The sequence below is a fragment of the Cryobacterium sp. TMT1-2-2 genome (assembly GCF_004403505.1).
GTDB classification, from domain to species: Bacteria; Actinomycetota; Actinomycetes; order Actinomycetales; family Microbacteriaceae; genus Cryobacterium; species Cryobacterium flavum.
In genome coordinates this window covers 1-115343 of the sequence record NZ_SOGS01000013.1, presented here as the reverse complement: position 1 = coordinate 115343, position 115343 = coordinate 1, and the positions used below count along the sequence as shown (strand labels likewise).

108 protein-coding genes, 1 pseudogene and 1 riboswitch (1 of these 110 running past the window's edge) are annotated in these 115343 nt (G+C 66.3%); of the genes and pseudogenes, 33 read left to right on the top strand and 76 right to left on the bottom strand.

The window, feature by feature from the left end; genetic code table 11:
- The 4 genes in view from E3T35_RS08700 to E3T35_RS08685 are tightly spaced (at most 5 nt apart) and all read right to left on the bottom strand, a layout consistent with a single transcriptional unit that may run on beyond the window.
- On the bottom strand, positions 1-11 hold the 5' end (the start) of the coding sequence (locus E3T35_RS08700; RefSeq protein WP_241988780.1) for an AAA family ATPase. Its footprint begins 559 nt before the window's first position; only the first 11 of its 570 coding nucleotides appear in the window; the start codon lies at positions 9-11; the stop codon falls past the left edge of the window.
- Complete coding sequence (locus E3T35_RS08695; protein ID WP_174777090.1) at positions 4-789, bottom strand: energy-coupling factor transporter transmembrane component T; 786 nt, start codon at positions 787-789, stop codon at positions 4-6. The genes E3T35_RS08700 and E3T35_RS08695 overlap by 8 nt, the downstream gene beginning before the upstream one ends.
- A 5-nt stretch (positions 790-794) precedes the next feature.
- The gene (locus tag E3T35_RS08690) at positions 795-2318 is read right to left on the bottom strand and encodes an ABC transporter ATP-binding protein (protein ID WP_134378525.1); all 1524 of its coding nucleotides are present in this window, start codon (positions 2316-2318) and stop codon (positions 795-797) included.
- Positions 2319-2322: 4 nt separating this feature from the next.
- Complete coding sequence (locus tag E3T35_RS08685; RefSeq protein WP_134344266.1) at positions 2323-2976, bottom strand: ECF transporter S component; 654 nt, start codon at positions 2974-2976, stop codon at positions 2323-2325.
- A gap of 32 nt (positions 2977-3008) precedes the next feature.
- Positions 3009-3118, bottom strand: a riboswitch (TPP riboswitch).
- Positions 3119-3161: 43 nt separating this feature from the next.
- Between E3T35_RS08685 and E3T35_RS08680 the strand changes: the two genes are divergently transcribed.
- Positions 3162-3428: a hypothetical protein gene (locus tag E3T35_RS08680; RefSeq protein WP_134378523.1), complete on the top strand. Its 267-nt coding sequence runs from the start codon at positions 3162-3164 to the stop codon at positions 3426-3428.
- Between the two features lie 78 nt (positions 3429-3506).
- Here the strand turns inward: E3T35_RS08680 and E3T35_RS08675 are convergent, their stop codons facing one another.
- Genes E3T35_RS08675 through E3T35_RS08650 form a run of 6 tightly spaced genes read right to left on the bottom strand, consistent with a single transcriptional unit; the run spans position 3507 to position 9163 of the window.
- Complete coding sequence (locus E3T35_RS08675; RefSeq protein ID WP_105036459.1) at positions 3507-3833, bottom strand: hypothetical protein; 327 nt, start codon at positions 3831-3833, stop codon at positions 3507-3509.
- A 25-nt stretch (positions 3834-3858) separates the two neighbouring features.
- Positions 3859-5073 carry a DNA polymerase IV gene (dinB, locus tag E3T35_RS08670; RefSeq protein ID WP_134344270.1) on the bottom strand — a complete coding sequence of 405 codons (1215 nt, stop codon included), beginning with the start codon at positions 5071-5073 and terminating at the stop codon, positions 3859-3861.
- Between the two features lie 33 nt (positions 5074-5106).
- Complete coding sequence (locus E3T35_RS08665; protein ID WP_134378521.1) at positions 5107-5907, bottom strand: ABC transporter permease; 801 nt, start codon at positions 5905-5907, stop codon at positions 5107-5109.
- A gap of 10 nt (positions 5908-5917) precedes the next feature.
- Positions 5918-6844, bottom strand: a complete 927-nt coding sequence (locus E3T35_RS08660) for an ABC transporter permease (RefSeq protein WP_134378519.1) — start codon at positions 6842-6844, stop codon at positions 5918-5920.
- Between the two features lie 33 nt (positions 6845-6877).
- Positions 6878-8077 carry an ABC transporter substrate-binding protein gene (locus tag E3T35_RS08655; protein ID WP_134378517.1) on the bottom strand — a complete coding sequence of 400 codons (1200 nt, stop codon included), beginning with the start codon at positions 8075-8077 and terminating at the stop codon, positions 6878-6880.
- A 39-nt stretch (positions 8078-8116) separates the two neighbouring features.
- On the bottom strand, positions 8117-9163 hold the full coding sequence (locus tag E3T35_RS08650) for an ABC transporter ATP-binding protein (RefSeq protein WP_134378515.1): 1047 nt from the start codon (positions 9161-9163) through the stop codon (positions 8117-8119).
- Between the two features lie 119 nt (positions 9164-9282).
- Here E3T35_RS08650 and E3T35_RS08645 point away from each other — a divergent pair, with 119 nt between their 5' ends.
- Positions 9283-10104: a FadR/GntR family transcriptional regulator gene (locus E3T35_RS08645; RefSeq protein ID WP_134344279.1), complete on the top strand. Its 822-nt coding sequence runs from the start codon at positions 9283-9285 to the stop codon at positions 10102-10104.
- Positions 10101-10892 (top strand): cache domain-containing protein, encoded by a 792-nt coding sequence (locus E3T35_RS08640; RefSeq protein ID WP_134378513.1) that lies wholly within the window; start codon positions 10101-10103, stop codon positions 10890-10892. The genes E3T35_RS08645 and E3T35_RS08640 overlap by 4 nt, the downstream gene beginning before the upstream one ends.
- Here the strand turns inward: E3T35_RS08640 and E3T35_RS08635 are convergent.
- From E3T35_RS08635 to E3T35_RS08600, 8 genes are all read right to left on the bottom strand, one after another.
- Entirely contained in the window at positions 10889-11998 is a 1110-nt protein-coding gene (locus E3T35_RS08635; RefSeq protein WP_241988779.1) for a VIT1/CCC1 transporter family protein, read from the bottom strand. The genes E3T35_RS08640 and E3T35_RS08635 overlap by 4 nt on opposite strands.
- Positions 11995-12261, bottom strand: coding sequence for a hypothetical protein (locus E3T35_RS08630; RefSeq protein ID WP_134344282.1), 267 nt, complete (start codon positions 12259-12261; stop codon positions 11995-11997). The genes E3T35_RS08635 and E3T35_RS08630 overlap by 4 nt, the downstream gene beginning before the upstream one ends.
- 3 nt (positions 12262-12264) lie before the next feature.
- Complete coding sequence (gene gatB, locus E3T35_RS08625) at positions 12265-13770, bottom strand: Asp-tRNA(Asn)/Glu-tRNA(Gln) amidotransferase subunit GatB (RefSeq protein WP_134378511.1); 1506 nt, start codon at positions 13768-13770, stop codon at positions 12265-12267.
- Positions 13767-15314 carry an Asp-tRNA(Asn)/Glu-tRNA(Gln) amidotransferase subunit GatA gene (gene gatA, locus E3T35_RS08620; protein ID WP_134344286.1) on the bottom strand — a complete coding sequence of 516 codons (1548 nt, stop codon included), beginning with the start codon at positions 15312-15314 and terminating at the stop codon, positions 13767-13769. Before gatA ends, gatB begins: the two co-directional genes overlap by 4 nt.
- Before the next feature lie 2 nt (positions 15315-15316).
- A complete protein-coding gene (gene gatC / locus E3T35_RS08615) occupies positions 15317-15613 on the bottom strand; it encodes an Asp-tRNA(Asn)/Glu-tRNA(Gln) amidotransferase subunit GatC (RefSeq protein WP_092341157.1) in 297 nt (98 codons plus the stop codon).
- Between the two features lie 68 nt (positions 15614-15681).
- Complete coding sequence (ligA, locus tag E3T35_RS08610) at positions 15682-17949, bottom strand: NAD-dependent DNA ligase LigA (protein WP_134378509.1); 2268 nt, start codon at positions 17947-17949, stop codon at positions 15682-15684.
- Complete coding sequence (gene mnmA, locus E3T35_RS08605) at positions 17942-19132, bottom strand: tRNA 2-thiouridine(34) synthase MnmA (protein WP_194088293.1); 1191 nt, start codon at positions 19130-19132, stop codon at positions 17942-17944. Before mnmA ends, ligA begins: the two co-directional genes overlap by 8 nt.
- A gap of 37 nt (positions 19133-19169) precedes the next feature.
- On the bottom strand, positions 19170-20363 hold the full coding sequence (locus E3T35_RS08600) for a cysteine desulfurase family protein (protein WP_134378507.1): 1194 nt from the start codon (positions 20361-20363) through the stop codon (positions 19170-19172).
- A 100-nt stretch (positions 20364-20463) separates the two neighbouring features.
- On the opposite strand from E3T35_RS08600, the gene glgX reads away from it, so the two are divergent.
- Positions 20464-22542 (top strand): glycogen debranching protein GlgX, encoded by a 2079-nt coding sequence (glgX, locus tag E3T35_RS08595; protein WP_134378505.1) that lies wholly within the window; start codon positions 20464-20466, stop codon positions 22540-22542.
- Positions 22543-22546: 4 nt separating this feature from the next.
- On the opposite strand, the gene glgP is transcribed toward glgX, so the two are convergent.
- Positions 22547-25114, bottom strand: coding sequence for an alpha-glucan family phosphorylase (gene glgP / locus E3T35_RS08590; protein ID WP_134344292.1), 2568 nt, complete (start codon positions 25112-25114; stop codon positions 22547-22549).
- 115 nt (positions 25115-25229) lie between these two features.
- Between glgP and E3T35_RS08585 the strand changes: the two genes are divergently transcribed.
- Together E3T35_RS08585 and glgB are read left to right on the top strand one after the other, a co-directional pair.
- The gene (locus tag E3T35_RS08585; protein ID WP_370449313.1) at positions 25230-27335 is read left to right on the top strand and encodes an alpha-1,4-glucan--maltose-1-phosphate maltosyltransferase; all 2106 of its coding nucleotides are present in this window, start codon (positions 25230-25232) and stop codon (positions 27333-27335) included.
- Entirely contained in the window at positions 27332-29659 is a 2328-nt protein-coding gene (gene glgB / locus E3T35_RS08580) for a 1,4-alpha-glucan branching protein GlgB (RefSeq protein ID WP_134378501.1), read from the top strand. The genes E3T35_RS08585 and glgB overlap by 4 nt, the downstream gene beginning before the upstream one ends.
- 77 nt (positions 29660-29736) lie before the next feature.
- On the opposite strand, the gene E3T35_RS08575 is transcribed toward glgB, so the two are convergent.
- On the bottom strand, positions 29737-30729 hold the full coding sequence (locus E3T35_RS08575) for a tetratricopeptide repeat protein (RefSeq protein ID WP_134378499.1): 993 nt from the start codon (positions 30727-30729) through the stop codon (positions 29737-29739).
- Positions 30726-32567, bottom strand: a complete 1842-nt coding sequence (locus E3T35_RS08570) for a hypothetical protein (protein ID WP_134344298.1) — start codon at positions 32565-32567, stop codon at positions 30726-30728. The genes E3T35_RS08575 and E3T35_RS08570 overlap by 4 nt, the downstream gene beginning before the upstream one ends.
- 259 nt (positions 32568-32826) lie before the next feature.
- On the opposite strand from E3T35_RS08570, the gene E3T35_RS08565 reads away from it, so the two are divergent.
- A complete protein-coding gene (locus tag E3T35_RS08565) occupies positions 32827-34434 on the top strand; it encodes a hypothetical protein (RefSeq protein WP_134344300.1) in 1608 nt (535 codons plus the stop codon).
- Between the two features lie 23 nt (positions 34435-34457).
- Positions 34458-35507: an AI-2E family transporter gene (locus tag E3T35_RS08560; protein ID WP_092341169.1), complete on the top strand. Its 1050-nt coding sequence runs from the start codon at positions 34458-34460 to the stop codon at positions 35505-35507.
- A 16-nt stretch (positions 35508-35523) separates the two neighbouring features.
- On the opposite strand, the gene E3T35_RS08555 is transcribed toward E3T35_RS08560, so the two are convergent.
- The 9 genes from E3T35_RS08555 to rpsB all read right to left on the bottom strand — a co-directional run bounded on the left by E3T35_RS08555 (position 35524) and on the right by rpsB (position 42415).
- Positions 35524-36285 (bottom strand): alpha/beta hydrolase, encoded by a 762-nt coding sequence (locus tag E3T35_RS08555; protein WP_134378497.1) that lies wholly within the window; start codon positions 36283-36285, stop codon positions 35524-35526.
- Complete coding sequence (locus tag E3T35_RS08550) at positions 36282-36587, bottom strand: hypothetical protein (RefSeq protein ID WP_092341171.1); 306 nt, start codon at positions 36585-36587, stop codon at positions 36282-36284. Before E3T35_RS08550 ends, E3T35_RS08555 begins: the two co-directional genes overlap by 4 nt.
- Positions 36588-36637: 50 nt before the next feature.
- Positions 36638-37300: a lytic transglycosylase domain-containing protein gene (locus E3T35_RS19755; protein ID WP_241988778.1), complete on the bottom strand. Its 663-nt coding sequence runs from the start codon at positions 37298-37300 to the stop codon at positions 36638-36640.
- Positions 37301-37354: 54 nt separating this feature from the next.
- Positions 37355-38098, bottom strand: coding sequence for a DivIVA domain-containing protein (locus E3T35_RS08540; protein ID WP_134344304.1), 744 nt, complete (start codon positions 38096-38098; stop codon positions 37355-37357).
- Positions 38099-38145: 47 nt separating this feature from the next.
- Complete coding sequence (locus tag E3T35_RS08535; protein ID WP_104088228.1) at positions 38146-39159, bottom strand: phosphatidate cytidylyltransferase; 1014 nt, start codon at positions 39157-39159, stop codon at positions 38146-38148.
- Positions 39160-39168: 9 nt separating this feature from the next.
- Positions 39169-39723, bottom strand: coding sequence for a ribosome recycling factor (gene frr, locus E3T35_RS08530; protein ID WP_092108831.1), 555 nt, complete (start codon positions 39721-39723; stop codon positions 39169-39171).
- Between the two features lie 30 nt (positions 39724-39753).
- Positions 39754-40509: a UMP kinase gene (pyrH, locus tag E3T35_RS08525; protein ID WP_092341174.1), complete on the bottom strand. Its 756-nt coding sequence runs from the start codon at positions 40507-40509 to the stop codon at positions 39754-39756.
- 123 nt (positions 40510-40632) lie between these two features.
- Positions 40633-41460: a translation elongation factor Ts gene (gene tsf, locus E3T35_RS08520; RefSeq protein WP_092341175.1), complete on the bottom strand. Its 828-nt coding sequence runs from the start codon at positions 41458-41460 to the stop codon at positions 40633-40635.
- Between the two features lie 10 nt (positions 41461-41470).
- The gene (gene rpsB / locus E3T35_RS08515; protein WP_092341176.1) at positions 41471-42415 is read right to left on the bottom strand and encodes a 30S ribosomal protein S2; all 945 of its coding nucleotides are present in this window, start codon (positions 42413-42415) and stop codon (positions 41471-41473) included.
- 325 nt (positions 42416-42740) lie between these two features.
- Between rpsB and E3T35_RS08510 the strand changes: the two genes are divergently transcribed.
- Entirely contained in the window at positions 42741-43274 is a 534-nt protein-coding gene (locus tag E3T35_RS08510; protein WP_134344306.1) for a M23 family metallopeptidase, read from the top strand.
- A gap of 19 nt (positions 43275-43293) precedes the next feature.
- On the opposite strand, the gene E3T35_RS08505 is transcribed toward E3T35_RS08510, so the two are convergent.
- Genes E3T35_RS08505 through E3T35_RS08495 form a run of 3 tightly spaced genes read right to left on the bottom strand, consistent with a single transcriptional unit; the run spans position 43294 to position 46539 of the window.
- Positions 43294-44229, bottom strand: coding sequence for a tyrosine recombinase XerC (locus tag E3T35_RS08505; RefSeq protein ID WP_241988777.1), 936 nt, complete (start codon positions 44227-44229; stop codon positions 43294-43296).
- Positions 44230-44242: 13 nt separating this feature from the next.
- The gene (locus E3T35_RS08500) at positions 44243-45166 is read right to left on the bottom strand and encodes a phosphodiesterase (RefSeq protein WP_134378493.1); all 924 of its coding nucleotides are present in this window, start codon (positions 45164-45166) and stop codon (positions 44243-44245) included.
- Between the two features lie 50 nt (positions 45167-45216).
- The gene (locus E3T35_RS08495; protein WP_134378491.1) at positions 45217-46539 is read right to left on the bottom strand and encodes a beta-propeller fold lactonase family protein; all 1323 of its coding nucleotides are present in this window, start codon (positions 46537-46539) and stop codon (positions 45217-45219) included.
- 121 nt (positions 46540-46660) lie between these two features.
- Between E3T35_RS08495 and E3T35_RS08490 the strand changes: the two genes are divergently transcribed.
- Positions 46661-48148 carry a pyridoxal-dependent decarboxylase gene (locus E3T35_RS08490; protein ID WP_134378489.1) on the top strand — a complete coding sequence of 496 codons (1488 nt, stop codon included), beginning with the start codon at positions 46661-46663 and terminating at the stop codon, positions 48146-48148.
- A 3-nt stretch (positions 48149-48151) separates the two neighbouring features.
- Here the strand turns inward: E3T35_RS08490 and dprA are convergent, their stop codons facing one another.
- The 4 genes from dprA to E3T35_RS08470 form a co-directional block, all read right to left on the bottom strand.
- The gene (dprA, locus tag E3T35_RS08485; RefSeq protein WP_134378487.1) at positions 48152-49486 is read right to left on the bottom strand and encodes a DNA-processing protein DprA; all 1335 of its coding nucleotides are present in this window, start codon (positions 49484-49486) and stop codon (positions 48152-48154) included.
- Positions 49483-51018: a YifB family Mg chelatase-like AAA ATPase gene (locus E3T35_RS08480; RefSeq protein ID WP_134344318.1), complete on the bottom strand. Its 1536-nt coding sequence runs from the start codon at positions 51016-51018 to the stop codon at positions 49483-49485. Before E3T35_RS08480 ends, dprA begins: the two co-directional genes overlap by 4 nt.
- Positions 51018-51374, bottom strand: a complete 357-nt coding sequence (locus tag E3T35_RS08475) for a YraN family protein (RefSeq protein ID WP_134344320.1) — start codon at positions 51372-51374, stop codon at positions 51018-51020. Before E3T35_RS08475 ends, E3T35_RS08480 begins: the two co-directional genes overlap by 1 nt.
- A 102-nt stretch (positions 51375-51476) precedes the next feature.
- Positions 51477-52616: an alcohol dehydrogenase catalytic domain-containing protein gene (locus tag E3T35_RS08470; protein ID WP_134344322.1), complete on the bottom strand. Its 1140-nt coding sequence runs from the start codon at positions 52614-52616 to the stop codon at positions 51477-51479.
- A 39-nt stretch (positions 52617-52655) separates the two neighbouring features.
- Here E3T35_RS08470 and E3T35_RS08465 point away from each other — a divergent pair, with 39 nt between their 5' ends.
- Positions 52656-53099, top strand: coding sequence for a nitroreductase family deazaflavin-dependent oxidoreductase (locus E3T35_RS08465; protein ID WP_134344324.1), 444 nt, complete (start codon positions 52656-52658; stop codon positions 53097-53099).
- A 38-nt stretch (positions 53100-53137) separates the two neighbouring features.
- Here E3T35_RS08465 and E3T35_RS08460 read toward each other — a convergent pair whose 3' ends face one another.
- The 9 genes from E3T35_RS08460 to nirD form a co-directional block, all read right to left on the bottom strand.
- Positions 53138-54610, bottom strand: coding sequence for a glyceraldehyde-3-phosphate dehydrogenase (locus E3T35_RS08460; RefSeq protein WP_134344326.1), 1473 nt, complete (start codon positions 54608-54610; stop codon positions 53138-53140).
- A 62-nt stretch (positions 54611-54672) separates the two neighbouring features.
- Positions 54673-54996, bottom strand: coding sequence for a DUF2469 family protein (locus tag E3T35_RS08455; protein ID WP_022886464.1), 324 nt, complete (start codon positions 54994-54996; stop codon positions 54673-54675).
- Positions 54997-55008: 12 nt separating this feature from the next.
- A complete protein-coding gene (locus tag E3T35_RS08450) occupies positions 55009-55653 on the bottom strand; it encodes a ribonuclease HII (protein ID WP_134344327.1) in 645 nt (214 codons plus the stop codon).
- Positions 55653-56435 (bottom strand): signal peptidase I, encoded by a 783-nt coding sequence (lepB, locus tag E3T35_RS08445; RefSeq protein WP_134344329.1) that lies wholly within the window; start codon positions 56433-56435, stop codon positions 55653-55655. Before lepB ends, E3T35_RS08450 begins: the two co-directional genes overlap by 1 nt.
- Before the next feature lie 80 nt (positions 56436-56515).
- Positions 56516-56857: a 50S ribosomal protein L19 gene (gene rplS, locus E3T35_RS08440; protein ID WP_092341190.1), complete on the bottom strand. Its 342-nt coding sequence runs from the start codon at positions 56855-56857 to the stop codon at positions 56516-56518.
- A gap of 174 nt (positions 56858-57031) precedes the next feature.
- Complete coding sequence (locus E3T35_RS08435; RefSeq protein ID WP_134378485.1) at positions 57032-57568, bottom strand: hypothetical protein; 537 nt, start codon at positions 57566-57568, stop codon at positions 57032-57034.
- Positions 57569-57634: 66 nt separating this feature from the next.
- Entirely contained in the window at positions 57635-58360 is a 726-nt protein-coding gene (trmD, locus tag E3T35_RS08430) for a tRNA (guanosine(37)-N1)-methyltransferase TrmD (protein ID WP_092341192.1), read from the bottom strand.
- Positions 58361-58369: 9 nt separating this feature from the next.
- Entirely contained in the window at positions 58370-59167 is a 798-nt protein-coding gene (locus E3T35_RS08425; protein WP_134344333.1) for a sirohydrochlorin chelatase, read from the bottom strand.
- The gene (gene nirD, locus E3T35_RS08420) at positions 59164-59550 is read right to left on the bottom strand and encodes a nitrite reductase small subunit NirD (protein ID WP_092341194.1); all 387 of its coding nucleotides are present in this window, start codon (positions 59548-59550) and stop codon (positions 59164-59166) included. Before nirD ends, E3T35_RS08425 begins: the two co-directional genes overlap by 4 nt.
- A gap of 290 nt (positions 59551-59840) precedes the next feature.
- Between nirD and nirB the strand changes: the two genes are divergently transcribed.
- From nirB to E3T35_RS08405, 3 genes are read left to right on the top strand one after another with little or no spacing between them, the layout of a single operon-like run.
- Complete coding sequence (nirB, locus tag E3T35_RS08415) at positions 59841-62480, top strand: nitrite reductase large subunit NirB (protein ID WP_134378483.1); 2640 nt, start codon at positions 59841-59843, stop codon at positions 62478-62480.
- 4 nt (positions 62481-62484) lie between these two features.
- Positions 62485-63324 carry a uroporphyrinogen-III C-methyltransferase gene (gene cobA / locus E3T35_RS08410; protein WP_134378481.1) on the top strand — a complete coding sequence of 280 codons (840 nt, stop codon included), beginning with the start codon at positions 62485-62487 and terminating at the stop codon, positions 63322-63324.
- Complete coding sequence (locus E3T35_RS08405; RefSeq protein WP_134378479.1) at positions 63324-64520, top strand: uroporphyrinogen-III synthase; 1197 nt, start codon at positions 63324-63326, stop codon at positions 64518-64520. The genes cobA and E3T35_RS08405 overlap by 1 nt, the downstream gene beginning before the upstream one ends.
- Before the next feature lie 75 nt (positions 64521-64595).
- Here E3T35_RS08405 and rimM read toward each other — a convergent pair whose 3' ends face one another.
- From rimM to rpsP, 3 genes are read right to left on the bottom strand one after another with little or no spacing between them, the layout of a single operon-like run.
- Positions 64596-65240 carry a ribosome maturation factor RimM gene (rimM, locus tag E3T35_RS08400; RefSeq protein ID WP_241988776.1) on the bottom strand — a complete coding sequence of 215 codons (645 nt, stop codon included), beginning with the start codon at positions 65238-65240 and terminating at the stop codon, positions 64596-64598.
- Between the two features lie 4 nt (positions 65241-65244).
- A complete protein-coding gene (locus tag E3T35_RS08395) occupies positions 65245-65481 on the bottom strand; it encodes an RNA-binding protein (RefSeq protein ID WP_092108900.1) in 237 nt (78 codons plus the stop codon).
- A gap of 3 nt (positions 65482-65484) precedes the next feature.
- On the bottom strand, positions 65485-65889 hold the full coding sequence (rpsP, locus tag E3T35_RS08390) for a 30S ribosomal protein S16 (RefSeq protein WP_092341199.1): 405 nt from the start codon (positions 65887-65889) through the stop codon (positions 65485-65487).
- Positions 65890-66090: 201 nt separating this feature from the next.
- Here rpsP and E3T35_RS08385 point away from each other — a divergent pair, with 201 nt between their 5' ends.
- The 4 genes and pseudogenes from E3T35_RS08385 (at position 66091) to E3T35_RS08375 (ending at position 68272) form a co-directional block, all read left to right on the top strand.
- Complete coding sequence (locus E3T35_RS08385) at positions 66091-67227, top strand: glutamate--cysteine ligase (protein WP_134344343.1); 1137 nt, start codon at positions 66091-66093, stop codon at positions 67225-67227.
- Between the two features lies 1 nt (position 67228).
- Positions 67229-67363, top strand: a pseudogene (locus E3T35_RS19750) (DUF2256 domain-containing protein); the annotation flags it as partial.
- A 39-nt stretch (positions 67364-67402) separates the two neighbouring features.
- Positions 67403-67633, top strand: a complete 231-nt coding sequence (locus E3T35_RS19745) for a DUF3253 domain-containing protein (protein ID WP_241987650.1) — start codon at positions 67403-67405, stop codon at positions 67631-67633.
- A 51-nt stretch (positions 67634-67684) separates the two neighbouring features.
- Positions 67685-68272, top strand: coding sequence for an NmrA family NAD(P)-binding protein (locus E3T35_RS08375; protein WP_134378475.1), 588 nt, complete (start codon positions 67685-67687; stop codon positions 68270-68272).
- Between the two features lie 145 nt (positions 68273-68417).
- On the opposite strand, the gene E3T35_RS08370 is transcribed toward E3T35_RS08375, so the two are convergent.
- The 4 genes from E3T35_RS08370 to E3T35_RS08355 form a co-directional block, all read right to left on the bottom strand.
- The gene (locus E3T35_RS08370) at positions 68418-69236 is read right to left on the bottom strand and encodes an SDR family oxidoreductase (RefSeq protein WP_134378473.1); all 819 of its coding nucleotides are present in this window, start codon (positions 69234-69236) and stop codon (positions 68418-68420) included.
- Between the two features lie 163 nt (positions 69237-69399).
- A complete protein-coding gene (locus tag E3T35_RS08365; RefSeq protein ID WP_134344349.1) occupies positions 69400-70197 on the bottom strand; it encodes an LLM class F420-dependent oxidoreductase in 798 nt (265 codons plus the stop codon).
- A gap of 155 nt (positions 70198-70352) precedes the next feature.
- Entirely contained in the window at positions 70353-71942 is a 1590-nt protein-coding gene (gene ffh / locus E3T35_RS08360; protein WP_134344351.1) for a signal recognition particle protein, read from the bottom strand.
- Positions 71943-71949: 7 nt separating this feature from the next.
- Positions 71950-72219: a hypothetical protein gene (locus E3T35_RS08355; RefSeq protein WP_134344353.1), complete on the bottom strand. Its 270-nt coding sequence runs from the start codon at positions 72217-72219 to the stop codon at positions 71950-71952.
- Here E3T35_RS08355 and E3T35_RS08350 point away from each other — a divergent pair.
- On the top strand, positions 72203-73657 hold the full coding sequence (locus E3T35_RS08350; protein ID WP_134378471.1) for an MFS transporter: 1455 nt from the start codon (positions 72203-72205) through the stop codon (positions 73655-73657). The genes E3T35_RS08355 and E3T35_RS08350 overlap by 17 nt on opposite strands.
- 154 nt (positions 73658-73811) lie before the next feature.
- Here E3T35_RS08350 and E3T35_RS08345 read toward each other — a convergent pair whose 3' ends face one another.
- Entirely contained in the window at positions 73812-74315 is a 504-nt protein-coding gene (locus E3T35_RS08345) for a DUF2004 domain-containing protein (protein WP_134344357.1), read from the bottom strand.
- Positions 74316-74337: 22 nt separating this feature from the next.
- Positions 74338-75213 carry a signal recognition particle-docking protein FtsY gene (gene ftsY, locus E3T35_RS08340; RefSeq protein WP_092341210.1) on the bottom strand — a complete coding sequence of 292 codons (876 nt, stop codon included), beginning with the start codon at positions 75211-75213 and terminating at the stop codon, positions 74338-74340.
- Between the two features lie 236 nt (positions 75214-75449).
- Between ftsY and E3T35_RS08335 the strand changes: the two genes are divergently transcribed.
- The 9 genes from E3T35_RS08335 to fdxA are packed head-to-tail and all read left to right on the top strand — an operon-like array spanning position 75450 to position 84814.
- Positions 75450-77183 (top strand): nitrite/sulfite reductase, encoded by a 1734-nt coding sequence (locus E3T35_RS08335; protein WP_134344461.1) that lies wholly within the window; start codon positions 75450-75452, stop codon positions 77181-77183.
- Positions 77180-77965 carry a phosphoadenylyl-sulfate reductase gene (locus tag E3T35_RS08330; protein WP_134344359.1) on the top strand — a complete coding sequence of 262 codons (786 nt, stop codon included), beginning with the start codon at positions 77180-77182 and terminating at the stop codon, positions 77963-77965. The genes E3T35_RS08335 and E3T35_RS08330 overlap by 4 nt, the downstream gene beginning before the upstream one ends.
- Positions 77947-78885: a sulfate adenylyltransferase subunit CysD gene (gene cysD, locus E3T35_RS08325; protein WP_134344360.1), complete on the top strand. Its 939-nt coding sequence runs from the start codon at positions 77947-77949 to the stop codon at positions 78883-78885. Before E3T35_RS08330 ends, cysD begins: the two co-directional genes overlap by 19 nt.
- The gene (locus E3T35_RS08320; protein ID WP_134344362.1) at positions 78885-79946 is read left to right on the top strand and encodes an ABC transporter substrate-binding protein; all 1062 of its coding nucleotides are present in this window, start codon (positions 78885-78887) and stop codon (positions 79944-79946) included. The genes cysD and E3T35_RS08320 overlap by 1 nt, the downstream gene beginning before the upstream one ends.
- Positions 79947-79949: 3 nt before the next feature.
- Complete coding sequence (locus E3T35_RS08315; protein ID WP_134378469.1) at positions 79950-81377, top strand: sulfate adenylyltransferase subunit 1; 1428 nt, start codon at positions 79950-79952, stop codon at positions 81375-81377.
- A complete protein-coding gene (locus E3T35_RS08310; protein ID WP_241988774.1) occupies positions 81374-82159 on the top strand; it encodes an ABC transporter ATP-binding protein in 786 nt (261 codons plus the stop codon). Before E3T35_RS08315 ends, E3T35_RS08310 begins: the two co-directional genes overlap by 4 nt.
- Complete coding sequence (locus E3T35_RS08305) at positions 82149-83054, top strand: ABC transporter permease (protein ID WP_134378467.1); 906 nt, start codon at positions 82149-82151, stop codon at positions 83052-83054. The genes E3T35_RS08310 and E3T35_RS08305 overlap by 11 nt, the downstream gene beginning before the upstream one ends.
- A 45-nt stretch (positions 83055-83099) precedes the next feature.
- Complete coding sequence (locus tag E3T35_RS08300; protein ID WP_134378465.1) at positions 83100-84500, top strand: FAD-dependent oxidoreductase; 1401 nt, start codon at positions 83100-83102, stop codon at positions 84498-84500.
- A complete protein-coding gene (gene fdxA, locus E3T35_RS08295; RefSeq protein ID WP_092341217.1) occupies positions 84497-84814 on the top strand; it encodes a ferredoxin in 318 nt (105 codons plus the stop codon). The genes E3T35_RS08300 and fdxA overlap by 4 nt, the downstream gene beginning before the upstream one ends.
- A 36-nt stretch (positions 84815-84850) precedes the next feature.
- Here the strand turns inward: fdxA and smc are convergent, their stop codons facing one another.
- Positions 84851-88420 carry a chromosome segregation protein SMC gene (gene smc, locus E3T35_RS08290; protein WP_134378463.1) on the bottom strand — a complete coding sequence of 1190 codons (3570 nt, stop codon included), beginning with the start codon at positions 88418-88420 and terminating at the stop codon, positions 84851-84853.
- A 238-nt stretch (positions 88421-88658) separates the two neighbouring features.
- Here smc and E3T35_RS08285 point away from each other — a divergent pair, with 238 nt between their 5' ends.
- Genes E3T35_RS08285 through E3T35_RS08275 form a run of 3 tightly spaced genes read left to right on the top strand, consistent with a single transcriptional unit; the run spans position 88659 to position 90719 of the window.
- Complete coding sequence (locus tag E3T35_RS08285) at positions 88659-89075, top strand: GNAT family N-acetyltransferase (RefSeq protein ID WP_134378461.1); 417 nt, start codon at positions 88659-88661, stop codon at positions 89073-89075.
- A gap of 44 nt (positions 89076-89119) precedes the next feature.
- Positions 89120-89761 carry a hypothetical protein gene (locus tag E3T35_RS08280; RefSeq protein WP_134378459.1) on the top strand — a complete coding sequence of 214 codons (642 nt, stop codon included), beginning with the start codon at positions 89120-89122 and terminating at the stop codon, positions 89759-89761.
- Positions 89762-89819: 58 nt separating this feature from the next.
- Positions 89820-90719, top strand: a complete 900-nt coding sequence (locus E3T35_RS08275) for a hypothetical protein (protein WP_134378457.1) — start codon at positions 89820-89822, stop codon at positions 90717-90719.
- A 54-nt stretch (positions 90720-90773) separates the two neighbouring features.
- On the opposite strand, the gene E3T35_RS08270 is transcribed toward E3T35_RS08275, so the two are convergent.
- From E3T35_RS08270 to E3T35_RS08225, 10 genes are all read right to left on the bottom strand, one after another.
- Positions 90774-91247, bottom strand: a complete 474-nt coding sequence (locus E3T35_RS08270; RefSeq protein ID WP_134344377.1) for a GNAT family N-acetyltransferase — start codon at positions 91245-91247, stop codon at positions 90774-90776.
- 415 nt (positions 91248-91662) lie between these two features.
- Positions 91663-92574: a bifunctional DNA-formamidopyrimidine glycosylase/DNA-(apurinic or apyrimidinic site) lyase gene (gene mutM, locus E3T35_RS08265; protein WP_134378455.1), complete on the bottom strand. Its 912-nt coding sequence runs from the start codon at positions 92572-92574 to the stop codon at positions 91663-91665.
- Between the two features lie 4 nt (positions 92575-92578).
- Positions 92579-93271: a ribonuclease III gene (rnc, locus tag E3T35_RS08260; protein ID WP_134344507.1), complete on the bottom strand. Its 693-nt coding sequence runs from the start codon at positions 93269-93271 to the stop codon at positions 92579-92581.
- A 33-nt stretch (positions 93272-93304) separates the two neighbouring features.
- On the bottom strand, positions 93305-93508 hold the full coding sequence (gene rpmF, locus E3T35_RS08255; protein ID WP_092108959.1) for a 50S ribosomal protein L32: 204 nt from the start codon (positions 93506-93508) through the stop codon (positions 93305-93307).
- A gap of 2 nt (positions 93509-93510) precedes the next feature.
- Positions 93511-94089, bottom strand: coding sequence for a DUF177 domain-containing protein (locus E3T35_RS08250; protein WP_241988773.1), 579 nt, complete (start codon positions 94087-94089; stop codon positions 93511-93513).
- 37 nt (positions 94090-94126) lie between these two features.
- Positions 94127-96526 (bottom strand): DUF3488 and transglutaminase-like domain-containing protein, encoded by a 2400-nt coding sequence (locus E3T35_RS08245; RefSeq protein WP_134378453.1) that lies wholly within the window; start codon positions 96524-96526, stop codon positions 94127-94129.
- The gene (locus E3T35_RS08240) at positions 96519-97886 is read right to left on the bottom strand and encodes a DUF58 domain-containing protein (protein ID WP_166789884.1); all 1368 of its coding nucleotides are present in this window, start codon (positions 97884-97886) and stop codon (positions 96519-96521) included. The genes E3T35_RS08245 and E3T35_RS08240 overlap by 8 nt, the downstream gene beginning before the upstream one ends.
- A gap of 14 nt (positions 97887-97900) precedes the next feature.
- On the bottom strand, positions 97901-99010 hold the full coding sequence (locus E3T35_RS08235; protein WP_134344512.1) for a MoxR family ATPase: 1110 nt from the start codon (positions 99008-99010) through the stop codon (positions 97901-97903).
- The gene (gene coaD / locus E3T35_RS08230) at positions 99007-99495 is read right to left on the bottom strand and encodes a pantetheine-phosphate adenylyltransferase (protein WP_092341312.1); all 489 of its coding nucleotides are present in this window, start codon (positions 99493-99495) and stop codon (positions 99007-99009) included. Before coaD ends, E3T35_RS08235 begins: the two co-directional genes overlap by 4 nt.
- A 65-nt stretch (positions 99496-99560) precedes the next feature.
- Positions 99561-101813 (bottom strand): ATP-dependent DNA helicase RecG, encoded by a 2253-nt coding sequence (locus tag E3T35_RS08225; RefSeq protein ID WP_134378449.1) that lies wholly within the window; start codon positions 101811-101813, stop codon positions 99561-99563.
- Positions 101814-101863: 50 nt separating this feature from the next.
- On the opposite strand from E3T35_RS08225, the gene rsmD reads away from it, so the two are divergent.
- Positions 101864-102439 (top strand): 16S rRNA (guanine(966)-N(2))-methyltransferase RsmD, encoded by a 576-nt coding sequence (gene rsmD, locus E3T35_RS08220; RefSeq protein ID WP_134344516.1) that lies wholly within the window; start codon positions 101864-101866, stop codon positions 102437-102439.
- Here rsmD and thiL read toward each other — a convergent pair.
- Complete coding sequence (gene thiL, locus E3T35_RS08215) at positions 102436-103470, bottom strand: thiamine-phosphate kinase (RefSeq protein WP_134378447.1); 1035 nt, start codon at positions 103468-103470, stop codon at positions 102436-102438. The genes rsmD and thiL overlap by 4 nt on opposite strands.
- A 24-nt stretch (positions 103471-103494) precedes the next feature.
- Here thiL and E3T35_RS08210 point away from each other — a divergent pair, with 24 nt between their 5' ends.
- Entirely contained in the window at positions 103495-104019 is a 525-nt protein-coding gene (locus E3T35_RS08210; RefSeq protein WP_134344520.1) for a DUF3515 family protein, read from the top strand.
- A gap of 33 nt (positions 104020-104052) precedes the next feature.
- Here the strand turns inward: E3T35_RS08210 and E3T35_RS08205 are convergent, their stop codons facing one another.
- The 9 genes from E3T35_RS08205 to E3T35_RS08165 all read right to left on the bottom strand — a co-directional run.
- Positions 104053-105150: a D-alanine--D-alanine ligase family protein gene (locus E3T35_RS08205; protein ID WP_134378445.1), complete on the bottom strand. Its 1098-nt coding sequence runs from the start codon at positions 105148-105150 to the stop codon at positions 104053-104055.
- Entirely contained in the window at positions 105050-106201 is a 1152-nt protein-coding gene (locus E3T35_RS08200) for an NAD(P)H-dependent glycerol-3-phosphate dehydrogenase (RefSeq protein WP_241988772.1), read from the bottom strand. Before E3T35_RS08200 ends, E3T35_RS08205 begins: the two co-directional genes overlap by 101 nt.
- Positions 106191-106931, bottom strand: a complete 741-nt coding sequence (locus E3T35_RS08195) for a 1-acyl-sn-glycerol-3-phosphate acyltransferase (protein ID WP_241987667.1) — start codon at positions 106929-106931, stop codon at positions 106191-106193. The genes E3T35_RS08200 and E3T35_RS08195 overlap by 11 nt, the downstream gene beginning before the upstream one ends.
- A 64-nt stretch (positions 106932-106995) precedes the next feature.
- A complete protein-coding gene (murA, locus tag E3T35_RS08190) occupies positions 106996-108303 on the bottom strand; it encodes a UDP-N-acetylglucosamine 1-carboxyvinyltransferase (protein ID WP_233197242.1) in 1308 nt (435 codons plus the stop codon).
- 150 nt (positions 108304-108453) lie between these two features.
- The gene (gene leuD / locus E3T35_RS08185) at positions 108454-109071 is read right to left on the bottom strand and encodes a 3-isopropylmalate dehydratase small subunit (protein ID WP_134344523.1); all 618 of its coding nucleotides are present in this window, start codon (positions 109069-109071) and stop codon (positions 108454-108456) included.
- A 5-nt stretch (positions 109072-109076) separates the two neighbouring features.
- Complete coding sequence (gene leuC, locus E3T35_RS08180; protein ID WP_134344525.1) at positions 109077-110534, bottom strand: 3-isopropylmalate dehydratase large subunit; 1458 nt, start codon at positions 110532-110534, stop codon at positions 109077-109079.
- Between the two features lie 149 nt (positions 110535-110683).
- Entirely contained in the window at positions 110684-111475 is a 792-nt protein-coding gene (locus E3T35_RS08175) for a PP2C family serine/threonine-protein phosphatase (RefSeq protein WP_092341236.1), read from the bottom strand.
- Between the two features lie 37 nt (positions 111476-111512).
- Positions 111513-112538, bottom strand: a complete 1026-nt coding sequence (locus E3T35_RS08170; RefSeq protein WP_134344527.1) for a TerC family protein — start codon at positions 112536-112538, stop codon at positions 111513-111515.
- A gap of 233 nt (positions 112539-112771) precedes the next feature.
- Positions 112772-115343, bottom strand: a 2572-nt coding sequence (locus E3T35_RS08165) for an Ig-like domain-containing protein (RefSeq protein WP_134378443.1), incomplete at its 5' end; no start/stop codon positions are given.

Genomic DNA, 115343 nt, shown 5'->3' with positions numbered 1-115343 from the left:
GCTTCAGGCAAGAATAAAGCTCCAGGTCTCTGCCCACACCGCGACGCCGATGGCGATGCCGGCGATGGCGAATCCAATGGCGACGAGAGCGGCATCCGCTGCCCGAACGCGCGATGGCCTGGCCCAGGTACGGGGCTCGTCGCTGCCGAACCCGCGGGCTTCCATGGCCGTGGCCAGTTTGCTGCCGCGTCGCACCGAGATGACGAGCAGGGAGAAGGCCGGGCCGAAGAACCGGCGGGCGGCGCCGCGCAGACCGCCGCCATCGCCGACCCCGCGGGCTCGCCGCGCAAGTCCGAGCGAATGCCAGTCGTCGATGAACATGCCCACGAGTCGCAGCCCGGCCAGTCCGCCGAGTACGAACCGAGCTGGCAGGCGCAGTACCTGGGCCAGGCCGTCGGCGAGATCGGTCGGGTCGGTCGTGGCAAGCAGAACGATGCCGGGCAGGCCGATCGCGAGTACTCTCAGCCCGATGGCCAGACCCAGCTGGGCGGAGCCCTCGGTCACCGAGATGAAGCCGAACTGCCAGAGCAGCGCGCCGGAGTCTTCACCGTAAAGAATCGTCGTGATCGATGCCATGGGCGCTGCGATCCAGACCGGCGCCGTGCGCAGCCAGAATTGGCGGGCGCTCAGGCCGCACCAGGCGAGTAGCACGGCCTCGAGCAGCAGGGCCACGCCCGCCGACACCCAGTCGATCGACAGCAGCAGCGCACAGCTCACGATGAGGGCAACGGCGAGCTTGGCCACCGGGTTGAGGCGGGCAACCACGCTGGGGCGGATGCTGGGGGTCATCAGGCTCACGGCTTTGCCACCCCCAGAGTGATCGGCGTGCCGAGTCGATACTCCTCATCTGCGAGAGCGCTGACGAACTGGGCGTCGTGGGTGACCGCAACGATTGCGGTGCCTTCGTCGAGCAGCTCGGCGAGCAGGCCCACAAGTTCCTGCCAGGTACGGGAATCCTGCCCGAACGTCGGCTCATCGAGCACGAGCAGGCGAGGGCGGGTGGCGAGAACGGTGGCGACGGACATCCGTCTCTTTTCGCCGCCGGACAGGGTGAACGGGTTGGCGTCGGCGAGGTGGTCGAGCCGCAGCCGGTGCATGAGCTCGTCGACGCGGCTGGTCTGCTCAGCCGGGCTCAGTCCGAGGGCGTGCGGGCCGATAGTCAGGTCGCCGCGCACCGTGGCGGCCAGAAACTGGTGCTCGGGGTCTTGGAAGACGGCACCGATGCGGGTGAGCAGCTGCCGGGAGCGCCACCGGTGCGGCTCAGCCGGGATGCCAGCCGCCAGGCTGTCGCTCGCGCGCACCGTTCCGCCGGCCGGTTTCAACAGACCGGCCAGGGTCAGGGCGAGGGTGGACTTGCCGGCGCCGTTCGGCCCGGTCACGACGGTGGCCGTGCCGGCGTCGACGGAGAGGGTGATTCCGTCAGCGACGACGGATGCCGCGCGTCGGCCAAACGGAACACGCCCGACCGCGAGTCCCTCGGCCCGCAACAGGCTCTGAGGATTGCTGATCGGGTGCCGCACCGGAAACCGGGGTGGCAGGGCTGGCACCCAGACGCCGGCTTGAGCCAGTCGCTCGCCCTGGATGGCGAGAATCTCGCGCGTCGGCCCGTCGGCCAGCGCACCGCCGGTCGGGTCGAGCACGATGACGCGGTCGACGACGTCCTGCCAGACCTCAACGCGGTGTTCGATGACGACGAAGGTGGCCCCGGAATGGTCGAGGGAGCGCACGACGGCGTCACGCACCTCGATGACCCCGACCGGGTCGAGGTTCGCGGTCGGTTCGTCAAGCAGCAGCAGTCCGGGCTGCATGGCGAGCACACCGGCCAGGGCCAGGCGCTGTTTCTGGCCGCCACTCAGGCTCGACGTGGGATGGTCGAGCGGCAGGTTCAGACCGACCTCGGCAAGGGCACGCCGCACGCGCGGCCAGATCTCTGCCCGCGGAACAGCCAGGTTCTCGCAGCCGAACGCCACGTCGTCGCCGACCCGGGCGAGTACCACCTGGGAGTCCGGGTCCTGCAGCACGAGTCCGACCCGACCCCGGGCCGCGGCCGCGCGCCTGCCGTCAATGAGCAGGCTGCCCGTCTCGTCGCCGTCCTCGGCGTCGCCGAGCACTCCGGCCAACGCGTGCACCAGGGTGCTCTTGCCAGCGCCGCTGGCCCCGAGCAGCAAGACCCGTTCGCCGGGCTCGATCCGCAGGTCGAGCCTCGACACCGCTTGGTTGTGACGTCCGGCATGGCGCCAGCCCCAGCCTCGGGCTTCGATCTGCACGGGCCGAATCTGCGGGCCGGGAGCGGACGCGTGCGACCGAGGGGCTGGCATCCGCTTAACTGATCGCGGCGGGTGCGCGCGAACCTTCCCGGCCGGCGGCGAATCGGCTGAGCGCGCCGGTGCGGGCCAGGCCGCGCACGGCAAGCCAGGACAACAGCCCGGCGAGCACAGTGCCCGATACGACAGCGGATACGAAGTAGACGGCCTTGAAACCGATATCCAGTGCCGCATAGCTGACGGTCGTGTCGAGCAGCCCAACGGCCACGCCGGCGCCGGCGCCGGCGAGGAGGGCGACGCCGAGACGCCAGTTGGCGTACAAGAACAGGGCCAGCACGATCTCCGCGCCGAGGCCCTCGACGATGCCCCAGATGAGCGTGGAGAAGCCCCACTGGGTGCCGATCAGCATCGATACGACGGCCGCGATGACCTCGGTGTAGAGGGCCGCACCGGGCTTGCGAATGATGAGGCCGCCGAGCACTCCGGCAAACAACCAGCCGCCGGCCAACAGGCCTTCGAGGCCGGGCGTGAACGTGAGGATCGCGCTGAGCGGCGACCAGGCGAGGCCCCAGGCCCAGAAGATGACGCCGCTCGCCACGCCAATGACGCTCGCAACGACGATGTCGACGACGCGCCAGCGAAAGTTGCGCGGCTTTTTCGCCGTCGATGCGTCGCGGCTGGACTGATTGAATGATGTCGTTGTAGCGTGCACTGTTCGTGCCCTTTCCGTAGGTGAATACAGGGCACGGGATCGAGAAGCCTCCCTGCGCTGGCATGATCCAGATCAGGTTCGACGGTCGAAGCTTGGTCAGCTTCCTCTCAGCCCGGTGTACCGGACTCCCGTGATCGTGTTCAATTCTAGTGCCCCGCTTAGACTTGCGGCATGGGGACCACGAGATGAGCATCGGCATTCTGCTCGTGCTGGCAGCGCTATACCTCGTATTGATGCGCCGCTTCATTCTGCGCCGCCGTCGTATCGCTGCGGGCCTGCCGGTGAGCGGCCCGTGGCACTTTCCGGCTTGGCTGCGGCGTCGGCTGCCACGCTGGCTGCGCCGTCGGTTCACGGAGGGCGGGTTCGCGGGTCGGTTCGCGCGTCGGCCGCGCTGGCCGCGCCGCTCCCGCTCTGCGCGCAAGCCGCGCGGCACTCGCCCGGGCCCACCTTAGGGCCACGGGCCCAGTCTACAAACTGGGCCCGTGGACGGGGCCTGGGCCCCGTCCACGGGCAGCATCAGCCGGGGGCGGCTACTTCTTCAGGGCCCGGATCACCCGGGCCAGGGCGCGGCCGGCCACGAGCAGGAACGGCACGCCGACGGCGAGCAGCGCGATGACATTCGGCTCGAATCGGGCGGTACCGCCCGACTTCACGTAGGCGCCGATCGGCAGCGACACTCCGCCCCCGCCTCCGCCGGATCCGGCACCGCCCTCACCGGCGTCGCCGCCGCCGAAGCCGTAATAGGTGAGCGCAACGGGTACGAGGGTGACGCCGTCGATCTGCACGGGGTCACCGTAGGCCGATTTCACACCGGCGGAACGGAACGTTTCTGCGAGTTTTTCCGGAAGGCTGGTCATTCCAACAGGGTAGCCGACTCGTGCCTTATGGGCGAGGCTTGAAGAACGAAGCCGGACGCACGATTCCCGCCCCGAATCGCTCGGTCACGGAGTCGACCGCCAGCTCGGCGCCCCGCCAATCCTCGTCGGGATCCCACAGCCCCACCGATCCCGACGCCGTACCCAGCTGCTCGGCCCGCACCCCGATCAGGCGCACGCGGATGCCCGACGCGGCCAGTAGGTCGAACGCGGCCACGGCCTCCTCGTAGATGCGCCGCCCGACATTGCTGGGCTCGGCGAGGGTGCGCGAACGGGTGACCGTGCTGAAATCGGTGTAGCGCAGCTTGAGTGACACGCGCCTGGCCACCAGATCGCCCCTCCGCAGCCGTGCCGCAACGAGGTCACACTGCCGCAGCAACTCGCTGCGCAGTCGGTCAATGTCGGTCACGTCGTGCTCAAACGTGACCTCGTGGCCGACGCTCTTCTCCTCCCGCTCGAGCGTCACCGAGCGCGGGTCACGCCCCCAGGACAGCTCGAACAACTTGTGACCGGATGCCTCCCCCAGCGTCCTTTTCAGCACGTCCAGCGGCGCGTGCGCGATGTCGCCGATGAGTTTCAGGCCGAGGCGGGTCAGGGTCTGCTCGGTGGCCGCCCCCACGCCCCACAGGGCCGTCACGGGCAGCGGGTGCAGGAACTCGATCGTTTCGTCGGCCGGAACGACGAGCAGCCCGTTGGGTTTGGACAGGCCGGAGGCAAGCTTGGCGACGAACTTGGTGGATGCCGCGCCGACGGAGCAGACCAGCCCGGTCTCGGCGAGCACCCGCGCGCGGATGAGTTCGCCGATCACGGCCGGGGAGCCGAACAGATTGGTTGCGCCGGCCACGTCGAGGAAGGCTTCGTCGATGCCGAGCCGTTCCACGAGCGGGGTGACGTCGTCGAAAATGCTCATCACCCGGGTGGAATAGTCCCGGTAGAGGCCCATGTGCGGCTCGAGCACGATCGCGTTCGGGCACTGCCGCAGGGCGAGTGCCATCGGCATCGCTGAGTTCACGCCGTAGCGCCGCGCAATATAGTTGGCCGCCGTGACGACCGACCGACCCCCGCGGTGGCCCACGATCACCGGCAGGCGTACGTATTCGGGGTGCGACAGCAGCTCGACCGACACGAAGAACGCATCGAGGTCAACGTGCAGCACCGTCGCTGAACGGTCATCGACGTCGTCCGCCGAAATCTGCCGCCCACTGCCGTCCTGTCTGCCCACCGAAAAACCCTAACCCGTTCCGGTCACGAACGGCTAGCGCACAACCTTTTCGGCGCCGGCAATGCGCTGCGCGAAGTAGATGGGAATGATCGAAACCAGCACGAGCACCACGGCGATGACGTTGACGACCGGCGCCTGGTTGGGCCGGAACAGGTTGTCCAGAATCCACAACGGCAGGGTCTTCACACTCGATCCGGCGGTGAACGTCGTCACGATGATCTCGTCAAAGCTCAGGGCGAAGGCGAGCAGGCCGCCGGCGAACAGGGCTGACCGCAACTGGGGAAAGGTCACCAGGCGAAACGTGGTCCAGATTCCGGCGCCGAGATCCGACGAGGCATCTTCGAGGCTCGTGCCGAGGCGCCGCAGCCGGGCGATCACGTTGTTGAACACGGTCACGATACAAAACGTGGCGTGGGCGATGATGAGCGTCAGAATCGACAGTTGCACGCCGAGTCCGGTGCGGAAGGCATTGTTCAGGGCGATGCCGGTGATGATGCCGGGCAGCGCGATCGGCAGGATGACCAGCAGGCTGATGGCATCCCGGCCGAAGAATTCGAAGCGTTGCAGCCCGAGCGAGATGAGCGTGCCGAGCACGAGCGCCACCGCCGTCGAGGCCAGGGCCACTTGCAGGCTGGTCAGCACCGCGTCAAGGGCACCGTCGCTCTGAAACGCCTTGGCCCACCATTCCAAGGTGAAGCCCGGCGGCGGCCAGGTGAGGTTCTGGCTGGTGCTGAAGGAGTTCACGAAGACCACGAGCAGGGGCAGATAGATAAGGGCCAGCACCACGGCCGTGATGGCCGCGAGCAGACCACGGGCGGGGCGACTCAGACGCATGGCAGGGCTCCTACAGGTTGTTGAGTGCGCCCGTGCGCCGCACGGCGGCGAGGTAGGCGAAGATGATCAAAATGGGAATGAGCGCGATCGCGGCCGCGAGCGGCAGGTTGTTCGCGGCCCCCACGTTGGTGTAGACGAGGTTGCCGAGCATCTGGTTGGCCCCGCCGACGATATTTACGGTGATGTAGTCACCGAGCGACAGCGAGAAACTGAAGATCGACCCGGCAATGATCGCCGGCCAGATCATGGGCAGTACTACCAGGCGCAGCGTCGCCCAGGTACCCCCGCCAAGATCACCGGATGCCTCCAGCAGTGAATCCGGCACCCGCTCCAGTCCCGCATAGATCGGCAGAATGACGTACGGCAACCACAGGTAGGACAGGGTGATGATCGTTGCCGGCAGACCGTAACCGGGACTGTGCCCGCCAAACGGCGACACCAGCCATTCGAAAATTCCACCCTGGGAGAGCACCGATCGCCAGGCGTACGCCTTCACCAGGTAGCTCGCCCAGAGCGGCATCAGAATGGCGATCACAAGAATCCGCTGGGCGCTAGGGCTCGCCACCTTGGCCATGTAGAACGCGATTGGAAGCGCGATCACAATGTCGATGATCGTGACCAGCAGCGCCACGCCGACCGTGCGCAGCGTGACGGTTTGGTAAAGCGAACCGGTGAGCACCGCCACGATGTTGTCGAGGGTCCAGGTTTGCGAAATCTGCCCGGTGAACGAGTCCACCGTCCACAGGGCGGTGATCAGCAGTGCGGCGAGGGCCGCGACGTAGACCAGGCCGAGCCAGAATAGGGGGGCACTCAGCAGCAGTGACAGCCGCAGTCGTGGGTGCCGGCTGAGAAAGACCGAGCCCCGCCGGGCGATGGTGCGACGGTGCTGGGGCACCACCGCCCGGGGGGTGGGTGGCGCGGGAGCGTCAACCGGCATGATTCTTCCTTCTGTCTGACTCGAGCAGGCGGATTAGCCCTTGATTTCTTGCCAGGCGGTGGTCCAGTCGGAGTAATCGGTGCACTGCACGTCGGTGCGCCCGTCGAGGCACTCCGCGATCGGTGTCGACCAGTACCAGATCTGCGCCGCGTAGTCGGCGTCGCCGGCGTGGTAGCTGGCACAGTGGTCGGGGTTGACCGTGAAGTCGCAGGCTCCGGCGTTGGACGGTGCCTCACCGAAGTACTCGGTGGCTTGCGCGTTGGCTTCGGGGCTCGCGATGTAGTCCAGCCAGGCGTAGGCGCAGTTGGGGCTCTTCGCGCCTGCGGCGATCATCCAGGTGTCCGACCAGCCGGTCGCGCCTTCCTCGGGCAGCACGACTTCGGCCGGGGTGCCCTCAGCGAGCGAGTTGCGAATGACCTGCCAGGTGGTACCGACCACGGTGTCGCCGGTTTCGAAGGCCTGCACCACCTTGAGGTAGTCCGACCAGTATTCGCCCACGTTGATGCGCTGGTTCTTGAACAGCTCAACGGATGCCGCCAGCTGCGTTTCGTCGAGCGCGTACGGGTTCTTAATTCCCAGTTCCGGCTGGTGCGCCATGAGGTAGACCGCGGCATCCGCTATCGAAATCGGCGAATCGTAGGCGGTCACCGCACCCTTGTAGTCGGACGACTTGTCGAAGACGACATTCCACGACGTGGGTGCCGGGGTCACGACCTCCGTGTTGTACATGAGCAGGTTGGCACCATAGCCGTGCGGAATGCCGTAGGAGACACCGTCGACGCTGTTCCAGGACTGCATCTTCAGAAAGTCGAAGATGCCCGCGTAGTTGGGAATGAGGTCGGTGTTGACCGGGGCCACGTCCCCCGCGGCGACAAGCCGCAGGGAGGCATCACCGGAGGCCGCGACGACGTCGTAGTCACCGGTCTTCATGAGGCTGAACGCTTCGTCGGAGGTGCCGTAGGTCTTGCTGGTGACCGTGCAGCCGGTCTTCTCTTCGAAGGCGCTGACCCAGTCGACCGTTGGATCGTTGCTGCCGTCTTCGACGTAGCCGGGCCAGGCCAGCAGCGAGACGCTGCCTTCCATCTCGCCGAGCTCGGCCTGAGCCTCGGTCGGCGCAGCGGTGCCGCCGCCCTGGCTGGTACCGCAGGCGGTGAGAAGAAGGGCAACCGACACGATCGCGACGCCGCTGAGGGCGCCAGCGGTGAAGCGGGTACGGGTAGAACTGCGTTTCATGACTTTCTCCATTCGTGAGGTGCGGTCAGGGATGTGCGGTCAGGGGTGGGAAGTGAGTACTGGTGGGGCGAGGGCGACGATGTCGGAGTCGTTCCAGCCGACGGTGACGCGTGCGCCGCGCCCGTTGGTCGCCACGCGGTGCGCATCGTTCTGTTCGAGCACGACGACCCGCGTGCCGGCGTCGAGGTCGACGATGAGCTGGGTGCTGCTGCCGACATAGATCACCTCGGCGAGAACGCCGGCGGCCGTTCGATCGGCTGAAAGCGGCCGGTTCTCGGTCGTCACGCTGATCTTCTCCGGGCGCACCGAGTGCGTGCCAGCGCGACCGAGAAGCGTCTGCGACACGGTGTCATCGAAAATGTTGGAGGTGCCCACGAACGCCGCGACGAACGGTGAAGCTGGGCGCTCGTAGATCTCGGCCGGGGTGCCGAGCTGTTCGATTTTGCCCTCGTTGAACACGGCGATGCGGTCGCTGAGCGTCAGGGCTTCCTGCTGGTCGTGGGTGACGAAGATGAACGTGATGCCGAGGTTGCGCTGCAATTCCTTGAGCTCGACCTGCATCTGCTCGCGCAGTTTGAGGTCGAGCGCGCCGAGTGGTTCGTCGAGCAGCAGCACCTTGGGCTGCACGACGGTAGCCCGGGCCAGGGCCACCCGCTGGCGCTGCCCGCCGGAGAGCTGGCTGGGCTTTCGATCGGCGAAACTGCCCAAACGCACGGTATCGAGGGCTTGCCGGGCCTGTTCGTGCCTGGCGCGCTTGGCGACGCCGCGCACCCGCAACCCGTAGGCCACGTTGTCGAGCACGCTCATGTGCGGAAACAACGCGTAGTCCTGAAACACCGTGTTCACGTCGCGGTCGAACGGCGCCCGGTCGGTGACGTCCTGCCCGAGCAGCGAAATCGTTCCGCTGGTCGGCTGCTCGAAACCGGCGATCAGGCGCAGAACGGTGGTCTTCCCCGACCCCGACGGGCCCAGCATGGAGAAGAATTCACCCTCGACAATGTCCAGGTCGACCCCGTCGACGGCGTTGACACTGCCGAAACACTTGGTCAGGCCGGTCAAGCGGATGGCGGGCTGCGCACCGGTCACGAGATCTCCTCACTCATTCAACGACTCCCTGCTCACTCACAGGCTAATCATATGGAGTTAGATGTCATAAATGTGCGCCGGGATGTTACGGTCGTGTCACAACCTGAAATGAGCCGCCGATGCCGCAGTCCATCCGAGCCGGATCGGGAACGCGCGCGGCCATTTTCGCCCCGCTTGACGGCGCTGGCCGGGCCGAGCTGGTGTTGCAGCGGCTGACCGATGCGATTGTGCTCGGGGTGCTGCACGACGGCGAACGCCTGCCGAGTGAGGCCGAGCTGGCCCGCCAGCTGGGCGTCGCCACGGTCACCGCCCGCGAAGCCCTGGAAATTCTGCGCCGGAACAAGCTCGTGCACACCAAGCGCGGCCGCGATGGCGGCAGTTTCGTCACGTTCGCCGGCCGGGGTGCGACCGACCTGCAGGATGAACGCCTGGTGGCTTGGTCCCGGGTGCAGGTTCGCGACCTGGGCGTGCATTACTCCGCGATCGCAGGTCTCGCTGCCGAGCTCGCCGCCGACCGGGCCAGCGCGGCCGATATCGAGAACCTCGAGCGTATCCTCGACCGCGCCGATGCCGGCACAGCGGATGCCGCGCGCCGCGGTCAGGGTACCTTCCGTCTCGAGGTGGCCGCGCTCAGCCAATCCGCCCGGCTCGTGCGCGAAGAATTGCGTCTGCAGGCCGAGTTCGGTTCCCTGCTCTGGCTCAGCCTGCGGGACGCGAGCCGCCGCGAACGCTGCCGCGCCGTGCAGCGCGCGACGGTCGCGGCGCTCATCGCCGAGGACGGCGCTCGCGCCCGACAGCTGACCGTGACGCAGATCATCGAGTCCATCGAGTGGCTGATCGAGGCGAAATCACTCCTGGAACTGAAGGGCAGGTCAACGATGACCGACAGCACAGCGACAGTGAGCACCACCGCGGTACTTCCCACGGGCGCACCCGCATGACGCCCGAAACGCTCACTCCCGAGCACGATGGGCCGCAGACCGCGGCCGGTTTTTCATGCGTTGCCGCCGTCTTCGACCCGGTCTTCGCTCGGCTGGAACACTGGGCAGTTCTGGTGGAACGCTATGCCGCGCGGCCGGATCGTATCGCCGACCGGACCGACCTGGATCCCCTGATGGAATCTCTGGTGCGCCGCGAGTTCACCAACTCCGAGGGGTGCGTCATCGGAGCCGGTTTTGTGTCCGCGCCGAGCTTTCTGGGCTGGCACCTGGCCTGGTGGCTGGGCGGCCAGAACCCGGCCGTGTCGGGGCCGGCCACCGGCATCCGCCATCTGGAAACGGTCGAAGACCCTCTCGATGAGAGTTTTCGGGACTACACCGCGCTGGAATGGTGGCGGGTTCCGGAACAGACGGGACGCCGACACATTACCGGCCCCTACGTCGACTACCTGTGCACGGATGAGTACACGCTCACTCTGACGCTTCCGGTGTATCGAGCCGCCGAGCTGATCGGGGTCGTCGGCATCGACCTCTCGGTCGACGAGATCGAACGCGGCCTCATACCGCGCCTCGGCGCAGACGGCGTCTCGGTCACGGTCATCAACTCCAGTGGCCGGGTGGTGGTCTCGACCGACACTCACCTCGCGACCGGCGCGCTGCTGCGCCTGCCCGGTCTATCGGAACACCTCAACGACCAGTCCGGCGGGGCACCAGGCCTGCCGGCCGGTCATACGTTCCAGTGGTGCGGACAGACCGGACTGGCCATCGTGGCCGGGCCGGCGCCGAGCTAGCCGATCGAGGTGCCGAACACCAGCCCGAGCAGGTACGTGACGGCGGCCGCGCCGAGGCCGATGACGAGCTGCCGCAACGCTCGTTTCAGCGGCGGACCACCGGAGAGCAGCCCCACGACAGCCCCGGTGGCCAGCAGGGCCACGCCCACCAGTACGGTAGCGACGATGATGGCCGCGTAGCCGCTCAGGCCGAACAGGTAGGGCAGCACCGGCAGCAGTGCGCCGGAGGCGAAGAAGCAGAAGCTCGACAGGGCGGCGCCGGTGCCCGTTCCGATGGCCTCGTGCTCGTCGGGCTCCGGCGCCGCTTTGGTGACCGCGGCAATCGGTCCGGTTGCCGTGTACGCGGTGGCCAGCACGCCGCGGGCGTAGGTTTCAGCTTCCTCCTCGGACATGCCACGGGCGCGATAGACCAGGGTCAGCTCGTTGGCGGCGAGGTCGAGGTGGGAGAGCACGCTCTTGGCGGGAGCCGCGGGGCTGGATGCCTCGAGCAGTTCTCGCTGGGACCGCACCGAGACGTATTCGCCGGCCCCCATCGACAGCGCCCCGGCCAGCAGCCCGGCAATGCCGGTGAACAGAATGGTCGCGGCCGGCACACCGGTGGCGCCGATACCGAGCACGAGGGCGAGGTTACTCACCAGCCCGTCGTTGACGCCGAACACGGCGGCCCGAAAAGTGCCGGAGAGGCGTTTGCGGCCGCGGGCGGCGAGACCGCGCACGACCTCTTCGTGCACGGTTTCGTCGGCGGCCATGGCGCTGGTCGCGTCGGCATCCGCTTGATAGGGCGAGCGTCCCTCGGCCCGCTGGGCGAGGGCCAGCACGAACACCGAACCGAACCGGCGGGCCAGCAGACCGAGAAATCGGGTGCGCAAAGCACCGCGCCGCGGTGAACCGACGTCGCTGCCGAGCAGGTTCCGCCAGTGTTCTTCGTGCCGGCCTTCGGCGTCGGCGAGGGCGAGCAGAATTTGCCGCTCTTCGCCGGCGCGACGATTGGCGAGGTCGCGGTAGACCGCGGCCTCGGCCTGTTCGTCGGCGAGGTATTGCCGCCACCGACGGATGTCGCGGGTCGACGGCGCGCGTCCGTCCTGCTCCGGAGCAATCACGTTCACGCCTCCGGCGCCGCTTCCAGGAAGCTCTGCGGAATGCGCGCGGAGTCGTGCGGACCCGATCCGTCGAGGCCGACGAACGGCTCCTCGAAGGCCACGACCCAGAACTTCTCGCGCTGCACGGTCGGTGCGTAGAGCCCGGAGCCCTCCGACTCCCCCGGCGCGACGATCACGCCGATCGGGTCGTCGATGAGGGAGTCGGGAAAGCGGGTGCGGTCGAGGTGCACCACGACCTGCACGCCCACTCCGAAAGCCTGAGTTGTCACCGGCTACTCGATCGCGGCGGCGCGTTCGAGCACGAGTTCGCGCACGCGCGCGGCATCCGCTTGCCCGCGCATGGCCTTCATAACGGCGCCGATGACGGCACCGGCGGCCTGCACCTTGCCGTCACGAATCTTGGCGAGCACGTCGGGCTGGCCGAGCAGTGCGGCGTCGATCGCCGCGATGAGCGCGCCGTCGTCGGAGACCACGGCCAGTCCCCGGCTTTCGACGACCTCGGCCGGGGTTCCTTCGCCGGCGATGACGCCCTCGAGCACCTGGCGGGCCAGGCGGTCGGTGAGGCTTCCGGCTTCGACCAGTGCGATGAGCGCGGCGAGCTGCACCGGCGTTACGAGCGAGTCGGCGGCGACGCCGGCCACGTTGGCGAGCCGGGCGATTTCGCCGGTCCACCACTTGCGCGCTGCCTGTGCGGATGCCCCGGCGGCGACGGTCGCCTCGACCGCGTCGAGCAGGTCGGAGTTCACGACGTCCTGGAACTCGAGGTTCACAAAACCCCAGGCTGCCTGCAAGCGCTTGCGACGGGCCGCGGGCGGTTCGGGCAGGGTCAGTCGCAGCTCTTCGACCCATTCGCGCGACGGTGCCATCGGCAGCAGGTCGGGCTCCGGAAAGTACCGGTAGTCGTCGGCGTCGCTCTTAGGCCGACCGGCGCTCGTGATTCCGGTGTCCTCGTGCCAGTGCCGGGTCTCCTGCGTAATGGTGCCTCCGCCGGAAAGCACGGCCGCCTGACGCTGGATTTCGTAGCGCACCGCGCGCTCGACGCTTCTCAGGGAGTTGACGTTCTTGGTCTCGGTGCGGGTGCCGAGCACGTTCGACCCGCGCGGGCGCAGGGAGACGTTGGCGTCGCAACGCACGTTGCCCTCTTCCATGCGAGCGTTGGAGACGCCGAGCGCCTTGGCGATCTCGCGAATGGCGGCGACGTAGGTCTTGCCGATCTCGGGGGCGTCGTGTTCGGCGCCCTCGATCATCTGGGTGACAATCTCGACCAGCGGCACACCGCCACGGTTATAGTCGACGAGCGAGTAGTCGGCGCCCTGGATGCGTCCGGTCGCGCCACCCATGTGGGTGAGCTTGCCGGCGTCGTCTTCCATGTGCGCACGTTCGATCTCGACGGTGACCAGGCGGCCGCTCTCGAGTTCGATCGTGATCGATCCGTCGTGGCAGATCGGGTCGTCGTACTGGCTGGTCTGAAAGTTCTTCGCCGTGTCGGGGTAGAAGTAGTTCTTGCGGGCGAACCGCGAGTGTTCGGCGATCTCACACCCCAAAGCCAGCCCCAAACGGATGCTGGATTCCAGCGCCTTCTTGTTCACCTGCGGCAGTCCGCCGGGCAGGCCGAGGCAGGTCGGGCAGGTGTTCGTGTTGGCGCCGGAGCCGAACTCGTTGGCGCAGCCGCAGAACATCTTGGTCTTGGTGTTGAGTTCGACGTGCACCTCGAAGCCGAGTACCGGCTCGAACAGTTCGAGTGCCTTATCGAAGTCCATCAATTCAGCCTTCATCAGACGGCTCCCTCTTCGCTGGCAAACATTTCGGTCGGGGTCAGGGCTGGAGCCTGGCTGAGCATGGTGTGCCCCCAGCTCGCTTCGAGCAGCTGCTCGATCGCGGCGCCGACGGTGTAGAGGCGGGCATCCGCTTTGGCGGGGGCCATGATCTGCAGGCCGACGGGCAGGCCGTCTTCGGGCGCGAGCCCGATCGGGATGCTCATTCCTGGCACACCAGCCAGGTTCGCCGGGATGGTGGTCACGTCGTTGATGTACATGGCCATCGGGTCGGCGAGCTTCTCACCAAACTTGAACGCCGTGGTTGGGGCGCTCGGCGACATCAGAACGTCGACCTGGCTGAACGCGGCGGCAAAGTCACGCTGAATGAGCGTGCGCACCTTCTGCGCGCTGCCGTAGTACGCGTCGTAGTAACCGGCGCTCAGGGCGTAGGTGCCGAGGATGATACGGCGCTTGACTTCGGGACCGAAACCGGCCTCTCGGGTGGCGCTCATCACGTGCTCGCTCGTGAGCGAACCGCTTTCCGGGTTGACGCGGATGCCGAATCGCACCGAGTCGAAGCGGGCCAGGTTACTCGACGCTTCGGCGGGCAGAATCAGGTAATACGCCGCGACGGCATACTCGAAGTTCGGTGCGGAGACCTCGATGATCTCGGCGCCAGCGGCGACGAGCAGCGCGAGGGTTTCGTTGAAGCGCTGGGTGACGCCAGCCTGGAATCCGTCGCCGGAGAGTTCCTTGATGACGCCGATGCGCACGCCCGTGAGGGCGCCGTCCTTGAGACCGTCGCGCGCGGCGGCGGCCATCGACGGCCAGCTGTCGGTCAGCGAGGTGGAGTCGAGGGGGTCGTGGCCGCCGATGACGTCGTGCAGCAGGGCAGCGTCATAGACCGTGCGGGAGACCGGGCCGACCTGGTCGAGGCTGGAGGCCAGGGCGATCGCCCCGTAGCGAGAGACTCCGCCGTAGGTGGGCTTGACGCCGACCGAGCCGGTGACGGCGGCGGGCTGGCGGATGGATCCGCCGGTGTCGCTGCCGAGGGCGAGCGGCGCCTGGAAAGAAGCGACGGCCGCGGCCGAGCCGCCACCGGAGCCACCGGGGATACGGTCGCGGTCCCAGGGGTTGCGAGTAATTCCGTAGGCGGAGTGTTCGGTGGAGGACCCCATGGCAAATTCGTCCATGTTGGTCTTGCCGAGCGGCACGAGGCCGGCCGCACGCAGGCGGGCAACGACGGTCGCGTCGTAGGGCGGAACCCAGCCTTCAAGAATTTTCGACCCGGCGGTGGTGGGCATGTCTTGGGTGGCCAGCACGTCTTTGATCGCGATCGGAACCCCGGCGAGCGGGTTCAGCACCTCGCCGGCAGCGCGGCGGGCGTCAATCTGGGCAGCGGTCGCCAGGGCGGCCTCGCCCGCCACGTGCAGAAAGGCGTGCAGGTCGGTGTCGACGGCCGTGATGTGGTCGAGGTGCGCGCTGGTCGCTTCGACGGCGCTGACCTGCTTGCTGACCAGCAGCTCGCTGAGCGCTGCGGCGGAGAGCTTGGTGAGATAGGTCATGGTTACTCCTCGTCCAGAATGGCGGGCACGCGGAATTTGTCACCGGCGCGGTCGGGGGCGCCGGACAGGGCCTGCTCGACGGTCAGTGATGGCACGACGACGTCTTCACGGTAGACGTTGGTCAGCGGCATCGGGTGGCTCGTGGCCGGGGTATCAGCGGTGGCTACCTCAGAGACCTTGGCGATCGAGTCGACGATCTGGCCGAGGTCGTGGGTGAGATTGGTGATCTCGAGGGGGCTGAGGTCGATCCGAGCAAGGTATGCCAAATGGGCAACCTGCTCGGCCGTGATTTCAGACATGGAACTCCAAACACTTGTGATCGATGAGTCAATTCTATTCGAACCCCACTGATCCCCCTTTGCGCGCCTCAGGCGAGCGGCGCGTCTGGCACGGGCGCAGCCGGCAGCCCGGCCGGGCCCTCGGTCACGAGAATGCGAAACTCCTCGGCGCCCAGAATGCGCAGGCCCAGTGCCTCGGCCTTGCCGAGCTTCGAGCCGGCGCCGGGACCGGCTGCAACGAAGTCGGTGTTCTTCGACACGCTCGAGGCGCTCTTGCCGCCGGCCGCGATGATCGCCTCCTGGGCGCCCTCCCGGGTGAAACCCTCGAGGGAGCCGGTAGCTACGACGGTGAGCCCGGCCAGCACTCCCCCGGCGGCCTCGGCCGCGCCCGGCCCTGGATGCCCCGGCGTGGCAAACTGCACGCCGGCCGCAGCCCACTGCGTCACGATATCAACGTGCCAGTCCACCAGAAACCAGGCCAGCACCGCATCGGCGATGATGCCGCCGACACCGTCGACCTCGGCGAGTTCCTCGCGGCTGGCGGCGCGAATGGCATCAAGACTGCCGAAATGGTTGGCGAGTGCGCGGGCGGCAACCGGCCCGACGTGACGGATGTTCAGGCTCACCAGGATTCGCCACAGCGGCTTGGTCTTGGCCTTCTCGATCTCGGCGACCAGCTTGAGCGCGCTCGACGATGGCTGCAGGCCGGTCAGGCCGGTCTTTTTCTCGGCCGGGGTCGGGTTACGCGAGAACGGCATGCGAATTTTCGCCGCCCCGTCGTCGTCTTCCTTGGGCAGCCCGGTTTCGGCGTCGCGCACGATCATCTGGATCGGCAGCAGGTCCGCCAGCTTGAGGTCGAACAGGCCCGCCTCGGTGGGCAGCGGCGGGTCGGCCGGCACAATCGGCTGGGTCAGCGCGGAGGCGGCAACCTCGCCGAGAACCTCGATGTCGAGACCGCCGCGACTGCCGATGTGCTCGACCCGGCCGCGTACCTGGGCCGGGCAGCTGCGCGCGTTCGGGCAGCGCAAATCGATATCGCCCTCCTTCGCCGGGGCCAGCGGAGTGCCACATTCCGGGCAGTTCAGGGGCATGACGAATTCGCGTTCGGTGCCGTCGCGCAGCTCGACGACCGGGCCGAGCACCTCGGGAATGACGTCGCCAGCCTTGCGCAGCACGATCGTGTCGCCGATCAGCACGCCCTTGGCCTTCACGACGTCCTGGTTGTGCAGGGTGGCCTGGCGCACCTCACTGCCGGCCACGAGCACCTTTTCCATCACGGCGAAAGGGGTCGCCCGGCCGGTGCGGCCGACACTGACGATAATGTCGAGCAGTTTCGTGTTGACCTGCTCTGGCGGGTACTTGTAGGCGATCGCCCAGCGTGGGGCCCGATTGGTGGCGCCGAGTTCGGCGTGCAGGGCCAGTTCGTCGATCTTGATGACGATGCCGTCGAGTTCGTGCACCACGCTGCCGCGGTGGGCTCCGTAGTACTCGATGAACTCGGCAGCCTCGGCAACCGACTCGACCACCTTGAAGTAGCTGCTGGTCGGCAGTCCCCACCCGTCGAGCAAGCCGTAGACCTCGGATTGCGTGCTGACGGGCGGGTTCTCCCAGGCACCGATGCCGTGCACGAGCATGCGCAGCCGCCCCAGGCGGGCCTTCATGAGGCGCAGTTGGTCGGTGTTCTTGCCGGCCGCCTTCTGGCGCAGCGACCCGGCCGCCGCGTTGCGGGCATTCGCGAACACTCGCTCGCCCGCTGCGGACTGTGCGGCATTCAGCTCGTCGAAGGCGGCAGTGGGAAAGAACACCTCGCCACGCACCTCCATCAACGACGGATGCCCGGTGCCGGCCAGGCGAGACGGGATGCCGGGCACAAGGTCTATGTTCTCGGTGACGTCTTCGCCGACGACCCCGTCACCGCGGGTGGCCGCGGAGACGAGCACTCCATCGGCGTAGCGCAGATTGATCGCGAGGCCGTCGATCTTGAGCTCGCACAGATAGTGCACCGCGCGGCCCGAATTCTCAGCGGCCTTGCGCGCCCAGGCGTCGAACTCGTCGAGGGAGAAGACGTTGTCGAGGCTGAGCATCCGTTCGGCGTGGGTGACCGGGTCGAACAGTGTGACCTCGGCGCGGCCTCCGACGGTCTGAGTGGGGCTGTCTTGGCTCTGCAGCTCTGGGTGCAGCCGCTCCAGCTCGCCGAGGCGCCGCACGAGCAGGTCGTAGTCGGCGTCGGAGATGACGACCGTGTCCTGCCCGTAGTAGGCGTCCCGGGCGGCGAGTACGCGGGTGGTGATGTCGGCAGCCTCGGCGGCTGCGGCGACGAGGTCGTCAGGGGTGGTGTCGACGACGGACTCAGGCATTGACCGGGACGGGGCTGGCCGAAGCGGTAGGTGCTGAGACGGAACTGCCTGATGAAATCGGTACGGCGCTGACCGTGCGATCGATGGTGCATTGGCCGAGTACCCGGGTGCCGACGTAGACGACGGCGGTCTGCCCGGGGGCGACGCCGGCGAGCGGCTGGTTCGGAATGATGCGCAATTCGACCGTGCCGTCGACGCCGGTGACGGCGGCGGTTGAAACGACCTGGGCTACGGCAGGTTCCGGGTCGGCGTGGGCGCGAATCTGCACATGACAGGCGAATTCCACCTCTGGATGCTCGGGGGCGAGCCCGGCCCAGGTGTACTTGTTACCGGCGATCTCCTTGATGGCGAGCGCCTCCTTCGGACCGACGACGACCGTGTTGGTGATCGGGCGCACCTCGAGCACGAAGCGCGGCTTGCCGTCGGCGGCCGGAGTGCCAATGGAGAGGCCCTTGCGCTGGCCGACCGTAAACGCGACGGCGCCGTCGTGCTGCCCGAGGGTGTTGCCCTCCCGGTCGAGGATGTCGCCGGTTACCGGGGCGACGCGTTCGCCGAGCCAGCCCTTGGTGTCGCCGTCTGGAATAAAGCAGATGTCGTAGGAGTCGGGCTTGTTCGCCACCGAGAAGCCGCGTTCGGCCGCTTCTTTGCGCACCTCGGCCTTGGTCGGCGTGGCGCCGAGCGGAAACATGGAGTGGTTAATCTGGTCAGCGGTGAGCACGCCGAGCACGTAGGACTGGTCTTTAGCCCAGGCGGCCGCGCGGTGCAGCTCCTTGTTGCCATCGGCATCCGTCAGAATGCTCGCGTAGTGGCCGGTGCAGACGGCGTCGAAGCCGAGGGCCATGGCCTTTTCGAGCAGGGCGGCAAATTTGATCTTTTCGTTGCAGCGCATGCACGGGTTCGGGGTACGGCCGGCGGCGTATTCGGCGATAAAGTCGTCGACGACGTCGAGCTTGAACCGTTCGGAGAAGTCCCAGACGTAGTAGGGGATGCCCATGATGTTGGCGGCGCGCTGGGCATCCATCGAGTCTTCGACGGTACAACAGCCGCGACTGCCGGTGCGCAACGTGCCCGGCATTCGGCTCAGTGCGAGATGCACGCCGACCACCTCGTGCCCCGCTTCGACCGCGCGCGCGGCTGCGACGGCGGAATCAACACCGCCACTCATTGCTGCTAAAACCTTCACCCAACGAGTGTACGCGGAGTATCTGACACGGCCAAGATCAGCGCCCGGGCACCCGATCGGCCATTCCGGCCCGGAGCGCCTGGGCGTGCGCGGTCGGCAACGCCGCGAGCAGCGCGTCGACGTCGGCATCGGTCGACGTGTGGCCGAGGGTGATCCGCAGGGCACCGCGGGATTCGATCTCGTTGCGCCCCATCGCCCGCAGCACGTGCGAGGGTTCGGGCACCCCGGCCTGGCAGGCCGACCCGGTCGACACCGACACCCCGGCGGCGTCGAGCAGAAACAGCAGCGAGTCGCCCTCGCAGCCGGCAAAACTGAAGTGCGCGTTACCCGGCAGCCGAATGATCGGGTCGCCGTTGAGCACAGCATCGGGTGCGACCCGCGCCACGCCTGCGATCACCCGGTCGCGCAGGGCTGCCAGGCGCGCGGTTTCGCCGCCGGCAGCCGCAGACAGCTCAGCCGACAGAGCGGATGCCGCCACCGCGAACGACACCGCTGCCGCGACATCCTGCGTGCCGCTGCGCACCTTGCGCTGCTGTCCGCCACCGTGGATGAGCGGTTCGACGGTGGTGGCGCGACCGAGCACGAGAGCGCCGATACCGACCGGTCCGCCGACCTTGTGCGCCGAAACGCTCAACGCCGAAACGCCGACGGCGACCAAAGCGCGAAAATCCACCGGGATATAGCCGTACGCCGCAACGGCGTCGACGTGCACCGGAATGCCGTGCACCGCGGCGAGCGCCGCCACCTCGGCGACGGGTTCGATGGTGCCGACCTCATTGTTGGCCATGATCACGCTGACCAGCGCAATATCAAGCGGGTCCCGGGCAATAGCCGCCTTGAGCGCGGCGAGGTCGACGCGGCCCTGGTCGTCGAGCGGAATCCACTCGATCACGGCCCCGTCATGCTCGGCGAGCCACTCGACGGTGTCGAGGGTGGCGTGGTGTTCGCCGCCGGGCACCAGAATGCGCCGGCGCGGGGCGCGCGCCCAGTACAGCCCCTTGATTCCGAGGTTGATGGCCTCGGTGCCGCTGCCGGTGAAAACAACCTCGATCGGGTCGCAGCCGAGGCTGGCGGCCACGATTTCGCGCGACTCTTCGAGCATCCGCTTGGCATTCTGCCCCTGGCTGTGCACCGAAGCGGGGTTACCGACGACACCCATCGCTTCGGCATAGGCGGCAATAGCGGCGGGGAGCATGGGCGTGGTCGCCGCATGGTCCAAATAGACAACCATGCCACCTATTTTACGCCCCCAAATTTTACGCACCCCAAATTTACCGTCGAGCGGATGCCGGTGGTCGTCAGCTTCCCGCACACTGATTATTCTTGAACCCATGAGTTCCACCGATCCCCTGCGCAACCTCGGTGTGCGACTAACCAGCGCCGGCGGCGAACTACGGGTGTGGGCCGAACACGCCGACGCCATGGACCTGTGTCTGTTCGACGACACCGACCCGAACTGGATCGTCAAGAGCGTGCCGATGACCAAGGACGTGCACGGCGTGTGGTCCGGCAAATCGCGCACGCTGTCCCCTGGGCGCCGCTACGGTATCCGCGTCTCCGGCCCGGCCAGCTCGAAGAACTCGTTTCACCCGGAGAAAACCCTGATCGAACCGTATTCTCGTGGTCTGGTGCGGGTCGGGGCCGGACTTTGGCAGTCCTCGGTGGTCGATGACTATTTCGACTGGAACGGCTCCACAAAACCGAAAGTCGCCCTCGACCACACGGTGGTCTATGAGGCGCACGTGCGCGGCGTCAGCCGGCTCAACCCGCTGGTGCCGGCCGTCCTGCGCGGCACCTATGCCGGGCTCGCCCACGAATCGACCATCGCCTACCTAAAAGACCTCGGCGTGACCGCGGTCGAGCTGTTGCCGGTGCAGGCGTTCGTGTCGGAGCAGCGTCTCATCAAACAGGGCCTAATCAACTACTGGGGTTACAACACCCTCAACTTTTTTTCGCCGCACGCCGACTACGCCACCCAGGCAGCGCAGTCGGCCGGTCCGGCCGCTGTGCTGCGCGAGTTCAAGGGCATGGTCAAGCTGCTGCACGAGGCCGGGCTCGAAGTCATCTTGGACGTGGTCTACAACCACACCGCCGAGGAGGGTCGCAACGGCCCGGTCACGAGCCTGCGCGGCATCGACAACGCGGCCTACTACCGCCAGGACGAATCCGGCGCGTACATCGACGTGACCGGGTGCGGCAACACGGTCAATTTCAGCCACGACGTGCCGAAGCGCCTCGTGCTCGATTCGCTGCGCTACTGGGCCAACGAGGTGCAGGTCGACGGGTTCCGCTTCGACCTGGCCGCTACGCTCGGCCGGGACGCCGGCGTGGTCTACGACCCGCAGCATCCGCTGCTCACCGAGATTCGCGACGACCCGGAGCTGGCGGGTGTCAAACTCATCGCCGAACCGTGGGATGTCGGGCAGGGCGGCTGGCAGACCGGCAATTTTCCGCCCGGGTGGACAGAGTGGAACGACCGCTACCGCGACCGGATGCGCGACTTCTGGCTCTCCGACATGAAGAGTCTGCGTCTGACCGGCTCGGCCGGCAGCGGAATCGGACGCTTTGCGACCCGCGTCGCCGGGTCGTCGAACACCTTCTCTGAGGCTCGCAGCCCGCTCGCCTCGCTCAACTTCATCACCGCGCACGACGGGTTCACCCTCGCCGATCTCACCGCCTACGATACGAAGCACAACCTCGGCAACGGCGAATCGAACCGTGACGGCACCGACAACAACAGCTCCTATAACCACGGCGTCGAGGGTCCGACCCGCGACGTGGCCATTCTGGCCACCAGGCGGAAGGCCATGCGCAACCTGCTCGGCACACTACTGCTCTCGGCCGGCATTCCCATGCTGACCGCCGGCGACGAGTTCGGCCGCAGCCAACGCGGCAACAACAACGCCTACTGCCAGGACAGCGAGCTGACCTGGCTCAACTGGGACTTAGACGACTGGCAGCAGGACCTGCACCGGGTCACCCGCCGCCTTCTGCAGTTGCGCCGAGAAAACCCGGCCCTGCGCCCCGTGCACTTCGGTCGGTTCGGCGAGACGACGCCGAGCGCCAGCCAGCTGGACTGGTACAACATCGCCGGCGAAGCGCTCACCGGGGAGGCCTGGAACTCGCCGACCGAGCGCACCCTGCAGTACATGGCAGCGTCCACCCCCGAACACGAAGCCTTCAACCGCATTTTGCTCGTGGTGAACGCCCGCGAGCAGGACGAGACGGTCACCCTGCCAGCGCACGAGGGAGTGGATGCCTACACACTGCTCTGGGATTCCGGTCACGACGACCTGCGCGACTCGGTGATCGAGCACGCGCCCGGCACTGCCCTGTTCGTGTCCGGTGCGTCGATGCAGCTGATGCGGGCGCACGGGGCGTTCGTTCCGCGCCGCACGCCGCGCGTCTGACCGGCTAGTTCGCGACGGCGACCAGACCCATTTCGGCCGGGCTGATCAGCAGGTCATTGCGGGGAACGACACGCACGGTATACCCAAAGGCTCCGGCCCGGTCGAGTTCGACCGTTCCGGTGAACAGGGTGGCGCCGCCGGTCGATGCTTCTTTCAGCGGTGCCGGTTCGAGCGCCTGAATGGCCACGTCGCGCAGCTCGTCGGTGCCCAGGCTCTTGCCGTAGACGACCTCGACGGTCACGTCCTCTGCCGCCAGTCCGCCGAGCTGCACGTGTGCGCGCAGGTGCAGGTCGTCGCCCACTTCGGGCACCGACGAGACACCGCCCGATTCCACGTGGGTTACCGCGACCTGCGGCCAGGCCGACACGATCCGGCCCTTCCACGCGGCCAGTTCGCGGGCCGCGCGGTAGTTGTTGGCCGACATCAGCCCTTCGTAGTGTCCGGCCGGGCGATACAGCCGCTGCACGTACTCGCTGACCATACGGTCGGCGGACAGTGCCGGCGAGAGGGTGGCGAGGGTGTGCCGAATATTCGAGACCCACCGTTCGGGCACGTCATCGGCGTTCCGTTCGTAGAACGTCGGGGCGACCTGATGCTCGATCAGGTCGTAGAGCGCTTCGGCTTCGAGCCGGTCGCGTTCAGCGGAGTCGCCGGCCGAATCGGCCGACGGAATCGCCCAGCCGTTCTTGCCGTCATAGTATTCGGGCCACCAGCCGTCGAGGATCGACAGATTGAGGGCACCGTTGAGGGCAGCCTTCATGCCGCTCGTTCCGCAGGCCTCGAGCGGACGGAGCGGATTGTTGAGCCAAACATCCGTTCCCGGGTACATCAGCTGGGCCATGGCGATGTTGTAGTCGGGCAGAAAAGCGATGCGCGTGCGCAGGGCCGGGTCGGCCGCGAACTGCACGATCTTCTGGATCAGGCGTTTGCCCTCTTCGTCGGCGGGGTGTGACTTGCCGGCGATGACGATCTGAATCGGATGCTCCGGGTGCAGCAGCAGGGCGCGCAAACGTTCAGGGTCGTGCAACATCAGGGTGAGCCGCTTGTAGGTGGGAACACGGCGGGCGAACCCGATGGTCAGCACATTCGGGTCGAAGACACGATTGATCCAGGTCGGGGGGATGCCGCCTGGGTTCTGGTCGCGCCAGGCGTTCAGCAGTCGGCGGCGGGCATCCTCCACGAATTGCAGGCGCATCTGACCGCGCACCGACCACAGGTCCTGGTTGGAGACATCTGCCGAGGCCCAGTTGGCCGTCGTGGTGTCGCTCGTGCCGAGCTTAGTGTGGGCGAGGCTCTTCAGCGCCGGGTCGGTCCAGCTCTGCGCGTGCACGCCATTCGTGATCGACGTGATCGGAACATCCGCTGAATCAAAGCCAGGCCACAGGCCGTTGAACATGCGTCGGCTGACCTCGCCGTGCAGGGTCGAGACACCGTTGGCGTGCTGGCCGAGCCGCAGGCCCATGATGGCCATGTTGAACACGTCGTTGGAACCGCCGGCGTAGCTCTCAGCGCCGAGCGCGAGCAGATCTTCCACATCGACGCCGGGCAGCAGGTCGGTGCCGAAGTAGCGTCGCACGAGCGACCGCTCGAAGCGGTCGATGCCGGCGGCGACCGGAGTGTGGGTGGTGAAAACGGTGCCGGCGCGGGCCACCTGCAGAGCTTCCTGAAAGCTGAGGCCCTCGCCGATCAGGCTGGAGATGCGCTCGAGGCCGAGGAAACCGGCGTGACCCTCGTTGGTGTGGAACACTTCGGGCTCCGGCAGTCCGTGCAGCGAGCTCCACAGTTTCACCGCGCGAGCACCGCCGATGCCCAGCAGCAGTTCCTGCAGCAGGCGGTGTTCGCCGCCGCCGCCATACAGGCGGTCGGTGACCAGGCGCAGGTCGTCGGCGTTCTCCGGAATGTCGGCGTCGAGCAACAGCAAACGCACTCGGCCCACCTTGGCCTGCCAGATCCGGGCATGCAGGGTGCGGTCGTCGGGCAGCGCGAGCGACACCTGTACGGCGGAGCCGTCGGCCCGGCGCAGCACGGCGAGCGGAAGCCCGTCGGGGTCGAGCAGCGGATAGCTTTCCATCTGCCAGCCGTCAGGAGAGATGGCCTGGCTGAAGTAGCCGGCACGATAGAACAGGCCGACGCCAACCAAAGGCAGGCCAAGGTCCGAAGCGCTCTTCAGGTGGTCACCGGCGAGAATGCCGAGGCCCCCCGAATACTGCGGCAGGGCAGCGGCGATGCCGAACTCCGGTGAGAAGTAGGCGATGGCAGCCGGCTTCTCGCCCTCGAGCCCCTGGTACCAGCGTGGCTGCTCGAGATAGTCGCGCAGCCCGTCGCGGGTGGCGTTGACCTCGGCGACGTAGTCGTGATCCTGCGCGAGATCGTCGAGGCGACGCGGGTCGACGGCACCGAGCAGCGCGACCGGGTCGGTGCCGATCTCGCGCCAGAGCTCGGGGGCAATGTGCTCGAATAGTTGCCGCGTGGGCTCATGCCACGACCAGCGGAGATTGCCGGCGAGCTCCTCCAGGGCAGCGAGCGGCTCGGGGAGAACGGCACGGACGGTAAATTTGCGGATGGCCTTCACGAGGTCAACCTTAGGGGTGCCACGTGTCCAACACGTAACAGCCAAATTCACCGCGCGCACGCCAGGAGGGCAGAACGCGGAAGCCATTGCCACGCTTTCACGCTACGGTCGTGGTGTGGCCAAGACAGCAGCAAAAGAAACGATCCTGCCGACAGCATCGAGCAGCGCCCCCGCGAGCGTGTCTGCGGGCGCGGCTGCGGGAAGCCGCGCCGCCGCATCCGTTGGTCGAATCCCCGTTCTCGACCTGTCTCCCCAGCTGAAGGACAACCTCTGGCCGGCCCGCGCCTTCGTGGGCGAAGTGGTGCCGTTTGGCGCGACCGCTTTTCGTGAGGGACACGACCTCATCGGCGTCGATCTGCAGCTGACGGCGCCCGACGGCAGCACCACGCGGCATCCGATGGCGTTGCAGGCCGACGGCACCGACCGCTACGGCACCGAGGCCCAACTCGGCGCTGCCGGCCACTGGACCTATCGGGTGCGCGCCTACGCCGACGACTTCGCCACCTGGGAACACAATGCCGCGATCAAGATACCGGCCGGCATTGACGTAGAACTCATGTTCACCATCGGCGGCGAACTCCTCACCCAGGCCGGCGTCGACAAAGCCCGCCCGCTCGCCGCCCGCCGTCTGTTTCAAGCGGCCGCGAAGACCCTCGCCGACACCGGTAAGCCGGCCACCGAGCGTTTTCTCGCCGTGGCAGATGCCGCCCTCCTGCAGGCCATCAGTGCCCACCCCCTCGCCGGACTAGCCTCACTCTCGGCCGAGCGCACGATTATCGTCGAACGGGCCAGAGCCGGGGTCGGCTCCTGGTACGAATTCTTTCCACGCTCGGAGGGCGCCGTGCGGCGCGCCGACGGCAGCTGGAAAAGCGGAACGTTCCGCACCGCAGCCAAGCGACTGCCCGCCGTGGCCGCCATGGGCTTCGACGTGCTCTACCTTCCGCCGATTCACCCGATCGGGCAGGCCTTTCGCAAGGGACCGAATAATTCGCTCGAGGTCGCCCCCGGCGATCCGGGCTCGCCCTGGGCGATCGGCTCGAAAGACGGCGGCCACGACGCCATCCACCCAGACCTCGGCACGGTGGCCGACTTCACGTTCTTTCTGCAGAAGGCCGCCTCCCTCGGCATCGAGGTCGCCCTCGACTTTGCGCTGCAGGCTTCCCCCGACCATCCCTGGGTCACGGAGCACCCGGAGTGGTTCACGACGCTGCCCGACGGCAGCATCGCCTACGCCGAAAACCCGCCGAAAAAATATCAGGATATCTACCCGATCAATTTCGACAATGATCCGGACGGCATCCGCGCCGAGGCGCTGCGCCTGCTGCGCTACTGGATCGGCCTGGGCGTGCGTATCTTTCGGGTGGACAACCCGCACACCAAGCCGCTCGACTTCTGGGAATGGCTGCTCGCCGAAGTCAACCAGGCCGACCCCGACGTGGTGTTTCTGGCCGAAGCGTTCACTCGCCCGGCCCTCATGCAGGCGCTCGGCAAGGTCGGCTTCCAGCAGTCGTACACCTACTTCACCTGGCGCAACACGAAGATCGAGCTCGAGGAGTTCTTCGACGGCCTCGCCACCGACACCCCCGACTTTCTGCGCCCGAACCTGTTCGTGAACACCCCCGATATTCTCACCGAATACCTGCAATTCGGCGGGCCGGCCGCCTTCAAGATTCGAGCGGCACTGGCCGCGACGGCGGCGCCGAGCTGGGGGGTCTACGCCGGTTTCGATCTGTTCGAGAACGTCGCACGGCCGGGCGCCGAAGAGAGCATCGACAACGAGAAGTACGAGTACCGGCCGCGTGACTGGAGCAAGGCCGAGGAGCTCGGTAAGTCCCTTGCGCCGTACCTCACGCTGCTGAACCGCATCCGCTCCGAGCATCCGGCGCTCGGCCAGCTGCGCAACCTCGACATCCACTCGAGCGACGACGATTCGATCCTCGTCTACAGCAAGTACCTCGACGCGGCGTTCACCGGCACCGGCCAAGCGGATGCCCTCCTCATCGTCGCCAACGTCGACCCGCACTCGGTGCGCCAGACCGTGGTGCACCTCGACGTGACTCGGTTCGGCATTGCGCGCGGCGACACCTTCGACGTGCACGACCTCGTCTCGGGTGCCACCTGGACCTGGTCGGCCGATAACTTCGTGCGGCTCGATGCTTTCACCGAACCGGTGCACATTCTGCACGTCACTCCCCACGATCCTGGCCAGGGCCGCGCATGAGCGACAGCAAGAAGAAACACAAGAAGAAGAAGAAGAAGAACAAGTCCACGGACAAGAAGGGTCAGGGAAAGAAAATCGACGCTAAGAAGGCTCAGTCCCCGAAGACACCGTCTGTGAAAAAGCACGTCGCCCCGCCCGAGCCGGCTGCGATCGACGATCACATCTTGGAGGCCGTCGCCGCCGGTAGCTACTACAACCCCCACGAAATTCTCGGCCAGCACCTCGCCCACCAGACTGGCGTCTCCGACCCGCTCGTGATCATTCGCGCCCTACGCCCGCTTGCAACCGAGGTCTTCGCCATTCTCGCCAACGGCTCCCACGTGGAGCTGGCGCACCTCGCGCACGGCATCTGGCAGGGCGAAAGCACCCTCGGACTCAGCGACTACACGATCGAGGCCCGCTACGAGGACGCCCCCACCTGGATCTGCGATGACCCGTACCGATTCATCCCGACCCTCGGCGAGCTGGACCTGCACCTCATCGGTGAAGGCCGCCACGAGCGCCTCTGGGACGTTTTGGGCGCCCACCACCGTCAGCACCAGGGCATCACGGCGTCATCGACCGGCACGTCGTTCGCGGTGTGGGCGCCGCACGCCCGCGCCGCACGGGTGATCGGCGACTTCAACGGGTGGAGCGGCGTGACCCACGCCATGCGCAACATGGGAAGCACCGGCGTCTGGGAGCTGTTCATTCCGGGCCTCGAACTCGGCACCAACTACAAGTTTCAGCTGCTTGCGCAGTCCGGCGCCTGGGTGGAAAAGGCCGATCCGATGGCCCGTCTCGCCGAGGTACCACCGCAGACCGCGTCGGTCGTCACAGAGTCCCACTACGAGTGGGCGGATGACGCCTGGCTCTTCAATCGCAAGGCCAACGATCCGCACAACCAGGCCATGAGTGTCTACGAGATGCACGTCGGCTCTTGGCGCCCCGGCCTCGGCTACCGAGACCTGGCCGATGAGCTCGTCGGTTACCTGCAGGAACTGAGCTTCACGCACGTGGAATTCATGCCCCTGGCGGAGCATCCGTTTGGCGGTTCCTGGGGCTACCAGGTCAGCGGCTATTACGCACCGACCAGCCGGTTCGGCTCCCCCGACGACCTGCGCTACCTGATCGACCGGCTGCACCAGGCCGGCATCGGCGTGATCATGGACTGGGTGCCCGGTCACTTTCCCAAGGACGACTTCGCCCTGGCCCGGTTCGACGGCCAGGCCCTGTACGAGCACCCCGACCCGCGTCGCGGTGAGCAGCTGGACTGGGGCACCTACATTTTTGACTTCGGGCAGATGCAGGTGCGCAACTTCCTCGTCGCCAACGCGCTGTACTGGCTCGAAGAATTCCACATCGACGCCTTGCGCGTCGACGCCGTCGCCTCCATGCTCTACCTCGACTATTCGCGCGAAGACGGCCAGTGGGAGCCGAACCAGTACGGCGGCAACGAGAACCTTGAGGCGATCAGCCTGCTGCAGGAGATCACCGCGACGGCGTACAAGCGCAATCCGGGCACGATCATGATCGCCGAGGAATCCACCAACTGGGGCGGAGTGACGGCGCCGACCAGCGGTGGCGGCCTCGGTTTCGGGTTCAAGTGGAACATGGGCTGGATGCACGACTCGCTCGAGTATATGCAGGTCGACCCGATGTACCGCTCCTACCATCACAACGACATCACGTTCTCGTTCATCTACGCCTTTAGCGAGAACTTCCTGCTGCCGATCAGCCACGACGAGGTCGTGCACGGCAAGGGCGCCCTGGTCTCCAAGATGCCCGGTGACTCCTGGCAGCAACTCGCCAATGTGCGCGCCTACCTCGCGTTCATGTGGGCGCACCCCGGCAAGCAGCTATTGTTCATGGGCAGCGAGTTCGGTCAGCGTTCGGAGTGGAGCGAAGAGCGCGGATTGGACTGGTGGATGCTCGACCAGCCGGCACACCGCGGCCTGTTCAATCTCGTCGGCCAGCTCAACCGGGTCTACCGCGACAACGCGAGCCTGTGGAGCCGGGACAACGACCCGGGCGGCTTCGAACTGCTCGACGGCGGCGCTGCCAGCCAGAACGTCGTGTCGTTTCTGCGCTGGGACAACCACGGCGTTCCGGTCGCCTGCTTCTTCAACTTCGCCGGCCAGCCGCACACCGACTACCGGGTCGGCCTTCCGTTCGCCGGGCAGTGGGAGGAAATCCTCAACACGGATGCCGGCGACTTCGGCGGCTCCGGTGTGGGAAATCAGGGCAGTGTGGAGGCGTATAACGACCCCTGGGCCGGTCGTCCGGCCTCGGCGACCGTGACCCTGCCGCCTCTGGCCGGTCTCTGGTTGCGCCTCCGCCGCTAACTATCCCGCGAGAGCGCAAAAAGTGCCCATTTGACCTAGTCAAATGGGCACTTTTTGCGCTCTCGCGAAATGGAAAGTTAGTAGAGGAGGGCGGTGAGGCGCGAGCGTGTCGGGGGGACGCGGGGATCGTCCTGGCCGACGACCTCGAACAGCTCGAGGATGCGCTCGCGGATGGCGTTGCGCCCGGGGGCTGGCTGGGCCGGAAAGAGGCCGAGCAACCGATCGAAAGCGTCCTCGATGTGGCCGCCGGACAGATCGAGGTCGGCGACCAGAAGTTGAGCGTCGAGATCGTCGGGAGCGGAGGCCGCCCCATTGCGAATCTGGTCGATGGTCTTGCCCTGCAGCCGCGCCAGCAGGCTAACCTGGGCCAGCCCGGCAACGGCCATCGTGTCGTTCGGGTTCTGCGCCAGTGCAGTGCGGTATTCGCTCTGGGCGGTGGCGTAGTCGCCGGCCTCGATGGCGGTGTACGCCTCCAGGTGGTGCGGTGGCAGCGGCTCATCGACGGCAACGGCCGGCTCGGTGCCGGCGTTCGCGTCGGCGGCCTCGGCCGTGCCGGTCACGCCCTGCTGGGCGGCGAGCTCGAGCACCCGAACGAGCAGCTCCGCGATCTGCTCCTCGCCGAGCGGGCCGTTGAAGAGCTGTACCGGCTGACCGGTGATGACGGCGGCGACCGTGGGCACCGTCTGGGCCTGGAAAGCCTGAACGAGTTGCGGATTCGCGTCAATGTCAACGCGGGCCAGCACGAACCGGCCGTCGAGGCCGGTGATGAGCTTCTCGAGCACCGCCAGGAGCTGGGTCGAAGGCTCGCTGCGGGATGCCCACAGCCCGACGATCACGGGAACGCGGGACGAGAGCTCGAGCAGCTCACCGAAATTGGCGTCCGTGCCGTCGATGACGAGACTAGGAACCATGACGGGGCCGGACGGCGCCGGCGCTCCCCCCACGGGTGCACCGGTCACGGGCGCCCCGTTCGTGGACACCGGGGGCGCGCCCGTCGGGGCACGGTTCACGAGCGAGGAGAGGTCGACCGCTCCGCGCAGGTTCGATCCGGAAGGGGGCATATTCGTCATGGAAGCTCCGCCGATGTGATGAGGCCCTGGGCAAAGCCCAGAAGCACGATTTTGTCGCTCGAACCGGCCGTGGGCACATAGAACAACAGCTGGTCGCGATAGGTGTTCGAGAAGCCCTTGGCCGTGGTGGTGATGCCGGAGAGCGCCTTCGTGGCGAGGGCATCGGCCGCCGGACCCACGGTGGCACCGGCATCCACCGGCTTGACCGTTTCGGTCTCGGTCATGCTGACCGCCACGATGCTGCCCGAGTCGTTGGTCGCGAGGGCGACGGCTTCATCGCTGCCCGCGGCAGCCGCGAACTCGATCGACGCGGTCGACGGCAGGGCGGCGATCTTGGCCGCATTCAGGTCGGCGACCTGCACCCGGAAATTATCGCCCTCGCTCTCGAACAGCCCGAAGGAGGGGCTGGCTTCGCCCTGCACCAGGATGTCGGCGTACGCGGCGGCCAATTCATTCGGCGGCAGCAACAGCAACTTGTTGTCGGGAGCGATGGCCGGAGCACCGACGATGGCCGGAGCCACCTTGGGAACGTGCGCCGACTGTTCCAGCGCGAACAGGTAGTCCACTTGATAGTTCGTGCGCGGCGATTCCTGCTTGAGGATGACCGCCATCGTCGGAATGCTGGGGTCGTTTTCATCCTGGATGACGGTCATGACCACCCGCGGCCAGGAATTCGTCTGCTGCGGCAAGGTGAAGGTGAGCGGAGCACCCGCCAGAGCGACGAGCGGCGCCACGGCCGGATCCACGGCGCGAATCTTGTAGTTGGCCAGTCGTTGTTCCAGCGCCGGGCCGGTGAATCGCGTGGCGAGGGTCTCGGTATTCAGGTTCGCATCGGCATCCGCAGTGAGCAGCGAAATTTCGCTCATGATCGTCTCAAGCTGGGAGACGGTCACGGCGGGCGGTGGCAGCTCGGCGGCAGCTTCGACGGAATCGGTGGACTGGGGCGTCGGCGTTGGGGTCGCTGTGGCGGTGTTGGCCGTGCTGAAATCGGGCCACAGATCTGCCGAACAGCCACTCAACGCCAGACCGGAAACCACGATCATGGGAAGGATGGCGACACGGCGAGCGATTCCTCGCCGTGACGTGATCTGACTGGCCTTGATCGCCTTCGGACGCGGCGCGCGCGGCAACTTGGGCATACGCGGACCGCGCGGAACATTGCGGCGCGGACGACGGGATCGACGCAGATGCAGCAGGGCCAGTAGGTACAACACCAGGCCGGCCAACAGCAGCAAGGCACCACCGGCCAGCAGCGGGCCCGCCCACGGCGTGGAATTGTCGGACGCCCAGGACAAACGGACGCTGGCGGGTGCCGGTTCGATTCCGTCCGATGCGACGATCACCGAAATACCTTCAGGCAAGGTCAGCGTGGTGGTCACGGAGTTCGTGCCGGAGTATTCGTCGAGCCAGAGGTCGGAACCGGCCGGATTCATGATCGCGGCGGCGGCATCCGTTGTGGCGGCGTCCGTCCCTGCGCTACCGCCCGTGGCCCCCTCAGAATCGTCGGGCGTGACCGCCGCAGTGATGGTGGAGGTGAGCTCACCGGTTTTCTCGCTCAGGCCGACGGTGGCAAATGAGTCGTCACCGATCCAGGCAGCGACGTCTTCCGACCGCCCGTAGGCCACGAAGATGGGCCCGTCTCCGCGCACGTTGATGGTCTGGCTGCCCGAAGAGGCTGCGAGGGCGCTCGGGTCGATCACGGTGTACTTCGCCGTTCCGGTGACGGTCGAGCTCAGGGACGTGAAAGCGGGCTCGAGCAGGATCGTGCGCTGTGCGATGCCGAGAACGATCATCACGGCAGCAAGAACGAAGGCCGCAATGGCAAGAACAAAACGCACGTATCACCCTTCAGCATTTGAGCTGGTCGGTACAGTCTGGTTGGTACTGTTCAGTCACTCTGGCTGACTCACGTGACTGAAAGTCCTCAGACACGGACTTTCTACGTTACTGCGTTCACCTGAAAGGTGCCTAATAGCAGCCGAGGCCCGGCCAGCCGATGATCGGGTATTCGCGACGGCGGCGAGACACTAAAATTGGGGGCGTTCCCCGTCATGCATGATCCATCGAGGGCCGGGGCCCCATCTGTAAGGAGTAAAAGTGTCTGACGACGAAGCTGATTTCACCCAGGTATTTCGCGGCTACGACAAGGACGAGGTGGCCAAGGCTATCCAGTCGCTGCGTCGCGAACTGATTCAAGCCAACACCCAGAACGCCGAGGCCGGCCGCGAGGTCAAACGCCTGGCGGCGCGCATCGACGATCTCAACGCCGAGATCGAAGAGGTTGGAAGCCCCACCTTCTCCGGACTTGGAACCAAGTTGGAGAACACCCTTCGCGTCGCCGAAGAGCAGTCCACTCGCGTCATTGCCCAGGCCGATATCGACGCCGAAAAGCTTCGGGCCGCTACCACTGACGAGGTGCAGCTGCTCCGTCACAATGCCCTCGAGCAGGCCGAACGCACCCTGTCCGATGCCGCCGTCAAGGCGCGTCGGGTGCTCGATGACGTCAGGGTCGAAGCGGATGATGTGCGCGCCCGTGCCCAGGACGACCAGGCCCAGATCGTTCAGGATGCGGTTCGCGATGCCTCCCTGATTCGGGGCGCTGTCGCCACCGAGGCTGCGGAAGCCCGTGCCACGGTCAAGCGTGAGGTTGCGGCCATCCGCTCTGAAGCCGATCGTGAAGCGGCAGAAGTACGCGTGGTCGCTCAGCGTGAAGCCACCGAAGCCCGCGAGATCGCGGCCGGTCTGACAAACGAGACCGAACTCACCCGCGCCGAAGTAGCCCTGGAACTCGACCAGCAGCGGGCTGACCTGCAGCGCGAAACCGAGCAGGCCCGCGTCGATCTGGCCGCCGAGACCGACCAGGCCAGGGTCGATCTGGCTCGGGAGTCCGAGCTCGCCCGACTGGCTGGCGCCCACGACGCCGACCAGGCGCGCACCCTGCTCGCCGCCGAGATCGAACAGGGGCGCATCGACCTGGCCCGCGAGATCGAACAGGCACACGCAGTGACCGAGGTCGAACGCGAGCAGGCTCAGACCGATCTGGCCCGCGAACTTGATCGCAAGCGTGCCGGTCTGTCCCGCGAGATCGAACAGGGCCGCGCGGCCCTCGCCGCCGAGGTGGAGCAGGCCGCCGCCGACCTGGCCCGCGAGAACCAGCAGGCCCGCATCGACGCCGAGGCCGAGGCCGAGCAGGCCCGCATCGATCTGGAGAACCAGCTCACCGCCACGCGCAAGAAGGGCGAGCACGAAGCTAGCCGTCTGGCCCGGGAGATCGACCAGGCGCGAGCCGACTTCGACGTGGAGCTGAAGGCCCGCCGTGACGAGGCCGAGCAGGAGCACCTCGCCCGGCACCAGGAAGCCGTGGCGCAGGCGCAGAAGTTCCAGCTCGATGCCGCCAAACAGCTCACCGAGACGACCGAGCGTACCGCGGAACTGCGCACGCTCAACGACCAGCTCGATGCTGGCGCTCGCGAAGAGGCCAAGGCCAACAAGGAACTGGCCGAAGAGAGCGCCGCGCGCATTCTCAGCGACGCCCACACCACGGCAACCGCGCTCGTCACCGACGCCACGACACGCTCACGTACCCTCGTTGCCGACGCCGAAGACCGGTTGTCCCAGATTAGGATTGAGCGCGACGCCGTTGCCGGTTATTTTGAAAGCCTACGCAGCGTTTTGACCCAGGCAGAACGGGTCGCAGCCGAGTAATTCCCTACTCCTGGAGACGACACGTGAAAATTCAGAACGCCTTTCGATTCGGACTCGTCGGAACCCTGGGCGTAGGCCTGGGCCTGCTGATCATCACCTCGGTGATCACCCTGCAGACGATCATCATCTATGTCGGGGCCGCGCTGTTCATTGCGCTCGGCCTCGACCCGGCGGTCTCCTGGCTGGAGAAGAAGAAGTTCCCGCGCTGGGCGGCCATTCTCATCGTCGTCGCGGGCGTCCTCGGCGTACTCACCGGCGTGATCTTTGCGATCGTGCCAATCATCGTCGACCAGGTCTCCAAGCTGTCCAAGCTTATTCCGGAGCTCGTCACGGCCGTGAACAGCTCAACTTTCCTGAGCGATCTGCAGAAGCAGTTCCCCGGTCTCGACATCACCGAGATCACCAAGACGATCACTAATTTTCTCGGCGGAAACCTCACCAACATCACGGCGACGGTCGTGCAGTCGGGGTTGGCCTTCGTGAACGGCCTGTTCGGCGGGCTCATCATCCTGATTCTCACGCTCTACTTCACGGCCTCGCTGAACAACATGAAACGCGCCACCTACCAGCTGGTTCCCGCGTCCAAGCGGGAACGGTTCACCGACATCAGCGAACAGATCACCACGGCCGTCGGCCGCTACATCGTCGGCCAGGCGGCGTTGGCCTCGGTCAATGGCGTGCTGAGCTTCATCTTTCTGTCGATCATCGGCGCGCCGTTCCCGGCGCTGCTGGCGTTCATCGCCTTCCTGCTGTCGCTGATTCCGCTGGTCGGTACGATCTCCGGTTCGGTCATCATCGTGCTGACCTGCCTGATTCCCGAGATCGGCAGTTCTCCGCAGACCGCGCTGGCCGCGGCGATCTACTACCTCATCTATATGCAGGTCGAGGCATACGTACTCAGCCCCAACATCATGAACCGGGCCGTCTCTGTGCCGGGCGCGGTCGTCGTGATCGCGGCTCTGGCCGGCGGCAGCCTGCTCGGCATTCTCGGTGCCCTGATCGCGATCCCGGTGGCCGCTTCGGTCATCATGATCGTCAAACAGGTCGTCATCCCCCGCCAGAACGAGCTCTGACGCCCGACGACCTGCCTCAGGAGGCAGCGGGCGGCGGCGCGGGCCACTCGGTCGGCAACGGCAGTACGCCGGGGTTGATGGTGGCGACGATCTCGGTGAGCACCCGACGGGTCAGATTCTCGCCCACCCAGAGGTGCTTGCCACCCTCGACGGCGACCAGACGCATACCGGGCACGCTGGCGAACCGCAGGCGGGCGGCATCCGGTCGCAGGTAGTCGTCGAACTCGGGGATCAGCGCGACCAGTTCGCGTTCGTTGCCGGCCCACGCTGCCAGCTCTTCGTTGGTCGTGCGGTGCAGCGGCGGTGACAGCAGGATGGCCCCGCGGATGGGGTGCTCCAGGCCGTACTTGAGGGCCAGTTCGGTGCCGAAGGACCAGCCGACCAGCCAGGGATTGGGAAGGTGGCGTTCGGCGACGAAAGTCATTGCCGCGGCGACATCGGCCCGTTCGGTGAGGCCATGACCGAAATCACCTTCGCTGGTGCCGCGCGGCGATGACGTGCCGCGGGTGTTGAAGCGCAGCACGGCCAGATCGGCCAGGGCTGGCAGCCGGTTGGCGGCCTTTCGCAGAATGTGCGAGTCCATGAAGCCGCCGGCGGTGGGCAGCGGATGCAGCGTCACGAGTGTCGCTACCGGCGCACGATCCACCGGGGTCGCCAGCTCGCCCACCAGGGTGAGGCCGTCGCTGGTGCGCAGCTCGATGTGTTCGATGGTGGCGGGCAGTTCGATGCCACCACGAATATCAACCGGCACGGGTTCTCCTGAACTTTCGCGGGTCATTTGATCTTCCAACAGTGGGTGTGCCAGTGCCGCCGGTTGGAGAGGTCGGCGTTGTCGCCGAGCACTCCATCCCCGCGCCAGGTGACGATATGAGCGGTGCCGGGAAGGATTCCCTGGGTGCATCCCGGGCACAGATACGTTTTGACCGCCTGCTTGGCGGGAACCGGCTGCACGTGCCAAAGGCCGTCCCGCCGCACCTCACTGCGCCGCCACCCCGCGAGCAGATGATTCAGGTCAACGGCTTCGTCGTCGTCGACCGGCTGCTGGGCTTTGCGGCCTCGGGGTCGATTGCTGCGCGCCATGATTCCAGTCTAAAGTGCGCACCTGGCGCCGCTCGACAGCCGAAGTGCGGCTAGTACCAGCCCGAGGCCTGCGACTTCGCCCACGCGCCGCAGGGGGTGCCGTAGCGCCCGGTGATGTAACCCAGGCCCCATTCGATCTGCGTTCCGGCATTGGTGGCCCAGTCCTCGCCCGCCGTGGCCATTTTGGAGCCGGGGAGCGCCTGCGGAATCCCATAGGCTCCGCTCGAACCGTTCTGGGCGTTGACGCGCCAGCCAGATTCCTTCTGCCAGAGCGAGACGAGGCAGTTGTACTGGTCTTCGCCCCAGCCGCGAGCGGCAACGGCGTCGTAGGCGTAGGCCTGGGCCGAGCCGGGATCGGGCACGGCGGCAGATGGGGCGGTGAAGCTCTGCGTTTTCTTTTCGACCGCGACGACGACGGGCACCGGTTTGGGCTTCTCGGTAACGGCATAGCCGTCGCGGGTGATGGTGTTCGCGTAGCTGCCGGCGACGAGAACGGCCTGGGCCGGCCCAGTATCGGTCGTGCTGCCGGCTATCTGAAAATACGGTGACGCCGTAGCGCCGGAGTAGGGGTCGACCACGGTGACGAGAACGAAGGCACAGGCGGCGGTGAAGCCGAACATGAAGTGCGCGGGCTTCACCCGGCGTCGGGTTCGACGAACTTTCGGCCGGGCCGCGGCCGGGACAGTGTCGATAACTTGCAGATGCCTACCCATTAGTACACGACCTTAGCTGACAAATTAGGTAACGACCAAGTAACGGCGGTCAAATCAGCGGACCGCGAGCATGACGTCGACGACGCTGTCGAGCACGAGGTCCACCTGCGCTTCCCGGTATCCGCCCCGTTCAGGGCGAAAAACGGCGGTGCGAACCTCGTCAACGGTGAGCTCGCGACCGTCTTGAAAATACTTCACCAATTTGTTCGCGAGGCGGTCGACATCCACTCGTTTATAGCCGACCGCGAGCACGCTGGTGCGGGTGAAACGGTGCCCGGGGGTGCGGCTGAGTCGGGCCACGATCACGTCGGCGGTGCCCTCGGCGTCAGCCATCCAGGCCTGCTCGCCCCGGTCGTGCGTCGCCTGATCGCGTTCCCGAGCCGCGAAGGCGTCTTCGAGCCGCTCCAGCGCCGCGTCGACGTGTTCGGGTGAGTATCCGCCCTTGTGCATGGCGAAGGCGGTGTGACGGATCCCCTCGGCCGTCAATGCTGCAACGGTGCGGGCAGCTTCCGCCTCGGCCTTCTCCGCGACAATCGCGTGGATGGCCTCGGTCCCGTCGGCGGCGCCGGCTTCGTCGTCCGTGGTCGGCGGCGGCGTGGTGACGGTCTCGGTGTCGGCAGTCTCGGTGCCGGTGGCGATCTCGTCGACGGACTCCACGACACCAGTATCGGCATCGAGGTCGTCGCCCGGGTGGTCAGGCTGGTCGTACGCGCGTCGGGCTGCGGCCAGGAACGCGTCGACCTGGGAGACGTTGTAGCCGAGAGACTTCTTGCCCACTCGGGGAAATATGGTGCTCATAGCCTCATTGTCTCGTACGAAGTTCGTGGGAAAAGAATCGCCCCGGCTCATGCAAAGACCAGGTAAAGCGCGTAGGCGGCAGCGGCCGACGGCAGGATCGAGTCGAGCCGGTCCAGAAAGCCGCCGTGCCCTGGCAGCCACGAGCTCATGTCTTTGATACCGAGGTCGCGCTTGATCAGTGATTCGGCCAGGTCGCCGAAGGTGGCGGTGAGCAGAATGACAGCGCCGAACACCAGTCCGAACCACCACGGCTGCTGGAGCATGAAGATCGACAGCAGCACACCGGCGATCATGCAGATCAGGCCGGCCCCGATGAAGCCTTCCCAGGTCTTCTTGGGGCTGATCGACGGTGCCATCGGGTGCTTGCCGAAGTTGAGGCCGCTGACGTAGGCTCCCGTGTCGGCAGAGATAACCAAGATCAGAAAGGCGAGCGTCCACCACTGTCCGTGGTCCTGGGCCACGAGCAGCACGGCGAAACTCGCGAGAAAGACCACGTAGACCTGAATCAGGATGCCGCCGCCCACGTCGCCAACGATGGATCGGGCCGAGGCGCGATGTGACGGAATGACCAGCAGTGCCAGACGCCACAGGCCGATCAGCACGATGCCGCCGAGCATGACCAGCCATTGGCCGGTTGCCCCGCCATAGAACGCGGCCGGAACGATCGCGATGGCCGAGATGATCACGGGGATGCGCGGAACGTTGCGTCCGGCATGCCGCAGGGCCTGGGCCAGCTCGAACGCACAGAAACCGACGATCACGACGGCGAAGATCATGAAGAGCTGTTTGATGATGATGAGGCTCACCAGCATGGAGCCGCCGAGCACCAGTCCGATCAGGATGGCCAGAATGAGGTTGCGCCCAGTACGCGCTTCGATGCGTTCGTTGGCCTGGTCGAGTTGAGCCCGTGTGGCCTGCACCTGGCGTTCAAAATCGGCCTTGGTGGTTTGCACCTGGCGTTCGAAATCAGCGCGCGTGGTTTTCACTTGCGCCCGGAACTCGGCGCGACTGACGCCGCGACCGCGTTTGTGCGGCTGGTCATTCTCCGGTTTCTCGGTCATCTGAAGCTCCTAGATCTCGAGGAGTTCGGCTTCCTTGCGCTTGAAGGCGTCGTCGATGCCGTCCACGTGGCTCTTGGTGATCAGCTCGAGTTCCTTCTCGGCACGACCGACCTCGTCGTCGCCGACCTCGCTCTTGAGGGCGTCGAGTTCATCCTTGGCCTTGCGGCGAATGTTGCGCACCGAGATGCGGGCATCCTCTGCTTTGGCCTTGACGATCTTCACGAACTCCTTGCGGCGTTCCGTGGTGAGTTCGGGGAGGGTGGCCCGGATGGTGGTGCCGTCGTTGCCGACGTTGGCACCCAGGTTCGGGGTGTCGCGAATGGCGATTTCGATGTCGCGCAGCGCTGCCTTGTCATACGGGCCGATCAGCATGGTGCGTGCTTCCTGGTTCTGCAGCGACGCGAGCTGTTCGAGCGGCGTCAGGGTGCCGTAGTAGCTCACCAGAATTTTCGCGAACATTTGCGGGTTGGCTCGCCCGGTGCGCACGGTACCAAAGTCGTCTTTGGCGGCCTCGAGGGCCCGGTTCATGCGCGCAGTGGCGTCGGAAAGAACATCCGCGATCACGGTGACTCCTTTATTGGTGGTGGAACAATTCTAGTTGGAGACGCGAGTGCCCAGATCGGTGCCGAGGATGGCTGCGGTCACGTTGCCCTCCGGCGCCATGCCGAAGACCTGCATGGGCATGTGGTTGTCCATGCACAGGCTGAAGGCGGTGGAGTCGACCACTTTGAGGCCGCGCTGCAGGGCTTCCAGATAGGTGATGTGGTGAATCTTTTGGGCGTCGGGGTTGGTGCGGGGGTCGTCGGAATAAACGCCGTCAACGCCGTTCTTGGCCACCAGCACGACGTCGGCGTCGATTTCGAGGGCGCGCTGCGCGGCGACGGTGTCGGTGGAGAAGTAGGGCAGTCCGGCGCCGGCACCGAAGATGACGACGCGGCCCTTCTCCAGGTGGCGTTCGGCGCGCCGCGGAATGTACTGCTCGGCCACCTGGGTCATCGAGATGGCAGACTGTACGCGCGTTTCGGCGCCGGCCTGTTCGAGAAAGTCCTGCAGGGCCAGGGCGTTCATGACAGTGCCGAGCATACCCATGTAGTCGGCGCGGCCGCGGTCCATGCCGCGCTGGGAGAGCTCGGCACCGCGAAAGAAGTTTCCGCCGCCGACCACGATGGCCACCTCGACCTGCTTGGCGCCCTCGGCGATTTCACGGGCCAACGAGCTGACGACATCCGGATTGACGCCGACGGCGCCACCGCCGAAGGCCTCACCGGAGAGTTTGAGGAGCACCCGTCGTTTCTTGACGACCGCGGTCGGGCTGGTGTGGGTCGTGGGCGAGCTGGCCGTGTCAGTCATGTCGTGCGGGGCCTTCCGAGAGGGGGTGTTACCAAACTATCAAGTGCCGCGCGTCCCCCAGCGGGGGCACACACACAAACGGAGGCCGGATTGCTTTCGCAATCCGACCTCCGACATTTATTGTTAGGCGCCGACCTTGAACCGGGCGAAGCCCGACACGGTCAGTTTTGCATCGTCCAGAACCTTCGCAACGGACACCTTGTTGTCCTTGGCGTAGTCCTGTTCGAGCAGGGCGACCTGCTTGAGGTACGCCTTGACGCGTCCCTCAACGATCTTGGGCAGTGCCGCTTCCGGCTTGCCCTCGTTCTTCGAGATCTCGGTGACGATCTTGCGCTCAGTCTCCACCAGATCGGCCGGAACGTCGCTCGCTGCGAGGTACTCGGGGTTGGCGAACGATATGTGCTGGGCCACGCTGCGCGCGGTCTCCACATCGGTGCCGGAGAAGCCCAGAACAACGCCGACCTGCGGGGGCAGGTCCTTGCTGGTCTTGTGCAGGTAGATCGAGAACGACTCGCCGGTGACGGCCGCAACACGGCGAAGTTCGAACTTCTCGCCGATGATTGCGGCTTCGCCGTCGATGAGCTCGGCAACGGTCTGGGTTCCAGCGGATGCTGCCAGTCCGGCCTCGACCGTGGTCGCGCCAGCGGCGGCGATCGCGTCGAGAACCTTGTCGGCCAGAACGACGAACTTGTCGCCCTTAGCGACGAAGTCGGTCTCGCAGGCGAGTTCGATCATGTACGCGGTCGTGCCGATTTCCTTGGCGGCGACGAGTCCCTCAGAGGTGGAACGGTCAGCGCGCTTGGCGTTGCCCTTGGCCCCCTTGAGACGCAGGATCTCGATGGCCTTGTCCATGTCGCCGTCAGCTTCAACGAGGGCATTCTTGGTGTCGACCATTCCGGTGCCGAGGTTCTCGCGAAGAGCCTTGACGTTTTCGAGTGTGAAGTTTGCCATACCGGGTTCCTTACTTGGTCTCGTCGGTTGGGACGGTCTCGTCGGCAACCGGAGCAACGGCAGCCAGAACGGCGGCAACGTCGGCGTCGGCGACTGCATCGGCGATGGTGGGCTCTGCAACGACGGCCTCGTCGGCCACGACGGTCGCGTCGGCAACCTTCTCGGTCTCCGCAGAGGACTGCGCGGGGGTGGTCTCGACGTCGGACGCCTGGAGCAGTTCAGCTTCCCACGCGGCGAGGGGCTCAACTTCGGCCTCCGGCTTGGCGTGGCGCTGGATCAGGCCCTCGGCTGCGGCGTCCGCGATGATGCGGGTCAGCAGCCCAACGGAGCGAATGGCGTCGTCGTTGCCCGGGATCGGGTACTGCACGTCGTCGGGGTCGCAGTTGGTGTCGAGGATGGCGATAACCGGGATGCCAAGCTTGCGCGCCTCGTCAATGGCGAGGTGCTCCTTGTTGGTGTCGACAACCCACAGGGCAGACGGGGTCTTCGTGAGGTTGCGGATTCCGCCGAGGCTCTTGTGCAGCTTGACGAGCTCGCGCTTCTTGATGAGCATTTCCTTCTTCGTGAAACCGCTCTTGGCGGTGTCTTCGAAGTCGAGCTCTTCGAGTTCTTTCATACGGGCCAGACGCTTGGAAACGGTCTGGAAGTTGGTGAGAAGTCCACCGAGCCAACGCTGGTTGACGTAGGGCTGGCCCACGCGCTGCGCCTGCTCCGAGATGGATTCCTGGGCCTGCTTCTTGGTGCCGACGAAGAGAATGGTGCCGCCGTGGGCAACCGTCTCCTTGACGAAGTCATAGGCCTTGTCAACGAAACCGAGCGACTGCTGCAGGTCGATGATGTAGATGCCGGAACGCTCGGTGAAGATGAAGCGCTTCATCTTCGGGTTCCAACGGCGGGTCTGGTGCCCGAAGTGCACGCCGCTGTCGAGCAGCTGGCGGATTGTTACGACGGCCATGTGCCGTACTCCTGTTCTGATGCAGGCCTCGAGAGACCACACCAATCGGTTTGTGCGATGATCGGTCGATCATCACTCCTGGTGCCCGGCACATGTCCGCCCTGTTCACGCTGGTTACTCGTGAGACGGGACCGATTGGACATGGCGGCCAAATGGGCACGCGTAGTCAGCGCACAAAGCGCTGCTGGGGATAGCGTATCACCGACGGGAGTGCTCGGGCGACCGTGCCGTGTGACCGGCTCCTCCACCGGACCTGACCTTTGGAGATGTACACCGATGCAGCCGAGGCCCGGCGGTTGCCGGAGCCCGGCGGCAGGGTGGGGGCATGCAGAATCTGCGCGCGCTGGCGGCATCCGCTCTCGTTACTGTGATCGTCGTGTTTGGTGCTGGGCCGGCGTCGGACGCCGTGTCAGCCGGGACTTCGTCGTCAGCCGCAGCGACTACAACGGATGACTGGCGTTGGCCGCTCGCGGAACCCCACCGGTTGATCCGGGGGTTTGTGGCGCCGGAATCACAGTATGCGGGCGGCCATCGCGGGATCGATCTGGCGGCCGCGGCGAACGAGAAGGTCTTTGCTGCCCACGATGGCGTGGTGTCCTTCGCTGGCCGAGTCGTCGATCGGTCGGTGCTGTCGATCATGCAGCCGAACGATGTGATCACGACGGTCGAGCCGGTGGACGCCGTAGTCGCTGTGGGCGATCATGTTCGGGCCGGGCAGCTGATCGGCATCGTCGCGAGCGGCGGTCATTGCCCGCCCGGGTGCCTGCACTTCGGTGTTCGTCAGCACGGCTGGTACGTGTCGCCATTACTCTTCCTGGGGAATGTGCCGCGCGCGGTGTTGTTGCCCGCCGTGCCATGACCGCGACTGGGTCATGCGGTCATGCGCGGGGGTGGGCGAGTCCGTAGCTGGCTTTGAGGCGTTCCGCCGAGACGTGGGTGTAGATCTGGGTGGTACCGAGGCTGACGTGACCGAGCAGTTCCTGTACGGCGCGCAGGTCGGCTCCGCCGTCGAGCAGGTGGGTGGCGGCGGTGTGGCGCAGGGCGTGCGGTCCGGCCGGGCCGGTGCCGCCGATTGCGTCGAGGAGGGCAGCAACGAGGCGATAGACCCCGCGCACGCCGAGTCGTCGGCCTGTGCGGCCCAGGAACAACGCGACGGCATTGGGTGCCGTCGCGCTGTTGGGCGGCGCTCCAGCTTGTGCGAGCAGCGCCGGCCGGGCTTGGCGCAGGTACTCAACGAGGGCGCGTTTTGCCGGCACCCCGAACGGAACCACGCGTTCCTTGGCGCCCTTGCCGGTGACCCGCACGGTCAGCCGATCCAGGTTAACGTCGGGCAGATCGAGACCCACGAGCTCGGAGACGCGCAGCGCCGAGGCGTAGAGCAGCTCGACAATCGCGAGATCGCGCAGTGCGAGCGCCTCTCCACCACTGGCGCGCGCCGCCAAGAGATCGAGCAGATCGGTCATCTGGGTGTGGGTGATGACCCGCGGCAGGGTGCGCCCCGGCTTCGGCGAGCGCAGGCGGGCCGCCGGGTCGGCGCTGTCGTCATGGCTGCGCGCCAGCCACGCGGTGAAGCTGCGCGCCGACGCCGACCGGCGAGCCAGGGTGGCCCGGGCCAGGCCGGCCTGGGTGGCAGCCCAGAGCCATTCCCGCAGCAGTTCGAGACTGAGGTCAGCGGATGCCTCGACGCCCCGGTCGCCGGCAAACCCGGCCAGTTGGTTCAGGTCGGTGCGGTAGGCCCGCAGCGTGTGCACCGAGTAGCCGCGCTCAGCGCTGAGGTAGCGCAGAAACTCGTCGATGTCGTTGTTCAGCTGCACCGTGTGGTTCCCTTCACTGCTGGCGAGAAAAGGCCTCCCGGCGGCCTTCGGGGGTGAGCACAGCCAGCTGATCGACATAGGCAGCAGGAAAGTGCGTGACGGCGACGAACTCTCCGATCGGCAGCTGGGAGTGCGTGATCTGGTCGGTGTAGACGTGCACGAGGTTGAGCGTCTGAGCGCCGTTCACCCCGGTGAGTTCACGGTCGGGGGCGCCGAGGTCCATCGTGTAGCAGGTCGCAGCCGCGACCGATACCGGGATACCGGCGAACAGACCCTGGGTGGAATAGTGCAGGTGCCCGCCGAGGATGGCCCGCACATCACTGCCCACCAGTACGGCGGCCAGTCGCGGCTGGTCCTGCAGTTCGAGCACGCTCATCAACGGCAGCGGGGTGGGTATCGGCGGGTGGTGCAGGGCCAGAATCGACCCGCGCGGGGACGGCGTTGACAGAACCGCGCGCAGCCATTCGAGCTGGGCATCGGTGATCTCACCGTGGTGATAGCCCGGAACGCTCGTGTCGAGGACGATGATGCGCAGGCCATCGAGGTCGTGCACTTGATCGACGGGGGCCTGATCGACGGGCTCCCCAACGCCGCCCGACTGCGTCTCGCCGAGAAGCTCGGTACGAAACGGTTCGCGCTGATCGTGGTTTCCCATCACCCAGACGATCGCCGCCCCCCATTGCGCGGCTGCAGCCTCAACGATGCCGCGAATGCGGCGGTAGGCATCCGCTTCGCCGCGATCGGCCACGTCACCGGTGAGGATGAACGCGTCGGGGCGAATGCCCGAGCGGTGCAGCTGCTCGAAGGCACGATGCACGGTCTGGTCGGTGTCGACGGCTCCGTAGAGCGCCGCGCCGTCGCCCAGAAAATGGGTGTCACTGACATGCACCAGAATTTTCTCGGCGGGCGCGTACTGACCCAGCTGCACGGCTGCCATGAATCACCTTTCGTCGGTCTTCAGACTACGGGCAGCCACCGACAGCCGAGTCAGAACACCGGCAGCACCGACACCGTGTTGTCGTCGTAATTGGTGATGCCCACCTTGCTGCCGTCGGGGGTGACCACGAGGCTCGTCGGGGTATGCCCGACCGGGATGCGACTGAGCACCCGGTTGGTGGCGGTACTGATCGTGACGATGGTGTTGTTCTCGGTCGACAGCACGTAGAGTTTCGTTCCGTCCGGACTCACCGTCAGGGCGCCGGGGGCGGTGATGGCGATGCTGGCCCGCACCCGATTCGTGGCGGTGTCTATGACTTCCACGGCATTGGACGGCCCGGTGAGCAGGTCGCGTCCGAGGCTGGCGTAGACCGTCTTACCGTCGGGTGACGGTGCCGACGCGATCGGCGGGTGCGAGGTGTTGAACTCCCCGAGCGGTCCCTGGGGCGCGGCCGTGTCGATGATCAGCACGCCGTAGTCGTCGCCGTTGCTCAGGTAGACCTTCTTTCGATCAGCGCTCGGAGTGAGTTCACCTACCGGGGCACCGGTGAAGATCGGCTCGGCGAGCGAGCGGGTGGCGATGGTCGCCACAGTGATATCGAACAGTGAGTCCGAACCGCCGACGTAGAGCGATTTGCCGTCGGGGGTGGCCACGAGGTCACCGCAGGCGCCGGCCTGGAAGGAGTAGGCGACCGTGTTTGTGGCAATGTTCAGGGCGTAGATCTTTTCGTCGCTGCAGGTGCTCACGAACACCTGTTTCTGGTTGGTCGACACTGCGAGAGCTCGGGGGGTGCCGCCCAGCGGAATGGTGGCGACGACTGTGCCGGTGGCCGTGTCGATCACCGAGACCGTACGCGCGCCGGCGTTGGCGACGTACGCCCAGCGGCCGTTTTTCGTCACGACGAGCTCGCGCGGATTGGCACCGACGGCGATCGTGGCCGGAGCGACGGGCTTGGTCGACGCGCTCGTCTTCGAGACCGTCTGATACCCGATCTTGGTGCCGGTGACGGTCACGGTGACGCGCTTGCCCACCTGGGTGTTGGAGGGCGTGAAAGTGGATGCCGTGGCGCCCGGAACCGCCACACCATTCACCTTCCAGCGGTAGGACAGCGTTACCGGTGCCGGTTTCCAGGTGCCCGGGGAGGCGGTCAGCCGCCGACCAGCCTGCGGTATTCCGCTGATGGTGGGAATCGGCGTTGCGGTCAACTGGCTGGCTGCGGGCTGAATCGCGGTCGGCTGGCTCATCGTGCGGGGCGCGCTGGCCGCGGGGTTTGCGAGCGCCGCCGGAGTGGAGGCCAGGACGGCCGCTCCAACGGTGAGAACGGTGAGTGCGAAGCCGAGGCCTCGACGTTGGACGGCTACTGGTGCGCTCATGACATCCACTTCTCTGAAAATTCTGACAGTCGACAGGGTGGGGCAATTGGCGATGTTGCGGGTTACAGTAGCCCCGTCACCGACCGGCGACAAGGGCGCATGGGCGCGCTATCATGGCACCATGTCTGCCCAGCCGGACGCCTATTTCGAGGCTCTGGATCGTGCGCTGCTGCACGCCCAGGCCTGGCTTGCGTCGCTTCCTTCCCGCCCGGTCGGCCCCCGCGTCGACGCCGATACCCTGGCCGCGCTGTCGGCTGGCCCGCTGCCCCCGGCCCCGACCCCTGCGGCTGACGTCATCGATGAACTCGCTTCGTTTGCCGAACCCGGCCTGATGGCGATGCCGTCCGGCCGGTTCTTCGGCTGGGTCATTGGCGGAACCCTGCCGGCGGCCCTCGCCGCCGATTGGCTGGTCACCGCATGGGATCAGAATGCCGGAATGCGCTTCGCCACGCCCGCGACCGCCGTGCTCGAGGAGACCGCCGGCGGCTGGCTCCTCGACCTGCTGGGGCTACCGCCGGGAGCGGATGTCGGATTCACAACGGGCGCGACCATGGCCAATTTCGTCGGTCTCACCGCCGGTCGACAGTGGGTACTCGAGCAGGCCGGGTGGGAAATCGACCGGGACGGCCTGACGGGCGCTCCCCGGGTGCGGGTCTTTGTGGGCGTCGAGCGTCACGAGGTCATCGATCTCACGCTGCGCTACCTCGGTCTCGGGGCGCCGATCGTGGTGGATGTCGACGCTGAGGGGCGGTTACGGCCCGACGCCCTCGCCGAGCTACTGAATGCCGGCTCCGGCCCGGCGATCGTCTGCCTTCAGGCCGGCAACGTGCATTCCGGAGCGTCTGACCCGATGGGTGCGGCGATCGACGTGGCCCGCCGGCACGGAGCCTGGGTGCACGTCGACGGCGCGTTCGGCCTGTGGGCGGCGGCCAGTCCGCGGTCTCGCGACCAGCTGACCGGTCTGGAACGGGCTGATTCCTGGGCCACCGACGCCCACAAAACCCTCAACGTTCCCTACGACTGCGGGGTGGCGATCGTGTCGCGGCCCGAGGTGGTGCGCCGGGTCTTCGGCGTGCACACCAGCTACCTCATCGCCGCGGACGCTGCAGGCGAACACCGCAGCCCCGGCGACCCGTTCGAGAAGGTGCCCGAATTATCCCGTCGGGCACGGGGCGTTCCGGTCTGGGCGGCGCTTCGATCCCTCGGCCGCGCCGGCACGATTGCTCTGGTCGATGGTCTCGCCGCGAACTCAAGGGCCCTGGCCGACGGCCTTCGGGTCATTCCGGGCGTTGAGGTGCTCAACGAGGTCGTGTTCACGCAGGTGTGCGTGAGCTTCGGCAGCGACGATCGCACCCGACGGGTGACCCAGCAACTCATTGCCGACGGTTCGGCCTGGATGTCGGGGTCGCGCTGGCACGACCGGGACATCCTGCGCATCTCGGTGAGCAACTGGTCGACGGATGCCGCGGACGTCGCGCTCTCCCTCGCCGCAGTGGCGCGGGCCTGCGCGGCAGTGGATGTTGACCCTGCACGATCAGCCGACGCGAAGGCGATCCCGCCCCGGCCGACAGCAGCGAGCACTCCCCACGCGACCGACGATCAAGACTGAGCCCTAGGCCCGCCGCACCCAGCCGGCCTCCCGCTCCTGGGCAGCCCCGTCGAGATCGAGCCCGCCGAGGGCACCGCGCACTGCCGCGCTTGACAGCCCGGCCCGACGGGACAGGTCGGCGACCGTGCGCGGCGAGCGCCCGCTCAGGGCATCGAACACGCGGATCTGGTCGCTCGTGCGCGGTATCGGGCCCGGCCCGGCATCGGTGACAGCAAAGTCGAGGGGCACCTGGATCGACCGCTCCCCGACGAGCTCGGCCATCTCCGTCGGGCTGGTCACGCAGACCGCGGCGAACTCGCGAATGAGACGGTGGCAGCCGGCCGAGGTGGGGCTCGTGATGGGACCCGGTACGGCGCCGAGCGGCCGACCCAGCGCGGAGGCATGACCGGCCGTGTTCAGGGAGCCCGACCGCCAGCCCGCCTCCAGTACGACCGTCGCCGCGCTCGCCGCAGCAATCAACCGGTTTCTCTGCAGAAAGCGCCACTTCGTGGGTGCGGCGCCGCAGGGCAGCTCGGAGACAACCGCCCCGGAGGCGACGATTCGGGTGAGCAGGGAGTCGTGGCCACTCGGGTAGAACCGGTCGACTCCCCCGGCCAGAAAGGCCACGGTCACGCCGTCACTGGCCAGTGCGGCCCGATGGGCCATGCCGTCGATGCCATAGGCGGCACCGGAGACGACCGCGAAACCGCGGTCGACCAACCCGGCCGAGGCTTCCATGGCGATGTGCTCGCCATAGCCGGTGGCCGCCCGAGCGCCGACCAGCGCGATCGAGTTAGGGAGCGCGGCCAGGGCGCCGGGTACGCCGCGCCACCACAACGCGAGCGGCGCATGCTGTTCGAGGTCGCCGAGCGAAGACGGCCACAGGGCATCCGTGGCCAGCAGCAACCGGGCATCGACGCGGGCCGCTTGCTGCAGCGAGCGGATGACGTCACCCGAGTTGAGCCGCGGCCGCCAGCGCTGCAGCCCCGCGTCGAGGGCCAGCTCCAGCTCGGCGCTGGTGTGAGCATCCGCTTCGGTGGGATCGGCGCTGGGACCGGCCGCAAAGACGAGATCGGGCCCGTCCGGGTCTTCGCCGAGCGCGTCTCGCACGAGCGCGCCGATGCGCACCGGGCTCCACGACTCGAGAATGGCGGTCAGGGCCACGCTCGCGCCAAGGCTCGCCACGAGCAAGCCCGCCGTACCGTCACCGGGTTCGGCAATGCCCGACCAGGCCGCGCGGGCGAAGACCTCGCCGGCCGCGGCGGAGTCAGCGTTGTCGCTAGCGTCAACCGGCATTCCACGGCGTACGCCCGCAGTGAGCTGACTCACCCGGGTTTCGTCGAGCCCGAACAGCGTCATGATGAAATTCCTTTGCGTAGGTAGAGGGCTTGGCCGACCTGGTCAGGGCCGGGAATGGTGAGACCGTCGTAGTCGGCCAGGGTCCACGCGATGCGCAGCACCCGGTCGTAGCCGCGCATGGTGATTCCGCCACGTTCAAGCGCGCGATCGAGGCCGGCGGTGGTGCTCGGGGCCAGGCGCACTGCCGCGCCGCGCAGCCAGGGGCCCGGAACTTGGGAGTTCAGCCTCCAGGCGGTGCTGCGAAGCCGCTCGGCCGCGGCAGCCCGCGCGGTGACCACCCGCTCTCGGGCGGTGGCACTCGTCATCCGCTGGGTGCCCGCGGCGAGGCGCAGCTGGGCGGCAGTGATTCGTTTGACGTTGAGTTGAATGTCGATGCGGTCAAGCAACGGCCCGGAGATGCGGGCGAGGTAGCGGCGGCGGGCGTTCGGCGGGCAGGTGCAGCTCAGATCGCCAGCGCCATACTGCCCGCACGGGCACGGGTTGGCCGCCATGACCAGTTGAAACCGGGCGGGAAAGTGCGCGACGGCATTGGCCCGGTGAATGCTGATCCAGCCGGATTCCAGCGGCTGACGCAGGGCGTCAAGCACCGGTGAGGCGAATTCGGGAGCCTCGTCGAGGAACAGAACGCCGTGCGAGGCCTGCGACGCGGCCCCCGGCCGAATCTGCCCGTTGCCACCGCCCACCATGGCGGCGGCTGTCGCGGTGTGATGGGGTGCTTCCCACGGCGGCCGAGTAATCAGGGTGTCGCCCAGTCCCAGGCCGCTGAGCGAGCGCAGCGAGCTGACCTCGAGCGAGCTCGCCGGGTCGAGGTCAGGCAACAGCCCGGGCAGGCGGGCCGCAAGCATTGTCTTTCCGGCTCCGGGCGGGCCGAGCAGAAACACGTGATGCCCGCCGGCGGCGGCAATCTGCAGGGCCAAAATGGCGTCGTCGTTGCCGATCACGTCGGCCAGGTCGGGCTCGGCAACCAGATCGGTCGGCACTGTTGCGGCCAGAATCGGCTCAACCGGTATCGGGGGCAGTTGGGCGCCGTGAAAGATCGCCGCATCGCGCAGCGACGTGACACCGATCACCCGAACATCGGGCACGAGTCGGGCCTCGGCCTCGTTGCCGATCGGCACCATCACAGTGGTGTGACCGAGGCGGGCGGCCGTCATCACCCCGGGAAGAATGCCCGGCGTCGGCCGCAGCCGACCATCGAGGGCGAGTTCGCCGAAATGCACGACCTTACCGACCGATTCGCCCGAAACGGTGCTGTCAGCCGCCAGGCAGGCCAACGCGATCGCGAGGTCGAAGCCGGCGCCGTGTTTGGGCAACGCGGCCGGCGACAGATTGATGGTGAGACGGTGAACGGTGAGGGGGCATCCGCTGTTGGCCGCCGCGGCGCGCACCCGCTGAGTCGCCTGCGCCAGGGCGGCATCGGGCAGACCGATCAGAATCATGCCCGGTAGTTGCGCGGAGATGTCGGCCTCGACCTCGACGAGTGCTCCGGTCAGGCCGAGCATCGCGACGGCGTGGGTGCGGGCGATTCCCATCAGAACACACCCTCGAGGTGTTCGATGACCGGTTCACGGCCCCTCGGCGCGATCACAGCGATGACGTCGAGCCGAATCTGGCGCGGCCAGCGCTCGGCCGCCACGCACCAGACGGCTGCGAGTCGGCGCATCCGGGCCAGCTTTTTCACGGTGATCGCCTCAAACGGATGCCCGAAGCGCACGCTACTGCGCGTCTTCACCTCGACGAAGACCACGGCCGCGCCGCGCTGTACGACGAGGTCGATCTCTCCCTCCGCACACCGCCAGTTGCGGGTGAGGATGGTGTAGCCGGCACCCTGAAGAAAAAGCGCGGCCTGCTCTTCGCCGAGTTTGCCGAGTTCGTCCTTGCGCGCCACGAGTGCCTCCGAACACCAGAGTGCGCGCTCACGTGTGGCCGAGGGTGGGCCGCCGCCACATTCGTGGACAGTCGCGCGGCCCGGGCCCCTGTGGAGGAGAGGCTATTCGTCGTGCATGACGAACAGGCGGCGCACGACGTCGCCGGCAACGAGCGCGTCGAGGCTCTCGTTGAGGTCAGTGAGCGGTCGGGTGTCGGTGTGCAGCAGTTCGACCGGCAGTTTGCCGTCCCGCCACAGCTGCAGGTAGGCCGGGACGTCGCGGCTGGGCACGGAGTCGCCCATGTACGAGCCGAGCAGCCGGCGGCCCAGCCCGGCGAACTGCAACGCCGGGGTGGTGATGGTCTGCTCGGGGTGCGGCAGGCCCACCGAGACGAGCGCGCCGCCCCGGGTGAGCAGGGCGAGGCTCGCCTCCATCACCCGGGCACTGCCGACGGCCTCGATGGCGAGGTCGACGCCATCGCCCGCGTATTCACGCACCAGTTCGCCCGCCTGGTCGGGCGAGCCGGCATGGTCGGCGCCGCAGCGGATGGCCAGCGCCTGCTTTTCGGGCAGCGGATCGATCGCGATGACGGTGCTGCCGGCCACCTGGGCGGCGGCCATGACAGCCATCAGACCGACCGCGCCGAGTCCGAACACGATCACAGACTGGCCGGACGTGAGGGCGCCGGTATTGAGCACGGCGCCGATGCCGGTGAGGGCCGCGCAGCCGAACATGGCGGCGATGTCGAACGGAACATCCTGGTCGATCGGCACGACCGATTCGCGGGCGACGACCGCGTACTGCGAGAACGCCGAGACCCCCAGGTGGTGGTTGACGCGTTCGCCCTCGCCGCCGATCAGCACGGCCGGTCCGTGCAACAGGTCGCCGGATCCGTTGGCCTCGGCGCCGCGGTGGCACAGCGCCGGGCGCCCAGCCAGGCAGGCCCGACAGGCACCGCAGCTCGGCACGAAGACCAGCACGACCCGGTCGCCGATGGCCAGATCGTCGACGCCGTCGCCGAGTGCCGTCACTGTGCCGGCGGCCTCGTGGCCGAGCGCCATCGGCAGCGGGCGTAGGCGCGACCCATCGATGACCGAAAGGTCGGAGTGGCACAGGCTGGCGCGTTCGATGCGCACAAGCACCTCGCCGGTCCGCGGCGTCGGCACCGGAATCCGTTCGAGCGTCAGCGGTCGGCTCTGTGCATAGGGGCGCGAGGTGCCGGCTTCGCGAAGAATCGTACTGAGCATCGTTGCTGGAGTCATTGTTCCAACCTAACGCCCGACGCGACGTACGCTGGGCTTATGACTGTGGGCAACCGGCTGACCGATCTGGGCATGCGCGCGATGAACGGCGTACACCGGATGCTGCTTTTCGTCTCCGGCGGACGCCTCGGCTGGACTATCGGTACCATGGCCGCCGTCGAGCTGCACACGATCGGCCGCACGAGCGGGCAGCGTCGGTCGACGATGCTGACAGCACCGGTGCACGAGGGCGGAAGGTATGTGCTCGTGGCGTCCAAGGGCGGCGACGACCGGCATCCGTTCTGGTACAGCAATCTCGTGGCCCAGCCCGATGTAGAGCTCACCATTCGCGGAGTGACGCGGCCGTTTCGGGCGCGCACCGCGACATCCACCGAGAAAGCCGAGCTGTGGCCGCGCATCGTCGCCGCCTACGCCGGTTATCGGAAGTACCAGACGAAAACCGACCGAGACATCCCCGTGGTCATCTGCGACCCCCGCCCCTAAAATACGGACGGGGCCTGGGCCCCGTCCGACTCAGAGCATTAGGCGACCGGCTCGAGCGCCTCGACCAGGATGGGCGGGAAGATCGGCGCGTGCACGCCGGACATCTCCTCGAGCACCCGAATCACCTGGCAGCTGTAGCCGTATTCGTTGTCGTACCAGACGTAGAGCACGGCCTTCTGGTCGGTGACGATCGTGGCCAAGCCATCGACGATGCCAGCGCGACGCGAGCCGAGGAAGTCGCTCGAGACCACCTCGGGCGAGTCGATGAAGTCGATCTGGCGGTGCAGCGAGGAGTGCAGCGACATCGTGCGCAGGTAGGTGTTGAGCTCCTCCTTATCGGTCGCGCTGGCCAGGTTCAGGTTGAGGATAGCCATCGACACGTCGGGCGTGGGAACGCGGATCGCGTTGCCGGTGAGCTTACCGGCCAGCTCCGGCAGGGCCTTGGCCACGGCCTTGGCGGCACCGGTCTCGGTGATCACCATGTTGAGCGCGGCTGAACGGCCCCGACGGTCACCGGAGTGGAAGTTGTCGATGAGGTTCTGGTCATTCGTGAACGAGTGCACGGTTTCGACGTGGCCGTCGATGATTCCGTAGCGATCGTTGACGGCCTTCAGGACCGGGGTGATCGCGTTCGTGGTGCAGGACGCCGCGGTGATGATGCGGTCGGTCGGCAGAATGTCCCCGTGGTTGATGCCGTGCACGATGTTCTTGAGCGCGCCTTTGCCCGGCGCGGTGAGCAGCACCCGGGCAACGCCGGGGCATTTCAGGTGCTGGGAGAGGCCCTCTTCGTCGCGCCACTTGCCGGTGTTGTCAACGACGATGGCATCGTGGATGCCGTACTGGGTGTAGTCGACGCTGGCCGGGTCGCCGGAGTAGATCACCTGGATGAGTGTGCCGTTGGCGAGGATGGTGTTGTTCTCTTCGTCGATGGTGATCGTGCCCTCGAACGGGCCGTGCACCGAGTCGCGGCGCAGCAGGCTGGCCCGCTTGACCAGGTCGTTGGCCGAACCGCGGCGCACGACGATCGCGCGCAGGCGCAGGCCCTGCCCGCCGCCGGCGTGTTCGATCAGGATGCGCGCGAGCAGGCGCCCGATACGGCCGAAACCGTAGAGCACAACGTCGGTGCTGGTGCGACCGTCGAGTCCGTGCTGGCCGACGACGTCGGCGAGTTCAGCGCGGAGGTATTCTTCCAGGGTGACTCGGCTGTTTTGCTCGCGAAAACCGAGCGCGAGGCGCGCGAGGTCGATCGACGCAGCCCCCAGATTGAGGCCGTCGATGGCCTGCAAAATGGGGAGGGTCTCTTCGAGCGGAAGCTCGACATCCGCTATGTGACGGGCGAAGCGATGTGCTTTGAGCAGACCAACGACCGATTTGTTGACCAGACCGCGTCCGTAGACGCTCGTCACCACGGTGTTGTCCCGGTAGAGGCGCCCGATCAGAGGAATCATCGCCTCGGCGAGAGCCTCGCGGTTGCTCCACAGAGCACGGGCACGATCAGCGTCCTGGATCACAGGGTTGCCTTCCTAAACCTTCGTCGGTCCTGTCCGGCCACCCGAGGCCCCGGAGTCATTCCTCACTCGTCGAGCGCAAGTTCCTTGGGAAGTTCGAAGTCTTTCGACGCGAGCTCTTCCACGTTGACGTCCTTGAAGGTCAGCACACGCACCGATTTCACGAATCGATCCGAGCGGTAGACGTCCCAGACCCAGACGTCCTTCATGGTCAGTTCGAAGTAGAAATCGTGTTCCGTGTCACGGCGCACCAGTTCGACCTCGTTCGCGAGGTAGAAGCGTCGTTCGGTTTCGACGACGTACTGGAACTGACCAACGACGTCTCGATATTCCCGGTACAGGGCCAACTCGACCTCGCGGTCGTAGTCCTCGAATTCATCTTCTTCCATGGTGATCTCATCTTACGCTGAGATTTTGAGCCACGATTTTCGGTGTAGAGGGCTCGGCCCGAGCAGGTCGATCGCGCTCATGTGTGCCGCGCTGCCGTAGCCCTTGTTCGACGCCCAGCCGTAGCCGGGAGCGCCATCGTGTGCGGCGATCATCAGACGGTCGCGGTGCACCTTAGCAATAACGGATGCCGCCGCCACCGACCCGCAATCCCGGTCGGCTTTGATGCGGGTCACGACGCTCAACGGGGTGGCCAGGGCCTTGTTCAGCCAGTCGTCGCTGCCATCGAGCAGCACGATGCTGCCGGCCACATCGACACCCTGCAGGTATAGATCGGACAGGGCACGCTTACCGGCCAGCCCGAGGCAGGCGATGATGCCGAGTTCATCGACCTCGGCGGCCGAGGCGAGCCCGACGGCCGAGTGCGTCGCCCACTGCGAGGCGAGGGGGGCGAGAAGTTCCCGGCGCGGTTCGCTGAGCATCTTGGAATCGCGTAGTCCCACCGGCATGGCCAGAACGGATGCGTTCACCGCGGCAAATCCTACGGCCACTGGCCCGGCGAGAGCGCCGCGGCCCACCTCGTCACAGCCGATCACGAAGCTGGCGCCGGTGCGCAGCAGGTCGAACTCCACCTCGAGGGTGGGGTCGGACACGGCCACTACTCGGAGCCTTTGTCGGCTTGTTCCACCTCGCGGAACACATCGGGGTAGTCATCCAGCCAGGCCCAGCGGGCCAGCGGCCAGCTCACGACGAGGGCACGACCGACCACGTTTTCGATGGGGACGTAGCCCTTGCCGGCGGTGTCACCGTTGTAGCGGGAGTCCTTGGAGTTGTAGCGGTTGTCGCCCATCATCCAGAGCGAGTCCGCCGGGATGGTGACGTCGAAGTCGTCCTTGGACACCGTGGTCTCGCCGGCCGGCAGCAGCACGTAGGCCGACTCGTCGAGAGGAACATCGTTGACGCTCATCTGGCCGAGGGCGTTACAGCACACGACGTGGTCGCCGGGCAGCCCGATGACGCGTTTGATGAGGTGATCATTGCTGTCGGGAGCTGAGAGTCCAACGACCGAGAGCAGCCAGTCGGCGCCGGCCACGATCGGGTTTTGCACCACGTCCGCCTGGGGCAGCAACCATCCGCCCGGATCCTTGAACACGATGACGTCGCCGCGAGTGATCGGAATCAGCTCCGGTTCGAGCTGGTTCACGATGATGCGGTCGTTGATCTGCAAGGTGTTCTCCATCGACCCGGAGGGGATATAGAACGACCGGATCAGGAAGGTCTTGATCAGGAAGGAGATGAGCAGTGCGACCACGAAAATGATCAGGAGGTCGCGGATGAACAGTAAGACGCTGCGCTTCTTGCTGGACGCCTTCTTACTGCGAGACTTCTTCGACCCTGTCACCCGATGATCGGACCTGGAGGCGAGCACTTCATCTGTCATTTAACCGCCTGAGCTCCCCATCAGTTTAGGTGATGGGGAGCTCAGTGAAGAATCCGGTTGGATCTTAGTAGGCGCGAAAGTTAGCGCTTTTCCTTGATCTTGGCCTTCTTGCCACGCAGGTCGCGCAGGTAGTACAGCTTCGCGCGACGAACATCGCCGCGGGTCACGATCTCGATGTGGTCGATGACCGGGGAGTGCACCGGGAAGGTACGCTCGACGCCGATCTGAAAGCTGACCTTGCGAACGCAGAACGTTTCGCGCACGCCTTCGCCGGAGCGGCCGATGACGACTCCCTGGAAGACCTGGATACGAGAGCGGGTTCCCTCAATGATGTTGACGTGAACCTTGACGGTGTCGCCGGCACGGAAGTCAGGAAGATCTGTCTTCAGCGATGGGGCGTCTACCGCGTCGAGAATATGCATGTTGTTTCGCTCTCTGTACCCGCCACAGGTCGACTACGCTAGGTGCTTCATTCGAAGCAATCAGTATAAGGATGTGCGCCGCACAAAGCAGGTTCCCCTGTGGCAGAGTCCTGCAGCGGCACAATCGCCTATTCTGCCATGAACTGACGCGCACTGCAAAGCGGGGCGGGCAGGTTAGGGCCGGTCGCGCTTTTCTTCGATGATGATGGTCTCGGGGGTGCCGGGTCGTCCGAAGGGCGCGCCGCGGCCGGGCAGTGGATGCTGCGGCCCGGCCGGCGCAGACCGGCCCTGCGCAGACTGCCCGCGCGCCTGCTGTTCCACCAGGTCGACCATGGCGCGCATGCGACGCCGGGCAGCGGCGAACAGCTCCCAGACGGCGAACCAGAACACGGCCAGCCCGCCGATGATGACGAGCACACTGAGCCAGCCGGCGGCATCCGTTGAAAAGGGAATTGCGATGATGAGCAGGTGCCAGAGTGCAAGCACGCCGACATCGGCGTAGGAGACCGCCCGGGTTTCGCGGACCTCTTTGCGCGCGTAGATGACGAGTGCCACCAGCAGTAGCCCGAGGCCGATCAGAACGGCTCCGAAGAAGATGCCCAGGACCGCCCAGGCACCGGAGCCAAATATGGCGGAACCGACGAGAAGCCAGAGCGGCAGGGCTCCGGCGGCAATAAATTGCCAGTGGTAGAAGGCACGGCGGATGATCACGACCCCAAGTTTATCGACGGGGACTGACACTAACCTTGGCGTTCGCTGGAGGCAGAAGGTTGTGCTCTAGATTGTGCGCGGCAATAGATCGGGGCGCACCCGTTCGGTGCGTTCGATCTGCTGCTGGCGCCGCCAGGTGCTGATGGCGCCGTGGTTGCCGCTGAGCAACACCGGCGGCACTTCGAGGCCGCGCCAGCTGGCCGGCTTGGTGTAACTCGGGTATTCGAGCAGGCCGTCTTCGTGGGATTCCTCGACGAGGCTCGCGGGATTGCCGACGACACCGGGAATGAGCCTGCCGATCGCTTCGATCATGGCCATGACGGCGACCTCTCCCCCGTTGAGCACGTAGTCGCCGAGGCTGACCAGGCGCACCCGGCCGCGCTGTGAGTAGTGGTCGACCACACGCTGGTCGATGCCCTCGTAGCGGCCGCAGCCGAAGACAAGGTGCTGCTCGAGGGACAGCTCGCGGGCCATCGCCTGGGTGAACTGGTCGCCCGCCGGTGAGGGAAAGATGAGGATGGGGCCGCCCTCGGCCTGTGCAGCGGGCGCAGCAGCGGGCGCATCGGAACCGAGAATGGCGTCCAGGGCCGCGCCCCACGGCTCCGCCTTCATGACCATTCCGGCACCGCCGCCGTAGGGGGTGTCATCGACCGAGTGGTGCCGGTCAATGGTGGAGTCGCGCAGATTGTGCACGCCCAGATCAATCAGTCCGCTCTGCCGGGCCTTGCCGAGCAGAGACAGATCGAGCACATCGAAGAATTCGGGAAAAATGGTGACAATATCGATGCGCATGGTCAAATTCTAGAAGAGTCCGGCGCTCTCTTTCGCCTCGAGGTATCGGTCGAGAACCAGATCAACCAACGGAGCGGGGGCGGATTCCCCCGGCAGGAGCAGCGGAGCGGTGACCAGGTCGGCGCCGACGCTCTGGGCGCGGGTCAGGTCGAAGAAGAATCCGGGAGCCACGAGATAGGTGCTGACGGTGACGTTGGCGCTCCGGAGCCGGGCCCCGGTGACGGCGCAGGCCAGTCGCGGCGTTGCGGCCGAGAGAAAGCCCACGGTGACGCGCACGCCGAGGCGCTGTTCCAGCAGGCCGCCGACCGTGCGGCAGTCGTGCACTGCGCGGGAATCGCTCGAGCCGGCGGCGGCGAGCACGATCTCCTGGCCGCGTACCCGCCTGTCGAACCCGTCGGCCAGAAGGCGCTGCACCAGCACGTCGATGAGTCGGTCGTCCGGGCCGAGCGCGCGCGACACCGTCGTCACGCGGTCGTGCGCACTGGTTTCACGTTGCAGGTCGACGTGGACGTGGTACCCGGCCGAGAGCAGCAGGGGCACTACGACAGCGGCGCAGTCCGGGCGTACCGCGCCAAGGCTCGCCGCGACATCCGGTTGCTGCACATCAACGAAACCCCCGGTCACAGCTAGATCGGGGCGGGCGAGGGAGACGGCCGAGACGAGAGCGGCGATGGCCGCCTGGCCGTCAGGCGAGTTGGTGCCGTGCGAGATGGCGACGAGCGCGGCGGGCAGCGGCGTGCTGATCGCAGCGCGGCGCCCGAAGGTGCTGCGCCGTTCAGTGTCGCGCCGTTCCCCAAGCAGGGTCATGCCGCAGCGAGTAGTTCAGTCTCGACCGCGACCTCGATATAGCCGCCGACAATGCGGGTCTCGTAGGTGTTCAGCACGAGGGTCGGGTTGGTGAAGCATTCGCCGGTACCGAGGTCGTAGACCTCTTTGTGCAGCGGTGAAGCGATGGTGGGGCGGTCTCCCTTGGACCCGACGATGCCGCGGGCCATGACGTTGGCCTCGGTGTGCGGGTCGCGGTGGTCGACGGCGTAGATCTCGGTGGGCGAGAGCAGAAATAAGGCGATCTGCTTCATGCGGATCAGTGCGGCTTCGCCCCAGCTGGGTTCCAGATCGGTCACGGCGCAGGCGCGCTCCCAGACCACTGTGGGGCGGGTCATGGTCGTTGTCATGTCGGTCATCGTCATGGTGCGCTCCCAGGGAGTTTCTATCGGGGGTTGTCGCGTTTGTGCGTTGGTACCACGGTAGGCGAGCCATATTTCGGCTAGTCGCCCCCTATGTTTCCCCCGAGTGAAACCCGCCTCACAGCGGGAACGCCGCACTGTGGGGCTTTCGACCAGTACGGGACACACGTGCGACACGAGGGTGAAACTGCCCCGAACTACGCTCATGATCGCCCCGCTTTGAAAGGATGCTGATGCCAGCTTCTCGTGAAACCGCCTCCGCGTATTCTGCCCCAGACCCTGCGGCTCCCGCTATGGATTCGACGCACGCCGTCACATCGACGACCCCAGCGGATGCCGCCAGCGCCGATCCAGACGCCCCGCGCCGCGTCATCGTTATCGGCGGCGGACCGGCCGCGCACCGCCTCACCGACGCGCTGCACTCCCGCGACACCGAGCACGCCCTCTCGATCACCGTGCTGGCCGAAGAAAACCACCGACCCTACGACCGGGTCGCGCTGAGCCAGCGCCTGGCCGGCCTGATCGACCTCACCCTCGAGCCCACGGCCCCGTGGAACAGCGAACGCATCGCGCTGCGCATCAACGAACGGGCCACAAGCATCGACCGGCTCGCCCGCACAGTCACGACGTCGACCGGCGCGGTGCTGCAGTACGACGACCTCGTGCTCGCCACCGGTTCCAGTGCCCCCGTACCGGAGCTGCCCGGCCACGAACATATTCGGGTGTACCGCACCCTCGACGACGTCGACGCCCTCGTCGACGAACTCGCCGCTCTGACCGCCTCACTCGGCCGCACCCCCAAGGTCGTCGTGGCCGGCGGCGGTCTGCTCGGCCTCGAAGCGGCCGGCGGACTGCACAAGCTCGGCGCCGAATCGGCCATCGTGCACTCCGGCGGCTGGCTCATGTCCGCCCAGCTCGACGAGGGCGGCGGACAGTCGCTCGGCCGGCTCATCGTTGCCCAGGGCATCGAACTGCACCTCGGCACCCGCGCCCGCACCATCCTCACCAACGACGACAACACCGCCGTGACCGGCCTGCAGCTCGGCGACGGCCGCGACATCGCCGCCGACATGGTCGTCTACGCGATCGGCATCTCGCCTCGCGACGAACTGGCCCGCGATGCCGGGCTCACCGTGGGCACCCGCGGCGGCGTCACGATCGGCAACGACTGCCGCACCAGCGACCCGGGCATCTGGGCGATCGGCGAGGTCGCCAGCTGGAACGATCGCTGCGTGGGCCTCGTCGCCCCGGCCAACGCCATGGCCGAGGTCGTCGCCGACCGTCTGCTCGGCGGCATCGCCGAGTTCACGACCGTCGACGATGCCACCAAGCTCAAGCTGTCCGGCGTCGACGTCGCGAGCTTCGGCGACGCCCTCGCGACGACGCCCGGCTCGCTGGAAATCGTCTACGCCGACCCGGCCCGTGGGCTGTACCAAAAGCTTGTCATGACCGACGACGCCAAAACCCTGCTCGGCGGCATCTTCGTCGGTGACGCCACGCCCTACTCGGCACTCCGCCCGATGGTGGGCCGACAGCTCAGCAGCGAGCCCGCCGCCTACCTCTCAGCCGCCGGCGCCGAGGCCCCGGCTGGCGACGAACTGCCCGACGACGCCCTGGTCTGCTCCTGCAACATGGTCTCGGCCGGCGCGGTGCGAAATGCCGTTCGCGGCGACGACCACACCGATGCCTGTACCGAGCTCGGCGCGCTCAAGGTCTGCACCCGGGCCGGCACCCAGTGCGGTTCGTGCGTGCCGCTGGTCAAGAAGATCCTTGAGGCCGAGCTGACTGCATCCGGTCAAACGGTCTCGCACGCCCTGTGCGAGCACTTCGAGCTGAGCCGCCAAGAGCTGTTCGAATCGGTGCGGGTGCTGGGGCTCACGTCGAGCGACGAGATCTTCTCCCGCTTCGGCACCGGTCGTGGCTGTGATGTCTGCAAGCCAGCCGTCGGCTCCATCCTGGCCAGCCAGAACACCTCCTACATTCTTGATGCCGGCCGCGGCACCCTGCAGGACACCAACGACCGCGCCATGGCCAACATGCAGAAGGACGGCACCTACTCGGTGGTCCCCCGCATTCCGGGTGGCGAGATCACCCCGACCAAACTGGCCGTGATCGCCCAGGTCGCGCTCGACTTCGACCTCTATACCAAGATCACGGGCGGACAGCGCATCGACCTGTTCGGCGCCCGGCTGGAACAGCTGCCCGACATCTGGCGCATTTTGGTGGACGCTGGCTTCGAGTCGGGGCAGGCCTACGGCAAAGCGCTGCGCAACGTGAAGTCCTGCGTCGGCTCCACCTGGTGCCGGTTCGGCGTGCAGGATGCCGTCGGCCTCGCGATTCGGCTCGAATTGCGCTATCGCGGCCTGCGCGCGCCGCACAAGTTCAAGTTCGGGGTGTCGGGCTGCGCCCGCGAGTGCGCCGAAGCCCGGGCCAAGGACGTCGGCATTATCGCGAGCGACAACGGCTGGAACATGTACGTCGGCGGCAACGGCGGTTTTCAGCCGGCGCACGGGCAGCTGCTCGCGACCGACCTCGATGAAGAAACCCTGATCAAGTACATCGACCGCTACATGATGTACTACATTCGCACGGCCGATCGGATGCAGCGCACCGCCCGCTGGATGGAGGACCTCGAGGGCGGCCTCGAGCACGTGCGCGACGTCGTCATCAACGACTTGCTTGGACTGGCCGAGGAGCTCGAGCAGGCCATGCTCGCCCACGTCGACAACTACGAAGACGAGTGGGCGGCGACGCTCGCCGACCCTGAACGACTGCGCCGGTTTCGTTCCTTCGTGAACGCTCCGGCCGAACCCGACCCGAGCATCGCGCTCGTTACGGAGCGTGACCAAATAAGGCCGGCGACTCCGGCCGAACGGGCCTCGTCGAGTACTGTTCTCCTAAGTGGAAGCCGCATTCCCGTTCGAAAAGAGTAGGCAAATGACAGCCCAGAGTTCCCGTACGGCTGGGTCAGTCAGCTCCAGTTCAGTAGCCGCCGACCCAGTGACCACCGGTCCCGTCACCCTGGTGGGTGGCGGCCCCGGTGCCGCTGAACTGCTGACCGTGGCCGCGGTGACCGCCCTCGCGCAAGCGGATGTCGTGTTGTTCGACCGCCTCGCGCCGAGCGACGACCTCGCCTCCCTCGCACCCCAGGCGACGCTCATCGACGTCGGCAAACGCGCCGGCAGCCACCCGGTCTCGCAGACCGGAATCGAAGAACTCATGGTCGAGCATGCCCTCGCCGGCAAACGCGTCGTGCGGCTCAAGGGCGGCGACCCCTATGTCTTCGGTCGCGGGAGTGAAGAAGTGCTCGCCTGCCACCGCAATGGCATCGCCGTCACCGTCATCTCCGGCGTCACGAGTGCGCTTGCGGTGCCGGCCGCGGCCGGAATCCCGCTGACCCACCGCGGCATCAGCCACGCCTTCACCGTGATCAGCGGCCACGCACCACTCACCGACAACGAACTCGAAGGACTCACCCTGCTCGGCAGCACCATCGTGGTACTCATGGGCGTCGGCACCCTGCCGACCCTCAGTCAGGGGCTGCTCCGGCACGGCATGTCGGCCGAGATGCCCGTGGCCATTATTGAACGCGGGTTCAGCGCCACCCAGCGCACCACCGTGAGCACACTGTCGGCGGTGCTGGCCGATGCCGCTGCCGCCGGCGTGCGCAGCCCCGCCGTGCTGGTCGTCGGCGAGGTCGTACGCCTCGCCTACAGCGGCGACGCCGCCGCCGAGGACCTCGTGGCCCGAGCGGCCGAGTTTGCGGGCACCGACTGATGACGGAAACGAACGATGTGCCCGCACCCGATCTGTACGCGCACCACGCGCGCCTGCCGGGTGCCGTCGAGCCGATCGAGGTCGCGGCACCGTTTCTGCAGGCGAACCAACTTGAGGGCTTTCGTATCGGCGTGACGAGTGATCGGCGCTCCAGCGACTTGATCGACGCCTTTGAGCGGCGCGGTGCGCGCGTTGTGCACGCGCCGACCCTGCGCATCGCGCACTCGCAGCAGGACGGCCCGCTGCTCGATGACACCCGCACCATGATCGCCGCGCGGCCCGATATTCTGCTCGCGACCACCGGTTACGGAGTGCGCCGCTGGTTCGAGGTGGCCGAGGCCGATGGTCTCGGCTCCGACCTGACCGACGCCCTGGCCGAGACGACCATCCTGGTGCGCGGGCCGAAAGCGCGTGGCGGCATTCGGGCGACCGGGCTGGGTGACTCCGGGATGAGCGATTCGGAGACGACGGCCTCGCTCGTTGACAAGGTTCTGGCCGAGTACTCGCCCGGGCTCACGATCGGAATCCAGGTGCACGGAGCCACCGACGAACAGCAGCTCGACCGGCTGCGCGCGGTGCACGAGCGCGTGCTCGTCGTCGCGCCGTACCGGTGGATCGCCGTCGACGACACCGACGAGCGGGTGTACAAACTGGTCGAGGCAATCTGTGCCCGCCAGCTGGACTGCGTCACGTTTACGAGTGCGCCGGCCGTGCACGCGCTGTTCACCGCGGCGGAAGGCATGGAGGTCTACCCCGAGCTACTCAAGGCGCTGCAGACCCAGGTCTGCGCGGCAGCGGTCGGCCCGGTGACCAGTGCCCCGCTGATCGCCGCGGGGATCGCACCCATTCAGCCGACCCGTTTTCGCATGGGCGCGCTGATTCGGCTGGTCTGCGAACACCTCGAGCAGAACATGATCGAGCGGGTCGAGACCCAGAACGGGCTCGTGCAGCTGCGCGGTTCGCTCGTGCAGGTCGGCGAGGAACGTGTGCAGCTGCCGCCGACGGCCGTCGCCATTCTGCGGGCGCTCGTGCGGGCACGCGGGGCGGTCGTCTCCCGTGAGGACCTCACGCTGGCCCTGGCCGGCGACTCCGACGACCATGCCATGGAGGTCTCGCTCAGCCGGCTGCGGCAGACGCTCGGCATTCCCGGGCTGGTCGCGACGGTGGTCAAGCGCGGCTACCGCCTCAACGTCTAGCCCAGGACGCACAGATGCCGGGCTGTTCCCGTGTGAAACACATCGGTACAGTCCGGCAGGGGTGCGGTCTGAGTCTTAGTCTGTCTTAAGAGCGGATGCCGCGGCATCCGTGTCAGAGTCAGTTTCAAGAGTAGGCTCAGCGTCAGTCGGGTCCTCGGGCAGCTCTTCGAGCAGCCCGGGCGGCGGCGTGATCGTGACTACGCCGTTTTTCACGTCGACGCTCGGCACGATGGCCTTCACGAAAGGGATCATGACGTCGCCGGTGGGCGTTTTCACGATCAACAAGTCTTGCGCGGGCATGTGCTCGAGGCGACCGATGGTGCCGATGCGCACACCGTCACGCATGACGGCGAGGCCGACCAGCTGGTGGTCGTACCAGGCGTCTTCTTCATCCGACTGCTCGGCGACGTCCGCGTCGATCCAGAGGATCGCCTTCGCGAGCGTTTCCGCCGCGCTGCGATCGACGACATCCTTGAAAAAACCGACCGCGTGCTGGTTATACCAGCGGAGCTCGACGAGTTCGATCGTCTTGCCGTGCCAGGCCGAGCCGGTCGGAACCTGCAGGGTGAACACGGCGCCCGGGACGAAACGTCGTCCCGGGTCATCCGTGAACAGTTCGAGCTTGATTGCTCCCTTGAGGCCGTGAGCCTTGGTCAGGCGCCCCACCCGTAACTGCTGGGTGCGGTCCTTCTCGCTGTCGTCCACAGTTGCGTCGTTCACTGAACTAGAAATCGGTGTCGACGACGTCGACGCGAACGCGTCGACCATCGGCCAGAGCTGCAACGAGGGTGCGCAGGGCCTTGGCGGTTCGACCCGCACGACCAATGACCCGGCCGAGATCCTCGGGGTTCACACGAACCTCGAGCACCTCGCCTCTTGCAGAATTCTTTTCTGCAACGTGCACATCGTCCGGGTGATCAACGATCCCCTTGACAAGGTGTTCGAGCGCGGGAGCAAGCAACAGTTACGCCTCTTCGGTTGCTTCTGCAGCGACCTCGGGGGCCTTGGCGACCGGCTTCTCAGCCTTGGGCTTGAGAACCGGCTTCTTCTTCTCGTCAGCGACGAAAGCAGCCTTCGGTTCCTTCACCTTGACGGTGCTCTTGGCGTTCTTGTCGCCCTTGAAGATGCCCCAGTCGCCCGTGAGCTTGAGGAGTGCAGCAACCTGCTCGGTCGGCTGAGCGCCCACGCTGAGCCAGTACTGCGCACGCTCGGACTTGACCTCGATGACAGAGGGCTCCTCCGTGGGGTGGTAGATGCCGATTTCTTCGATGACACGACCGTCGCGCTTGGTGCGCGCGTCGGCAACGACAATGCGGTAGTACGGTGCACGGATCTTGCCCATGCGCTTCAGACGGATTTTGACAGCCACAATTCTCCAGTGTTAATTCGTTGTTTGGCGAACCTTGGGCCGTGAGCGTGGGGGCACACTCGGCATAAGCTCTATAGGATCACGTTGCACCGAGATAGAGGGTCGGGCACAACGGATCGCGACTAATCATTGTGTCAGAGATTGCTGTCATTGTGATAATCGAACCTCAATGGCCGTCACCGGTCCACCCAAGGAGCTCCCGTGCCACTCGACTTCGCCCGATCCGCCCGCTCGACCGTGGGCATCGAGTGGGAGGTCGCCCTCGTCGACCGCGAGACCGGCGATCTGGCAAATATCGCCGACCAGGTGCTCGACGCCCTGCGCGGTCCCGACGGTTCGGCCCACCCCACGATCACCGGTGAGCTGCTGCTCAACACGGTCGAGCTGGTGTCCGGCGTGCACGACACCGTCGGCCACGCGGTAGCGGATGTCGCCGGCCAGCTCGGTGAGGTACGTCGCGTTCTGGAAGGTCGCGAGGTGGACGTGATCTGTAGCGGCTCGCATCCGTTTGCGCAGTGGTTTGACCAGACCATCACCGACAAGGCTCGCTATCACAAGCTCATCGACCGCACGCAGTGGTGGGGGCGCAACATGATGATCTGGGGCATTCACGTGCACGTCGGCATCGAGGACAAGGCCAAAGTGATTCCGATCATGCACGGCCTGCTCACCTACGTGCCGCACCTGCAGGCGCTCAGCGCATCGAGCCCGTTCTGGGCCGGCGTCGACACCGGCTACGCGAGCAATCGCTCGCTCATGTTCCAGCAGCTTCCAACCGCCGGCCTGCCGTGGGACCTGCCCGACTGGGACGCCTGGGAGCGTTACGTCGACGACATGGCGGTGACCGGCATCATCGAGGACGTCACCGAGGTGCGCTGGGATATTCGCCCGTCACCGCGCTGGGGCACGATCGAGGTGCGCGTCTGCGATGGAGTCTCCACCGCCGTGGAACTCGCCGCGATCGCCGCGTTCATCCAGTGCCTGGTCGAGTGGATGTCCACCCGCCTCGACCAAGGCGAAGACGTACCGCGCATGCAGCCGTGGTTCGTGCGTGAGAACAAGTGGCGGGCGGCCCGCTATGGGCTGGGCGCCGAGATCATCCTCGATGCAATGGGCGCCGAATGCCTGGTAACGGATGACGTGCGTCGCCTCATCGAGACGCTCTCCCCCACCGCGGAGCGCCTCGGCTGCCTGCCGGAGCTGCTCGGCCTCCACCGCATCGTCGACGACGGCGGCAGCTACCAGCGGCAGCTCGCCGTGGCTGCCACCCACGGCGGCAGCCTGCCCGCGGTCGTTGCGGCGCTCAGCCACGAGCTGGCCGAGGGGCTGGGCCGCTAGAATGGTGCACCATCAACGGGCCGATTCGACCCCTGCGGATCGCGTCCCGGAGAAGACCTGCGCGTCGTGTGGCCGCCGGATCGAGTGGCGCGTGAAGTGGGCGCGCGACTGGGATTCGGTGAAATACTGTTCGGACTCATGCCGTAACCGCGGGGTCACCGCGACCGATCTGCGGTTGGAAGAATCGATTACGACCCTGCTCACTGCCCGGGCACAGGCCGCCACGATCTGTCCGTCCGACGCGGCGAAGGCTGTCGGCAATGAGGAATGGCGCGATCTCATGGAACCGGCCAGGCGAGCCGCCCGCCGCATGGTCTCCCGCGGTGAACTGCAGATCACCCAAGGCGGCGCCGTGGTCGACCCGTCGACAGCGAAAGGCCCGATTCGGCTACGGCGGGTGCGCTAGCGATCACGACGGATAACATTTGGGTAGGGAAGCACGACGAGACGTTTTCGAATGGCGAACGATCCAAACCTGGTCGTACCGCATGCCGCCATCGAAACCTGGCTTCGCACATCGAGGGTCGCGTGGACGTTCGTTCGCGCCTCGTTCTTCCACCAGAACCTCTCCACCACCCACCTGACCGACATCCGTGATCGCGACGAGATCATGGTTCCGGCCGGGCGGGGCGCGACCGCATTCGTCGATCTGGAAGACATCGGCGCGATCGCCGCGGCCGCCCTGCTCGCCCCATCGTCCCACGCCGACACCGACACCGCCGACACGGTGACGGGGAGTGAAGCCCTCACCTACCAGCAGGTTGCCCAGATCTTGACGGACGAACTCGGCCGCCCCATTCGCTATGCACGGACCGGCATCATGCGATACCTCCAACACGCACGCCGCACCCTCGGCATGCCGTGGGGAATGGTTTTATTCACTGCCGCGATCTACACCACCGCCCGCCTCGGCATGGCGGGCGAGCTGACCGACACGGTGCGCGGGGTCCTTGGCCGGGAGCCCATTCGCTTCGCCGAATTCGCCCACCGCGAGCGCGCGGTCTGGAATCCCGCACAGACGACAGCCGCCCTGCCCACCACCTGACAATCCCGACTCTGGCCCTCGTTTCGTCGCGGAATGTCCTGGAACCGCACGCGGAGTTTGCTGATTCACCCGCTGCGGCTGGGAAAATTTCCTGCGCTTGAAGGTTCCGCCAGCTCACCGTTGAGTGCGCGGTGGTCCTGGAGACTCAGGCACCGTGTGCCTCAATCGACACCGGCTGCCATTCGTTCCACGTGGCCAGTCGTGACTCGTAGTCCTTCGTCGCGATGCCCAGGGGCGCCTTGCCGAAGAAGATGCGCAGTGGCGGCTTCTGTGCATCGACGACCTTGAGAATCGCGCCCCTGGTAGCCTCCGGGTCACCGGGATCGTTTGCAGAGGGACGACGCGCCGCCGCCTGTCGCACATCGGCGTACTCCGCCATCTCGTCGCTACGCGAGGCGGAGGGACCCGACCAATCGGTCGAGAAGCTACCGGGTTCCACCAGTGTCACGTTAATGCCGAAGCCCGCGACCTCCTGGGAGAGCGACTGTGAAAAGCCCTCGAGTGCCCACTTCGACGCATGGTAGATACCGACGGTGGGAAAGGCGCTGATACCGCCGATACTCGAGACCTGGATGATGTGACCCGAACCCTGCTTTCGCATGACGGGCACCGCCGCCTGTGTGATCCAGAGCGCGCCGAACAGGTTCGTCTCGATTTGAGCGCGGGCCTCGTCTTCGGTCAACTCCTCAACCATGCCGAAGTGACCGAACCCAGCGTTATTGACGACGATATCGAGCTGACCGAAGTGCTCGGCCGCCTCTTGCACGGCCGCGAAATCCGCGTCCCGGTCCGTGACGTCGAGCCGCATCGGCAAAAAAGTATTCGGGTACTTCTCAACGAGAGCATCGAGAGTTTCCAATTTTCGTGCGGTGCCTGCAACGCTGTCGCCACGTTCTAACGCAGCTTCCGTCCACTGGCGGCCAAACCCCTTGGACGCGCCAGTAATAAACCAAGTCTTGCTCATGGGTATATTCCTTTCAATTGGCTGACCTACACGGATAACGTTCGACGAGGGCAAAGACTTCCCGCCGGCACGGGGCGTCCGCTGTCGCTCACGCGCTCCGACCGCTTTACTGGTGGCGAACCTACAACGCCCGACGTTGGTCCAGCTTCTGGGCCGAGTCGAATCAGGCGTTCTTGCTGTCGCGCCAGGCCAGCCAGTCGGTCGCCGGGCCGAGATCGTAGTCGGGGCCGGTGATGCCGACCGTGAACAGGCGGGTGCCGAGGTCATAGAGCGTGTTGGCGTCTTCCACCGTGCGCCCCCGCAGTTCCGTGGAGATCTCGATTTCGCTGATATCGCGGCCGACCTCGTCGCACCAGGCGCCGAGCACGCCGAGCTTGTGCTCGAGCACTTCGGGGTTCGAGAACGAGTGCCAGATGTCGGCGTGCTGGGCGACGATGCGGAGGGTTTTCTTCTCGCCGCCACCGCCGATGAGCACCGGGATATCGCGGGTGGGCAATGGGTTGAGCTTGGCCCAGCGAGCCTCGATGCGGTTCAGGCTGTCGTCGAGCGCGTTCAGGCGGGTGCCTGGGGTGCCGAACTCGTAGCCGTACTCCTGGTAGTCGCGTTCGAACCAGCCGGCGCCGGTACCGAAGATGAAGCGTCCGCCGCTGATGTGGTCGATCGTGCGGGCCATGTCCGCCTGCAGGTCGGCGTTGCGATAGCTGTTGCAGTTGACCAGGGCACCGAATTCGAGGGTCGTGGTCTGCTCGGCCCAGGCGGCAAGGATGGTCCATGATTCGAAGTGCAGGCCGTCGGGTTCGCCGGTGAGCGGAAAGAAGTGGTCCCAGTTGAAGGCGATGTCGGCGCCGAGCGCCTCCACTTCAGTGAGCGTGTCACGAATTTTGGAGTACTGGGCGTGCTGCGGGGCGATCTGTACGCCCAAGCGCATGCTGCGGTTCGTCTGGTTCGTCGTCGAAGTCATGGTTCAAGCCTAGGACCGGGCCCAGTGCTGGTCGCGACGCCCGGCGCCGAATTCAGCGCGGGTTCCCAGCCTTTCGCGGGCCCACCCTATGGCCACGGGCCCAGTTTATAAGCTGGGCCCGTGGACCGGGCCTGGGCCCCGTCCACGAGCGGATGCTACCGGCCGAGCATTTTCTGAAGCGCGGCCATTTCCTCTTCGGTCGGCCCGCCTGCTTTACCCTTGCCGGGCTGGGCGCCGGAGCCGAGGCCGAAGCCGGAACCGACGGCATCCGCTTTGACGGATTCTCCGGTCGGCTTGACGCCCGAGGCGATCGCGGCGTTCTCGGCGGCCCGTTTGGCCGGGTTGCCCGACTTGGAGCCCTTCTTCTTGGCCACCTGCTTGGGTTTGCCGCCGTAGCCGGCACCGGGGATCGGGCCCATTCCGGGAATGTTGGGCATGCCGCCCTTGGCGACGGTTTTCATCATCTTGGCGGCCTGCTCGAAGCGCTGCACGAGCTGGTTGACCTCGGTGACGCTCGAGCCCGATCCGCGAGCGATGCGCAGGCGGCGGGAGCCGTTGAGCAGCTTCGGCGTGGTGCGTTCGAGCTTGGTCATCGACTGGATGATGGCCTCGGTGCGCACGATCTCGCGCTCGTCGAAGTTTTCGAGCTGCGCCTTCATGGCGCCGGCGCCGGGGAGCATGCTCATCATCTTCTTGATCGAACCCATGTTGCGCAGCTGCTGCATCTGGCCGAGGAAGTCGTCGAGGGTGAAGGTGTCAGTCGCGAATTTCTCGGCGACCTTGCGGGCCTCGTCCTCGTCGAACGCGCCCTGCGCCTGCTCGATCAGGGTGAGGATATCACCGAGGTCGAGGATACGACCGGCCATGCGGTCGGGGTGGAACGGCTCGAAGTCGTCGAGTCCCTCACCGGTCGAGGCGAACATGATCGGGCGGCCGGTGAGCGACGCGACCGAGAGGGCCGCGCCACCGCGGGCGTCACCGTCGAGCTTGGTCAGCACGACACCGGTGAAGTCGACACCGTCCTGGAAGGCCTTCGCCGTGGCGACGGCGTCCTGGCCGATCATGGCGTCGATGACGAAGAGCACCTCGTCGGGATCGATCGCCTTGCGGATATTTGCGGCCTGCTTCATGAGCTCGGCGTCGACGCCGAGGCGTCCCGCGGTGTCCACGATGACCACGTCGTGCACCTTCTGCAGGGCGTACTTCACGCCGTCGCGGGCCACCTTGACCGGGTCACCGACGCCGTTGCCGGGCTCGGGCGCGTACACGGCGACGCCGGCCTGCTTCGCGACGACTTCCAGCTGCGTGACGGCGTTGGGGCGTTGCAGGTCGGCGGCGACGAGCAGCGGGGTGTGGCCGTCTTTGGCGAGCCACTTGGCGAGCTTGCCGGCGAGGGTGGTCTTACCGGCACCCTGCAGGCCCGCGAGCATGATGATGGTCGGCGGCTTCTTGGCGAATTCGAGCCGACGCTGCTGGCCACCGAGAATCGTGATGAGCTCGTCGTTGACGATCTGCACAACCTGCTGGGCCGGGTTCAGGGCCTTGCTGACCTCGTCGCCGAGGGCGCGCTCGCGCACCTTGCCGGTGAAGTCCTTGACGACCTCGAGGGCCACGTCGGCGTCGAGCAGGGCGCGACGGATCTCGCGGACTGTGCCATCGACATCCGCTGCGCTGAGCTTGCCCTTGGTACGGAGGTTTTTGAACGTCTCGGCAAGACGATCTGAGAGGTTTCCAAAAGTTGCCATGATGGTGTCAGTTTATCGGCCGAATTGCACTCGGTGCGATCAGGCGCTCGACCGCGCGGATGACGTTGGTGCGGCGGCCCGCCATGGCTGCCGGGTCGGGAATGCCGCCGGGGGCCGGGGAAGCGCCAGGCTCGTGCACCCAGGCCGAGGCGATACCGAAGATGAGCGTCATGAGCTCAACCGGGTCCCACGCAGCGTCGACCCGTCCCGCCTCCTGCGCCAAGCGGATGCGGCGCACCTGCTCGTCGCGATAGCCGAGCATGACTTCGAGGGCCACCGCGCCCCACCCCCGAAAGTGGCTGCTGCTCGCCATCGTGGCGCTCGCCCAGCTCACCGTGGTGCTCGATGGCACGATCGTGAATATCGCGCTCCCCCAAGCGCAGGAAGCGCTCGGCACGAGCGACGGCGACCGCACCTGGGTCGTCACCCTGTACTCGCTCGTGTTCGGCGCCCTTCTGCTGCTCGGCGGGCGCATCGCCGACTTCTGGGGGCGCAAGCGCTCCTTCATCGTGGGCATGGCCGGGTTCGCCATCGCCTCCGCCCTCGGCGGTGCCGCCCAGAGCACCTGGGAGCTACTCGCCGCCCGCGGTCTGCAGGGACTGTTTGCCGCGCTGCTCGCACCGGCGTCGCTCGCCCTGCTCACGGTGAACTTTCCCGGCGGCAAGGACCGCATCAAGGCATTCGCCGTCTATGGCGCAATCGCCGGCGGCGGCGCGGCCGTCGGCCTCATTCTCGGCGGCGTGCTGACCGAGTATGCGAGCTGGCGCTGGTGCCTCTACGTGAACGTACCGATCGCCATCGTGGCCATCGCGGCCGCGATCCCGGTCATTGGCGAGAGCAAAGCGCACGGCAACACGCGGTACGACGTGCCGGGGGCTGTTCTCGTGGCACTCGGCCTGGGATCCCTGGTTTTCGGCTTCGCACAGGCTGAGAACGGGTGGGGCACGTGGCCCGTGCTCGTCTGCCTCCCGTTGGGACTGGTGCTGCTGGGACTGTTCGTGCTGGTGGAAAGTCGGAGCAATCATCCGCTGCTGCCGCTTCGCATTATGGCGAACAAGGTGCGCGGCGGCGCCTTTCTCACCGCGCTGCTCTCGGGCGCGGCGCTGCTCGGCGGGCTGCTCTTTCTCACGCTCTACTTTCAGATCGTGCTGGGCTACACCCCGATCCAGTCGGGCATTGCTTCGCTGCCGATGACCGTGACGATCATGATCGGTGCCGGCGTGCTGTCGAAGTTTCTGGCCAGCACCGGAGTACGCATTCCGATGACCGTCGGACCGGTCGTCGGCGCGGCCGGGTTGCTCTGGCTGACCGGCATCACGGTCGGCGGCAACTATGCGCTCGAGGTGCTGCCCGGGCTTATTCTGCTCGGTACCGGCCTCGCGATGATCTTCGTGCCACTGCAGAACGTGGCACTGTCGGGAATCGCCGACCACGACGCCGGGGCTGCGAGCGCGGCCGTGACGGCCATGCAGCAGATCGGCGGATCGCTCGGAACGGCCCTGTTCACCGCGCTGTACACCGCAGCCGTCAGCTCGTATCTGGTCGATAAGGAACCGTCACAGGCCGTGCAACTCGGCGCCCTCGTGAGCGGATACCAGTCCGCCTTCCTGTGGGCGGCCATCATCATCTTCGCGGCGGCGCCGATTGCGTTCTTCCTGGTGCGCCCGCGCAAGGAGGACCTGCTCGGCGCGGGGTCTGCGGTGCACCTGGGGTAGCCGTCCGGGGCTCCGGGGCTCCGGGCCCACCTTCCAGCCACGGGCCCAGTTTATAAGCTGGGCCCAGGGACCGGGCCCGGGCCCCGTCCCTGAAGGACCCGGCCATAAAGCACCCGGCCATAAAGCACCCGGCTATAAAGCACCTCGTGCAGGGTCAGCTGTCGAGGGCTACCAGAACCGTGTCGCCGTGCACGTCGATCGTCACGACCAGCAGGCCGTCGGTGTCGTCGGGGCTGATGGCGTACTCGAGCACCGCGAAGTGCGCCTCGCTGCCGTTGTGGTGCGGATGAAAGCCGATGCGCTGCAGGCGCAGTGAGCGCAGAAAGTCGATCTGCTGGTCGCCGGAATCCCAGATGATGGCGTTCTCAATCGCCTCCTGGTCCATCTCGTCGAGCTGCTCGGCGATGTATTGGCTGGTCACCGACACCTCAGCCGACAGGTCGGCTACCAGGGACTCGCGCACCTGCGAGTCGAGGTCCTCCATGGCGCCGATCATGGCTGCGGCAATATCAAGAGCCTCGGCGGTCACCGATTCTTCATCGGGCGAATTGAGATCGATTTCGACGCTCTGGTCACCGAGTTCGGCCGACTCCGACCAGTAGACCTCGCCCTCGTCTTCGTCGCCGAGAATTCCGAAGAAATCGTGTTCGATGCTCATATCGCTCCCTTAATATTGTCCATCAGCCGACGAGTTTCTGCGCGAAGACGTGCGGGGTGAACCCGGTGAGGTCGTTGATGCCCTCACCCTGCCCGACGAGTTTGATCGGGATGCCCGTTTTCTCCTGCACTGCCAGCACGAAGCCGCCGCGGGCTGAGCCGTCAAGCTTGGTCAGCACGAGCCCGGTCACTCCGGCATGTTCGATGAACGCTTCGGCCTGGGCGAGTCCGTTCTGACCGGTCGTGGCGTCGAGCACGAGCAGCACCTCGGCGATCGAGCCCTGCTTCTCGACGACGCGGCGAATCTTGGTGAGCTCGTCCATCAGGCCGCCCTTGGTCTGCAACCGCCCGGCGGTGTCGATGAGCACGATTTCGATGCCCTCATTCTTCGCCTTCTCGACGGTCTGAAAGGCGACGGATGCCGGATCCTGCCCGGTCATCTGCGGCTTGACGATTTGCGCACCGGCGCGTTCGGCCCAGGTCGACAGCTGCTCGACCGCGCCGGCGCGGAACGTGTCGGCGGCCCCGATCACGACGCTGCGACCGTAGGTGCCCAGAAACTTGGCGAACTTGCCGATCGTGGTGGTTTTGCCCACGCCGTTCACCCCGACGACCAGCACGATGGCGGGGCGCTCGGAGAGCGTCAGGGTGGAGTCGAGAACCGAGAGCCGCTCTTCGATGCCTTCGCGAAGCATCCGCTGGAGATCTGTCGGGTCTGTCGTGTGGTACTTGGCGACCTTGGCGCGCAAGTCTGCGATGACAGCTTCGGTGACATTCGGGCCGAAGTCGGCCTGCAGCAGGGCATCCTCGAGGTCTTCCCAGGTGTCGGCGTCGATGGTCTTCTTCGCGAACATTCCGCGCAGTGCGCCGGAGAGGGACCAGGGGGTGCGTTCAGCCATGTCCCTAGCCTACGGGGACGGCGACGGCTTGCGCGCGGCGATCGGCTGCCCGGCTAGCGCGCGAAACGTTCCGCGCAACCTGTGTGACGCCGCGTGACAGTGTGTGACAGCACGTGACCGGCTCCCTGCCCCGTATTCGTGCGGCGCAGTAGCGTTGACGTCGTTGCTTCGGATCCCAAAATACCGAGGCGGCACCGCAAACCGAGGGAGTCGACGTGCCGAACGAAACCGAGACGGTGCCCACCGTTGCAGCCGGGGCCGGCAATGCACCAACAGCGACCAAGCTGCCCGCAGCCCGCCCGCCACGGCCCTCAACACGCCCGAACGGCCAGTGGAAGATCGACGGCACCGAACCGCTCAACGGCAACGAGGTCTGGAAGCAGGTCGACAATGGCCTCGCCGTGCGAGGACGCATCGAACAGATTTACTCCAAGCAGGGTTTCGACTCCATCGACGGCACCGACCTGCACGGCCGTTTTCGCTGGTGGGGCCTGTACACCCAGCGGAAGCCCGGCATCGACGGCGGCAAGACCGCCACTCTCGAACCGGAAGAACTCGAAGACCGCTACTTCATGCTCCGCGTGCGCATCGACGGCGGCCAACTCACCACCGAGCAGACTCGGGTCATCGGCGAGGTCTCGCGCGACTTCGGACGCGATACCGCCGACATCACCGACCGCCAGAACATTCAGCTGCACTGGATCCAGATCGAGGACATGCCCGAAATCTGGCGCCGCCTCGAAGCCGTCGGCCTCGAAACCACCCAGGCCTGCGGCGACGTGCCGCGCGTGTTCCTCGGCTCCCCCGTGGCCGGCATCGCCGCCGACGAGCTGATCGACCCCACCGAGTCGATCAACGAGCTCGCCCGCAAGTACCTCGGCACCGACGAATTCGCCAACCTGCCGCGCAAGTTCAAGACGGCCATCACCGGCCACCCCAGCCAGGACGTCGTACACGAGATCAACGACATCGGCCTGGTCGCCGTCGAACACCCCGAACTCGGTATCGGCTACGACCTCTGGGTCGGCGGCGCGCTCAGCACCACCCCGCGCCTGGCCGAACGCCTCGGCGCGTTCGTCGCCGAAGACAAGGTGTCCGAGGTTTGGCGGGGCGTCGCCTCCATTTTTCGGGACTACGGCTACCGCCGCCTGCGCGGCAAGGCACGCCTCAAGTTTCTGCTGGCCGAGTGGGGAACCGAGAAATTCCGTCGCATTCTCGAAGACGAATATCTCGGCTACACCCTGCCTGACGGCCCCGCCGCGCCCCGCCCCAAGACTCAGGGCGACCACATCGGCGTGCACAAGCAGAAGGACGGCCGCTTTTACATCGGCGTCGCGCCGTTTGTCGGCCGTGTCTCCGGCCAGACCCTCACGAAGCTCGCCGACCTGCTCGAAGCCCATGGCTCGACCCGGCTGCGCACCACGCCGCACCAGAAAATCGTGGTGCTCGACGTCGCTGAACAGCACGTCGAACCGCTGATCGCGGCGCTCGACGAGATCGGCCTCTCGGCCCGCCCGAGCCTGTTCCGCCGCTCTACCGTCGCCTGCACCGGCATTGAATTCTGCAAGCTCGCCATCGTCGAGACCAAGCAGTCCGCAACGGATGCCATTCTCGAGCTGGAAAAGCGGCTCGCCGGAATCGACGCCCCGCACCCGATCACCCTGCACGTGAACGGATGCCCCAACTCCTGCGCCCGCATCCAGATCGCGGACATCGGGCTCAAGGGACAGCTGCTGCCGGATGGCAACGGCGGCTCCACCCCCGGCTTCCAGGTGCACCTCGGCGGCGGACTCGCCTCGGTGGATCGGGACGAAGCCGGCCTCGGTCGCACTGTACGCGGCCTCAAGGTCACCGCGGAGGACCTGGCCGACTACGTCGAACGCCTCGTGCGTCGTTTTCTGGATGCCCGCAGCACGGACGAAACTTTTGCCCAGTGGGCGCACCGCGCCGACGAGGAGGAGCTCAAATGAGCGCCATCAACCTGAACGCGCGCGCCGCGGCATCCGCTGCGCCGGCACGCGAACTTCCCGCGCGCCGCCCGGCCGTCGAGCTGGAGGCCTTGGCCGAAGCCGGCTCGGCCGAACTCGCTGCCGCCGCAACAGCCAACGGCCGCGAGGCCACCGCCGCCGAGGTCGTCGCCTGGGTCGCCCGCAATTTCGGCGCCGACTCCGTGGCTGTCGCCTGCTCCATGGCCGACGCCGTGCTGCCCGAGATCGTGTCGAAGCAGCTGCCGGGCGTCGACGTGCTCTTTCTCGACACCGGCTACCACTTCGCTGAAACCTATGAAACCCGCGACGCGGTCGCCGCCGCCCTGCCGGTCACCGTCGTTGACGTACTGCCGCTCACGACCGTGCCGGAGCAGGATGCCCTGCACGGCGCCGAATTGTTCGCCCGCGACCCCAACGCCTGCTGCGCGATGCGCAAGGTCGAGCCGCTGCAGCGCTCGCTCGGCGGCTACGAGCTGTGGTTCACCGGTGTGCGCCGCGACGAAGCCCCCACCCGCGCCAACACGCCGCTGGTGACTTGGGACGAACGCAACGGCCTGGTCAAGGTCAACCCGGTCGCCGCCTGGAGCTACGACGAGCTGATGGACTACGCCACCCTGAATCACGTTCCGGTTAACGTGCTGCTTTCCCAGGGCTACCCCTCTATTGGATGCGCCCCCTGCACCCAGCCCGTCGCGGCGGGCGCTGACCCCCGTTCCGGCCGCTGGGCCACCCTCGAGAAGACAGAATGCGGGCTCCACCTGTGACGATCACGCCAGTTTCACCACCAGCCCACCGTCTCTCCGAACTCGACGTGCTCGAGAGCGAAGCGATCCACATCATTCGCGAGGTCGTCGCCGAGTTCGAACGCCCCGTGCTCATGTTCAGTGGCGGCAAAGACTCCGTCGTGGTGCTGCACCTGGCCGCTAAGGCGTTCTGGCCGGGCAAGATCCCGTTCACACTGCTGCACGTGGACACCGGCCACAACTTTCCCGAGGTTCTCCAGTTTCGCGACCAGACCGTCGCCGCCCACGGCGTGCGCCTGACGGTCGCCAAGGTGCAGGACTACATCGATGACGGCCGCCTGGTGGAGCGTGCTGACGGCACCCGCAACCCGCTGCAGACCCTGCCGCTGCTCGATGCGATCGCCGCCGGCCGGCACGACGCCGTCTTCGGTGGCGCCCGCCGCGACGAGGACAAGGCCCGCGCCAAGGAGCGCATCCTCTCGCTGCGCGACGAATTCGGCCAGTGGGACCCGCGCAACCAGCGCCCCGAACTGTGGAACCTCTACAACGGACGCCACACCGTCGGCCAGCACGTGCGCGCCTTCCCGATCAGCAACTGGACCGAACTCAACGTCTGGCGTTACATCGAACGCGAGAACATCGAGCTGCCCCCGCTGTACTACGCGCATGAACGCGAGGTCTACCGCCGCGACAACATGTGGCGTTCGGTCAGCCCGGTCAGCCTGCCCCGCGCCGACGAAATCGTCGAGACACGCACGGTGCGGTACCGAACGGTGGGCGATATGAGCTGCACCGGCGCGGTCGATTCGAGTGCGGCATCCGTCGCCGATGTCGTGCGCGAGGTCGGCGTGAGCACAATCACCGAACGAGGCGCCACCCGCGCCGACGACCGCATCTCTGAGGCCGCCATGGAAGACCGCAAGAAGGAAGGATACTTCTAATGAAGAATTCGCTACGTCTGGGCGCTCTCATGCTCGGAACCACCCTTCTTCTAAGCGGATGCGCGACCTCGGTCAGCGCCGAGCCCGCCACCGACCAGGGACCAGCCACCGAACTGCGCCTCGGCTACTTCGACAACGTCACCCACGCCGCCGCGCTCGTGGGCCTGCAGAACGGCTTCTTCGAGGACGCCCTCGGCGATACCACGCTGAGCACCCAGATCTTCAGCGCCGGGCCGTCTGCCGTTGAGGCCCTGAGCGCCGGCGCGATCGACGCCGCCTACATCGGTCCGAGTCCGGCCGTGAACACCTTTGTGCAGAGCGGCGGCCAGTCGGCGGTCATCGTGGCCGGAGCCGCGAGCGGCGGGGCAGCGCTCGTCGTGCGCGACGGCATTGACACCCCGGCCGACCTCGCCGGCACCACCATCGCCACGCCCCAGCTCGGCAACACCCAGGATGTGGCCCTGCGCTCCTGGCTGGGCGACGAGGGTTATGAGACCAGCACGATTGGCGGCGGCGACGTCACCGTCTCACCCGGCGACAATGCGCAAACCCTGACCCTGTTTCAAAGCGGCAAGATCGACGGCGCCTGGCTACCCGAACCGTGGGTGTCCCGGCTCGTCCTGGAAGGCGGCGGCCACGTTCTCGTGAACGAAGCCGACCTGTGGGACAACGGCGACTTTCCGACCACCGTGCTCCTCGTGCGTAAGGCCTTTCTCGAGGAGCATCCCGACACCGTGAGCGCCCTGCTCGAGGGGCACGTCACCGCCGTGGACTGGCTCACCCAGAACCCGGCCGACGCCGCAGCCACGATCAACACGAAGCTCAAGGCCGACACCGGCAAGGCACTCGCCGACGACGTTCTGACCCGGGCCCTGACCGAAGTGAAATTCAATGTCGACCCGCTGGCCTCGACCTTTCCGGTCTCGCTCGCCGAAGCGGTCAAGGCCGGCCTCGGCAAGGACGGCGACCTGGACGGCCTGTTCAACGTGGCGCTGCTCAACGCCGTGCTGGTGAAACATGCAGAAGAACCGGTCTCGGCCGGCGGATTGGGAACGGAATAACAAATGACCCTCACCATTGACACCCAAGCGAAAGCCGAAGAAACCGCCGTCGCCGCGCCCGTTGGCACCCTGGTTCGCTTCGCGACGGCCGGTTCGGTCGACGACGGCAAGTCCACCCTGGTGGGCCGCCTGCTGCACGACTCGAAAGCCATCCTCGCCGACCAGCTCGAAGCGGTCACCCGCACCTCCACCGAGCGCGGCTTCGGCGGGATAGGCGGCGGCATCGACTTCGCCCTGCTGACCGACGGCCTGCGGGCCGAACGCGAACAGGGCATCACCATCGACGTGGCCTACCGCTACTTCGCCACGTCCGCCCGGTCCTTCATCCTCGCCGACTGCCCCGGCCACGTGCAGTACACCCGCAACATGGTCACCGGCGCCACCACAGCGGATGCCGTCATCATGCTCATCGACGCCCGTAAGGGGGTGCTCGAGCAGACCCGTCGACACCTCAGCGTCGTCGCCCTGCTTCGCGTGCCGCACGTGATCGTCGCGGTCAACAAGATCGACCTGCTGGACTACAACGAAGGGGCCTACCGTGAGGTGGAGGCATCCGTTCGTCTCGTCACCACCGAACTCGGCCTCGGTTCTGACTCACGTGCAGAAGTTCATGTGATTCCAGTGTCGGCCCTGGCCGGCGACAACGTCGTCGACCGCTCCGAGCGCACCCCCTGGTATGCCGGACCGAGCCTGCTCGAACTGCTCGAAACCCTCACGGTGATCGACGATCTGGACGAGCGCGGCCAAACTACTGAGGCGTTCCGCCTGCCAGTACAGCTCGTGCTGCGGCCTCAGGGCGCGGTCGTCGTCGCCCCCGAGCTCGCCGACTCCTACCGTGACTATCGGGCCTATGCCGGGCAGGTGGCGAGCGGCAGCATCAAGGTCGGCGACACCGTGAGTGTTGAGCCGGGCGGCGGCACCAGCACCGTCACCGGAATCGATTTCGCCGGGGTCGCTCTCGACGAGGCCTTCGCACCGCAATCGGTCGCGCTGCGCCTGGCCGACGACCTCGACATTGCCCGTGGCGCGGTGATTGCCGCCGCCGGCAGCCTGCCGCCGGTGACCCGCACCCTCTCGGCCGACCTGTTCTGGCTCGACCCGCGCCCGCTCGCACCGGGCGCCCGCGTGCTCGTGAAGTTCGGTACGACCGTCATGCAGGCCCTGATCAGCGAGGTCACCGGTCGGCTCGACCTGACGACGCTCGGCGCCCAGCCGGCCACGAGCCTGGCCGTGAACGATATCGGGCAGGCGAGCATCCGCTTGTCGCGCGATCTGCCGGTGGAACCCTACGCGCAGAACCGCCGCTCCGGCGCGTTCCTGGTGATTCACCCGCAGGACGGCGCGACCCTCGCGGCCGGCATCGTCACCGCTCCCGGCGAGCCGACGCGTGCGGGCGATGGTTCGGGCGCAGGGTCGGAAGTGTCACCGTGAGTTCGCTCACGAACGTTGCCGTGGCGCCGACTGCCACGGCGCTCGAGCCGGCCGCCATCACGGTCGATGCTCTCGGCAAGCGCTACGGCACCGGCCCGCTCGTGCTCGACAACATCAACCTGTCGATCGAGCCCGGCCAGTTCGTCTGCCTGCTCGGGGCAAGCGGATGCGGCAAGTCCACGCTGCTGAACATCATCGCCGGCCTGGAGAAACCGACCGAGGGCGCCGTCACCGTGGCGAGCGGCAAGGCCGCCGTCATGTTCCAGGACGCAGCACTGTTCCCCTGGCTGACCGCCGGCCGCAACGTTGAACTCGCCCTCAAGCTGGGCGGGGTCCCCCGCAAGAACCGCCGCGGCGAGGCCCTCGAGCTGCTCGACCTGGTCAACCTAGCCGATGCCGCCGACAAGCGCCCGCACGAACTCTCCGGAGGTATGCGGCAGCGCGTTGCGCTGGCCCGTTCGCTGGCACAGGACCGCAAGGTACTACTGATGGACGAACCGTTCGCCGCCCTCGACGCCATCACCCGCGACCTGCTGCACGAGGAGCTGGAACGGGTCTGGCGGCAGACCGGCCGCACCATCGTGTTCGTCACCCACAACGTGCGGGAGGCCGCCCGGCTGGGCGAACGCATCCTGCTGATGTCCTCCCGCCCCGGCCGCATCGTCAACGAGTGGACCATCACCGACACCGGCTCACGCCGCATCGAATCCCCCGAAGTCGCCCGGCTGAGCGATGAAATCACCGACCAGTTGCGACAGGAGATCCGCCGCAATGCCGCTTGACACCCGTACCGCAACGGCCCACGACCCGAGCCACGACGAACTGCGTCGCCTCGAAGCCGGACTGGATTCATTGCAGGCCGTCCCCGAAACCCCGCGCGGTGCCGTTCGACGCACCCTCGACGGTGCGCTGCCGCCCATTCTGCTGCTCATCGGACTCGCCCTGGCCTGGCAGGTCTACATTCTCATCCTCAAACCGCGCCCCGACCTGATCCCCGGACCCCTCGATGTGTTCGGCGCCCTGGTGAGCGCCTGGAACAGTGACCGCCTGCAGCTCGCGGTGACGACGAGCCTCGAACGCGGCGGGCTCGGCTTTATCATCGCCGTAGCCATCGGCACCCCGATCGGATTGCTGCTGGCCGAATGCCGACCGGTGCGACGAGCGCTCGGTCCGCTGTTGTCGGGCCTGCAGGTGCTGCCCTCCGTCGCCTGGGTGCCCGCCGCAATCATCTGGTTCGGCCTCAGCGACGCCACCGTGTACTTCGTGATCCTGATGGGCGCTGTGCCCTCCATCGCCAATGGGCTCGTCTCCGGCGTCGACCAGATTCCCCCGCAGCTGCGCCGCGTTGGCACGGTCCTCGGCGCCTCGCGCCTACAAATGGCGACCCTCGTAGTGCTGCCGGCGGCCCTGCCGGGCTACTTCTCCGGTCTCAAACAGGGCTGGGCCTTTGCCTGGCGCTCCCTCATGGCCGCGGAGATCATCGTGATCGGCGGCGACATCGGGTTCGGTCTCGGGTCGATGCTGCACCAGAGCCGCGAGCTTGCCGACCTGTCCGGCGTACTCGCCACGATCCTGGTGATCCTCTTCGTCGGCATCCTGGTCGAGCTCGTCATCTTCGCGCCGATCGAGCGCCGATTGCTGCGTCGCCGCGGACTCATGGCCGCCGGCCTGCGTTGACCTGCGCGCATCCTTTGTCCTTGTCCCTTGTTTGAAAGGCCCGTTATGACCCCCGCTCCCTCTGCCCTGCGCGTTGCCATCATCGGCGCCGGCCCGGCCGGCATCTACGCCGGCAACATTCTCAACCGGCTCGTGCTGGAGGCCGGCCACGAGGTGGCCATCGACCTGTTCGATTCGCTGCCGGCCCCGTACGGTCTGATTCGCTATGGCGTCGCCCCCGATCACCCGCGCATCAAGGGCATCGTGAAGTCGCTGCAGGAGATGCTCGACGCAGGTATCATTCGTTTCATCGGCAACGTGACCTACGGCACCGACCTGACCCTGGCCGAGCTGCGCGAGCACTACCACGCGGTCATCTTCGCCACCGGGGCCATTCTCGACGCACCGCTCGTCATTCCCGGCATCGACCTGCCCGGCTCGTTCGGCGCCGCCGACTTCGTCTCCTGGTACGACGGCCACCCCGACGTTCCGCTGGACTGGCCGCTCGACGCGACCGATGTCGCCGTCATCGGCAATGGCAACGTGGCCCTCGACGTGGCGCGCATTCTGGCCAAGCACGCCGACGATCTGCTCACCACCGACATCCCGGCCTCGGTCTACGCCGGGCTGGCCGGCTCGCCGGTCACCGACGTGCACGTGTTCGGCCGCCGCGGGCCGTCGCAGGTGAAATTCACGCCGATCGAGCTGCGCGAGCTCGCCGATATTCCCGATGTCGACCTCATCGTCTACGCCGAGGACTTCGCTCCCGACTCGCACAGCGAGCAGCTCGTCGCGAGCAACAACCAGGTCAAGATCATGACCCGCACGCTGAACGGATGGCTCACCAAGGCTCCGCAGGGCGCCTCACGTCGCCTGCACCTGCACTTTCTGCACGCACCGCTCGAGGTCTACGGCGACGGCCGGGTGGAAGGCATCCGTTTTGAGCGCACCGAACACACCGGAGACGGCGGCGTGCGACCGACCGGCGTCATCGTGGATTACCCGGTGCAGGCCGTATATCGCGCAGTCGGCTACCGCGGTAGCGCCCTCGCCGAGGTGCCGTTCGACGCCGTGCGCGGCGTTATTCCAAACGACGGCGGCCGCGTGCTCGATGCGGCCGGCGAGCCGATCGACGGCCTCTACGCCACCGGGTGGATCAAGCGCGGCCCGATCGGCCTCATTGGACACACCAAGGGTGATGCCTTGGAGACCATCACCCGGCTCGTCGAAGACGTACCGGCGCTCGTCGCTCGCGACCAGGCGTTCGGCTCAGCGGATACGATTCTGGCGCTGCTCGAGGCGCGCGGCGTGGAATACACGACCTGGGCCGGCTGGCGCACCCTCAACGCGCACGAGCAGTTGCTCGGCGCCCAGGATCTGGTCACTCCCGGCCGGGAGCGCGTCAAGGTGATCTCCCGCGCCGAACAGGTGGCCATCTCCCGCACGGAAGCTTTGCTGACACTGTGACCTATGTGATCGCCCTGCCCTGTGTCGATGTGAAAGATCGTGCCTGCATCGACGAATGCCCGGTGGACTGCATTTATGAGGGCGAACGCTCCCTCTATATCCATCCAGACGAGTGCGTCGACTGCGGAGCCTGCGAACCGGTCTGCCCGGTCGAGGCCATCTACTACGAAGACGACCTGCCCGAACAGTGGGCCGACTACTACAAAGCCAACGTCGAATTCTTCGACGACCTCGGTTCCCCGGGAGGCGCCGCCAAGGTCGGCGTGCTCGCCAAGGACCACCCCGTCATCTCCGCACTGCCGCCGCAGGCGTAGGGCGCCCGCATCGGCAATTACGCGCGCATCCGCGGGTCAACCGACCGCAGCATCGGCCCGTTCGTCCGCGCGGGTGCCGACGCGCTGGCCGACGACAGCACTGACGCCGTCCTGCCGCATGCTCACACCGTAGAGGGCATCCGCTATCTCCATGGTGCGTTTCTGGTGCGTGATCACGATGAGCTGGCTGGTCTCTCGCAGGTCTTCGAAGATGGTGAGCAACCGGCCGAGGTTGGCGTCGTCGAGCGCAGCTTCGACCTCGTCCATGATGTAGAACGGGCTCGGACGGGCCTTGAAAATGGCAATCAGCAGCGCGACGGCGGCGAGTGAGCGTTCACCGCCGGAGAGCAGCGACAGCCGTTCGATCTTCTTTCCGGCCGGTTTCACCGACACCTCGATGCCGGACGTGAGCAGGTCGTCGGGGTCGGTGAGCCAGATGCTGCCGCTGCCGCCGGGAAACAGCACCGGGAACACGTCGGCGAAGGCCGCCTGGGTGTCATCGAACGCGGCCGAGAAGATGGTCTGCATCTTCTCGTCGATGTCCGCAATGATGGTGAGCAGGTCGCTGCGGGTTTCCGTGAGGTCGGTGAGCTGCTCGGTGAGAAAGCGGTGCCGCTGCTCGAGCGCCGCGAATTCTTCGAGGGCCAGCGGGTTGACCCGCCCGAGTTGACCGAGCTTGCGTTCGGCGGCCGCGAACCGTTTCTGCTGCTCGGCCCGATCAAAGCGGATGCCGCCGGCCGCGCCGCCAGCGAACGCCAGGCCCTCGCTGCCGCTGCCGATCACGTCGGTGCCATCGGGCGGGATCAGCTGGTCGGGACCATATTCGCCGACGAGCACGTCTTCGGTGAGACCCAGTTCGCTGCCGGCGCGTTCAAGCAGGGCCGCGAGGTGCAGCTTCTTCTCGTAGATCTCGAGTTCGAGTCCGTGCACGTTTTCGGTGATCGAGGCCAGCCGCTCGCGCAACACGTTCTCGCCCTGCCGAAGCTGCTGCAGTTCGGTGTTCTGGCTCGCCCGTTCGGCTTCGGCGCTCGCGAGCTGAATCCGGGCCTCGGCGACGGAGCGGTCGGCCGCGGCGAGCACGGCTGGAAGCGTTTCGGCAACGCGGGAGGCGGCATCCACTTGGCGGCGACGAATGACCGCGCGACGCGCTGCGGCCTCAGCGGCCGTGCGGTCGTCCTCGAGCTGACGGGTGAGTGTTGCGACGCGGTCAGCGCCTGCGCGCACGCGTTCACGGGCGGTTTCCACCTGGAGCCGGTTCTCGACCTCGGTCTCGCGGGCGGCCTCAAGCTCGGTGTACACAGCGTCCCGCACGGTCGCGTTGAGGATGGGCCGTGGCTGGGACCGGGCAGTGTCGAGTGCAGCGGCTGCCCGCGCCGCGACAGCCGCGGCTTCGGTGACGGCCGTGCTCGCGAACTGCAGAGCGGCGGAGACCCGGTCGACGTCGGCGGCGGCGGCATCCGCTTGCACCACGAGTCGTCCGCGACGTTCGGTCACCGTGGCGAGCTGAGTTTCGAAGGCGCGCAGGGCAGCCCGTGCGCTGACCGACTGCTCTTTGTAGGCCTGCAACAGGGTGCGCTGTTCGGAGAACTCACAGCGCACCCGTTCGATCTGCGAGGTGACAGCAGCGAGCCTCTCGGCCGCCACGTCTCGCTCCGCAACGAGTTCGAGCTTGCTCTGTCTGGCGCCGGACCCGCCGCTCACGACCCACGGGCTCAAGACCTCGCCCGCCAGCGTGATGAGCGTGAGACCCTGAGGCAGCTCGGCCGCTCGAGCCACGGCAAGATCGTCGGCGATGACGGTCTGAGCCAGCAGGCCGCGCAGGCCGGCCGGGCCGTCGATGACCGCGTTCGCCCAGCGGATGCCCGACGGCGCACCCAATTCGATGGTCGGCACCGCGCTGTCGTCGCCGTTGGCCACGATCAGCTCAACGCGCCCGAAGTCGTCGTTTTCGGCCTGAACGAGGGCAGCGAGGGCAGCGTCGCGGTTGTCGGCCAGCACGGCATCGGCAAGAGAGCCGAGGGCGGCAGCGATCGCCGCTTCGAACCCTGGCTGCACCCGCACGTGGTCGGCCACGAGGCCACGGATGCCGGCCAGCTTCGCGCCGAGCAACGCCGAGGAGCCGTCTTTCTGATCGAGCGCCAGGGAGAACGCACCCTGCCGTGCCGCCTGGGCGTCCCGTTCCCGCTCATGGCCGTGCAGCTCGTCGCGCAGACGCTCCACCTCGGCCTCAACACTCTGAACCGCAGCCTGCGCCAGCTCGAATGCCGCGGCCAGCTCGCCGGAGTCCGGTTCACCGGCTGGCGCAGCGGACTGCAACTCGTCAAGTTGCAGCTGCGCCTTCACGCTGCGTTCGGTCGCCGCGTCACGGGCATTCTGCTGCCGCAACTGCTCACCACGTACGGCAGCCAGCCGCGATGCTGCCGTCTCGGATTGCCCGGTCAGGTGGGAGATTTCGAGGTCGTGCCGAGAGACGAGTGCTGCCTGGGCTGCAATATCTTCGTCGACCGCGTCGAGCCTCGACCGGGCTGCCGCGCTCTGCACTCGTGAGTCGTCCCAGTCGATTTGAGCCGCGCCAATGCCCGCGCGCAGCTGCTCTACCTCGGCCGCAGCCTCGGTCAGCATGGTGGGAGTGACGCTCGAGACGAGGCCGGTCGACTCGGCCTGCGAACCCAATAATGCCAGCCGCTGGTTGGCCAGGGTGAAGAGCCCGCGTAGTCGTTCCTGCACCGACTCCAGGGCATAGCTGGTGCGGCGTGCCAGGTCGACGACGTCTCCCACCTGGGCGAGCTCGAGCCGCTGCACCCGAGCCTGTTTCTGCGAAAGCTGCTCCTGCAGCACGACCCGCTCGGTGTGGCGTTCACTCTCGGTGCGATTGTGCGCGTCGAGCGCGGTGCGCAGCGTCACGACATCGTCAGCGAGCAGGCGGGCGCGGGCATCTCGCACGACGGCGGCGATGGTCTGAGCCTCCCGCGCGATTTCGGCCTGGTGTCCGAGCGGTTTGAGCTGGCGGCGAATCTCTCCCGCGAGGTCGCTCAACCGGGTGAGGTTGGTCTGCATGGCGTCGAGCTTGCGCAGGGTTTTTTCTTTGCGGCGACGGTGTTTGAGAATGCCGGCGGCCTCTTCGATGAAGCCGCGGCGTTCCTCCGGGGTCGCGCGCAGCACGGCGTCGAGCTGGCCCTGCCCGACGATGACGTGCATCTCGCGGCCGAGGCCGGAGTCGCTGAGCAATTCTTGTACGTCGAGCAGCCGGCAGGTGCGCCCGTTGATGGCGTACTCGCTCGCGCCGTTGCGAAAGAGCGTGCGTGAAATGGTGACTTCGGAGTAATCGATCGGCAGGGCGCCGTCGCTGTTGTCGATGGTGAGGATGACCTCGGCCCGGCCGAGCGGACCGCGGGTCGACGTGCCGGCGAAGATGACGTCTTCCATCTTGCCGCCGCGCAGGGTTTTCACGCCCTGCTCCCCCATCACCCAGGCGAGAGCATCGACGACGTTGGACTTGCCCGACCCGTTCGGACCGACGACGCAGGTAACGCCTTGCTCAAAGGCGAACGTCGTCGGCTGGGCGAACGACTTGAACCCCTTGAGGGTGAGGCTCTTCAGATACAACGTGAGACCCTTCCGGTCGGTCGCGGCGAGTACTGGTCTCGGGGCTGATTCAACGGTACCGTGCCCCACCGACACTGGCCGGGACATCCGCTCGTGCCCGGTGTGGCGTACCCAACTGCGGAGAATCCCTGGAACACAGCATCCTTTCCGGTGATTTCGGGTCGCAAAGCGAAAATCGCCGCGGTTCTGCACGAATCGACCGCACGCACCCGAGTGGGTCGCACTACTCTGGCGTAGCATGAGCGACTTCTCGATCGATGAACTCATCATTCCGGCAACACCGAACGCGCCCAGCTGGCCGGATTTTGAGGCGGCCACCCGGGTACGCAACATCACCGAGGCCGAGGGCTTCGGCACGAACGACCTGCAATACTCGGCGGCCGTGCTGCTTCCCGGGTGGCTCAACACGAAATATGACCCCAAACGCATGTTCGTAGCACGCGTCGGCGGTGCTGTCGTCGGCCGGGCCGCCTATGAGACCTTGCAGGGCCCGAACGACGATCATGCCTGGCTGATCGCACAGGTACTGCCGGCCTGGCGCAATCGCGGCATCGGCACCGCCCTCGCCGATCGCGTCGAGCTGCTCGCCGCCACCGAGAATCGGCACGAACTGATCGTCTACACGGTGTCAGCGGATGCCCGGGTGAACGCCTGACCGCCCCGACCGGCTTCGGGTCGGTCCCGCTCGGTAACTCCGAAGTGCGATTTCTCCTCGCCCACGGCTACCGGCTCGAGCAGGTGGAACGCGGTAGCCGACTCGTGCTGCCCGCCGACGAGAGCGTGATCCGCCGCTTCCGAGCGGATGCCGCGGCGCACGCCGGCCGCGACTACACCGTGCACTGCTGGAGTGAGGCGACTCCCCCGCCCTGGCGCGACGATCTCGCTCTGCTCTATACGCGCATGAGCACGGATGCCCCTACCGCCGGCCTCGAAGAGCCCGAAGATGTCTGGAGCATCGAGCGGCTGGTCCACGAGGAGACTTCCCGCGTCGGCAGCCCGCGTCGAATGCTCACCGCGGCCGCGCTGCACGAGCCGATCGGTCACCTGGTCGCGTTCACCCAGCTGTCGGTGCCAGCCGAAAGTGACCGCTCCGTCGGCCAGGAGGACACGCTCGTGCTGCGCGAGCATCGTGGGCACCGCCTGGGCATGCTGCTGAAAACAGCGAATCTGGAGTATCTCGCGCAGGAGAGCCCCGGGCATCCGTCGGTGACGACATTCAACGTTGAAGAGAACCGGCACATGCTGGCCGTCAACGAGGCGCTCGGTTTTGTACCGATGGGTTACGAGGGCGCCTGGAAACGCGTCGTGCCTCCGCCGGAACCGTCGAACCCCCCCGTTTGAGGCAGTGCTAGCCTTGCGGTTTCAGTCTGAGGGGGTTCTGGTGATTGTACTTACACGGATGAAAGCGATAGGTCCGGTGTCATACCTGGTCGTCGGGATGCTCGCGGCGATCGTCGGGCTGCTGCCTTGGCTGATCACCGGAATGCACCTTCCCATTCAGAATTTGTGGGCCGTCGACTCCGTTCCGGAGGACATGCCGATCGCCCTGCTGCCGTTCAGTCAGTACACCATCACCCTCATTGTCGCCCTGATCGTGACCGGGTCAGCGCTGGCCGGCGGCTTCGCTCGGTTGACGCGCGCGCAGCACCCCCGATTCGCATTCGCCGCGATCATGATCGGAGTGCTGCTCGTGCAGGTCCTTGCCATCATGCAGACCGCAGTCACAGTCGCCAGCGGCCTCGCGGAGAGCCCGGCCGCGAAGGTCTACCTGCTCGCTCTGACCATCGGAACCATTGCTGCCAACGTGATCGGACTGCTTATTCTGGTGCTCATCGCCCGAGCGCCTGCCGCCGGTGCGATGGTGGGCGTGAGCCTGGCCGCTGTCACGGTCAGTGTCTGGCTGGGCGCGCTCATCGCGCATCCGTTCGACTTTGACGTATCGCAAACGGGCAGGGCCCTGCTGAGCGCCACCCGATGGGTTCCGGCCGTCATCGTGGGGCTCGCCGTGGCGTGGTGCGGCCTGGCAACGATTGGCCGGGTGGCTGCGGCGATCGTCAGTTTTCTTGCCCTCTGGATCGGACCTGCGCTGTTCACGGCAGTCAGCGCCGCCGTGGGAACTCGTGTGCTCGCTGCCTACCCGGCTGAAATGCTCGATTACGGCGTGCAGGTTTTCTTCAGCGCGCTGGGTGTGAAGGGCGGATCCGCCGCGCTCCTGATCCCAGCGGTCATCGTGATGGTTCTCGGCCTGACTGTGCGCTGGGCGCTGAAGCGACGGCGCCTCCAGGCCGCTCTGGCCTAACGCCCCGGCGACCGCTCCAGCAATACCATCACGCGACCTCGATTGGTTCAGAGCTCACCCGAACTCGTAGAAGATCAATTCGTCGGACCGGGACACTTCTGTGAACCCGGCTTTCACGAGGACTCGTTGCGATGCATAGTTTTTGAGGTCAGTGTCTGCCTTGATCTGCACGGCTCCATTCCTCAACGCACACTGAGTCGTGGCGCTGACGGCCTCGGTGGCGAGCCCTCGTCCCCGAACAGATTCCACCAGGCCGTAGCCGATTTCAACCGAACCTTTCACGTCGGGAGGGCCAAAGAACCCGATGCCGCCCACCGCGACATCGCCGTCGTTGATTCGGATTATGTAGAGCGTGAAGATCGCTTCGCCCTCGCGGGATTCGGCGAGGGCTCGGAGTGGATTCAACTCATCGTCCAACGGATAGTCCGCATGCCAGACATCGTCGGGTTGAGGCTTTCGGTCAACAATGCGCTGAGCCTCCCACGGAGTCAGGGGATGCAGCGTCAACCGATCTGTAACGATATCCATGACCGAAGATTGGCAGAGCTGACACCCAGATGCCATTCTCGGGCGGGATACTACGGTCGCGCGGGGGCTGCGCCGCTGCGCGGGAGGCGGAACTCGCACGCACTGGCGCAGGTCCAGCGCGACGCGTTGCGCTGGAGTTCTGGCCAGGCCCGAACTCCCGCGAACTGGCGCAGTCCCCGCGCAGCGCGACGGGGCTCATCCGCTCTGGCGCCGTAGGTCCCGCGCAGCGCGCAGCGCCGAAGGTCCCGCGCAGCGCGCAGCGCCGAAGGTCCCGCGCAGCGCGCGGCGGTCGAACGGATGCCCGCTGCCCGCGGTCCCGCGCACTGGCGCAGGTCGAGCATTTTGGCGCACCTCCCCCGCCAGACGGTCGAACTCCTGGCCGGGCGGCGAACGCCCGACAACCAACGTGCTGCGGCTACCGTAACCGCTGGCAGCGCGGGCAGAAGTGCGAGCCGCGGTTCATGAACTGCTCGCGCACCAGAAGGGTGCCGCAGCGGGAGCACGGCGTACCCTGCCGGCCATAGGCCTCCAGGCTGTGCGCGAAATACCCGGACTGCCCGTTCACGTTCACGTACTGGGCGTCGAAGCTCGTGCCGCCCTCGGCAAGAGCACGCTCCAGAATGGTACGTACGGCCGCGAGCAGCGTCGTCGCTTTAGCGCGCGACAGCGACGCGGCCGGCTGCTCATAGTGGATGCGCGCGGCAAAGAGCGCCTCGTCGGCGTAGATATTGCCGATGCCGCTGATCAGGTTCTGGTCGAGCAGCGCGCGCTTGATCCCGGTGTTCTTGCGCGCGAGGGCCCCCAGAAACATCTGAGACGAGAACGACGGGTCGATCGGGTCGCGAGCAATGTGCGCGACCTGCACGGGAAGGCGGTGCTGCCACGCGGCATCCGCTGAAAGCAGCCCCGAGTAGCCGCCGGGCAGCCCATCGCTCGTGGCGACCATGGTGTCGACGGCCATGCTGCCGAAGATTCGCTGGTCGACGAAATTGACCCACAGCTCGCCGTGGGTCGGGTGTTCCAACGTCAAGCGGATGCGCAACATGCGATCCACCGCCGCGCCCGGCGTGCGCAGCAGCACCTGGCCGCTCATTCCGAGGTGGATGACGAGCGCCCGGCCGCTGTCGAGGGGCAGCCACAAAAACTTGCCGCGGCGAACGGCTGCAAGAATTCGGCGTCCCGTGAGCTGCTCGGCGAACGATCCAGCCGCCGGAACGTGGCGGCGCAGGGAACGCTCGTCGAAGATTTCAACCCCGGTGGCCAGGGCCCCGGTGACCGCCGGTTGCAGGCCGGAGCGCACGACCTCGACTTCGGGAAGTTCCGGCACAGGGTTAGAGCGCGTTGAGCTGGTCGATGGCGCCTCGGGCCGCAGCCATTTCGGCGAATTTCTTGCTCGGGCCGACGCCCTGGGCGTTGACGGACGAGCCGATGTCGACGGTCGCGACGAACACCTTGGAGTGATCGGGACCGCTGGCTTCGAGCGTGTAGACGGGAACGCCGACGCCTTTACTCGCGGCGAGTTCCTGCAGGCTCGTCTTCGGGTCCATCAACACACCGAAATGGCCCGGCTCGGCCAGGAGCGGCTCGATCAGGCGCAACACGAACGCAGTGGCGACGTCGCCACCGGCGTCGAGAAAAGTCGCTCCGATGAGCGCTTCGACGGTGTCGGCCAGAATGGATGCCTTATCGCGCCCGCCGGTGAGGATTTCGCCTCGGCCGAGTCGAATATACTCACCCAACCCCAGGCCGCGAGCGATCTGCGCCAGCGCGGCCGTGGAGACCAGACTGGCCCGGCGCTTGGCCAGGTGGCCCTCATCGAGGTTGGGGTAGGTGCGATAGAGCATCACCGTGACGGCCTGACCCAGAATCGAGTCGCCCAGAAATTCGAGGCGCTCGTTGGTGGGAATTCCGCCGTTTTCGTACGCAAAGGACCGGTGGGTCAGAGCAAGCTCCAGAATCACCGGTTCAATCTGCACTCCGAGGGTCGCCAACAGGGGCGACCGCTCGGTATCAACGTTTTTCATCGACCGATCTCCGGCCCATAGAAAAGCCGCGACTTAAATGTCGGCGACTTTACGGCCCTTGTATTCCATGAACAACGGGGTGCCGGTGGAGTCGGTGACAACCTTGGCGCGGTGCGGCAGGCTGTAGACGACCTTGCCGCCCTCCATGGTCTTCACGAGGGTGGGAGGCGTGGCCTTCCACTGCGCGCGACGCGAGTGGGTGTTGGAACGCGACATCTTGCGCTTCGGAACTGCCATGACTACTTCTCTTCTCTGCTGTCTGAAACATGGATGTCCGCACCCATGTCTGTGTTTGTGTCTGTGGAAGCCGTAAACCCCGCAAGCGCTGACCACCGGGGATCGTAGCGCTCGTCGGAAACGAGTCCGGGTAGTTCGGCAAGCGGTTGTCCGGTCTCACTGTCAAGACCAGGGCAATCCCGCCGGCATACCGGCTGGAACGGAAGTGCTAACACTACCGCGTCCCGGATCAAAGATTCCAAATCGACATGGTCGTCTAGAATCTCAAACTCGAAGGCTTCCTCCTGAGGATAACCGAAAAGCTCGGCAAACTGAACTCGAACCGGCAGGTCGATGTCTTTGAGGCATCGGCCGCACTCTCCGAGCGCCCTTGCATAGACCTCGATGCTCACCAGGATTCCCTCGTGCATCGCCTCGAGGCGCAGCTCGGTCGACAGCGTCGAACCGGCTTTCACGGCCACGAGGCCGGCGCCGAGGTCGTCGGGAACGACAATATCGAGGTGGCGTTCATGCATGGTGCCCGGGCGGTTGATGAGGTCACGCACGTCGACCGTGTACGGCGTCTTCTTGAACTTAGTCACGGTCGTAAATTGTACGCGCTGCGCGTGGGTGCTTCGTTCAGGGGGCGATCGTGCGGGCGCGACGGTCTCCGCGCAGCACCGCGGCCAGGGTGGCGAACAGCGAGGTGGGCGCAAAGTTTGCCCGCAAACGGATGCCGGCACTCGCGCCGCCGTGCAGCCCGCGCAGCACCCGGGTCAGGTCGGCGGCGAGGGTGTCGGCCCGCACGGGCGACCGGTCGAACCGCGATCGCTCCAGCGTGAGGAGTACCCGTTCGAGCGCTTCCGTCGACGCCGGGTCGAGGGTTCCAAGGCGCTCCAGTCGGCCGGCAAACGCTCGCGGAGTGTCGGTGACCGGCGTCGGTATGCCGTGATCGAGACTGGTGTGCTGCACTTCGATCCAGGCGAGCCCGGCGCCAGCGCCTCCGGAGCGGATGCGCCGCACCCGCGAGCGCCGGAGCATCCGTCTGGCGACCCCGGGCAGAAGCAGCAGCAGGAGACCCAGTGCGCTGAACCCGAGTACGGCGAGCAGGTTGCTGGCCTCGACGCTCTGCGGCGTGGTACCGCGTTCCAGGGCGGAATCGTCGGCCAGCCGGTCGGGGCTGAGCCCGGGAGCACTCGTGGCGGCGGCACCGCCGGGCGTGGTCGTCGGCGTGCCGACATCCGCTGCCTGCTCGTAGTTGGGGACGGTACCGCGGCCGGGCGTCGGCTCGAATCTCACCCAGCCGATTCCGACGAAGTACAGTTCCGGCCAGGCGTGCAGGTCGTGCGAGTCCACGTTGTACTGCCCGAGCCCCTGCTCGAGGTCCTGGGATTTGACGCCGGGCAGGTAGCCGAGCGAGACGCGGGAGGGAATGCCGAGGGTACGTGCCATCGCGGCCATGGCGGAGGCGAAATGCACGCAGTAGCCGCGCTTTTCCTTCAGGAACACTCCGATCACATCCACTCCCCCGCCGTCGTAGCCGTCTTCAACGGGCGCGTCGGTGTCGTAGATAAAGGCGCTGCTGCGCAGATAGTCCTGAATGGCGACGGCAGCGTCATAGTTCGATGTCGTTTCCGCCGTCACCTGCCGGGCCGTCTCCTCGATGATCGGCGGCGGATCGACCGGCAGTTGCAGATTGCCCAGGACGCTCGCCGGATAGTCGGTGCTGGAGCGCCGCAGTTGCTCGGCGGTGGGTTTCAACTCCAGGGACGACACCGTGTATTCCTGGCCGAGGGTGTTCGCCGTTACACTCGCAATCGCCCGGGTGCGGCTGTCCCAGTACCAGCGACCGGTGAGGCCCTCGATGCTGGTGGCGCGGGCCGGTGCGGGCAGCCAGTGACTGTTGACGCCCTCGATGACGACCGATGTCGACGCTGGCACCGTCTCCACGGTGTCGTCGAGCCCGAATGGCCGCTGGATGTCGTCGACGGTATTGCGCACGTCTGCCCCGTCGATGCGTGCCGTCCAGGTCAACCCGATGACCTCATCGAGGGTGAGAAGCGTGAAATAGGGCTGCTCCGTGCCGGTCGAGGTGTAGTGAAATGCCGGTCCAGCCTTGGGCCGACGCAAGTCCTGCCCGAGATTGATCATGGGGCTCACGCCGCTGCCGAACAGTAAACCACCAGGCCTTGCCGTCACGAGTCCCCCGGACGTCAATGCGGGGGCAAGCGTGCTGAGAATCAGAGCAGCCACGATGGTCACGGATCCCAGCACGAATGTGCCGCCGATCCGGCCGCGCCCGCGCGCCCGCTCTGGCCGGTACACACGTGGCTCGCCCGGTCCGGCCGCCAGACGCACTGCTTCCCGTGCGCGACGCGCCGACACATCGACCCGCAGCACCAGCAGAAAAGCGGCCGCCGTCACCACGAGCACGGCGACGTCGGTCCCGTTGTCGATGATGAATCCCGGCACGAGGAGCGGCACGAGTGCGCCGGCTGCGGCAAGGGCGGGCCAGCGCAGCGTCACCGCGAGCAGGTCCATGAGAACCGCGATCAGCCCCGTGCCGCCGGCGAGCAGAAAGAGGATGCCGAGGGTCACCTCGGCCGGCGTGCTCTGCTGGGCGATCGAGGCCCTGCCGGAGTCGATCAGACCGCTGAACAGGCCAATGGTTTGCGGCGTCGGAATGATCCAGAACAGGCCGGTTCCACCGCCGAACAGGAGCGTCATCGTGCCGACCAGAACCGCGCCGCTCGCCACCGGAGCGATCGGGCGCGGCAGCCCGAACCGACGAAACACAGCCGCGCTGAGCAGCACGACGGATCCAACCGCCGCACAGACCCACCACCAGGCGTTGCCGCGCAGCAGGGGCGCGAGCGCCGCACAGGAGCTGAGCAGCAAGAAAAGCAAACTGAGGGCGAGCGGCCAGAGCGCGGCAACTCGCTCGCCGCGCCGACGGCGGTGCGCCCGAGGCGGGCTCACCTGGCGTGCCGGCGGCGGGGAATCTGCGGCCGGCGCCTCCTGAGCGATTAGGCTAGTCATGGCTGGCTCCTCGCTCCCCGCTCACGTCGTTCCAGACGTCTTCCAGGTTCTCGGCCGTGGCCAGCTCCACGCAGCGCCACCCCGCGGCCTGCAGACGTCCGCGGGCCGGCGCCCCGACCGTTCGTTGCACCAACGCGACGGCGGGTTCACAGTGTCGCGCGAGGGCAACGAGATCGTCGACATCCGCTTCGGACACGCTCACGAGCATCGCGAATGTCGGAAGCGCTGGCTGCGCGCCCCGCAGGGCTGCACGCAGCGGCACCCGGCGCTCTGCGGCGAGGCGAGCGCTGCGGGTCGGCCACGGCACCGGAACCACACTGGCCAGGGCTTCCAGCAGGGCGCGATCACCGCCGGGGGCCCGAAAAGTCGCTGGCACGTCGCCGTGCAGCCCGCCCAGGGTCTGCTGGTCGCCCGGCAGCAACTGGCTGGCACCCAGCTCGATCACCTCGACCCGGTAACCGGCGTCGAGCAGGTGCACACCAACGGATGCTGCCAGCTCGATCTCGAGTTCAAATCCGGCCCCGAGATGCGGTGGAAGATGCCCGGCGCCGAGCCCCGCCGCGCCGGCCAGGGTCGTATCGAGCACGATCCGGGCCTCCGGATTGCTGCGCTGCTCCTCCTGCCGCACCATGATTTCGCCGTGCCGGGCGGTGGCCGGCCAGTTGACGCGACGCAGCGCATCCCCAGGGCGGTATTCGCGGGCGATGAGTTCGTCGGAGGTGGGGGTGGCCTGGCGCACCAGCTCGCGAATCGACCCATCGTTGCTGGACTGGGCAAGGCCGTTGCCCGGTAGCGGCGTCACGCGCGGCGTCACGATCAGGTCGTGGGGAGAGCCGGCAGTTCGGTCGCTGCGCGCGAAGCCAAATGGGTCCTGGCGTGACACGCGGAGCGGACCGACGTCGTAGACGCCGCGATGGCGCGGCACGACAGTGTATTCCAGACGCACAGTCGCTCCGGTTGCGCCGTTCCGACTCACGAGGGGAAGGATAGCCGCCGGCGGCGCCTCCACGCCGGGCGACGGGGTGTCAGCCCACCAGGCGCCGCTGAGCGGTGTCGCCGAGAGGTTGCTCAGCTGCAGCGAGACCACACTCTCACCGCCGACCGGTACGATCGGCGGCCGAAAGACCCTGGTGACCTCGACCCGGGCCGGGCGGAGCGAAACGTAACCGGCGGCGACGAGCGGAGCCACGATCATCAGGCTGGCCACGAATAGCATGTCGCGGCTGTTGACCAGCACCGCGTTGGCGAACAGCACGACTCCGGCGGCCAGAATAACCCAGCCGCGCAGGGTGAGACGCGTGGCGAATCGGGCTGCCAGCCGCGTGTACCAGTCGGCAGTGACCAGCCCGGAATCTCTCACCCCGCGTGCCATGACTACGACGCTCCGGTAGATCCAACGGCACGCACCTGCGGCACCGATCGGGACAGAGCGGATGCCGCGACACCGATTGGCACCGGCGTATCAGCGAGGATTCGACGCACGATATCGTCGATCACCGGACCGCTGTCCTGGTGGTGGTGGCCGAGCGCCCGGCTGGTGGGGACCAGCCGATGGCCGAGAACAGCCACGGCGAGCGAGTCGATGTCGTCGGGCAGCACGTAGTCCCGACCGTTCAACGCCGCCTGGGCCTTCGCGGCACGGATGAGTTGCAGGGTCGCGCGCGGGCTGGCGCCGAGGCGCAGGTCCCGGTCGTCGCGGGTGGCCCGCACGAGATTGACCGCGTATTCCTTGACCGCACCAGAGGCGAAGACGCCTCGCGCCGTGAGCATCATGTCGCGCAGGGTCTCCCCCGACACCACGGCAGAGATCAGTGCGAGTGGGCTGTTCGTGTCGCGCGAGTCGAGCATCGCGAGCTCAGAGTCGGGGTCGGGATATCCCATGGAGATGCGGGCCATGAACCGGTCCCGCTGCGCTTCCGGAAGGGCGTACGTTCCCTCCATCTCGATCGGGTTCTGGGTGGCGATGACGGTGAACGGCAGGGCGAGCGGGTACGTGACGCCGTCGACGGTGACCTGGCGTTCCTCCATGGATTCCAGCAGCGCCGACTGGGTTTTCGGACTCGCCCGGTTGATCTCGTCACCGATGACGATGTTGGCGAAGACCGGGCCCGGTTTGAACTCGAACCGACGCTCGGCCTGATTGAACACCGACACCCCGGTCACATCGGAGGGCAGCAGGTCCGGGGTGAATTGAATGCGCCCGACCGTGCAATCCACGGAACGGGCGAGGGCCTTGGCGAGCATGGTCTTGCCGACACCGGGCACATCCTCGATCAGGAGGTGCCCTTCGGCCAGCAGAACGGTCAGGGCGATCTGCACAGCCTCGTGCTTGCCATCAATAACCGTCTCAACGTTGCGCATGATCCCGCGTCCGGCTTCTTGCAGTTCCCCGAGGTCAACGGTTGTGTCAGCGTCATTCGACGGAACCGACGCCAGTTCCGCCCTGCTTGAATCGGTGGAGGAGCGAGTCGGTTTGAGGTTCATACCCGCGAACGCTCCAGATATTCCGCTACGGCCCGTGGCACGTAGGGCGAGACATCGCCGCCGAGACCGGCCACCTGGCGTACCAGGGAGCTGGAGACATGGGCGTTGGCCGGGTCGGGCAGCAGAAAGACCGTTTCTACCGCGGCCAGATTGCGATTCACGATCGCCATGGGAGTCTCGTAGGCCACGTCAACCTGCGAACGGATGCCCTTCACCAGAACGCTCGCACCGACATCCATGCAGTAGTCGACGAGCAGCCCCATGCTCCAGCTGGCGACCACGATATTGGTCGGAAGCCCGGCTTCTTTGATGGCCTGTTCCAGCAGCGACACTCGCTGGCTGATCGGCAACAGGGCCGATTTGTCGGGGTTGTGCACCACGAGCACATGGAGCTCGTCGAACAGGCCGGCCGCGCGATCGATCACGTCCAAGTGGCCCAGTGTGACGGGGTCAAATGATCCAGGGACAACGGCGATCCTGCGCATGATCACACCCTACTGCCAGACGCTGACGGAACGCTGCCCGATGCATCCGCTTGGCGTGGACATAATCAGCCTTTGTTGAGCCAGCTGCGTTCGGAATCGTTCAGGCGGCGCGCGATCGCATTGCGCAGAGCCTCATTGGTGCGGATGCCCGGATCGCCCGTCACCAAGTGGAAGGCCGCCCGTCGCACCTCGGCGATCAGGTCGCCGTCGACCGCCACCCGAAGAAAACGCAGTTTCGAGCCGTCACCCGATTGCAGATCGCCGAGCACGTTGCCCTCTCGGCGCAGGGCGAGGTCGAGTTCGGCGAGTACAAAACCATCGAGCGTCGCGGCGACATCGCCGATGCGCTGGCGGGCCGGAGACCCGGCCCGGGAATTGGTGACCAGAAGGCAGAGGCCTGGCACGGACCCGCGCCCGACGCGGCCGCGCAACTGGTGCAACTGGGAGACACCGAAGCGATCCGCGTCGAGCACCACCATGGCCGAGGCGTTCGGCACGTCGACACCCACCTCGATAACGGTCGTGGCCACGAGAACATCGATCTCGCCGGCGGCGAACGACCGCATGATGCGGTCTTTCTCGTCGCTCGTCATGCGCCCGTGCAGGGCCTCCAGACGATAGGGGGCGAGCGTCGGTACGCCGCGCATGCCTTCGAGAACCTCTTCCACGTTGAACAGGGGGCCGGCTTTCTCTCCGTGCGACGGTTCGATTCCGACCAGGTCAGCGGGGACTTCCTCAATTTCTGCCGGAGAAATCGCCGGACAGACAACGAAGCCCTGACGCCCGAGCGCGAGCTCCTGCGCCAGGCTCGCCCAGACCCGCCCAAACAGGGCTCCGTTCTCGCCCATGGGCACCACGACACTGCGAATCCCTTGGCGCCCCGACGGCAGCATGCGAATAGTACTCACGTCGAGGTCGCCGAACACTGTCATCGCGATCGTGCGCGGAATGGGCGTGGCCGTCATGACCAGCACGTGCGGTGGCTGCGCGCCCTTCAACCGCAGGGTTTCGCGCTGGTCGACGCCGAACCGGTGCTGTTCGTCGATGACGATCAAACCGAGATCGAAGAACGTTACGGTATCGCTGAGCAGCGCGTGGGTGCCGATCACGATGCGCGACTGACCCGACACCGTGCGCAGCAGTGCCTTGCGCTTCTGGGCGACCGGCAGCTTGCCGGTCAGTAGTGTCGGCATGAGTTCGGCCGCGAGATCGGGGCCGAGAAGCGCGGTGATCGACCGCAGATGCTGCGCAGCCAGCACTTCGGTGGGTGCCAGCAGCGCCGTCTGGCCTCCGCTATCGGCTACGGCGAGCATGGCCCGCAGGGCGACAACAGTCTTGCCCGAACCGACCTCGCCCTGCAGCAACCGGTTCATGGGGCCAGACCGGGCCATGTCGCTGGCGATCTCGGCCGCACAGATCTCCTGGTCGACCGTCAGTACGAACGGCAGGGTCGCGTCAAAGCGTTCGAGGTACCCGCCAGGGGTGGGTACTCGCGGCCGGGTTCGGCGCTCCCGCGCGAGACTGTGCCGCTGCATGAGCGCGCACTGCAGCACCCAGGCCTCGGTGAACCGCAACGTCTCCTCCGCGGCCTTCCATTGCTTCGGATTGTCGGGGCTGTGAATCCAGCGGATGGCCTGGGTGTGGTTGAGCAGGCCGTGTTCGATCCGCATGTCCTGGGGAACCGGGTCGGGCAGGTTGCCCACGCGTTGCAGCACCTGGTCGATCATGGTCTGTAGGTTCCAGCTGGTCTCTGCGGCCGTTGCCGCGTAAATGGGGATGAGCGGCTTGTGGCGAAGCCGCACCGCCGGGTCATCGCGAGCCTCTTCTTCTTCGCTTTCAAAGGTCTTGTACGACGGGTTCGCCAGCTGACTCCGGTTTTGAAAGGTGGTCACCTTGCCGGAAAAACTGCCACGCAGCCCTGGGCGCAATTGATCGAGACGCCACTGCTGGCTGCTCTTGCCGAAGAACGTGAGCAGGAACTCCCCACCTCCGTCGGAAATGACCACCTCAACGATCGTGCCGGGCCGCGATGACATGCGCTTTTCTCGCACTGACACAATGTCGGCGATGACCGTGATGTTGGCGCCGGGGGTGAGTTGATTCAGCGGTCGGAGCACCTCGCGGTCGGCGTAGTCGCGCGGGTAGTGGCTGAGCAAGTCGTTGACGGTCTGAAAACCGAACGCCTTCAGGAGTGCTTTCGCCTTGAGTGCGCCGAGGGCACTCGTCAGGCTGCTATCGGGGGTGAGAGGCTGCAGCCGGGGTGTCGGCAGGGAACCACCATTGAATTCGGGGCCACTGGCAGCGCTCGAACCGGTCATGGTTCCATCGTAAACCGGGCCTCTGACAGGGCAGCTAGGCTCGATACGTTATGACGCGAATTATTTCCGGGTTTGCCGGCTCCCTGACTTTGGCGGTTCCGAAATCGGGCACCCGGCCGACCAGCGACCGGGTGCGCGAGGCCATCTTCTCGGCACTCGACTCACTTGATGCCCTGCACGGCATGCGCGTTCTCGACCTGTATGCCGGATCGGGCGCTCTGGGACTCGAAGCAGCGAGCCGCGGAGCGCGAGTGGTGACGCTGGTCGAGAACAGTTACGGCGCGGCGGCCATGTGCCGCAAGAACGGCGAGGCCGTGCAGCGGTCAGCCCCGAAAGGTGCAGAACTGAAGATTGCGGTGTCGTCACAGGCGGTGCAGTCGTTCCTGGCGGCCACCAAGGACGGCTTCGATGTCGTCTTCATCGACCCGCCCTACGACCTCACCGAGGTTGAGCTCGGGCACAATCTGAGTGCGTTGGCCCCACTGCTGGCCGACGACGCGCTCGTGGTGCTGGAGCGCAGTTCCCGCTCACCCGAGCCGGAATGGGGCCCCGGGCTCAAGCTCGATCGCCGCAAGGACTACGGCGACACGACCGTCTGGTACGCCTCTCCACCGGAACTGAATTAGCCCGCCGCGCCGTCCCAGCCGCGATAGGGGTCCCAGCCGCCCTGATCGTGCGGGGCACCGTCGACGGTGATCATGCCCGCGTGCGAAGCGGATGCCGCCACAACCATTCCGAGGCTCCGAAAGCCCGCCGGCAGAACGGCGTCGGGTGGGAAAGTTGCCAGCAGCCCGTGGTCTTCGCCGCCGCCAAGAGCGACCTCGATGCGGTCGCCCAGGCTCGCGGAGTCAAAATCGATGCCCACTCCGCTGGCACGCGCAATGCGTCCGGCGTCGATGGCGAGCCCATCGGAGACGTCGAGCATGGCGGTGGCGCCGGCGAGGGCTGCAATCGGTCCGCTCGCAATCGGCGGCACGGGGGTGAGCTGGGCTGCCACTTCGGTCGGGTGCGAGAGTTTGAGCGCGTTGGTGCGGTCAAGGTTGGGCACTCCGTTAGCGTCGACGCCCAGGCGAAACAGCAGTTCGAGACCGCGACCGGCGTCACCGAGCAGCCCGGAGTGCGCCACAACGTCGCCGGGGCGCGCGCCCGAGCGCAATACGGGCGCGCGGCCCTCCAGGTCACCGAAGGCCGTCACAGCCAGCGTGAGGGCGTCCGACGCGGACAGGTCGCCGCCGACCACCCCGCAGCCGGGCGCGAGTGCCTCACAACAGTCCCGCAGCCCGTCGGCGATGCCCTCGAGCACCACCACGGGCGTCGACGGCGGTGCGGCAATGGCTACGACGAGGGCGGTCGGGCGGGCTCCCATCGCTGCCACGTCGGAGAGGTTGGTGGCCGCGGCCTTCCAACCGAGGTCGTGCGGCGTGGACCAGGCCAGACGAAAATCCGGACCTTGAATCATCATGTCGGTCGTCACCACGAAGCGTCCGTCGGGAGCGGAGACGACTGCTGCGTCGTCCCCCGGGCCAAGCAGCTGCGCGGCTGCGGTCGGCAGCCGGGGAAAGATTCGGCCGAGTACGGCGCCTTCGCTCAGGTCGGCGAGCGTTTCGGTGGTGGCGGTATGCGGGGCTGAACGCGGGGCATCCGCAGCGGTTGTCATGTAAGAAACGGTAGCCTGAATACGATGTCTCACCCATTCCTGCTCCCGCGCTTCGCTCCCCGTCGTTCCATCGCCGTCGTCACCGTGCTCGCGGGCTCACTGCTGCTGGCGGGCTGCGCCGCCGCCGTGCCGCTGACCCCGGCCGCCGATGCCACCAATGTGGCCTGCGCCGACGTAATCGTGCACCTGCCGTCCACCGTCGCCGACGAGCGCTCGCGGGAGACGAACGCCCAGGGGACAGGGGCCTGGGGAGACCCAGCCGCGGTGCTGCTGCACTGCGGTGTTCCGGTGCCTGCGCCGACGACGCTGCCCTGCCTGAACATCAACGGCATCGACTGGATCGAAGATGACTCCGACGCCCCGACCTACCGGTACACGACCTACGGGCGCGACCCGGCCATCGAGGTCGTCATCGATTCCGAAGCGGTGAGCGGCTCAACGGCGCTGGTCGACGTGGCCAATGCGGTCGGGTATGTTCCGGCGGCCGGGGCCTGTGTCGGCGCCGAAGACGTGCAGCTGCCCACCGACGGGGCGACGACCGCGCCGTAGTCCGGTCTTACGAGACCGCTGGTGGCGATCGGGTCAGGAACCGTGGCGGGCGTGGGCGATGGCCACCGCGATGAGTTCGTCGACCAGCTCGGGGTAGGTGTAGCCGCTGGCGAGCCAGCAGCTCGGGAACATCGAGATGCTCGTGAAGCCGGGCATGGTGTTGATCTCGTTGATCACCCAGCCGGCCTGCGTGAGAAAGAAGTCCACCCGGGCCAGGCCGGCGCCGCCGATGGCTTCGAACGCCCGAATCGCCAGCTGTTGCACCTCTGCCAGCTCCTCGTCCGACAAGAGAGCGGGGCAGACCAGGTCGACCCCCGGTGCGTCGAGGTATTTCGCGGCGAAGTCGTAGAAGTCACGGCCGGTCACGACGACCTCGCCGGCCACGGAGGCGCGGGTCGGCTCCCCCGGGCGTCCCTGCAGCACGGCAATTTCGAGTTCCCGGCCGATGAGCCCGGATTCGATCAAGACCTTGTTGTCCTCGGCGAGCCCCACCGTCATGGCCTCGGCCAGTTGCTCGGGCGTCGACACCCGGCTGACGCCGACGCTGGAACCCGCGCGCGCCGGCTTGACGAACGCGGGCAGACCCAAGTGCTTGAGGGCGGCGTAGGCGGTTCCGGGGGCCTGCGCCCAGTCATCCGCTGTCAGGGTGCGCCACGGCGCTACCGGTAGTGCCGCTTGCTGGAACACGGTCTTGGCAAAGTGTTTGTCCATACCCAAAGCGGATGCGAGCACTCCCGAGCCGACATACGGCAGGCCGAGCAGATCGAGCATGCCTTGGATGGTTCCGTCTTCGCCAAACGGTCCATGCAAGATCGGGAATATGAGGTCGACGGTGCCGAGCGAGCGCACACCCGACGCGTCGACGACGGTCAGTTCCCGGCTCGCTGCGCTCTCCGGCCAGCGCACCCGCGTTCCGTTGTCGGCGACAACGGGCAACGCGGACGCGTTCAGGGCGAACTTGGCTGGGTCGTTGTCTTCCAACACAAACGCACCGTCACGGGTGATTCCCACCGGAATGACCGTGTAGCGATCAGGGTCGAGGGCTGCCAGCACTCCGCCCGCCGTGGCGCAGCTGATCGAGTGTTCGCTGGAACGCCCTCCAAAGAGAAGCACCACCGTGAGCTTGTCCATCGTCAAGTGTCCTTTCGCCCTGCGGTTCGCCGGAGTCTGTTGTGAGGTGCGGCGCAATGTCGCGGGGATTGAGTGTGCCGTCGAGCACCTGGCGTACCTGTTCAACGATGGGCATGTCGACGCCCTTGGCGCGGGCAAGTTCGAGAACGGGCTTCACCGAGGCGAGGCCTTCGGTGGTCTGCTGCATCTGCTTGACGACGTCGTTGATGCTGTAACCCTGGCCGAGCAGTCGCCCGGCCGTGTTGTTGCGCGACAGCGGCGACTGGCAGGTGGCGATGAGGTCACCGAGACCGGCCAGGCCGGCCAGCGTCTCGGCCTGCGCGCCGTAGGCCACAGCGAAGTCCGTCATTTCGACCAGACCACGGGTGATGATCGAGGCCTTGGTGTTTTCGCCAAAGCCGACACCGTCGACGATGCCGATGGCAACCGCAATGAGGTTCTTCAGCACGCCGCCGAATTCGGTGCCGATGACGTCGGTGTTGATGTACGAACGAAAATAGCGGTTGGTGGCCAGTTTGGCCACGGCCTGCGCGGTTTCCAGGCTCACCGAGGAGACGACAGCCCCCGTGGGCTGCTCCTTGGCGATTTCGAGCGCCAGGTTCGGCCCGCTGATCGCGGCAATGCGAGCGGGGTCGATGCTCAGCACCTCTTCGATCACCGTGCTCATGCGCATGCCGGTGGAGCGCTCGACGCCCTTCATGAGCGAGATGACGATCGCGTTCGCGGCCAGGTACGGTTCGACCTGCTTGAGGTTCTCCCGCAGGGACTGGCTGGGCACGGAGACGAAGACCATTTCAGCGCCGGCCAGTGCCAGGTCGAGGCGGCTCGTGGCGCGCAGGCCCAACGGTAGGTTCACGCCGGGCAGGTAGTCGCTGTTGCGGCGGGCTTCGGAGATTTCGCGGGCCAACTCGGGGCGGCGGGCCCACAGAACGACGTCGGCCCCGCCATCCGTCAGAATTTTGGCGAAGGTGGTTCCCCAACTACCGGCGCCGAGAACGGCCACCCGGGTGCCTGGTTGGATCTTGGGCAGCTGGGGGGTTCTAGGCTTCAAAACGGCCGGTCTCTTTCTGGTTGTGCTCCGACGGGTTCCAGCGCTTGACCGGAGCCTTTTCGCCGCGCAGGTCTTCGAGCAACGCAGTGATGGCGACCATCACGACTGCCGTCGCCTCGTTGAGCGTGGCGGTATCGAGGCTGCGCCCCCGAAACTGGGCGAGGTCGAGCGGGTCGCCAATTTTCACCCGAATGGTCTTGCGCGGAAACAGGCTGATCTTCTTGGAATACCGCGGCATCAACTTCTGGGTGCCCCAGTGGGCGGCCGGCACGATCGGAATGCCCTGCTCGAGCGCGATGCGCACTGCTCCGGTCTTGCCCCGCATCGGCCACAAGTCGGGGTCGCGGGTGAGCGAGCCTTCCGGGTAGACGACCACGATCTGGCCCTTTTCGACCAGGCGCTGGGCGGCCTTGACCGGTTCACTGCCGCGCACCGATCCGCCGCGCTGCACCGGAATCTGGCCAGATTTGGTCAGAACCCAGCCGATGACCGGAATCTTGAAAACGGATGCCTTCGCCAGAAACCGCGGCAGCCGCCCCAGCTTCCAGGCCACGACGCCCATGACCACGGGGTCGATCTCGCTGTAGTGGTTGGGCGAGAAGACGAACGCACCGCTGCGCGGGAACTTGTGGGCGTCGACGATCTCGTACCGGGCCGCGAGGTTCATCACTGGCAGGATCAGCCCGGCGAGAATCCAGAACGCCGAGGGCCGGCTCTTTTCCGAACGGATTCGGGTAGGCGACTCGGCTGACTCGGGGGATGCTGGCACGTCTTTATTTTCAGGCACGCGCCTATTATCCTTCGAGATCGAAGTCCGCCCCCAAAAGCCGCAGCTTGCCGATGAAGTTCTCGTAGCCTCGGCTGATGATTCCCACGTTGCTGACCGTACTGGTGCCCTCGGCGCTGAGTGCCGCGATCAGGTGGCTGAAGCCGCCGCGCAGGTCGGGCACAACGATGTCAGCGCCGTGCAGTTTGGTCGGGCCGGTGATGACGGCCGAGTGGTTGAAGTTGCGCTGCCCGAACCTGCAGGGGTGGCCGCCGAGGCATTCCTTGTGAATCTGAATGGTCGCGCCCATTTCCACGAGGGCGTCAACGAAGCCGAACCTTTGCTCGTAAACGGTCTCGTGCACGATCGACGTGCCGTGTGCCTTGGTGAGGGCGATGACGAGCGGCTGCTGCCAGTCCGTCATGAAGCCGGGGTGAACATCCGTTTCGATGATGACAGGCTTCAGGTCGCCGCCCGGGTGATAAAAGCGGATGCCGTCGTCGCAGATGTCGAAAGCACCACCGACCTTGCGGAAGACGTTGAGGAAGGTGATCATTTCGGGCTGGCGGGCGCCGCCGACGAAGATGTCACCGTCGGTGGCGAGGGCGGCAGCAGCCCAGCTGGCGGCCTCGTTGCGGTCGAACAGTGCGCGGTGGTTGTAGCCCATGAGGCGGTCCACGCCCTCGATGCGAATCACCCGGTCGGTGTCGACCGTGATGATGGCACCCATCTTCTGCAAAATATTGATGAGATCCATGATCTCGGGCTCGATTGCCGCGCCCTTGAGTTCGGTGATGCCGTCGGCACGCACCGCGGTCAGCAGCACCTGCTCTGTGGCCCCAACGCTCGGGTACGGCAGTTCGAGCTTGGCACCCTTGAGACCGTTTGGTGCCGACATGCGGATGCCGTTGGGCTGTTTCTCGACGACGGCACCAAACTTGCGCAGCACCTCGAGGTGAAAGTCGATCGGTCGGTCGCCGATGCGGCAACCGCCGAGGTCAGGGATGAACGCCTCGCCCAGTCGGTGCAGCAGCGGTCCGCAGAACAGGATCGGGATGCGGCTCGAGCCGGCGTGCGCATCGATCGCGGCGAAGTGCGCGCTCTCCACGTCGACCGGGTCGAGGATGAGGTCGCCCGGTTCGGCGCCCTCGGTCACCTTGACGCCGTGCACCTCGAGCAGGCCCCGAACGATCCGAACATCGCTGATGTTCGGAACGTCCTTGAGCACGCTCGGGGTTTCACCGAGCAGCGCGGCGACCATGGCCTTGGTGACGAGGTTCTTCGCCCCCTTCACCTCGATGCGGCCGACCAGCGGAATACCGCCGCGGATGGTGATCTTGTCGGCGGTGAGGCCAACAGCTGCCCCGTGGTTCTGGGCACTCCCGCGTTCGTTCGCGTCGTCGTGCTGCCTGGCGTCATTCAAATTCTTCGCCTCTTGATCACGTCGGGCTTCGCTGAGAGTGCTCACAAAATACCTGTCTTCGTGTTACTTGGAGATTGATTCCGGCGACAGCGCGGGAAGGGTTCGGGGCAACCACGGCTCTCGCGTCGCTTCGAATTCATTGATCCGCGCTTCGTCACGCAGGGTCAGGCCGATGTCATCGAGACCTTCGAGCAGCCGCCATCTAGTGTAATCGTCGATTTCGAAATTCACGGTCAGATCCCCGACACGCACTGTTTTACTCACCAGATCCACGGTCAACTCAACGCCCGGGTCGCTCTCGATCAGGTTCCACAGGGTTTCTGCATCCGCTTCGCTGATCTGGCCGGCGAGCAGGCCCTGCTTGCCGGAGTTGCCGCGAAAGATGTCGCCGAATCGGGGGCTGAGCACGACGTCGAAGCCGTAGTCGCGCAGGGCCCAGACGGCGTGTTCGCGTGAAGAGCCGATGCCGAAGTCGGCTCCGGCGATGAGCACGCGACCGCCCTGGTATTCCTTCTTATTGATGACGAAGTCGGGGTCGAGGCGCCAGGCCGCGAAGAGCGCGTCTTCAAAGCCGGTGCGCGTGACGCGCTTGAGGTGCACGGCCGGGATGATCTGGTCGGTGTCGACGTTGGAACGGCGAAGCGGCACCGCGATGCCGGTGACGGTGGTGAATTTCTGCATGCTACTTAGTCTCCATCCTGAACGAGGTCCCACGGGCTCGAGAGCGTGCCGCGAATGGCCGTGGCGGCTGCGACGAGCGGGGACACCAAGTGGGTACGCCCGCCCTTGCCCTGTCGTCCCTCAAAGTTTCGGTTGCTGGTCGAGGCGCAGCGCTCTCCGGGTTCGAGCTGGTCGGGATTCATTCCGAGGCACATCGAACAGCCGGCGAACCGCCATTCGGCGCCGAAATCGAGGAAGATCTTGTCGAGCCCCTCGGCTTCGGCCTCGATGCGCACCCGGGCGGAGCCAGGGACGACCATCATGCGCAGTCCCTCGGCCTTGGTCTTGCCCTTGATGATCTCGGCGGCGGCGCGCAGGTCTTCGACCCGGCTGTTCGTGCAGGAACCGAGAAAAACGGTGTCGACCCGAATGTCCTTCATCGGGGTGCCGGCCGCGAGGTCCATATATTCCAGGGCCCGCTCGGCGGCCGAGCGCTCGTTGGCGTCGATGATGTCGGCGGGGTTCGGAACGGATCCGCTCAGGGACACGCCCTGGCCGGGGTTGGTGCCCCAGGTGACGAACGGTTCGAGCTCGTTGGCGTCGATGATGACCTCGGCGTCGAAGCTGGCGCCCTCATCGGTGGCCAGGGTCTGCCAGTAGGCGACGGCAGCATCCCAGTCGGCGCCACGGGGCGCGTGGGCACGCCCTTCGAGGTAGTCGTAGGTGACCTGGTCGGGGGCCACCATGCCGGCGCGGGCGCCGGCCTCGATCGACATGTTGCAGATGGTCATGCGCCCCTCCATGGACAGGGCGCGAATGGCCTCACCACGATATTCGAGCACGTAGCCGGCTCCCCCGCCGGTGCCGATTTTGGCGATCACGGCGAGGATGATGTCCTTCGCGGTGACCCCGGTGCGCAGGGCGCCGTTGACCGTGATGGCCATGGTCTTGAACGGGTTCAGCGGCAGTGTCTGGGTGGCCATGACGTGCTCGACCTCGCTCGTGCCGATGCCGAGCGCCATGGCGCCGAAGGCGCCGTGGGTGGAGGTGTGCGAGTCACCGCAGACCACGGTGATGCCGGGCTGGGTCAGGCCGAGCTGCGGGCCGACGACGTGCACGATGCCCTGCTCGATGTCACCGAGCGAGTGCAGGCGCACACCGTATTCGGCGCAGTTGCGACGCAGGGTCTCGATCTGGGTGCGGCTGGTCAGGTCGACAATGGGCTTGTCGATGGCCAGCGTCGGCGTGTTGTGGTCTTCGGTCGCGATGGTCAGATCAGGACGGCGCAGCGGTCGATTGGCCAGGCGTAGACCGTCGAAGGCCTGGGGGCTGGTGACCTCGTGCAGCAGGTGCAGGTCGATGTAAATGAGGTCTGGCGTGCCGTTCTCGCCCTTGCTGACGAGGTGCTTGTCCCAGACCTTTTCAGCCAGCGTGCGCAGGCCGGTGCTGGAATGTTGTTCCGAAGTGGGTATTACGTTGGTCATTTTGAGCGTCTTCCTCACGAATCGATGGCAGCCACGCCGAACTCCGCGACGAGGGAGGCCTCAGGACAGGGACTCGTCGCGGCACAGAAGAAGTCGGCTCACCACGGATTCAGGGTAACACCTCGTCCAGCCGCCGGCCTCGCCAGCGGTCAGTCGAACGCCGACTCCACGTAGACGACGCTCACGTTGTCACGCCCGCCATGCTCGATGGCCTCAGCGACGAGAATGTCGGCGACGCTGCGCCCGTGCCCATCCAAGCGGATGTCCATGGCCAGGACCCGCGCGATCGCCGCGTCGTCGAGTTCCTTGGTCAGCCCGTCGGAGCAGATCAGAAAGGACTGCTCCCCCAGGGCCGGCAGCAGCCAAACGTCGGCATCGACGAATTCGTCAGCGCCGATCGCGCGGGTGATGACGTTGCGCTCTGGATGCTTCTCAGCGTCCTCGGTGGAGATCAGTCCGGCGTCCAGCATTTCCTGCACCGCGGAATGGTCGACTGACAGCTGGCTCAGAACCCCGTCGGTCCAGGTGTAGACGCGGGAATCGCCGACGTTGAAAGCCATCCAGTGATAGCCGACGTCATCGCCGGCGTCGACGAAAGCGATGCCGGCAAGGGTCGTGCCCGACACTGCGGTGCCGTAGTCGTCGGCTGCGCTGAGATCGCGCACGGCGTCGTTCGAGGAGTGGATGGCGTCGAGTATGCGCTCCGGAGTCGACGGCAGATCGCGCGCGATGTGCTCGTCGAACACCCGCAACACGGTCTGGCTGGCGACCTCACCCTGCGCGTGTCCGCCCATACCATCGGCGACCAGAAAGACCGGTGACTGTGCCAGAAGGCTGTCTTCATTCACCGTGCGCACGCTGCCGACGTCGGTGCGTGCGCTGAAAAAGAGGCGGGCGGTGGCGGTGGAGAGTTCAATCGTGCTCTGCTGGTTCAGAGTCATAAGAACCCTCCGTTCGCCGGTGCCCGGCCTCTATTCGTCATTCCTTGCCGGTCGCCGAAATCTCCTCGGCCAGCGTGTGACCACGCTTCTTGGCATCGTGACGCGCCTTGATCAGGCTCGCGATGGTGGCCACGGCCATGCTACCGATGATCACGCCGAGCGACGTCCAGGTGTCGATCTCCGGGGCCCACTCGATGTTTTCCCCGCCGTTGATGAAGATTACTTCGTTGGTGTGCATTGCGTGCAGCACGAGCTTGACGCCGATGAAAGCAAGGATGACCGCGATGCCGTACTTGAGGTATTCGAGCCGTTCGAGCAGTCCGCCGAGCAGGAAGTACAACTGGCGCAGGCCCATGAGAGCGAAGATGTTGGCCGTGAACACGATGAAGGGGCTCTGGGTGATGCCAAAGATCGCCGGAATCGAGTCAAGGGCGAAGATGAGGTCGGTGGTGCCGATCGCGATGAACACGATCAGCATCGGGGTGAAGACCTTTTTGCCATCGATTCGGGTTCGCACCTTGGAACCGTCGAATTCTGACGAGATACGGATTCGATGACGCAGCAGCCGGATGACCGCGTTCTCTTTGTCCTCGGTTTCTTCCTCGTTGGAGAACGCCTGCTTGACGGCGGTGTAGAAGAGGAACGCCCCGAAGATGTAGAAGATCCAGGCGTAGCTTTCGATCAGCTGGGCGCCGGCGAGAATGAAGATTCCGCGCAGCACGAGGGCGATGATGATGCCCACCATCAGCACTTCTTGCTGGTATTTTCGCGGTACCGAGAACCGCGCCATGATGATCACGAAGACGAAGAGGTTGTCGATCGACAGGCTGTACTCGGTGAGCCAGCCGGCGAGAAACTGCCCGGCATGCTCGGCGTCACCGAGCAGCAGCATGAGCAGTGCGAAGATCAGCGCCAGGGTCACATAGAACGCCACCCACAGGCCAGCCTCGCGCATGCTCGGCACGTGCGGGCGTTTGTAGACGATGAGCAGGTCGGCGACGAGAATCAGGGTCAGAACGACCAGTGATCCAGCCTCGAACCAGAGAGGGAGAGCGAGTTCCACGGGGGCCTTTCAAGAAATAACGGGAGTCGGGTGTTACGGAACCCGAAAGTCTCTCCCGCACCAATAGGACCCAACCGGAACCAATCGATACCACCGCGACCGGGGCCCCGACAGCGCGGCCCGTATTGACGATCGCGACATAGAACCCGATCGGGCCCAGAGGGATACTCCCCTTCGCTTGCAAAATTCTAACAGTGTGGCGGGCGGGCGCGCGCGCGGTCGAAGATTTCCGGTTATTCCGGCGTTCTTACGGATTGATGCGGTGGTGAGTTTTTGCGAATGTCCCGTCGCAGGATCAGCAGGAGAACACCGGCCAGCAGCAGCAGGAATGCCGCGCCGCCGATCCCTGGCGCTTCAAATCCCGAGCGGGCGAGTTCGGTCATCACCGGGGCGACCGCTGCAACGCTGGCATTCTTGGTGCCCGAGTTGATGACGGTAATGGTCTCCGACGCCAGCTGTGCGGTCGAAGAAGTCACGCCGATCATCACGATGTGGTGCAGACCGGCCGCTGTCGCCTCGGGAACGATGACGCTGGTCACGATGTTGCCGTTGGCATCAGCTGTGACGGTTGACAGCAGCACGGGTGTGGAATGAATCCACACTTGAACGGACTCCCCCGGATCGAAATCGGCACCAGTGACAGCGAGTGACTGCAGTGCACCCTCCTCAACGGTTTGTTCGAGCGTTGTGTTCTGTGGTGGCGTCGTGGCCACCACGAAACTATGGCTGGCCGAGCGCGCATTTCCATACGTGTCCTCGGCTGTGACGACGACGTCTACGTTTCCGTCGGCGAGCGCACCGGGCTCAACCGTCCAGACGCCACCGACCTGCACCGTAGCGCTCAACACCTGTCCGGCCACCGTGACCGACACGGTCGCGCCGACCGGGGCATCCGTTGTTCCCGACAGTGTCGGCGTGGTGTCGCGCGTGCGACCCGCCGGGGCCACGGTCACGGCCACCGCGGGTGCGGTCGTGTCGATCGTGAAGACCTGGGTCGACGTTGCCGGGAGGTTCGTTACGCGGTCCACCACGGTCACGTCGACGGTGAAATTACCATCGGCAGAAATTTCGGCCGATTCGACCGACCAGGTTCCGGCAGCCGTCACGGTCGTTCTAAGAACCTGGCCATCGATCGTCACGGTCACTGCCGATCCGGCCGCAGCCGTCGAGGTACCGACGAAGGTCGGTGCTGGATCGTTGGATGCTGCTGCCGCGCCCCCGATGACAGTCACGTCGGGTGCCGCGACCACCGTGTAGACCTGAAGAGCGACACCCGTGTTACCGGCGGCATCCGTGATCGAGGCCGTGATGGTGTGATCGCCCTCGACGAGCGCCCCGGCGGCCACTGACCACGTGCCCCCCGCGATGACCGTGGCGGCGAGCGTCTGGGTGCCCACTGAAACGGATACCGCGGTGCCGACGGGTGCATTGGACGTGCCCGAAATGGTCGGTGTCGTATCGGCGTTGGTGAGTGCGGACCCTCCGGAAATGGACACGATCGGTGCGACGGTGTCGACGGAGTATGCCTGCGTTGCCGTTTGGCTGTTACCCGCCGGGTCCGTGACCACAGCGGAAACCAGGTGATTGCCGTCACTGAGTGCGCCGGCCGTGACCGACCATGCGCCGTCGAAAACGGTCGCGGACAGGGTCTGATCGGCCACGGTGACGGTGACGACGGTGCCGTTGGCGGCATCCGTTGTGCCCGAGATGGTCGGCGTGGAATCGTTGATCAGCGTGGAACCCGCGATGATGGCCAGCGAGGGTTTGGTGGTGTCGACCCTGATGGTCTGGATGGCCGTGCCGGTATTGCCTGCAAGATCCGTGACGGAGACAGTGACGGTGTGCCCGCCCTCGACGAGGGCCGCGGCTATCACCGACCAAGTACCACCCGCAACAACGGTGGAGGTCAGCGTTTGACCGGTAACGGCCATAGTGTCAGTAACGGTCACAGTGACCGAAGTGCCGACGGGAGCATCCGTCGCTCCAGAGATGGTCGGGGTGCTATCGGCGGTCGTCAGCGCTGCCCCGCCGGTAATGACCAGCGTCGGCGCCGTCGTGTCCAGAGTGATCGTCTGACTCCCCGTGCCGACGCGGCCGCCGACTGCGATGGTGACGACGACTGGGTAGGTGCCATCGGCACCGAGGCCGTCCGCAAGCACCGACCAGGCACCGGCCGTCACCGTCGATGAAACCGTGGTGCCATTGATATCCAGCGTCACGACGCTGTCATTCGCTGCGTTGGTCGTGCCCCAAATAGTCGGAGTTCGATCGCTGGTCGTCTGCGTTGCCCCACCAGCAAAAACCACGGTCGGTGCCTCAGCATCGTGCGTCAAGGCCTGGGTGGCGCTACCGCTGTTACCCGCCAGATCCGTGATCGATACAGTGACGGTGTGCTCGCCCCCGACCAGCGTTGCGGCCGTCACAGACCAGGTACCACCGGAAACAACCGTGGCGGTCAACGTTTGGCCCGCAACCACCACGGTGACCGTCGTGCCGACCGGGGCATCCGTCGTACCCGAAATCGTCGGCGTGCCATCCGCGGTTGTCAGCATTGAACCACCGGTAATGACCAGCGACGGCGCAGTCACATCCAGCGTCAGACGCTGCGTCACCGTGCCGGTATTGCCGGCTACATCCGTGACGGAGACCGTCACGGTGTGCCCGCCCTCGACGAGAGCCGCGGCTATCACCGACCAAGATCCATCCGCAATAACCCTGGCGGTCAACGTTTGGCCCGCAACCACCACGGTGACCGTCGTGCCGACCGGGGCATCCGTCGTACCCGAAATCGTCGGCGTGCCATCC

Excerpts from the sequence above, each read along its gene's own strand:
- ftsY (WP_092341210.1), bottom strand. The coding sequence starts at position 75,213 with ATGGCTGAACGCACCCCCTGGTCCCTCTCCGGCGCACTGCGCGGAATG.
- rsmD (WP_134344516.1), top strand. The coding sequence starts at position 101,864 with ATGACGCGAATTATTTCCGGGTTTGCCGGCTCCCTGACTTTGGCGGTT.
- glgB (WP_134378501.1), top strand. The coding sequence starts at position 27,332 with ATGAGCGACAGCAAGAAGAAACACAAGAAGAAGAAGAAGAAGAACAAG.
- E3T35_RS08300 (WP_134378465.1), top strand. The coding sequence starts at position 83,100 with ATGACCCCCGCTCCCTCTGCCCTGCGCGTTGCCATCATCGGCGCCGGC.
- E3T35_RS08695 (WP_174777090.1), bottom strand. The coding sequence starts at position 789 with ATGACCCCCAGCATCCGCCCCAGCGTGGTTGCCCGCCTCAACCCGGTG.
- E3T35_RS08235 (WP_134344512.1), bottom strand. The coding sequence starts at position 99,010 with ATGAACCTCAAACCGACTCGCTCCTCCACCGATTCAAGCAGGGCGGAA.
- E3T35_RS08535 (WP_104088228.1), bottom strand. The coding sequence starts at position 39,159 with ATGACCGAGAAACCGGAGAATGACCAGCCGCACAAACGCGGTCGCGGC.
- E3T35_RS19755 (WP_241988778.1), bottom strand. The coding sequence starts at position 37,300 with ATGGGTAGGCATCTGCAAGTTATCGACACTGTCCCGGCCGCGGCCCGG.
- E3T35_RS08675 (WP_105036459.1), bottom strand. The coding sequence starts at position 3,833 with ATGACCAGCCTTCCGGAAAAACTCGCAGAAACGTTCCGTTCCGCCGGT.
- E3T35_RS08500 (WP_134378493.1), bottom strand. The coding sequence starts at position 45,166 with ATGGCAGCCGTGCAGCTGGGTCAGTACGCGCCCGCCGAGAAAATTCTG.
- trmD (WP_092341192.1), bottom strand. The coding sequence starts at position 58,360 with ATGCGCATCGATATTGTCACCATTTTTCCCGAATTCTTCGATGTGCTC.
- E3T35_RS08555 (WP_134378497.1), bottom strand. The coding sequence starts at position 36,285 with ATGACCCGCGAAAGTTCAGGAGAACCCGTGCCGGTTGATATTCGTGGT.
- dprA (WP_134378487.1), bottom strand. The coding sequence starts at position 49,486 with ATGACGCTGTTCGGGCTCGACGAAACCCGGGTGAGTCAGCTCACTGCG.
- ligA (WP_134378509.1), bottom strand. The coding sequence starts at position 17,949 with ATGCCTGAGTCCGTCGTCGACACCACCCCTGACGACCTCGTCGCCGCA.
- E3T35_RS08660 (WP_134378519.1), bottom strand. The coding sequence starts at position 6,844 with ATGCCGGTTGACGCTCCCGCGCCACCCACCCCCCGGGCGGTGGTGCCC.
- E3T35_RS08345 (WP_134344357.1), bottom strand. The coding sequence starts at position 74,315 with ATGAGCATCGAACACGATTTCTTCGGAATTCTCGGCGACGAAGACGAG.
- E3T35_RS08275 (WP_134378457.1), top strand. The coding sequence starts at position 89,820 with ATGAAAGCGATAGGTCCGGTGTCATACCTGGTCGTCGGGATGCTCGCG.
- E3T35_RS08640 (WP_134378513.1), top strand. The coding sequence starts at position 10,101 with ATGACGCCCGAAACGCTCACTCCCGAGCACGATGGGCCGCAGACCGCG.
- E3T35_RS08375 (WP_134378475.1), top strand. The coding sequence starts at position 67,685 with ATGGCGAACGATCCAAACCTGGTCGTACCGCATGCCGCCATCGAAACC.
- cobA (WP_134378481.1), top strand. The coding sequence starts at position 62,485 with ATGACAGCCCAGAGTTCCCGTACGGCTGGGTCAGTCAGCTCCAGTTCA.
- nirB (WP_134378483.1), top strand. The coding sequence starts at position 59,841 with ATGGATTCGACGCACGCCGTCACATCGACGACCCCAGCGGATGCCGCC.
- coaD (WP_092341312.1), bottom strand. The coding sequence starts at position 99,495 with ATGCGCAGGATCGCCGTTGTCCCTGGATCATTTGACCCCGTCACACTG.
- E3T35_RS08490 (WP_134378489.1), top strand. The coding sequence starts at position 46,661 with ATGTCTGCCCAGCCGGACGCCTATTTCGAGGCTCTGGATCGTGCGCTG.
- E3T35_RS08330 (WP_134344359.1), top strand. The coding sequence starts at position 77,180 with ATGAGCGCCATCAACCTGAACGCGCGCGCCGCGGCATCCGCTGCGCCG.
- E3T35_RS08285 (WP_134378461.1), top strand. The coding sequence starts at position 88,659 with ATGAGCGACTTCTCGATCGATGAACTCATCATTCCGGCAACACCGAAC.
- glgX (WP_134378505.1), top strand. The coding sequence starts at position 20,464 with ATGAGTTCCACCGATCCCCTGCGCAACCTCGGTGTGCGACTAACCAGC.
- E3T35_RS08550 (WP_092341171.1), bottom strand. The coding sequence starts at position 36,587 with ATGGCGCGCAGCAATCGACCCCGAGGCCGCAAAGCCCAGCAGCCGGTC.
- gatC (WP_092341157.1), bottom strand. The coding sequence starts at position 15,613 with ATGTCTGAAATCACGGCCGAGCAGGTTGCCCATTTGGCATACCTTGCT.
- leuC (WP_134344525.1), bottom strand. The coding sequence starts at position 110,534 with ATGACCAACGTAATACCCACTTCGGAACAACATTCCAGCACCGGCCTG.
- pyrH (WP_092341174.1), bottom strand. The coding sequence starts at position 40,509 with ATGACTGACACGGCCAGCTCGCCCACGACCCACACCAGCCCGACCGCG.
- E3T35_RS08645 (WP_134344279.1), top strand. The coding sequence starts at position 9,283 with ATGCCGCAGTCCATCCGAGCCGGATCGGGAACGCGCGCGGCCATTTTC.
- E3T35_RS08465 (WP_134344324.1), top strand. The coding sequence starts at position 52,656 with ATGACTGTGGGCAACCGGCTGACCGATCTGGGCATGCGCGCGATGAAC.
- rpsB (WP_092341176.1), bottom strand. The coding sequence starts at position 42,415 with ATGGCCGTCGTAACAATCCGCCAGCTGCTCGACAGCGGCGTGCACTTC.
- cysD (WP_134344360.1), top strand. The coding sequence starts at position 77,947 with ATGCGGGCTCCACCTGTGACGATCACGCCAGTTTCACCACCAGCCCAC.
- E3T35_RS08495 (WP_134378491.1), bottom strand. The coding sequence starts at position 46,539 with ATGAGCGCACCAGTAGCCGTCCAACGTCGAGGCCTCGGCTTCGCACTC.
- E3T35_RS08245 (WP_134378453.1), bottom strand. The coding sequence starts at position 96,526 with ATGACTAGCCTAATCGCTCAGGAGGCGCCGGCCGCAGATTCCCCGCCG.
- lepB (WP_134344329.1), bottom strand. The coding sequence starts at position 56,435 with ATGACAGATGAAGTGCTCGCCTCCAGGTCCGATCATCGGGTGACAGGG.
- E3T35_RS08315 (WP_134378469.1), top strand. The coding sequence starts at position 79,950 with ATGACCCTCACCATTGACACCCAAGCGAAAGCCGAAGAAACCGCCGTC.
- E3T35_RS08405 (WP_134378479.1), top strand. The coding sequence starts at position 63,324 with ATGACGGAAACGAACGATGTGCCCGCACCCGATCTGTACGCGCACCAC.
- E3T35_RS08455 (WP_022886464.1), bottom strand. The coding sequence starts at position 54,996 with ATGGAAGAAGATGAATTCGAGGACTACGACCGCGAGGTCGAGTTGGCC.
- rplS (WP_092341190.1), bottom strand. The coding sequence starts at position 56,857 with ATGCATATTCTCGACGCGGTAGACGCCCCATCGCTGAAGACAGATCTT.
- E3T35_RS08320 (WP_134344362.1), top strand. The coding sequence starts at position 78,885 with ATGAAGAATTCGCTACGTCTGGGCGCTCTCATGCTCGGAACCACCCTT.
- E3T35_RS08480 (WP_134344318.1), bottom strand. The coding sequence starts at position 51,018 with ATGGGAATCGCCCGCACCCACGCCGTCGCGATGCTCGGCCTGACCGGA.
- thiL (WP_134378447.1), bottom strand. The coding sequence starts at position 103,470 with ATGACAACCGCTGCGGATGCCCCGCGTTCAGCCCCGCATACCGCCACC.
- E3T35_RS08205 (WP_134378445.1), bottom strand. The coding sequence starts at position 105,150 with ATGGACAAGCTCACGGTGGTGCTTCTCTTTGGAGGGCGTTCCAGCGAA.
- nirD (WP_092341194.1), bottom strand. The coding sequence starts at position 59,550 with ATGACGATGACCGACATGACAACGACCATGACCCGCCCCACAGTGGTC.
- E3T35_RS08305 (WP_134378467.1), top strand. The coding sequence starts at position 82,149 with ATGCCGCTTGACACCCGTACCGCAACGGCCCACGACCCGAGCCACGAC.
- E3T35_RS08225 (WP_134378449.1), bottom strand. The coding sequence starts at position 101,813 with ATGACCGGTTCGAGCGCTGCCAGTGGCCCCGAATTCAATGGTGGTTCC.
- E3T35_RS08350 (WP_134378471.1), top strand. The coding sequence starts at position 72,203 with ATGACTTCGAGGGCCACCGCGCCCCACCCCCGAAAGTGGCTGCTGCTC.
- E3T35_RS08575 (WP_134378499.1), bottom strand. The coding sequence starts at position 30,729 with ATGACGAATATGCCCCCTTCCGGATCGAACCTGCGCGGAGCGGTCGAC.
- E3T35_RS08600 (WP_134378507.1), bottom strand. The coding sequence starts at position 20,363 with ATGGTTGTCTATTTGGACCATGCGGCGACCACGCCCATGCTCCCCGCC.
- rpmF (WP_092108959.1), bottom strand. The coding sequence starts at position 93,508 with ATGGCAGTTCCGAAGCGCAAGATGTCGCGTTCCAACACCCACTCGCGT.
- E3T35_RS08540 (WP_134344304.1), bottom strand. The coding sequence starts at position 38,098 with ATGAGCACCATATTTCCCCGAGTGGGCAAGAAGTCTCTCGGCTACAAC.
- rnc (WP_134344507.1), bottom strand. The coding sequence starts at position 93,271 with ATGAAAAACGTTGATACCGAGCGGTCGCCCCTGTTGGCGACCCTCGGA.
- E3T35_RS08370 (WP_134378473.1), bottom strand. The coding sequence starts at position 69,236 with ATGAGCAAGACTTGGTTTATTACTGGCGCGTCCAAGGGGTTTGGCCGC.
- E3T35_RS08425 (WP_134344333.1), bottom strand. The coding sequence starts at position 59,167 with ATGACCCTGCTTGGGGAACGGCGCGACACTGAACGGCGCAGCACCTTC.
- leuD (WP_134344523.1), bottom strand. The coding sequence starts at position 109,071 with ATGCAGAAATTCACCACCGTCACCGGCATCGCGGTGCCGCTTCGCCGT.
- E3T35_RS08655 (WP_134378517.1), bottom strand. The coding sequence starts at position 8,077 with ATGAAACGCAGTTCTACCCGTACCCGCTTCACCGCTGGCGCCCTCAGC.
- E3T35_RS08210 (WP_134344520.1), top strand. The coding sequence starts at position 103,495 with ATGTCTCACCCATTCCTGCTCCCGCGCTTCGCTCCCCGTCGTTCCATC.
- tsf (WP_092341175.1), bottom strand. The coding sequence starts at position 41,460 with ATGGCAAACTTCACACTCGAAAACGTCAAGGCTCTTCGCGAGAACCTC.
- E3T35_RS08470 (WP_134344322.1), bottom strand. The coding sequence starts at position 52,616 with ATGACTCCAGCAACGATGCTCAGTACGATTCTTCGCGAAGCCGGCACC.
- E3T35_RS08175 (WP_092341236.1), bottom strand. The coding sequence starts at position 111,475 with ATGACTCTGAACCAGCAGAGCACGATTGAACTCTCCACCGCCACCGCC.
- E3T35_RS08680 (WP_134378523.1), top strand. The coding sequence starts at position 3,162 with ATGAGCATCGGCATTCTGCTCGTGCTGGCAGCGCTATACCTCGTATTG.
- ffh (WP_134344351.1), bottom strand. The coding sequence starts at position 71,942 with ATGGCAACTTTTGGAAACCTCTCAGATCGTCTTGCCGAGACGTTCAAA.
- gatA (WP_134344286.1), bottom strand. The coding sequence starts at position 15,314 with ATGACCTATCTCACCAAGCTCTCCGCCGCAGCGCTCAGCGAGCTGCTG.
- E3T35_RS08270 (WP_134344377.1), bottom strand. The coding sequence starts at position 91,247 with ATGGATATCGTTACAGATCGGTTGACGCTGCATCCCCTGACTCCGTGG.
- E3T35_RS08665 (WP_134378521.1), bottom strand. The coding sequence starts at position 5,907 with ATGCGTCTGAGTCGCCCCGCCCGTGGTCTGCTCGCGGCCATCACGGCC.
- E3T35_RS08510 (WP_134344306.1), top strand. The coding sequence starts at position 42,741 with ATGCAGAATCTGCGCGCGCTGGCGGCATCCGCTCTCGTTACTGTGATC.
- E3T35_RS08690 (WP_134378525.1), bottom strand. The coding sequence starts at position 2,318 with ATGCCAGCCCCTCGGTCGCACGCGTCCGCTCCCGGCCCGCAGATTCGG.
- E3T35_RS08365 (WP_134344349.1), bottom strand. The coding sequence starts at position 70,197 with ATGACTTCGACGACGAACCAGACGAACCGCAGCATGCGCTTGGGCGTA.